Genomic DNA, 114,077 nt, shown 5'->3' on the forward strand with positions numbered 1-114,077 from the left:
AACATACGGGGAACGCGGGAACTAATGGTACAAGGGACCTCGTAATTAATCGTCCCAAGCCGCCCGGCGATTTCATCCATCGTGATCGTTTCTCCCTTCTGGCTGCCGATCAGGGTGACTTTGGTGCCCGGCGGATAAGATTGATCTAATTCGACCATCAATTGATCCATGCAGATTCTTCCCGCGATGTTCATCCGTTTGCCGCCGATCAGCACAGACGTGCCGCTCAGCTTGCGGAGCCACCCGTCTGCATAGCCGATGGGAACCGTTCCGATCCATTGATCCTTCTCTGCCGTATATGTTGCGCCGTAGCTGACGCTTTCCCCTTTGCGGATCTTTTTCACATGGGATAAAACAGAGTGCAGCGCAAAAGCCGGTTTTAATTGAAACGGAATTTCGCTTTGGATGTCAGCAGAAGGACGAAGCCCGTACATACTGATGCCGAAACGAACCGCGTTAAAAAAGCCTTTTTTAAGACGAAGTCCGGCAGCGCTGTTCGCGCAGTGCACCATCAATTCTTTTAAAGGAAGCGGAGCGATCAATTTTTTAAAGCGGTCAAACTGGAAGAGGAAATAATCTCTGTTTTTCTCATCCGCGGTAGCAAAATGGGTGAATACGCCTTTACAGACTAAACCGGGATTTTGACCGAGGATTTTTAACACACTTTGGATTTCTTCCTCCGTTTTGACTCCGAGTCTGTTCATGCCGGTGTCGACTTTCAGGTGGAACGGCACTGTTGCACTTCCGAGGTGGCGCGCGGCTTCCTGAAGCCATTCAACAGAATATCCCGTGAGTGTTACGTCATACTCGGCAGCTGCTTGTACATATTCGGGCGGCACGGCGCCAAGCACGAGAATCGGCGCTGTAATGCCCCGTTTTCTCAATGAAATCGCTTCATCCAGTATGGCTACGGCAAGACAAGAGGCACCCGCTTCAAGCGCGGCTTTCCCAACTTCCAAATCTCCGTGGCCGTAAGCGTTCGCCTTTACAACCGCCATGAGATGGACGTTTTGCCCGATGTGTTTTTTCATATGCGTGACATTTTCTTTAATCGCGGACAGGTTGATTTCCGCCCACGTTTCTCTGTAAAAGGATGCTGTGTTCATTCGATACACTTCCTAGCATTATTTTCAATTCATATTTTTATTATCATACTAAAATTATTCTGTAAAGTGAAATGGAATCAAAAAAGAGACCGACAGCGGCGGCCTCTTTTTTGACGTTATTTTGACGACTGTCCCTGCATGCTTTTGGCGGCGGCCACCATTTCATCTTTTGTCAGATCCTGTGATGACAGAAGATAATCCACTCCGTCATATGTCCACGTTAAAGACGTATCAGACAATGCGGCCACCGTGAAGCCGAGATTAACCGGTTCGCCATTCAGCGTGACGGCAGAGGCGGCTTTTGCGATATGGGCTTTTTCTTGAATAAGGGTGAAGGATTTTTCTCCGCCGTAAGTCATGACGATTCGTTTGCCGTCCGCCGTTGAAATATCTTTCTCTTCAAGTTTTTTGACGCCGGCCGGCACTTGAAGCGGTGTTTTGACCGCAAATGAATCAGACGGCTTGGCGCTTGTGGCGACGTCCATCTGGGAAAGCGTCATATTTTTCTTCTCGTCAAAAGAGTCTTTATCAAACGGTTTGTTGAATTCAAAGCTTTTGAATTCGACTTTTACCATCACTTTCCGGTCTGTATCCATCACTTTAACGAGCGACGGGCTCATGTCCTTTTTGTTGAAAGTGATTTCCTGAGTCGGCAGCATTTTGTTGTGCTGATAGTTTGTTTTTGTTTCAAACGTGTACTTTTTATCTTTGGCGGAATAGACGGCGTCTTTGTCATGCTGCACGTCCTTTACAAGTGACTCAAACAAATATACTTGGCTGCTGTTATTCGGCCAGTCGCTTTGGAATCTGAAGCTCTTATTTAAAGACGGCGTGAGGACAAAGACTCCGTTGGCGTTCCGTAAAATGACTTGGTTTTGGTCTTTTTTCGGATTTTCCAAATAGACCCGGTACAGGGAAGGTTTTTTATGCCAGATTTCCACATTGTATACTTGCGGATCACTCCCCGTTTCGATGGTCATTTTGGCTTTCGCTTTGTACGAGGTGTATTCTTTCGCCTTCTTATCTAAACCGTTCACGATATCTTCCTGTGATTTTTGGCCGCAGGCCGAAAGAATAAGGACGGCAAGCAGTCCCGTTAAAAGCAAAACAAAGCTTTTTCTCACCTTTTTTCAACCCCTTCTTCTCAATTGATGTAAAGGGAAGAAATCGCTTGTTTGACTTTAACGGTACGCCCTGAGCGGACGGACGCGTACCATAAAAGCCTCAAACAACTTGTCTCCCTTAATGCACTATCAAATATATGAAGGGGTTCCGGCTAATATGCAGACTAGCGTGACAACCTTTCAATCACGACCTGTGCCGCGGCGTATTCTTTTGTATGGGTAATGGAGACGTGAACCGCCGCACCGTCAAGCTTGGCGCAGGTCAGCACTGGTTTTCCCGCCGTGTCGTTTCCGGTTTCAATATCCTGAAAGCTGAGCTCTTTGCCGATACCTGTGCCGTATGCTTTCGAAAAGGCTTCTTTTGCCGCAAATCTTCCCGCGAGAAATTCAATTTTCCTTTTGTCCGACAGCAATGTAAAACGGGCGTATTCAGCCTCCGTCAATATTCTTTGCGGAAACCTCGCCTGCCGGCTGAGCATGTTTTCAATTCTGTGCAGTTCAACGATGTCGATTCCGATTCCGAAAATCATGTGAATTCCTCCTAAAAGTCCGTACTAAAAAACGGTTAATGTCATAAACGTGTTACTATATATGTAACAAATCAGATGCAAAGGGGCTTGCGATGTTTATACGAACGGAAAATTTCCAGACTTTTATCAGACGTTATCCGGCCGTCAGCTGTATTTTGGCGCTGCAGGCGTTCTTGTGGCTGTTTTTCAGTATGCCGCTTCATTCCGTCATGATGTGGTCAGATGCTGTGACCGGCTATAATTACGGCGTTTCCTCGGGAGAATGGTGGCGGCTGGTGACACCGATGTTTTTACACGCGAATTTCACTCACCTTTTGTTTAACTCCATGTCTCTCTTTTTATTCGCGCCCCCGCTTGAGCAGATGCTCGGAAAAGTCCGTTTTCTGATTGTGTACATCGCATCGGGCATTATCGGCAATATCGGCACGTATCTTGCCGAACCGCTTGATTATGTGCATGTCGGCGCATCCGGCGCGATCTTCGGACTTTTCGGCGTGTATGTGTTTCTGACTGTTTTCCGCAAGGAGCTGATCGGCCGGGATCAGTCGAAAATGATTATGACCCTGCTTATCATCGCGGTGCTGTCGACGTTTATCAACTCTAATATTAACATTATGGCGCATTTGTTCGGACTGGCAGGCGGATTTTTGCTTTCCTTTTTATGCGTGCAGCAAAAAAAGCGGCGGTATTAACCGTCCGCTTTTTCATATGAATACCAGCGCCCGATGCGTTCGGCATCTTCCTCGCTGACATCCTTCAGCATGACATGCTCCATGTGGTGAGCTGATTTCACTGCGGTAGCCACAGATGCGAGCCGCCTTCTTTTTTGCAGAAAGGAGCGGCTGACTTCAAACATCTGCATTCTTCTTCTCAGCATAATCGTGGTCGTCTTCCCGATCAGCCTCGTGGTGATCTGAAGCCTGCCGCCGTTTATGCACCATGACGCTGTCCTAAACGAGGCATATCCTAGCACCAGTTCGACAGGAAGCACGAGGAGCGATGCATATCCCCACGGCTTAAACAGAATACAAAGCGGGATGATCACGAAAACCGAGAAGATTATGGATCGGAATAAATACCGGCGCAGCGCCCTTTTCGGCAAATGATTCCGGTTTTCTTCCAGCACGTAATCCGGTGTGAAACCGTTCAGCATCACTCCGAGCTTTGATTTGCGGATGATCGGAAACAGAATCGTCTGTGCTCCTTCTTTCTCATTCCCCGCACTGCCGGCGCTGACAATCGCAACCGTCGCGTATCCGAATAATTGCCTGATCACATTTTCTTTCATTTTAATGGCTTGGATTTTACGGAGCGGGATTGTCACTTGATGCTTTTCAATAATTCCTCTGGTAATGACCAATTCGTGTTCCTTTTTTTCTATTTTAAAGTTGGCATGCTTGATCATCATACCGGCGATGCTTAACAGCCAGGCGATGAACAATCCTATGAAAATGATCACGGCGTATATGCCGATGCTCGCATGCTTGAGAAAGGAAAACCTGTCATAGAGCCAGTCCATCGGAAGTACTTCATCAATCTGAGAAAAGAGGGCGAATACCGCTGAGATGATGACACCGATTCCCCCGGATGTTGAGGCGGCCATAAGCAGCTCACCTACAGACAGGCGGTAAACGGATTGCACATCTTCCCCGCGCATCGGTTCCTGCTCCGCTGCGGTCTCCCCTCGTTCTTCTTGCTCCGCTTTTTGCTGAAAAACAGCCGCTCTGATCCGTTCCGCCTCTTCCACAGTAATGGCGGATAAGACGGCTTCAGCGTTTTTCCCGTCGCCGGCCGTTTCGATTTGAAGCTTAACAAGCTTAAAAAGCTGCTGAATGATGCCGGCACTCGTATTCATTGATTGAATCCGGTCAATGGAGATGTATCTCTTTTTCGTAAAAAACAAGCCTTCTTCAATTCTGAATTCTCCGTCCTCAATCCGGTATGTAAATTTTCTCCACTCAATCACACTAGCCGTAATCAGCCAGATAAGCAGGACGGCGAGCGCAATGCCTCCGTAAAAGCGGATGAAGTGGTTGGAGTTTACAATATAGACGAGAAAAAATGGCAGAATAATGTTTTTAATGGTTTCGATAATAATATGGAATAAGTTCAAAATCACGGCCGCCGGATGCAGACGTTTCGGCTCAGACATCATCTTCCGTCACCCTTGCCAGACGGGAAATGGAATCCCTCAGCCGGTCAGCTTCCTCCATATCAAGCGCCGGAATGGAATGAACGGTTGCCGCCGTGGAGATTTTGACTGAGGCCAGACGGTACTTTCTGAGGAGCGGGCCTTGTGAAGTATCTACGTGCTGCACCCTCACCATCGGCACAATGACCCGTTTGACAATAAAAATGCCGGATTGAATATCAATTTCATTTTCATGGACTTCATAGCGCCAGATCCTGTGCCTGATTTTCGGTATGGCATAGACGGATATTACTGAACCGATAACCCAAATGATGCCGAGGACTCCGGTGATCCAATACGGCCAATGGAAGAAATGGCTTAAAACAGCTGCTGCTATAACGGCCAGAAGACAGAAGGCGGACAGGATGATTTCCTGAAGACGCCAGACTTTTAAGCCGCTTGGACTGATTCGATTTTTTGGCTGTGCTCTCAACATACCTACCTCCCATTTTTTATCATACATACAAATACGGCTGATTTGCAAAAAAGATTCACTTTCCGGCATATCAAAAAAAAAGCGGACCCCGTAAAAGGGTCCGCTTCCTGTGTTTTAGTATGATTTTTTCTGGCGTCTGTCACCTGAAGAACGGCGGTCGCTTGAGCGTTTTTTATCGTAGGAAGAACGGTTGTTGTTTTTCCCTTTGCCGCCGCGGTAGCCGCCGCCTTGGCCGTCTCTGCGCTTAGAAGTACGCTGGTTTTTATAGCGTTTGCTGACCATAGGCGCTTCATCAGTGAGGCGTACAGGCGTGCTGTCCGGCTCTTTTGTCGCCATTTTAATGGCTGCAGCCACAACTGTCACTGCATCATGATCTTCTAACAATTCCGCAGCTGCCGTCATGTAGAAGTTCAGGTTGTTTTCGCTGATCGCCGTGCGCAGACGGTCAACCGTCACCTGCTGCTGTCCTTCTAATGCTTCGTCAAGCGTCGGCTCTTTCATGCGGTCCATTTTGCGTTTTGTCGTTTGTTCAATCGCGCGAAGCATGCTTTTCTCACGCGGTGTGATAAACGTCATCGCCATACCCGTTTTTCCTGCACGGCCCGTTCTTCCGATACGGTGAACGTAACTTTCAGGATCTTGAGGCACGTCAAAGTTGTAAACGTGGGTAACGCCTGAGATATCAAGTCCGCGGGCGGCAACGTCAGTCGCTACAAGCACTTCGATCGCACCTTCTTTAAACTTGCGAAGCGCAACCATACGTTTCGCCTGCGTTAAGTCGCCGTGAATTCCTTCAGCCGCATATCCGCGAAGGTTCAGGGCTTCAGCAAGCTCATCGACACGGCGTTTCGTACGTCCGAATACGATCGCAAGTTCCGGAGACTGAATGTCAAGAAGACGAGTCAGCGTATCGAATTTTTTGCGCTCCTGCACTTCCAAGTAGAACTGCTGAATGTTGGACACAGTCATTTCTTTCGCTTTTACTTTTACGTGTTCCGGCTCAGTCATGAAACGCTCTGCGATCCGTTTGATCGGCGCAGGCATTGTTGCTGAGAATAAGAGCGTTTGGTGGTCGCTCGGCACGTTTGAGAGAATGGATTCAATGTCATCAATGAATCCCATGTTCAGCATTTCATCAGCCTCATCCATGACAACCGTGTTCACGTTGTTTAAACGGATCGTGCGGCGGTTGATATGGTCAAGAAGACGCCCCGGCGTACCTACGATGATATGCGGGTTTTTCTTCAATGCGCGGATCTGACGTCCGATATCCTGGCCGCCGTAAATAGGCAGTACTTTCGCACGCTTATCTTGTCCGATTTTATATAACTCTTCAGATACTTGAATGGCTAATTCACGGGTTGGCGCGATTACGATTGCTTGAATATTAGGAGACTCGGGGTTCATTTTTTCAACAAGGGGTATACCGAACGCAGCTGTTTTACCTGTACCTGTTTGCGCTTGTCCGATGACATCTTTATTTAAAAGTCCGAGCGGAATCGTTTGTGCCTGGATCGGTGTTGCTTCTTCAAATCCCATACGATTGATTGATTTCATGAGATCAGAACTTAATTGGAAATCTTGAAACGTTATAGTCAAATTATTCAAACTCCTTCTGATTGCTGTTTCAGTAATGTCGTGATTTACCACTAAAAACCGCCCTTTCATCCAAAGGACAGGATCATACGTATACAAAGCCCGAATTACTTTACGTTTAATCTTACCATTACACTATGTGTTTTTCAATAAGGCGAGATGGTCAGGCGGCCGGAAGCGGCCTGACCGGATTCTTCCCGCGAACGGGGCCGGACCCCGCGCCGGACGGGATTTCCCAGCCGGCGGTCTTTCTTTTTCATACGGACAGAATTATTTCACCCTGAATTAGTTTCTTCATTTTTGTATATTTTTATGATGCTGATCATTATTTTTTCAGTGCTTCTCTAATAAATCTTTAACGATTTCTTCGAGCTTCATACCTCTCGATGCTTTAAACAGAAGGAGATCGCCGGAAGCGGCCATATCCTGTATGGCGTGAAGCAGTTCTTTTTTGTCAAGATAATGGCTGACGCGCCCTTCTTCAAAATGCCGGCGCGCTCCGTCAGCGATGAATGCGCCGAGTGTGCCGTAAGTAAATACATGGTCGATTTCCGCCGGATTGACCGCAGCTCCGCATTCTTCGTGGAATGCTTTTTCTTCATCACCAAGTTCAAGCATATCACCGAGCACGAGCATTTTCTTCCGATAGCCTTTCATCGTTTCGATTAATTCGACCGCCGCTTTCATTGACGTCGGGCTCGCATTATATGCGTCGTTTACGATCGAGATGCCGTTGTCCGTTTTGACCAGTTCCAATCTCATCCCCGTCACCTTCAGGCGGCTCAGTCCCAGAGCGGCATTTTCCGGCGTAATGCCGAAATAGATGCCGGCGGCGTATGCGGCCATGGCATTCATGACATTATGTCTGCCGAGAACGGGAATAAAGAAAGAACGGCCGATCCCGTCGATATTAAAGTACGTGCCTTCTTCCGCCTGTTTTATTTCTTTCAGGCGGAGATCATTGTCCGCGCCTGCGCCGTATGTCGTTGTCCGGCAAGTGTACGTCTTTTCGCGAAGCAGCGGCTCATCCCCGAAATAAAACAGAACGCCGTCTTCCCGAAGTCCGTTTATAATTTCAAGTTTTGCCTCCGCAATTCCTTCTCTTGAGCCTAAATCCTGCATGTGGGATTCGCCGATATTGGTAATGACGGCAGCTTCCGGTTCAGCAAGACGGCTCAGAAAATCAATTTCGCCTCTCGCGCTCATTCCCATTTCTAAAACGGCGATTTCTGTATCTTCAGGCATGGCAAGCACGGTCAGCGGCAGGCCGATATGGTTGTTGAAATTGCCGGCGGTTTTGTGAACGCGGTACTGCGTGCCGAGAACGGCGTGAAGCATGTCTTTCGTTGTCGTTTTTCCGTTGCTCCCGGTCACACCGATAACCCGTGTGCCGAGCTCTTTCAAATAAGCTTTTGCCAATGTTTGCAGCGCCTCCAGCGTGTCATCGACCAGGATGACAGCACGCTCTTCCGGCGGATTCGGTTCAGAGCGGTCCCACAACACCGCGGAAACGCCTTTTTCAAATGCTTGCGGCACAAAGGTGTGGCCGTTAAAATGCTCGCCTTTTAAAGGAATGAACAGCTGATTTTTTTCCAAAGTCCGCGTATCGGTTGCGGCGCCCTCAATCATTGTTTGTTCAAATACGGGATTTGTCAGTGTGCCTTTGACCATATCTGCGATTCGTTTTACAGTTCGCTTTATCAAAGGTGGCACCTCGCTTTCTGAAAATGTTGTCTGTTACGGGAAAAGACACTGCCCCTTCAGGCAGTGTCCGTCTTCATTAAAATGTATGTTTAATCAGCTGTTTTTCGGCATGGCGTTCTTTTGCCAGCTCAACCAGCTGTTCGATCAGATCACTGTAATCTACGCCTGCTTCTTTCCAAAGCAGCGGGAACATGCTGAATGGCGTAAAGCCCGGCATTGTGTTCACTTCGTTAATGAGCACTTGACCGTCATTGGTCAGGAAGAAATCGGCGCGGACAAGGCCTGATCCGTCAATCGCTTTGAAGGCTTTAATCGCCATCTCGCTGATTTCCGCATATTGTTCATCCGTCACTTGCGCGGGAATCATTAAATCCGTGTCGCCGTCTTCATATTTCGCCTTGTAATCGTAAAAGTCGGTTTTCGGCGCGATTTCACCGACGGCGGAGCATTTCGGTTCGTCATTTCCGAGTACGCCGATTTCGATTTCTCTGCCGGCGATTCCTTCTTCCACCACAATTTTCCGGTCATACTCAAAAGCCAGTTCGAAGGCTTTTTCAAGCTCTTCACGGTTTCTGCATTTGCTGATTCCGACGCTTGATCCGAGGTTCGCCGGTTTGACGAAGCATGGATACCCAAGCTCCTCTTCAACCTGCTGTAAGCAGCTGTCCGGCGTCTGTTTCCAGTCCTTTTTTAAGAAAGCGGCATACTTCGCCTGCGGAAGCCCCGCTTGAGCGAACAAATGCTTCATGATGACTTTATCCATGCCGGCTGATGATGCAAGCACCCCGTTGCCGACATAAGGAACGTTCAGCAATTCCAGCAGACCCTGAATGGTGCCGTCTTCACCGTTCGGTCCGTGGAGAAGCGGAAATACGACATCGATCGGCGCCTTTTCGTCAGGCGACGCTTCAGGAAACATTTCCCGGTTCAATGCTGATAGAGCGAAACTTTCACCGTTTTGTTCCAGCTGAAGCATTTTCACGTTGGAAACCGGCTCAGTCAGCAGCGGGCCTCTTTGCCATTCTCCTTTTTCAGTGATGTAAATCGGATGTATATCAAACTTCTCAGTATTAAGCGCTTTTGTTACAGCTAATGCTGTCTGCAGCGATACATTGTGTTCGGCTGACTTTCCGCCGTACACCAATCCTAGACTTGTTTTCAATGGATATTCCCCCCACAACAATTCATCTTTACTATCTTATCACTTTCCTCAGAAAATGATCTAATTATTTTTGGGCATTCTGAATATGAAAGCATTTGTATGTAATTCCTTTTTATTTTATATTAAAATGGCATGGAAAAGGAGATGTGTCATATGAAAAAAATCAGTACAACAGAACAATTTAATGAACTTATTCAATCCGACAAGGAAATCATCGTGAAATTTTTCGCTGACTGGTGCCCTGACTGCACGCGCATGAATATGTTCATCGGCGATATTTTGGAAGAATATAATCAAAATGATTGGTATGAGCTGAACAGAGACGAGCTCCCTGAGCTTGCCGACAAATATCAGGTAATGGGCATACCGAGCCTTCTGATCTTTAAAAACGGCGAAAAGAAAGCGCATCTTCACAGCGCAAACGCGAAAACGCCCGAAGAAGTCACAGAATTTTTATCACAGCATATTTAATTCGTTTCACGATCTTTGTTTATGACTTCAGGCTCTACATGAACATGGACATGAGTCACATCATGTTCATGTTTTATTGCATATTCGACCTCATCGGCTACTTCGTGGCCTTCTTTCACAGACAGTCCCGGATCTACCGTAATGACCATTTCCACATGAACCGTGCTCCCCAAATACCTTGCTTTCACATCCTTCAGCCTGCTGACCTCTTTTATTTCTTTCACTGTGTGTTTATACGGCTCCAAATCTTTCAGATCAAATCCGTCCGTCAATGAGTGGGATGCATCTTTGAAGATGTCCCATGCCGTCTTACAGATGATGATTCCGATCAGAAAAGCAATAACCGGATCAATCCACGGCAGATGAAGCCGGGCCGTTAAGACGCCTATAAACGCCCCAATACTGACATAGGCGTCAGAACGGCTGTCTTTCGCCGCCGCATGAAGGGCAGAACTTTTAACCCGATCCGCAAGTCGGCTGTTATATACATACATGCCGTACATTACAATCGCGCTTCCGAGCGCCGTCCATGCCGCAATGAAGCTCGGCTCGGCCTCCGTTCCGCTGACAATCGCCTTTGCTCCTCCGATCAGCACTTCAATACCGACCGCCATCATAATAAAAGACGCAATTAATGAAGAAATTGTTTCAGCCCGATAATGTCCGTAAGCATGATCACTGTCCGCGGGGCGCTGGGAAATCCGGAGCCCGATCAGCACAGCCAGTGATGCGACAATATCCGTGGCATTATTTAACCCGTCCGCTCTGAGCGCTTCGGAATGATAAATAAGACCGATCACCAGTTTGACGGCGGCAAGGATGAGGTACGCGGCGATATTAAGAATCGCGCCTTTTTCGCCCCGTTTTAAGTTTGCCGTTTGATCATTCATGTAAGGACTCCTCCATTCTCATTCATAGTATGGATGGAAAAGCGGAAAAATAGCAGCTTTGATCTGACAGAAACACAATCAATTCGACAGCATTATTCCCCGGGAAACTTTTTGTCGAAAAATTGGCGGTATTTTTCCTTTACATATGAATATGCCCATTGTATACTTTCATTAACTGATAATGATTCTCAATATCATTTGATTAGGAGGGTAATCATGAGGTCTTCTCCTCAGCTCAGATCATCAGTTGAAGGACGAAAAAAACATCTGATCCATTTGCTGATCAATAACGGAATATACAAAAAGTCGGAACGGCATTTATATGAATTATCGCTCGGAGAATTAGAAAGCGAATACAAATATGTAAGGAAGGTGCGGGCTCATGGCGAAACGTAAAATAAAAACATACGAACAGCTGATAAAAGAAAACAAGGCGGCCATTATGAATAATCAAAAGCTGATGAATGTGATCTATGACAGAATTGACCGCAAGCATCAAAAACTGCTCCGGCACAACAGCCATACATAAAAAGAGCCTTTTTCAGGCTCTTTTTTTATTGCTCAAAGGCTTCCGCCGCTAATTTGCCGATGACCGCATCGTCCATCGGCGGATTGTGAAGGCCGGCCCGGGCATCCCGATAATACCGCTGAAGCGGATTATTTCGCTCCAGGCTTTTTGCGCCGGTGATTCTCATTGCTTTATCAACAACAGAAAGGACGGCATTTGTCACAATATGTTTTGCGGCGCCGAGCTCGCTTTTGATGAAAGGGCGGCGTTTCGGGTCATCATACATTTGCGCCGCCGTGAAGAGAAACTGTCTCGCTTTTAACAATTCAAGCTCCATTTCCCCGACACGCTGCCCAACGGCCGGCACGTCTTTAATCGGTCCGTTCAGGCTGTTCGGCGAATATTCGGATGCAAACTGGACGGCATAGTCCCTTGCCGCTTGAGCGATACCCAGATAAGCAGCGGGAATGTGAAGCAGCCAGCCATTCACTTTCGCCGCTCTCGGCCCGCTGATAAGCTCCACAAGCCGCTCATCACTGACCGTGACATGATCTAAAAGGAGATCATGGCTTCCGGTCGCCTTCATGGCAATCATATCCCATGTTTCTTCGACTGAAACGCCTGCCTGATCTTTATGAATGAGAAAAACACCGGTCGTTTGTTTTTCTTCAATCCATGCCGTCACAAGCATATAATCCAAAGTCAGCGAAAGGGTTGTAAAGGTTTTTCGGCCGTTCAGCACCCATTTTCCGTCTTTTTTGACAGCGGAGGTGCCGGGTCTTCCTCCCCTCGTCGGACTGCCGGTCTGCCGTTCCGTCGCTGCCCTGTTCAGGACAGCTCCCTTTTTCACCTCTTCTGTGATAAATGAAAAGACACCTTCATCCCAGCTGTTTCCTTCTCCGAGCTCACCCATGACGGATAAATGCCAGCCGATTCCGAGAGCAACGGCCGCGTCTCCCCGCGCCAGCCGTTCCTGAAACAGCACCATATCATAAACGGAAATGCCTGCACCGCCGAATGCCTCAGGTACCGTTAACGCCGTATATCCCGCGTCGCGCAGTCTTTGAATTTTCTCCGCGGGAAAACGGCCCGCCTCATCATCAAGCGCGGCTGTTTTTTGAAATTCGTCTGCAAGCAGGCCGATTTTTTCCACCCATTCCCTCTGCCGTTCATTCTGTATCCATAAAGACACTGGAATCCCCCCATTATAATTCCGATAAAGTTAATAAGTATTATAGAGATTCAAGTCTCGTTTCGCAACTGTGAGGCTGTACAAAAAAACACGCTATTCCATGGAATAGCGCGTTCAGACTGCTTCCGGGCCGCGGTCCTGCTTGAGCCCGAGATAAATCAGCATATATGTGAGATAACCCATCGTCATCACAAGCCCGCCAAAGAAAAAGCTTGAAAAAATCGGCTCTTCAAACGCGGTAACCGCCGCAAGCACGATCCAGCTTGCATACAGGTAGATGATGAAATAACGGAATCCCGACTTCATTTTATATAAGAGAAACAGCCCCACTGTAGAAAACAAACCCAGCGCAAGCCTGAAATAAACAAGATGTTCGAATTGGAACATGAATGACACAAAGGAAAAACCAAGCAATAACACAATCGGTAATGCGGTAATAAAATTTCTCAAGTGAGCACCTCCGTCATTACCTTTATTATAAATCAAAATAGCATAAATTATTGATTTATCGTGATCTTTTTCACAAAAATGTCATTCCTTTACTTTATACCCGAACATCGCGTTTGCAAAAGCTCCACCAAGCGACGGCTAAGAAGAATACGATATGGATAATGATAATGCCTGCGGAAAATAACGGCGTCATTCCCGCAAACAGCGGTTTCGCCCCGCTCATATATTGCGTCAGGTCAGTATTTGCGAACAGCAGAAAACTTCCCCATTTGTTTTGGAAGAGCGACATAATCGTCACGAGTGATTTTGCGCCGTACAGCACGATAAATGACAAAATGACGGCCGTTGCGCTGTTTCGGAATACAGAAGAACACAATAAGCCAAAGCATGCCATCGCAAACGCCTCGACCCAGTTCGTGCCGATTACTTTCAGGGTGTTCATCAGAAGCGTCCCTGATTCAGATGTCACCGACACGCCGAAGAAAGCCATGCCGAACAGCAGAGACAGAATATAGTACGCCGCATACAGGTACAAGCTGACCAAAAATACGGTAATGAGTTTAGATACAAAAATCCGCTCCCGCTTTACCGGGCGGATTAACAGAAATTTGATCGTTTTCTTATCAAATTCAGCGGAAATGATCGTTGCCGCGATCACGATCGTTAATGCCTCAAGCAGAATATTCAGCCCGGGCGCGTACGCCATATAGCCGATGAAATTCTCATCCGTTCCGGAACTGATGACAAGCCGTTTAATGACAAGCGCCATAATAAATTGGAGAACGGCCATCAGAATCAGCGCCACTAATGAGACTTTTCGGTTAAAGAGTTTCATATGCTCATTCGCTGTCAATTTAAACATTCGTCTCCCCCTCCTCTTGAAGCGCCGTCGTCACTTTCATGAATTCATCCTCCAGCGATTCCGCATACGGCATGATGGAATACACGAGAAAGTCTTGTCCGACGAGCGCACGGTTTAATGCCGGGATGTCCTTCTTCGCTACGGTGACGGTAATGCCCCCGCCGTTTTTCTCCGGAGCAAATTGCTGTTGGGACAGCCATTCGAATGCTTCGTCAGCCGGCTGAATGTCGAGGACGGCTTTTTCTTCTTTTTCCTCAGCGCCGCGCAGAACAACCTCTGTTTTGATCTCACCTTTTTGAATGATGATGACACGGTCGCAAAGGTCCTCCACTTCACGCAATAAATGCGTCGCAAAAAGGATGCTCGTCCCTTCAAGCTCCGCGAGTTCCTTTAAGTGATCGCGGAAATCCTTCATTCCGCCGGGATCAAGCCCGTTTGTCGGTTCATCTAAAATGAGCAGATTCGGACGGTGAAGAATGGCCTGTGCAATCCCGAGACGCTGACGCATACCAAGGGAATACGTTTTAACTTTGTCATGAACGGCATTTGTGAGCCCGACCCGCTCGATGACTTCCTGAAGCCTGTCCTCTTTGATGTTTTTGTGCATGTTGGCAAAGTGCTTCAGATTCTCCCACCCCGTCAGGTATGGGTAGAATTCAGGATTTTCCACGATCGCTCCGACGGATTCAAGCGCTTTTTCGAAATCAGCATCGTGCTGAAAGCCGTTAATTGTAATCGTGCCGCTGTTTTTCTTTAAAAGACCGACGATGATTCGGATAAGTGTGGTTTTTCCCGACCCGTTCGGACCGAGCAAACCGATGATCTCGCCCTGCCTGACATCCATGCTGATGTTTTTTAAAATGTGCTTCTTGCCTATTGTTTTGTCAAGGCCTTCAATATGTAAAATCGGCTCAGTCATACAGCCTTCCTCCTTTTTCACAAAAAATAAACAGTGCCCGTACATAGGCACTGTCTGCATTATAACATTAGTCATATATTCGTGAAGAGCCGGAGCCGACGTTATGTCTTATCCGGGACCGGTCCGTTTTTTTCCTTCTCTTCATTATTGACGACATCCAGAATATCAAGCAGGAACACAAAAATCGGAATTCCGATAATCAAGCCCCAAATGCCGAAGAAATGTTCCGAGAAAATCAGAACCGTAAAGGTAAAAAAGATCGGCAGTTCCGTTTTCGCTGACATCAGTTTCGGATTAAGGAAGTACGTCTCAATCGCATGGATGACGAAAATGACCAGCACGATGTAGATGACATACGCAGCGCCGCCCGTCGTATACGCGATGATGCTGAGCGGAATGAGCGAAATCACCACACCCGCCACGGGAATGAGCCCGAGGAAAAAGACCATGATTGACAGGCCGAACAGCTGCGGAAAATGCAGAATCGCCAATGCGATCAAGGTGAGGATACAGTTCACCAGCGCGATAATAAATTGGGCTTCAAGCACTTTGCCGAATGTTCTCGCAAATTTGCTGCCGAAAAAAGCAAGTTCGTAGTAAAAAACAGACAGCTTGCTGTGCTGAAATTTTTTCATAAACTCCGTGAGCCGCTTTTTCTCGAACAGGAAAAACATGCTGAGAATCAGTGACATCACGACCTGCAAACCGAAAGTGCTGATATCGGCCAAGTATGTATACAGTACATTAAAACCTTCTTTTACATAGGAACCGATATTGATATCGCCGAACACGCTCGATATCTCATCATAAAACGGAATGACATCGGGATGATACGCGATGTGCTTGATCTGCTTAATCAGCTGTTCAATCTGCTTGGCAACAATCGGGTAAAAGACAAAGCCTCCGACAGTCGCCCCGACAGCCAGCGCAATATATAAAACGGTGATGACCACCCTCTGGCTGATCCGGAAAAAATGGTTCAACACGTGCCGGATGACAGTCTCCAGCCGATCCATCAGAAAAGTAAAAATAAACGTAAGCAAAATCAAATTAATCATACTTCGGAATACAACTAACACCCCAGTCAAAACAAGAAAAACCGAAAAACGTCTGACACCCGGATGCTGAAAAAATTTAAAAATAGCCGCCATTTATACACTCCTGCTAGGACAAAAAGCCCTTAGATTTCATCTTTCACTCTCTAATTGTAAATTATATAACAAAATGACGCTAAGGTCTTTGTCCACCTCCTAATAAATTTAAACAAATTTATCTTTTTTACTCATGGCGGCCGAAAAAAAGAACGGCATGCCCGATGCATGCCGTTCCTTTCCTTTTATACCGCCGTTTTCATTTCTTTTACGGCCTGTGTGCTTTTCACTTCGTCAAACTCATTTTCGCTCTTGGCTACGATGATGGTGGCGATTCCGTTTCCGATCAGGTTGACGATCGCCCTTCCTTCACTCATAAAGCGGTCGACGCCGAGGAGCAGCGCCAGCCCCTCCAGCGGAATAACCTGAAGCGCCGATAAAGTGGAGGCGAGCACGATAAATCCGCTTCCGGTTACGCCCGCCGCGCCTTTTGATGTCAGCATCAGCACGAGAATGATCGTAACCTGCTGGCCGATGGTAAGGTCAACGCCGAACACCTGCGCCAGAAAAACCGTCGCCATGGAAAGATAAATCGAGGTGCCGTCCAGGTTAAAAGAATATCCCGTCGGAATGACAAGGCCGACAACCGATTTGGAACAGCCGTAGCGCTCCATTTTATCCATCATCCGCGGAAGGACGGACTCAGAAGAGCTTGTGCCGAGAACGATGAGCAGTTCATCTTTAATAAAACGGAGATAGTTCCACAAGCTGAAACCGAATAGTTTGCAAATGATATTCAAAGCGACAAATACAAACAGGAACATCGTAACGTACACAGACAGCATCAGACTCGCCAGCGGCTTGATGGAATCAAGGCCGAAGTGCCCGATCGTATAGGCCATGGCCCCGAATGCGCCGATCGGCGCCGCGCGCATGATGTAGCCGATGATTTTGAAAAAAACATGCGACAGTTTATCAAAGAAATCAATAATGCTTTTGCCTCTTTCACCGAGCGCCGCCAAGCCGACACCGAATAAAACAGAAAAGAATAAGACCTGAAGAATGTCGCCTTTTGCGAAAGCGTCAACCATATTTGACGGAACGATGTGAGTGATAAATTCAATCCAGTCAATCCCCTGTCCCCCGTTTTGCGTATACTGAGAGACATCCCCTTTTTCAAGCTTGCTGTAATCAAGCCCCTCACCGGGTTTCATGATATTGACGACCAGAAGTCCGATAATAAGGGCGATGGTGGTCACGACTTCAAAATAAATAAATGCTTTTCCCCCGACTTTGCCGACTTTTTTCATGTCTCCCATCTTGGCGATGCCAAGCACGATCGTCAGGAATATGATCGGTGCGATAATCATTTTTACCGCATTGATAAATGTATCGCCGAGCGGCTTCATCTGCTTCCCGGCCTCAGGCCAAACGAGTCCGACAATGACGCCGATGATCACCGCCGTGATGACCTGCACCGTAAGATTTTTAAAAATTTTCATCCCTGCTCCCCCTTGCTTCTCGCTGCGTCTATACGAAAATGATAGCGTTTTCAAACGAAGATGGGAAGCTTATGATCATAACGGACATTTTGGTCTTTTTGGTCTCGGCTAGCGGACGAATTTGTAGCGGTTAACCGGCCGGCCCACTCCCCCGTATTGAATGTCGAGCTTAATCTGGCCGTCTTTCTCAAGAAAATCAAGATAACGCCGCGCCGTCACCCTGGCGATTCCGAGCGCTTTGGCGGCTTCTTCAGCTGAAAGCGGCTCCGTCTGCTGTTTCATATAGGTCAAAATTTCATTCATCGTAAAATGATTTAACCCCTTCGGCAGATCCCGGGACGGATTTTGCGGAATTTTAAGCAGCATGTCAAGCTGCTCTTGCGACATGTTGTCATGCTCTTCAATTTTCCGTTTATATTGTTTATAGTTTTCGAGCGCCTGTCTCATCCGCTCCAGCTTAAACGGCTTCAAAATATAGTCGGCCGCACCGTTTTGCAGCATAAGCTGGATTGTTTCTTTGTCTTTTGCGGCCGAGACGATGATGACGTCCACTTCGAGCTTTTGTTTTCTGATTTCCTGGAGCGTTTTAATTCCGTCTTTTTTCGGCATATATACGTCTAATACCACGAGCCCGGGCTGCAGATCTTTAATAAGCCTGATTCCCTCGTCTCCGTCAGCGGCTGTGGCGATGACGCTGAACCCCGAAACACCGGTGATAAATTCTTTATTCACCTCCTGTACCATCGGATCATCTTCAATAAGCAGCACCTTGATGTCCATCGAATGATTCCTCCCCCTTCATCGGAAATAAAATAGAAAATGCCGTTCCCTGTCCCTGCCGTGTGTCGACTTCAATAACGCCCATCCCTTTGTCGACGATTTGTTTGACGAGGTACAAGCCGTATCCCGTTCCTCCCGTTTTATTGACGGTAAACCCTTTGTCATAAAGGCGCGGGATGTGCTGATCGGAAATCCCGCTTCCGTTGTCTTCTATTAATATAGCAAGCACTTCATCATTTTGCTCGATACTGATGTCAATATGTTTGTCCTCCGTGTCCGCTGTTTCGAATGCGCCGAACGCATTTTCAATTAAATTGCCGAGCAGGACGACAATGTCATGCTGGTCGACATGCTCCGGAAATGCCGAGAAACTGCTGTTTTCATCAATTTTCACAGAAATGCCAAGCTCTTTTCCTCTTTTGATTTTGCTTAACAGCAGCCCCGCCGCAGCGTCATTCTGAATGGCCTGATGAAGAAAATCGGTGACGCTTTCTTGTTCTGATGATTCCTTAAAAGCAAGCTGGAGCGCTTTTTCTGATTTTCCGAGCTGAATGAGTCCCGCGATGGTGTGAAGCTTGTTCATATGTTCATGATTTTGGACTCTGAGCGCATCGACAAAATTTTTCACGCCTGTCAGTTCTTCCGCCATTTTCGCCGCTTCCGTCCTGTCCTGAAAAATGGCGACGGCTCCGATGACCTTCTTTTTCATGACGATCGGAATTCTGCTGCTCATGATCACCTTTCCGCTGACTTGGATTTCTTCATTATATACGGCTCGGTTCCGCTCGACGATCTCAGGGAGCCGCGAATCTTTTAACACGTCCCAGATCAGCCTGCCATCGGTCTCTTGTCTGACATTGAATATCTGCTTCGCTTTTTCATTAAAAATGGTGATGTGATGCTGATTATCGATCGCGATGACGCCCTCATTCATTGAATGAAACGTAGCGGTCCGTTCCTCATACATTCTCACGATCTCATGGGGCTCCAGCCAAAACATTTGTTTTTTGATGTGGCGGGCCAGCAAAAAGGAGCCGGCCAGTCCGAACCCGAGCGCCAGCAGAACGATAAACAGTATTTCATGTTTCAGCTGAAGAAGAATTTCACCGAATCCGGGCAGCGTTTTACCGGCCAGAACGACGCCGATCTGATTCAAATCCCGGTCTTTGATGGGATAAAAAGCGCGGACGGCGGTGCCGATCTCTCCCTTTGCTTCGGAAAAATAAATGTGCTCGGCGAACGCCGCGGCTTCGTCCTCACCCCTTGAACGCTTTCCGATCATTGTGCTGACGGGATGTGAATAGCGGATATGATCCATATCCATAACGACGATGTAGTCCGCTTCATTGATGATCCTTATTTCTTCGACCGCATGGCGCACGTCTTCCCTTTGTTTTTTCTGCTCGAGGGCGCGTTTGACATCGGTCATCTCAGATACCGTCCGCGCGGTATTCATCAGCCGTTTTTTCAGCTCGCGCTCCTCTGTATGCTGAATATTGCCGATCAGCACGATGCCGACGATCAAAAAGGTAAAAAGCACGACGATATACGAAAGTATGGTGATTTTCCAGCGGATGGTGAGCTTTTTTTTCGTCATTGGCCTCTTCCTTTCCGTCTCTTTACGAAAACGGCCCGCCCGATTATGCTTGTTATAGAAAATGGCGGAGGGGGTTTTCGATGAAAAGCTTGCTGACTTGTCTCAGCCTGATGGTACTCGGTATCGGAACCGCTTTATTCATCGGCTTTCATGATCGTTTCTCAACGGAAGAACCGTATTATGATGACGAACAGGAAGGCCTGAAAGATCAAATCGTTTTCAAATTCAGCCATGTCGTTGCTGAGAACACGCCAAAAGGGCGGGCGGCGAATAAGTTTGCCGACCTTGTCTATCAAAAGTCCGGCGGCACCATTAAAGTAGAGGTGTTTCCAAACGGGAGCCTCTATTCAGATAATGAAGAAATAAACGCCCTTCAAAACGGGGACGTGCAATTCATCGCTCCCTCCACCTCAAAGCTCGGATCACTGTCTCCCGAATGGGGTGTTTTGGATCTGCCGTACGCGTTTACAAACTATAAAGCCGTGCAAGAAGGCCTCAACGGCAAAATCGGCACACGCCTGTTCGCTTCATTAGAAAAGCATCATTTGAAAGGACTGGCGTACTGGACGAACGGGTTTAAACAGCTCACGTCAAATAAAGGACCGATCTTCACTCCGGACGATTTGAAAGGACAGGCGCTCAGGATCATGCCGAGCAGCGTGATCGAAGACCAGTACCGTCTGCTCGGCGCGCACCCGCGGCAGGATTCCTTTAATTCCACGTTTCAGCTCTTGGAAAGCAATCTCGTAGACGGAGAAGAAAATACGATTTCAAATATCTATTCTAAAAAATTTTATAATGTTCAAGATTATTTGACAATCAGCAATCACGGGTACCTCGGTTATGCCGTGATGACCGACGAGCATTTCTGGAATTCGCAGACAGAAAAAACGAGAACCATCTTAACGGAGGCGATGCGAGAAACGACGGAGTGGAACGAAGCCTCCGCTGAGAAAATGAATAAAGACCAGCTTGAAGAGATAAAGAAGAATTCATCCATTCATATTCATGTGCTGAGTAAAGCGGAAAAGAACACATGGATGAAACGCCTCGACCCGATTTACGAACAATATGAACAGGTGATCGGCCGCGGGCTTGTGCAGGATTTGTTATCCTTGCGCCGCGAGCCTTAGCAGGACCAATACGCCCATCTCCGTTTCATCCCTTTTCCCGCCGGGGAAGTAAATAGGGACAGATCAAAAAAGGAGATGGAGACATGTTTACACATACGAAAAAACTGCAGCATCCGGCTAAACCGGATCGTCCTGATCCGCTGTTCGCAAAAAAGATGCAGGAAATTTTAGGGGGACAATACGGGGAAATATCCGTCGCCATGCAATATTTGTTCCAAGGATGGAATACACGGGGCAATGAAAAATATAAGGATCTTCTGATGGATACCGCGACGGAAGAAATCGGCCATGTCGAAATGATCGCGACGATGATTGCGAGACTGTTAGAAGACGCCCCGCTGGCAGAGCAGGAAAAAGCGGCTGATGATCCGGTCATCGGGTCCATTTTAGGCGGGATGAATCCGCATCATGCAATTGTCTCAGGACTCGGCGCAATGCCGGAGAGCAGCACGGGCGTTCCGTGGAGCGCAGGCTATATCGTCGCAAGCGGAAACCTTCTGGCAGACTTCCGCGCCAATCTGAACGCCGAATCACAAGGAAGGCTTCAAGTCGCACGCCTGTATGAAATGACCGATGATAAAGGCGTGAAAGATATGCTCAGCTTTTTATTGGCCCGCGATACCATGCATCAAAACCAATGGCTTGCGGCCATTAAAGAATTAGAAGAACAGGAAGGTCCGATCGTTCCTTCCACCTTCCCGAAGGCGCTGGAAAAACAGTCATTCTCCCATAAGCTTATTCATTTCTCAGATGGAGCAGAAAGCGCTGAACAAAATTGGCTGAAAGAAACAGCGCCGGACGGAGAACCATTTGAATACGAAAAGGAACCGAAAGCGCACGGCGAAATAGCTAAGCTGGACCCTGTCCCGCCGTATGTCCACAACACGCTTCCCGGACGCGAGTAAAGACACAAGCCCAAAACAAACTGTTTTGGGCTTTCATTATGCCTTCAGAACCGTCCAGTCCGGTTCGTATTGAATGTCCGGATGATGTAACAGCTCATGAATGAAAGGTTCATCCTCCTCGTACAGCATCACTTCTATTGAAAGAATCGCAGCCTTCTGCTCGTTTTCTTCGTATATGCGGTCATGTTCGTTCTCCATAAAATCATCATAGGCCTGTCTGTTCTCCCAAACGCTGATGATCTCTGCGATGAACAGGCCGTCTGCGTTTTTCCGCCAGCCGCCGGCCTGTTTGACGAAGCCATTTACACGTGATAATGCTCCCCACTGTGACTGTGCTTGCGCAAATGCTTCAGCGTTTGCAGCGTCTGTTTCACATACAATCTTTTTGATCAGCATGGCAGTCGCTCTGTGATGACTGTTTTCGCATGCGTATACTCGACACAGAGATTGACGGTTCTGACGTAAGAGCGGGTGCGGTGAATCGTGCCTTTCGGGATGAGCAGGCTGTCATTTGCTTTGAGCACTGCGGTTTCTTTGTCCTTAAAATCAATCAGCAGCTCCCCTTCCAGAACGATGAACCATTCATCTGAGTCAGGGTGATGGTGCCAGTCATATTCTCCCGTAAACACTGCGAGGCGCACACAGTGGTCATTGATCTCCGCGATTGAAAAATTGTCGTGTTTTTCTTTGACTTTATTGGCGATAGCGAGCAAATTCAGCATGTCAGACACGAGTGAAAAACCCCTTTTTCATTTAATTGTATCGCAACGGCGGCTCAGATCAAGATTTTCCCAAAATAAAAAGCGATCCAGCTGATGCGCCGGATCGCTTTTGATCTGCAGGTTCTCTGCCTTTATGCTTTTATTAGCTGCTTCGTCTGTTTCCGCCTTTTTGGCCGATTTCTTTATAAAAATCTTTGTCATGATTTTTGCTAGTGGCTTCTCCGCCTTTTTGGCCGATTTCTTGATAGAATTCCTTGTCATGGTTATTGCTAGTGGCTTCTCCGCCTTTTTCACCGATTTCCTGATAGAATTCTTTGTCGTGATTTTTGCTTGTGGCTTCTCCGCCTTTTTCACCGATTTCCTGATAGAATTCTTTGTCGTGATTTTTGCTTGTGGCTTCTCCGCCTTTTTGACCAATTTCCTGATAGAATTCTTTGTCATGGTTATTGCTTGTCGCTTCTCCGCCTTTTTTACCTGCTTCTTCTCTGCTCATTTTGTTATTATCTTGTGCCATTTTTGAATTCCTCCTTTAATTGGTGTTGGTTGTTGGTTTCCCGATTTCAGAACTGCTAAACAAAGAAAACACATTGAATGTGTTTTCGGGTGGTTTTTTATTATTCTGTATCCTTCATGCGTTTTAGAATCCGGCGTTTTTTATAAAGCATGATGCCTGTTTCCGCGATGCTTTCTAAAGCTGAACGGTTGGCGGACGCGCCGAAGATGATGCCTGCGGCCGGAACCATTTGCAGCAGTTTTTTCGCGGCGAACGTATCGCGGTAGCTGTAAACGACTTCCCGCCAGCCTTGGATTTGCGAGGCGACGCGCTGATAGACGCGGTCGTTTTGATCATATTGCCGTAAATCTTGCAGGATCGCTTTTTTTCCGATGACGTCACTGGATGCAAGCTGAAGCAATTTGACGATAAACACGCGTTCTTTTTTGTCTTTCGGATCAAAGCCGTAAGCAACCGCGATATCCTGCAGCGTCTTTAAGGACAGGCCGAGCATCGCCGGAATGTCTGCCGCCAGCGTGAATACGCCGCCGACTCCCGTTGCGGCCCCCTGCACCGTCGCGGCCTTTACGCTTGTACGCGCTATGGCTTCTGCGATTTCGTCCATGACGGCAAGCGGCGCATTGCGGATGTCGTGAAGCGTTTGACATGTACCGTGCGGCAGCCGTTTTTGAAACTTTTTCATGATGCGCTTTTCTGATGTAAGGTACTGTCCGCCTGACTGAATAAACGTTCCCGTTTCATCGAGAATGAGTCCGATTTTCCTCTGAATAAATTGCGGTGTCAGCTTGTCCAAAAGCTGAAACGGCAAGCGGGTGAATGTTTGCCAGAACATCACCCTCTGCTGCGCCTTTTCCCATTTTTGAATGTCTCTCAGTTGTCTTTCCAGGTCTGTCCGCTCTTCTGTCACCCGTCCTGCACGTCCTTTCTGATTTCTTTGTTCATAGTATACCTTTATGGCGTTTTCTTTTTACACCCGGCCGGATTTTTTATCCGGAAAACATTTCATTGTTTAATTTCCTTCAAATTCTATATATTGTATAATTCTGAATAATACGATTGAAGGAGAATGTTGAATGCAATGGATTTATTTAAGTTTAGCGATCATTTTTGAAGTATTGGGTACGGTCAGCATGAAATTATCAAATGGATTTACAAAACTTGTCCCAAGTATTTTATTATTATTGTTTTATATCGGCAGCCTTTGTTTTCTTACTTTGACTTTGAAATATATAAGTGTCTCCATCGCGTATGCGGTCTGGTCGGGAATGGGGATCGTGCTGATTTCCATGATCGGAATTTTTTTCTTTCATGAACAGTTCTCTGTCATAAAAGCTGTCTCTGTTCTTCTGATCATCATCGGTGTCGTTTCCTTAAACTTTATTTCTGAAAGTGAAACGTCATCAAACGGCATCAGCGTTCATACGGACAGAAACAGATGATGAAAGGGTTAAAGGTTCTCTTCCTCATTACAGATATTGGATTTATCGTTTATTGGATTGTTACTTTTTTTGAGTGGATTCCAAAAAACATGGTGTTTAAAGATTATGATAACGCCATGATCATGGCCTGGAACTGGTCATTCTTTCCCTTAGATATTTTCATTTCGATAACCGGGCTGTACAGCTTGTTTCTTTATAAACGGAAACATGCGTTATGGCGCCCTTTCGCATTAATATCACTTGTGCTGACCTTTTGTTCAGGCCTGCAAGCGATTGCCTTTTGGGTATTTATCGGTGATTTTGATCTTATGTGGTGGGCATTCAATCTGTACTTGCTTCTTTATCCTTTATATTTTATTCGGAAATTGCTGGTCTCTCATAAAAATAGCTGTCATTCTTTTTGATGAGGCGGTTTTCTTTTTCTTCAGGCGGGAAACACTTTTCATAAAGGAGTGATAGACATGCCTTGGTCTATGAAGGATTATCCGCAATCATTGAAGAATCTCGAGGAACCTGTGAAGAAAAAAGCGATCGAAATCGCGAATGCGATGATAGATGAGGGTTATGAAGAAGGACGGGCCATTCCCATTGCGACAAGTCAGGCGAAAGAGTGGAAAAAAAACGCTTCTAAGGAAGAAATCGATCAGCTGATGAAACACGATGATGAAACGAAACGCGGAAATTGAATCGGAATAAAGGAAAAACCCCGCTCTCAAGAGAACGAGGTTTTTCTGATTATAAACCGTAATAATAAGATAGTGTGGTGACTGAAACGTAGCCTGTCGCTCCTGCATACGTGACTTTCAGCCATTTATTAGAATTGGTGTAGTGGCCTTGAACATATTCTCCGGTTACCCAAGAACCTGTAATTTTTTTACCGCTTGAGAATGTTGTGATCGTTGAACAGCTGACCTTAGAGCATGAGCGCATATTAGCACCGTAAATACCGACTGTACCCCCGCTGGCTAAAATGGAAACGTCCGGTTCAGCTTTAGGTTTGAAAGCTGCTGCTGATGCAGAGCCGCCAAAAGCGAATAAAGAAACAGCAAAAATCATGGCTAAAGAAATGATCGACAAACGACGTACCAAGAAAATTCCCCCTCTTTTATCATATGGCTGGAAAGCTTTCCTGACGTTATTATACTTTTTTGCCCGGGAGACTGAAATAAGTCTAATGCTCCAACTTCTTTTCTTCGCAAGTGGCCATGCCGATTCTTTAATTGATAGATAACAGCGGTTTATTGGACTGGAATCACTGATATATCGTTGATTCAAACGTTTATTCAGAGCGGCCGGAGTTTTTCCGGAGGTCATTTGAATGGTACAGAAAGGTTTTATCTTCCAATGGAAAGAAACATTATTATTCTATTTACCCGGGAAAACGGAGGAAATACAGCGTCTTTTTCTCAGGATCAGTTGCACCGGACAGAAAGTTGTGAAGTGATATGGGCAAGTGTCCTCTTTTCACCTTTTTAAAAAAACGCTCCACGCATCCGCGCATGATCGGACGCGGAAACACGCTTTGCGAACGGCATCGCTTCTTTCCCGGAACGATGCCGTTTTCATTTTCGGACCTTTCTTCGGCGGGATACATATCATAGATAAAACAGGGCATCAATGTACCTGTTTATTGAACATAAAGAACTTGACATCTCATAATAGCGGATTTATGATGTAGATAAAATAATTTGCATCTAGGAAACTTTTTGTTATTTAGCTAAAAATCTATCGGAATTTAGGTGAGACATAATGAGCAAAGACATCTCAGCACAATCACTGCAATCAAAAGCCGTGCAGGATGCACTTGACGGCAAAAGCAAGGGATTCAAACGGCTTCTGCCTTTTTTAGGCCCCGCCTTTATCGCGGCGATTGCCTACATTGATCCGGGAAACTTCGCTACGAATATCTCAGCTGGTTCGAAATATGGGTATATGCTGCTGTGGGTCATCCTCTTTTCAAACTTGATGGCTTTTTTAATTCAAGTTCTTTCCGCGAAGCTCGGCATTGCCACGGGTAAAAACCTTCCGGAAATCGCCAGAGACCGGTATCCGAAATGGGTATCCGCCGGGCTGTGGATACAGGGTGAACTGGTGATTATGGCAACTGATCTGGCAGAATTTATCGGGGCGGCGCTCGGGCTCAACCTGCTGTTCGGCATACCGATGGTTGAAGCGGCCATTATCGCGGCGATCGGATCATTCGCGATTTTAGAGCTGCAGCGCAGGGGTTACCGGGCGCTGGAAGCGGGCATCGCCGGACTTCTGTTTGTTGTGGTGATCGCCTTCGCTCTGCAAACCTTCTTTGCCAAACCTGACGCCGCCTCCGTTCTCGAAGGGCTGTTTATCCCGAAAATTGACGGAATGGACAGTGTGCTCTTGGCAACCGGGATACTCGGCGCAACCGTGATGCCGCATGCCATTTACTTACATTCCGCACTGACACAGCGCCGTGTCGTCGGAAAAACGGATAGTGAGCGGAAAAAGATTTTTAGATTCGAGACGATTGACATACTTATCGCGATGGTGATCGCCGGGGCGATTAACGCAAGCATGCTCATCGTCGCTGCCGCGCTTTTCTTCAAGAACGGGCTGTATGTAGAAGATTTAGACGTGGCTTATCAGCAATTCGGCCACTATATCGGACCGGCTTCAGCCATTCTCTTCGGGATCGGGCTGCTGGCCGCAGGGCTTTCAAGCTCTTCTGTCGGCACATTGTCAGGCGATATTATCATGCAGGGCTTCATCCGTTACCGTATCCCGCTTTATTTGCGGCGTTTCATTACCATCATTCCGCCGATGATCATCATTATCTCGGGGGTCAACGCCACAGAAGCGCTCGTATGGAGCCAGGTCGTTCTTTCATTCGGCATCGCCTTTGCGCTCGTGCCGCTGATTATGTTTACAAGCAACAAACGCCTGATGGGCGCCCTGACGAACCGAAAATGGGTGACGGCTCTCGCCTGGCTGATTGCGGTTTTGGTGATCGCGCTTAATCTGTTTGTGATCTACGATTCATTCCGTTAGAAAAAAACCGGCCATAGCGGCCGGTTTTTCTTTTGGCGCCGGGTGCCGTTCGTATCTTTTTCCGGGCGTTTTTGGTATGATAGAAGAAAAATCGGAGTTTTGCTTATGTCAGTATTTATCCTTTTTTATCTGTGGATTGTGCCGATTGTCATCGGCATCTTCTGTTCTCTTTTTGCTTATCGGACAACGGGTAAGAAACGTCTGATTCCCGGCTTTTTGATGATCGCATTAAGCATCGTTTCCTTAATCACGGGGCTTTGGATCGGCGGGGTGAACTATCATGTGTTCATCGGGGGCATGTTTTTATTCGGTACGTTATTGGCCGGCTCCGCCTTCCCGTTTTTCTTCGCTCTTTCACGCAAACGAAAATAAACAGGCATGCCGCCTGTTTATTTTTATTCATTAACCCTGAATTATAAACCGCTCCGATAATGTGATTCCGCCTCAATCAGCCTGTACATGTGTTATATAGGCTTCAGCCCATGTCCCATCATCGAAACTGCAGCCAAAATGAATCCTGCTAAAGAAGATTTTGAATTATAAGAAAAATACTGTATGAAAATCCTATTTACCCCAAAAATACCTATTGATAGAATGGTATCTGAGAGGGGAAAATGTTCAAAGCGGATCATATCGGTCCCGCCTAAATACATAGTCTTTCATTTCTCTCTACACTACATTTCTAAAGGAGGATTTCCCATTAGACACGCAGCTAAAGGCATTCTGTTTGCCGCATCTTTAGCCCTTGTAACTACTACTTTTGTCCCCGCATCCTTAGCTAAAGAAAATCATAATAATACTGCCAATGCCACTGGAACGACCAAATCATTTTTTTATCAGACTGATACGCAATTTTCCTACGGACTTAAAGCACAAAGCGATGCATCTGTGTCAAAACCAGTCAAAGATGTAATCAGAGAAGTGCTGAAAAATAAAACAAAATTATTCAATCTTGTTGAAAAATTAGCAGGAAAGAAAATAAGAAATGAACTTGAATCCGTTTTCAATCAACACATAGAACCGGTTTTAAAGAAAATGCTGAACGAGTATGTCGCCTTAAGCTGGACTGACGTGGAAAAGAATCTTTATCTTTCACTTAAAAAGTCCGGACTTTCTGACAGCCAGGCTAAAAACCTCGCTCATTTGACAACTTTAGCAATGAAAGCATTTTAAAATCATTCATAAATGATCGTCAGGAAAATACGTATGAAGTAAATGCAAAGTGCTGTTAGATTCACTCTAATAGCACTTTTTCATTGGAGATGTCACATGACTGTCTTTTTTACTGTTTTGCTCACTTTCTTATGCTGCCTTGTGATTTCATCTCTTATTTTTATGATCCTATTAAAAAAAGAGATCGTGGATACACCGCCAAACCGCTTAGCTCATGCAGCATTCATCGTACTTATTGGATTCTCTCTGTTCTTCGCTGTGACTGTCCCCAGCATGATTATTTGTTTTGCAGCTGTAACAATACATCATTTTTTCGGGGATTACATCATATATGGTTCACTTTCAGACTTATACATATTTTCTGTCGTCGTCAGTATTTTAGCTTTAGTTTATATGCTAATCCTTACGGCAATTGTAAAAGGAATGACTCATGTTTTGACATTGCCTGCTTGGTCAGCCTATATCCTTGAATTCATTTTTGCATGGGCTGCTGTTTACTTCTCAATTCAATACGTTTCCAATCATATCATTGAGAACATATCTATATTTCAAGGTGGAGAAATTCTTCTTTCATTGTTCATCACTTTCTTATTTTCGGGATTGGATATCCTTTTCACTAATTTGGATAAGATCACAAAAGAGAAATTAGGCTAAGGAGGTAACTGATATGAGGATCATGACATATATATTCTATTTTTCTATTTCTTTAGTTTTGCAGGTGGTATGGCTGCTGTTAATAAAAGATACTCCTAATATATTTCTGATAGATATGATTACGGTGTCCTTCTTATTCACCCTCTTTATGTTCATCTTAGATCAAATTTTCAAAAAAAAGCGGACAACTTAGGGACTGTTTTTTAATAATCCTCGGGCTTCTCTTTCGTTTTGAAATGATTCCGGATCTGGGGATGTTGCGGCGAACCGTTCATTAATGAATAACACCAGCCTCTGTAAAATACTTCTCCTTTTATATAACATCCTGACTTTTCCGTCATATATTCAAACGAAAAAACTGCAAAAGGGAGTAATGAAACATGATATTGTTTATTGGCAAGTTCATGTTGCTCTTTTTACTCTGTCGCTGGCATATTATTTGTTTAAAATTGTTTATTACAATATAGGGAAGAACATTGCGCGCTTAAAATCCCCAAAGGGACAAAGTACAAACCGGACGGCACTTGTGTTTGTCAAAAATGGAACTACACTGAATGATGGAGATTACTTTATGATCGCTGTTGTGACCGCTCTCTGGCTGTTCTTGAGATGAAACTGCATTGATTCTTCACGAGTTTTTTAATCAGCCATCGTTTTATAAGCGCCGGCTTCTTAAAACAGCCGTTTTAAGCTTTTCTTGAGTGACGGCATTTCGATTTTTTGGTTTTCAAAGAAGTTTTTCAGCATGTATTTGCTGAAGCCCTTCGCTTGGCCGTAAGTGATTTTTCCCGGAAGCGGCGGCTCGTCGTCGATGACGACCGGCTCATTTGAGTTGAGCGCTTCAAGAGACCTTCTTATTATTTCTTAAACAACAAACCGGTTCAAAACCAATTTAAAGTATTGAATAATTTAGAATGTTTGTGTAAGTTTTGTATAACAAAAATTTAATAAGAGTGAGGAGGGAAACATATGATAATCAGAAGCGCGGAACCCTATGATGTAAAACAATTGACCGATTTAATGTATTTATATATCGTGGATTTTTATAAAAGGCCTAAGCCACCGATTGAAAAGATACATCATTTAATTGAAATGTTATTTGAGAAGAACAGGGGTATTCAATTCGTTGCTGAACAAGATGGGGAACTTGTTGGCTTTGCAACATTATATTTTAGTTTTAGTACGACGAAAGCAGAAAAAATAACAGTAATGAATGATTTATTCGTAATAGAAAAAGCAAGAGGTACAGGAGCAGCCAAAGAATTGTTTAAAAGTTGCGAGAGATTTACAAAAGAAAACGGGTATGCGCATATGTCGTGGATAACTGCATCCGATAATTACCGTGCACAAAAATTTTATGAAAAGATGGGTGGCTCTCTTGGAACTTGGCTGACCTATTCCATTTAACCCGGGATGACCTTATTGAAGAAAAGCCTAAAATAAAAAGCCGGACTTTTACTATGGCTTATCTGGGTAAATAACTAAAAAATAAACAGGCATACTGCCTGTTTATTTTTATTTTTTAAAACAGCCGTTTTAAGCTTTTCTTGAGTGACGGCATTTCGATTTTTTGGTTTTCAAAGAAGTTTTTCAGCATGTATTTGCTGAAGCCCTTCGCTTGGCCGTAAGTGATTTTTCCCGGAAGCGGCGGCTCGTCGCCGATGACGGCGTCGATGACGACCGGCTCATTTGAGTTGAGCGCTTCATGAAAAGCGGGAGCCAATTCCTCGTGTTTCGTCACTTTGATGCCTTTTGCCCCGCAGCTTTCTGCAAAAGCGGCGTAATCCATATTTTGCAGCTGGGTGACGTAGTCAATGTTGCCTTTGACCCGCTGTTCATATTCAATCATGCCTAAATTTTCGTTGTTTAATATGACAACCGTAATCGGCAGTTTATATTTAACAGCCGTCGGCAGGTCCTGCATCACCATTGAAAATCCGCCGTCTCCGCAAATGGCGATGGACTGCCGCTCAGGTTCGGCAAGGCTTGCGGCAATGGCTCCCGGAAGCCCGCATCCCATCGTGGCGAGCCAGCTTGAGACGATAAAGTCCTGCTTCTTCATCTTAAAATGGCGGGCCATCCACACCGTAACCGTTCCGACATCCACCGACAGGACGGCGTCCTCTGCGGCGGCATCCTGAAGCCGGGCAATGACCTGCTGCGGCTTGAGCGGATGAGTCGCTTCAGTTTCATCCTTTTCGATTTCCTTCCACCAATGCTTCATGTGCTCGGTGCAGGCGTCCAAAAATCTTCTGTCTTCTTTATATTCAATGTATTCCGTCAGCTCTTTCAGCCCCAGAGCCGCATCACTGACGATTCCCGCATTGACGGGATAGCGCTTCCCGATTTTCGCCGGATCCGAATCAAGCTGAATAGCAGGCGTATCATCCGGGAGATAATCCCTGTATGGGAACGACGTACCGAGCATGATCAGCAGATCGCATTCCTCCATTGCTTCGTAGGCGGGCTTTGTGCCGATTTGCCCGAGATTCCCGAGAAAGTGGGGATGGCTGTCAGGCACGACGCCTTTTGCCGGAAGGGTAATGACAATCGGAGCGGCCGCTTTATCGGCGAATGCGAGCAGCTCCTCTTTTGCCGATTTTAACCCTTGGCCGGCGAGAATGACCGGTTTTTTTGCGTTGTTAATATATTGCGCGCATGTCACGAGATGTTCTTTTTTCGGCTCTATATCGGCTTTGAGGTATATCGGCGATGTGTAAACCGGCTCCCGTTTGATTTTTTGCGCGAATAAATCATCAGAAACGGTTAAAACGGCAACGCCTTTTTTGCTGTAAGCCGTGCGGATCGCCTGATTCAGAAGATCGGGCAGCGCTTCTGCCGTATGTACTTGCTGGTTGAATACCGCCACGTCCTCAAACATTTGCTCTAATTTGATTTCCTGAAAGCTGTCACGGCCGATTTCATCGGAAGCCACCTGTCCCGCAATCGCCAGCACCGGAACGCCGTCCGCTTTGGCGTCGTATAAACCGTTCAGCAGATGAACGGCCCCCGGTCCTGCGATTGAAAGGCAGACACCGATCTGCCCGGTCAGTTTTGCCTCAGCCGCGGCAGCCAGGGCTGCGACTTCTTCGTGCCGGGTTTGGATGAATGTCAGGTTATTTCGTTCATGTCTCAGTTCTTCGATAAATTCATTAATGCTGTCTCCGGGAATGCCGTATATATGACCGACTCCCCATTGTTCAAGCAGCTCCGTCATTACGTGTCCTGCTGTTTTACTTGGCATACTGCATCCTCCTTTTACCTGTATTCATCCCCTTTTTCATACGGGTTGAAACACAGGCTATACTCTCAGCTTTTTTCTCAGCAGATCAAGGATGGATAACAGATTTCGGTCTTTAAGGACTTCCTTACGATTTGCCGCCCCATTGAGTCCGTCTTTTATTTGCCGTTTTCTGTTCGGCACCATGAACAGCGGCAGCCGGTTTGGGGAAAACCAGCGTAATGCGGCGGTTTCCGGCCCGTTCATCAGCGGTGTTCCTCCGGTAATGGCTCCGATGAAGACATGTTGTGTATCTTCAAATGCCGGCCTTTCATACTCACCGGCTTTTTTTATGATGGTCACGTTATAACCGGTTTCTTCGAAGGCCTCTCTTACGGCTGCGGATTCAGGTGTTTCACCTTCTGCGATCCTGCCCCCGGGCAAATCCCATAAGGGAATGTCTTTTCGTTTTACGAGCAATATGTCCCGCCCGTCATTTTGAATGATGACAAAAGCGCCTTGAGCCATGGCGTCCTCCTTTACAAAAAAGACCGCGGCATTAAAGCCTGCGGTCTTTGCCGTTACTTTTTAAAATGATACGGCAGGGTGGCGACGATTATGTCCTTCTTCCAAAACAGCCGGACTCGGAGTAAAAAGGCTGATTGGTTGTGAAGGATGGTCTGCCAGCGTTTTTTCGTAATGAATTGCGGAAACAGCACCATCACGGAGAACTGTTCTTTTTTCGCTTTTTGTTCGACCGTTTCTAAAAACTTATCAAACGGGTGAACCAAACTGCGGTATGAGGAATGCAGGGTGACGAGGCGGACGCCGTTATGAAGCTCTTCCCAGCGCTTTTCCACCTTTTTTTCGTTTTCTTTGTCAAAGGAAACATGAACCGCAATGACCTGATCCGATAATGATTTCGCATACTGAATCGATTTTTGGACGACGGTGGTGACACCAGCGACAGGCACGATGACGACGGTTCCCCTGATTTCCTCAGGCTGCTGATCAACGACCCGCAGCTGTTCGCCGACCGCGGTGTAGTGATTTTTAATGACGAAAAACAGCATGACGACAGCAGGCATGAATAACAGCACCGGCCAGACAAGATTGAACTTCGTCGCGAATAAAATACACAGCACCATAAATGAAATGGCGGCGCCGCATGAGTTGATCAGCATTTTTACCGCCCAGCCCTTCGGCTTCTGCCTGATCCACTTGATGCACATTCCCGTCTGCGACAGCGTAAACGGAATGAACACGCCGACGGCATAAAGCGGAATTAAATGTTCCGTTCGGCCGCCGAATAAAAGAATGAGCAAGATGGACGCGATACCGAGAAAGATGATTCCGTTTGAAAATCCTAATCGGTCGCCTCGTACCGTAAACATTCTCGGCATATACTGATCGCGCGCTAAATTAAACGCCAGCTGCGGAAAAGCGGAAAAGCCCGTATTCGCCGCAAGCACGAGAATCAAGGATGTAACGCCTTGAATGAAATAATACACCGTATGCCGTCCGAAAGTTTCCGCGGCGATTTGCGAAATAACGGTCTCGTCATGCTTCGGTCCCGTGCCGTATCCGTACGCCAGCACCGTAATCCCCGTAAATAAGATCGCCAGCAGAATCCCCATCATGGCCAAAGTGCGGGCCGCGTTTTTTGCCGGAGGATTTTTAAAGGCCGGGATCGCGTTTGAAATGGCTTCCACACCGGTCAGTGCCGAACAGCCGGATGAAAAGGCCTTCAGCAGCAAAAACAGCGTGATGCCCGCCACGGGTGTGCCGATCGGCGTGTGTTCGGCCGGATGAACCTGGCCCGTCATGAGCTTAAACAGTCCGACGACGATCAAAAGGACAAGCGCCGCCACAAACAGATAGACGGGATACGCCAAAATGGACGCCGACTCTGACAGTCCTCTCAAATTTAAAATCATAATCAGAATTACAAGCAAAACAGCAATGAGCAAATGATACGGGTGCAGGGCCGGAAATGCCGATGTAATGGCGTCAGTTCCGGCAGAAATGCTTACCGCCACCGTCAGAATATAATCAACAAGCAATGAGCCGCCCGCAATCAGACCCGGCTTCTCACCAAGGTTTTCTTTTGAAACCATATAAGCGCCCCCGCCTTGCGGATAAGCGTAAATAATCTGTCTGTAGGACAGAATCAAAGCTAGCAGCAAAATGAGAACACCGGCTGCGATCGGAATGGAATACCAAAACGCGGCCGCGCTTACCGCAGCCAAAATGATCAGAATCTGTTCCGTTCCGTAAGCAACTGATGACAGCGCGTCTGAAGAAAGCATGGCGAGCGCCTTGAGTTTCGTGAGTTTCTGCTCTCCGGCCGCCTGTGATTTCAGCGGTTTCCCAATCAAAAATCTTTTGATTGAATGGTACATTTGTTGTTTTCCCCTTTTTTTCATTTTCCGTTTGATTTACAAACCCTTACTGCTATGATGTCTCCGAATAACGATTGCATGCCATATTTCAGCACAGCAAAAAGACACAGAGGCAAACGGATGCCCCTGCGCCATAATCGTGCACAGGTTTCATTCATCTCCTCTCATGAACGCTTACGAGGTTAGCTGTCGGATTCGGGCTGATGAGAGTTGGCCCTACCTGAAAAAGGATTCACCCCAAGCGGCATCACGCGCCGCAAATTGGTTCCCCCGCTCTGATTACAGATTAAGCGATATAGATTATAAAAGAGATCATACTCCCGTCCCGTTCAGTTGTAAAGGGGCTTTTATGCTGTTTCAAAAATAAAAAAATCACCGCCAAAAATGGAAATGAAAATACAAAAAAAGAGGCCTGTTAACGGCCTCTTTTTCCTTCATTACTCTTCGCTTTTTTCATGATCCGTTTTTCTTTTTTTCCTTCTTGCCGTCAGCCAGATCAGACCGGCCGCAATGATCATAAGCGCCGCGAACACAGCAATATACGTAACGTTCAGTGCTGCGGAACGGCTTTTCGTATCAGCCGCCGGACTGCTGTCATCGGACTTGATTTGCTGATGATTCGAAAACAGCTGCCGGCCGGCCGTTTCGTTAATGACGGTTGCGGCATCGCTTGTGCTGTCTAAAAAGCTGATCAGCTCTTTTGTGACAGACGCGCCGCTTCCTGATAACGGAGCAAAAACAGCGATGCTCCGGCCGGAGTCCCAAGGTGATTCCTGTGTAAACGCGACTTGTTTCGTTGTCTCATTCAGCATTTGAAACGAAGAGACATCGTAAGCTCCGCTGCGGTCTGAGGGCACGAGAAGCTTAGAGGCGTTTGATTTCAAAAGCGGAATTTGCGGCAGGCCTCCGATAAACACAACATTCCGGCCTTTGGCATCCGCTTCCTTCATGTCTGATGCCGTCTTTACGGTAAAGCCGTTTCCGAATGAATCCGCCACCAGAGAAAGCTCTTTCAGTGTCTGCATGTTTACGTCATCCGGGATGACGATCACTGTTTTCTCTTTCCCGCCGCCCGCAAACGGGAGCGGCCATTGCCCGAAATCAGCTTTCTGCGCCGCATCGCTTACCGGATACGTCAGCGTGCTGCTTTTATCAATATAGACCCATTTGTTTTCGTCACGGTCGATACACGGATTGTTATGTTTCAAGCCTGATGTGACAAATTGCAGATCAATGTACCTGCTGCTTCGCAAAAGCTTCGGATCAATCGGGATTGAGACGTGGTAAAAGCCGTCTTTATCTTTATTGCCGAGATCATCAAGACGCACCGCATTCGGCTGTCCGTTGACCATGACGTTCAGCTCCGCTCTCTCGGCGTCATTTGCTGAATCCGCCTTCGTCCGGATCGATTCCGACGTTTTTAATGTAAGTGAAAGCTTGACCTTACCGTCTTTATCAACAGCGGCCGCCGCAGGGTAAAAGAAGTGCTCTGACGCCGTTTTGTTTGATCCGATCGTTACATTTCCCGCGCCGAAGTCCTCTAATGTCAGTTTATTGCCTGTCTTTTCCGCAGCGGGCTGAAGGCGGCCGATTGTCAAAGTATCTCCGCCCAGCTGAGCTGAATAAGCGCTGTCTGTGATGACGCGGATTTTATCCGCCAGCGTTTTGTCTGATTGCGCCGTGACAAACAGGACGGGCTGCCGTTTGTCCCCTGATGTCAGAACCCGTTCAGCGAGAAGAAGTTTGTTGTCTTCCGCTTTGATGTTCCCCTGTTCGAAAAGTTCTTTTATTTTCCCGTTCCAATGCTGATCAGCGCCGATGACAATTGACGGATTGCTGATTTTGCCGGCGTCGGATTCTTTTACATAGGATACCTTCAGCCTGCTGTCTGCCGTTTTCAGAAATGCTTCTGTTTTGACTGCGGCTTCAGCTTCCGCCGAGGTCGGTTTGTCAGGAAGAATAATATCGGTTTCTTCACCCGTATTGCCTGATTGGGCAAACGGATACGGGAAATGGCCGAGATCCGCTCCCTTTGACTTGCTTGCTTCTGAAAGTACAAGGCGGCTGTCCGGATAAATTTTTATCCAGTTGCCTGACGTATCCTGCCTGACGCAGACGCCCTCTTTTAATAAGCCGTAAAATCGTAATGATACATTGTGATAGCCTTGGGCGGATTGGCTTTTGCTGAGATTGAGCTTCACCGTTTTCCGCTTGGAACTGCCGTCAAGCTTTATAGATTTGACGGGTTCATCATCAATGGCGATGGTTAAAGAAGACGGGGCAATTAATAAGTTTGACGCCTCGTAATCAATCAGAAGCGACTGATCGGCATTCGAAGCTCCCGCAGGAATCTGATAGGTCAGCTCTGCGCTGTCTTTCGCCCCGTACAGTGTCATCAGATCGCCAGTCAGCGCCTGCTGCTCTTTTGCGCCGGCGCTTGTTCCGAGGGCGGAACCGTCCGTTTTCAGTTCCCGGGCCGCGGCCGCCTGCCCGTTATACATCAATAGCAAAAGGCCAGTTATCAATATGATCGCTTTTTTCAAAAAGGTCACCCGCTTTTATTTTGATTGTATCGCTCCGTTTTGTACCACCTGACTTCCTGCTTGAACAAGCGGTGCTTGATCTCTGTGAATAATGACCAGATGACGAGCACGATCCAAGCCTGAGAGTATGTAAAGTACATCAGAAATACGATAAAGAAGTTTTGTTTGTTCATTTCTGTTTTTTCAATGCTTAAAGTAATCATGACCTCAGTCATAAACAGGAAAAAGGCCAGTATCCACAAAATCATCGCCAAAAACCCGACTGCCAGATGCAGGTCGTAAAAAAGATTGATGATAAAAATCGTGTTTGACATGATCACACCGAAGAAAAACAAAAAATACGTAAAAAAGAAATAAAACAGATCGAAGATGATCCGCTTGCGTTTCAGCTTGAAAAATTGGGATAAAAACTTGAGAACCACGTATTGGTTGCCCCGCGCCCATCTTGTCCGCTGACGCCACCAGACCTTCCATGTCTCAGGCTCCTGCTCCCATGTCACGGCCGCCGGGAAAAAGCGGATATGGTAGCCGAGATTATACACGCGGATGGTCAGCTCGGTATCCTCCGCCAGCGCCTTATCATCCCAGCCGCCGAGCTGTTCGATAATGCTCCGCCTGATCGCGAAGTTTGTCCCCGGGATGGTGGCGATTTTGAACCATTTCCATCTGCCGCTCTGCGCCATCCACTGAAAGCAGATGGTTTCAATATTGATAAACTTCGTCAGGATCGTTTTGGCCGCGTTGATGACACGGAATTTCCCGACAACCGCTCCCGCTTTCTCATCATTCATCAGACCGAGAACCAGGTAGTACACCGCCATTTTTTCCGGCGTATTGTCCGCATCATACACGCAGATCACGTCTCCGTTCGATTCCGCGAACCCTGAGTTCAGCGCCGAAGATTTTCCTTTTCCGGCGTTCGGGGGCTTTGTGATGACCATTTTAATGAAGTCATACTGACGGGAAAATTCATTGACGATGTCTCCCGTCCGGTCGGAGGAATTATCATTAACGACGATGATCTCAAGCCTGTCTTTCGGATAATACAGGTTCACCATCGCCTTCAGCGTCTGCCTGATGACGACCTCCTCATTATGCGCGGGAATGAGCACGCTGACCTTCGGGAGCTCCCCCATCTTTGCGCGCCATTTCGGAATGTTCCGTTCGAAGGTCATATAATGCCTGAATCCGCCCTGCATCAGAAACATATGATAGAGAAGCATCACCCATATTAAACTTAATGAGATAAAAAACAGAATGTTACTCAAGGCTTCTTCTCTCCTTAAAGATTCGTTTTTTTAATGTGGCGCGCAAATAAAGAACGTAGCAGGCGAACATGATGATAAACAATAACACCACGCCGGAGAGAATCCAAAGCGCTTTTTCCAGAGGCGTCTGCTGATGGTGATTGAAAAAGGCCGTTATCGGATGAATCTTGTTTTCCACATGAATGGTTCCGTCCCCGTCCGTTTTGATCCTGACGCTGTCCGACGTTACCGTTTGCTTCGTTTTCTTCAGATCGAGCCACTCGCCGCCGGGAATCCGCTCCATCTGATTGACGAGCTCGGGGAGGTATTTCATGCCGAGATACGGATGGTAGAAACCGCCCGCCGTTCCGCCGCCGAAATCAATCATCTGCGAAATATGATTCTCCATATCTCCGAGCGGATTTTCCTTTGAGTTATCGGCATAACCGATTGTTTCAGGGTACAGCGTCATCCCGTCCAGCATAGCCGGCTTTGAGACGAACGGAGGGGCGCCCGAGGTTTTCCACGTCGTGCCGCTGAGCTGCACTTGTCCGAAAATGCTGGAGAAATAAGAAGATGCGATTTTGTAGCCTTCTTCAGACATCGTATAGTGCGGCGCTTCGAATGACAGCGGGTAAAGGCCGAGCTCTGTCAGATCGTCAATCGCCTGCTCCAGCTTCGTTCTCGTGTAGATGTTTTCTTTTTCACGGAAAGGCTTCACATACGCCCGGTACGCTTTTTCATTCGGAAAATCCTGTTCCTTTTCAAGCTTGACCGGAGTATCATCCGCATTTTCTGACGTAATCGGCTGATCCGCTTTGGCATCCCAAAATTCAAAGCCTTCTCCCGTTTCGCTGTATCGGTATGCGTGCGTGTAGCCGTGAATAATGATGCTGCCGCCCATTTGCTGAAGTTTTTTCAGGACGCTGACCATTTTCGGCTTGTCCGCCAGGTATACTTTTTCTCCGTTTTCCGGATTGAGATAGACCGGAATGACCGCCAGAATAAACGGAATGTGTCTTTTATGCAGGTAAGCGCCCGCTTCGTAAAGCAATGTTTCATCTGACATCGGACTGATGTCTTCAAGCCGCAAGTAAAGGAGGGTGCCGCCTTCTGATTCTCCGAAAGCGCTGCGCAGCGCTTTCGCCGTCAGAAACGAATCATTTAACAGGCTCGTCACACCGAAATAATAGTCAGAGCGCGCCGTTTTCCACATAAAAGGGCGGGTGCTGCCGTCACCGGACCGGTATGTATAAAGGGGCTTTCCTTTTACTCCCGATACGCCGAGCACGGACATTCCTTTTTCAAGCGGCATGTCTATTTTTTCTTTCTTGCTGTAAATGCGGTATACAGTTTCTTTCTCTGTCAGGGACAAACCCGCAAATTGGCGGAACTGTCCGGCGTTATAGCCGATGCTGATAAGCTGCTGCGGCATGCTGCTGATCAGAGACACAAATGATGTGCTGAGCTTTTTTTTCGTGACGCCGTAATAGATGACGCGCCGATTCTTTTTGAGGTCCGCGGCTGTGATGTCTCCGTCGCTTTTCACGGTGACGGCTGATGAGAAATGGCCCGCGGTCAGATCAAGCATTTTGACCTCAGCGGTTTCTTTGCCGTCCGTGCTTGTATAAATAATGAGAATGCCGTCCTTTTTGTCTTTTGCTTCCGCCGTAAGGGGAACATAAACCGCCGAAATCATGAAGAGCGCCGAGAGTAAGAGACGTATCCATTTAGAGTTCATTCATCATCATCTCGTTTTCCAGTTCATTTAAAAATTGCTCGGCCGTTTGTAAATCCTTTCGGTACGCCAAGTAACATACACGGAAGGTGATGGAGACGTATTTACCGTTTTGCAGCCGGTACGTATCCAATTCCTTTTTCAGCTTCGCCAGAACGGCTGGCATGTTTTCTTCAGGCGTATGGGTCAGCACGATGCCGAACCGTTCGGCGGACGGCCTGAATTTTTTGTCTGTTTCCCGAACGCTTGACCGGATTTGGCGGCTGATAAATGCCAGCAGGCGGTCGGTCTCTTTTTCTCCGTAGAGGGATTTGAATTCCTTGAAATAATGCATGTGCAGCAGCAAAAAGACGAAGGAATTGCCGTAGCGTTCCGCCCGCTTGATTTCCTCAGAAAGCTCCAGCTTCATCCGCAGATGGTTGTCAAAGCCGGTCACCCTGTCGACGGCGACAAAGCTCGTAATCTCTTCACGCAGCTGTTTCACTGAGCGCTCAAGCCCCTTCGCCAACTCGTGAATCCTTCCCGCTATGTAAGAAAAGAGCAGCAGCGCAATCCCCCAAATGACCAGCACCTGCAGACTTTCGGCACCGGCAGACGCCATAAAGCCCCCGGTCTGAAACCACAGGAGCAGGCTGCCGAGAACAAATAAGACGAGTAAGGTGATGACGAGCGCGTAGATTGCCCCGAACCATATGCCGGCTCCCGTGACAAGCAATGTGATGCAGGTTATCAGAAGCCCTGCGGATTGCTGAGACGCATAGTAAATAAAAAAAGACAGCAGCACCAGCATAACTGCTGTGTAGCTGCACAGTTTTTGTGATTCATTGAATGATATTTTCATTAAACAATTTCCTTTCAGCCAGAAGCGGCAGCAGGTTATCGAAAGAATGTGTATCGCCCCCGCTCATATAGCCGCCGTAATCAGGTTTCAGCGTGTCCAGTGTTTCAAATGAAGTCATTCTTTCATAAAGCGGCTTGATGACAGCCGGATCAGCTTTTTGTTCTGCTAAAAAAAGAACGGCCAGGGCGTAAACGGACGGTGATTCGTATTGAACCGCCGGCTCCTTCGTGTCTGCGATGTACCGTCCGTACAGCTGTCCGCGCGACTTCCATTCTTCTATGATCCATTTTGACAGCACGGCGGCTTTGTCATCGCCCCGCTTCAGATTCACGGCGGCGTACAGCTGGTCGATGACATTCACTTCGCTGTCATATTTGTATTCCTTTGTTTCAGTATTGAACGATTTCGGCAGAAAACCATTTTTCAGGGGCGCAAGATTGAGAACATCAAGGTTCCGGTTTTCCGTTTTCTCATCGATAATCCCCTTTTCTCTGAGCATCTGTAAGGCGCCGGGGTCGACATAGGACAACGTCACGGTCTTTGATGCGGCATTTGAAGCGGCATCATAATAATCCGTAAAATACCCGTCATTCGTATTGTATTTTTCCAGCGCCTTCCCGATCTGCACCGCTGTTTTCCCGTATTCACTGTTACCCCACAGGGTTCCGGCCTCATTCAGACAGTTCATGATTCTGAAATCATCAATTAAGGCATTGATGCCGCTCGCTTTATTCCCGTCAATCTTCCACGACACGAGCCCGTTTTTCGTCAGAAACGAATCGGTGAGAAGCTGATATTGCGCTTGAAACTGCCGTTCATCTTTCCTGTTCAGCAAAAATGCCATCCATAGTCCGAGAGACTCAGATAAATATTCCGGCTCACCGGATATGTTCGTCCGGATCATCCCCCGCCCGTTCATCAATTTATGATAAATAAAATGCTCTGCGGGCTGAAGCGGTCCGGACGATTCGGCCGCCGCCTGTTTTTCAGTGCCGGCCTCCGCGCACCCTGCCGTCAGAACGATTGAAATCAAAAGGATAATCAGACGAAAAACGAATTGCTTCACAGTCTATCCTCCTATTTTACAAATCCTTTTTTAGACCCATATCTTATTTTTTCACAAAGTATTTTTACTATATAGGAAACGATAAAAGAATACTAGCATTTTTTCACATTGGGAAATTTTAAATGGGAGCGCCGCCTGCTCACCTTTTCCCTCTTCACAGGATCGTATTCCCATTACAGTAAAAAACACAAAAAAAGGCAGCATTTCGTTACAAATGCTGCCTTTCTCTGATTTATTTATCCAGGCCGAGTTTTTTCAGCTGTTCTGCCAGCGCGTTGTTCATCGGCTCCTCTTTGTTTTGGCTTTTCATATAAGAGTTGATGTCCCGCTTGGATGCGCGTCCGGATTTATCTTTCGCCTTGCGCTTTTCAAAGACGGACAGTTTCTCCCGGTGGCCGCATACACATGCGAAGGTTTGGCCTTCACCCTGGCCGCGAAGCTCCATTTTCTTATGACAGTTCGGACAGCGGGCGTTTGTTTTTCTTGCCAGCGTTTTCCGGCTGCCGCACTCACGATCCTGACATACGAGCATCGTGCCGCGTTTGCCGTTGACTTTAAGCATCATTTTGCCGCAATCAGGGCAGGCGGTGCCTGAAATGTTGTCATGTCTGAAAGTTTGGCTGCTGTTTTTGATTTCCTTCACCGTTTTGCCCGCATATGTTTTCATGTCTTTAATGAACACGGCGGATTTCAGTTTGCCCGCTGCGATGGCGGAGAGCTTTTGCTCCCACTCAGCGGTTAAGGCCGGCGATTTTAAATCTTCCGGGACGAGCTGTAAGAGCTGCTTCCCTTTTGACGTAATGAAAATATCTTTTTCTTTTTTCTCGATTAAGAAACTGTTGAACAGTTTTTCAATGATATCAGCGCGGGTGGCGACTGTTCCGAGTCCGCCGGTTTCACCCAATGTTTTCACTAGGTTCTTCTCTTCTCCCTGCATAAAGGCGCTTGGGTTCTCCATTGCGGATAACAGCGTGCCTTCATTAAAGCGCGCCGGCGGTTTCGTCTGTCCGCTCGTTTCTTTCAATGATGAGACAGTGAGGCGCTGACCCTGCTGAAGATCCGGGAGCGTCTGGTCTTTGTCTTCCTCGTGATCGTCGTCATCCTCGTACATATCATACACGGCTTTCCAGCCAGGCGATTGAACCGTTTTCCCTTTTGCGGTAAATGTTTCGCCGCCGATATCGGCTGTAACCTTTGTTTCTTCGTATTCGAACGCCGGCATTAACACGGCGAGAAAACGTTTGGCAATCAGATCGTAAAGTTTTCGTTCTTTGTCGCTGAGGCTTGAAAGGATCAGCGGCTCCTCTGTCGGAATGATGGCATGGTGATCCGATACTTTCGCATCATTGACGAATCCTTTATGCGCTTTGACGCCCCGCTTCAGTATTTGATTGACGTACTGTGCGTACGGCTTAACTTCCATGCCGTTTAAACGGTCTTTTAAAGTCGGCACGATGTCTGCGGAAAGGAATCTGGAATCTGTCCGCGGGTAAGTGACAAGCTTATGCTGTTCATACAGCTTTTGAAGCACGGACAGCGTCTCTTTTGCGGAGAAACCGAAGCGCTTATGAGCGTCCCGCTGCAATTCCGTCAAGTCGTAAAGACCGGGAGCGAAGCTTTTCTTCGCCGTTTTTTTCAATTCTGAAATGACTGCCGGCTTTCCTTGGAGATCTTTTGCCAAACGGCCGGTCACCGTCTGATCGAATGTTCTTGTCTGCTTTGTTTTTTTATCCTGCCATGTCAGCGTCATCTGATCAGCTGCCGCGCGGAGACCGTAATAAGGAACGGGTTTGAACGCCTGAATATCCGCTTCACGCTTGGCGATCATCGCCAGTGTCGGAGTCTGAACGCGTCCGCATGACAGCTGTGCGTTAAATTTCGTCGTCAGGGCGCGGGTCGCGTTGATGCCGACGATCCAATCCGCTTCCGCTCTGGCAACCGCGGAATGATACAGGTTTTCGTACTCTTTGCCGCTGCGGAGCTTCTGGAATCCTTCTTTAATCGCCTTATCTGTCACAGAGGAAATCCACAGCCGCTTAATCGGTTTGCGGACGTTTGCCTTTTCGATAATCCAGCGGGCTACAAGCTCCCCTTCCCGTCCTGCGTCTGTAGCGATTACGATCTGGCTGACGTCTTTCCGGACAAGCTGAGCTTTGACCGCATTGAACTGTTTTCCTGTTTTTTTAATGACGACGAGCTTTAAAGGCTCCGGAATAATCGGCAGATCCTCAAGCCGCCATGATTGAAATTCTTTGCCGTATCCTTCAGGGTCAGCGAGCGTTACCAGATGCCCGAGCGCCCATGTGACGATGTAGCGGTCGCCTTCAAGATATCCGTTTCCTTTTTTATGACACTTCAGCACGCGGGCCAAGTCCCGGCCGACTGAAGGTTTTTCAGCTAATACAACTGTTTTTGACATGCTTTTCACTTCTCTTTCTTTCACAATCATCCTGTTATTATAACAGACTTCCTCACGCTCTCTCTAATCGAGGACGTTTTTTGTGTCAATTTCTGAGAAAATGACGTGGGTCACGGTTTGGGCATACGGAGAGGTGCGGTTAATGAAGTGTTCGATCGTTTCCAGGCTGTCCGCGTTCATCTTCAGCATATAACACGCCGCGCCGGCGACCCGAAAACAAAATTCAATGTTGGGAATGGATTGAATGTAGGTTTTGAATTGATCGTATTTTCCGTTTTTCACCGTCGCTTCGACAATGCAGGAAACGGGAAGTCCGATCTTTTTTTGATCAATATCCAATGTATAGCGCTTAATAACACCGAAGGATTCAAGCTGTCTGACACGCTCTGTGACGGACGGGGCTGACAATTTGATTTTTCTGCCAAGCTCCCGCATGGACAGGCGGCTGTCCCGCTGCAGCTCTTTAATGATGCTCAGATCAACATTATCTAGTTTCATGACTGTAGTCCTTCCTTACCCTTTTGGCTATATTATCAAGAGAAATCCGAAAAATGACAAGAACAACAGGCTGAAATCATGCAGGTTTTTTAGGAACAGACGCGAAATGGTCATATTAGGACTGCCCTTTGCTTATAGTATAGAGGAAAAAAGATGTCCGACAGGAGGGAGCTGTATGTTACACACGCCGATCGGCAGACTTCGCACGATGGGGTTTATTGAAGGAATGTCGCTTTTGGTGCTGCTGTTTATCGCGATGCCGCTGAAGTATTGGGCTCATCATCCGCTCGCCGTCACCATTGCCGGTTCCATTCACGGCTGTTTGTTTATCATTTATCTGGCGGTGCTGGCGTATGCGGCGTTTACTGTCAAATGGCATGTGAAATGGTCAGCCGCCGGTTTTATCGCGGCCTTTATTCCGTTCGGTAATTTTATTTATGATCGCGGCCTGAGACATTATCAATAAAAAAGCTCCTCTTCTGCAGAGGAGCTTTTTTCATGCGTTACATCCATTTCGTCACCCAGGCGATATAATAAGCGCCGGGGATGAATACGAGCTGGGCGAGAAGCGTGCCCGCGACCCTTGATGTGACCATCGTCAATGATGTCCATTTTAAGGAGACGTAGCTGCGCTTGCCCTTCGCCACATCGTCTGCCAGTACGGAAACTTTCGGATCAACAAACACAGCCAACAGCATAGTCGCAACTCCGTTGATTAAGCCTGATGCCATCACGGCCGTCGTGCTGTGCTCAGGCGCCAGAAGGCCGGCGTACAGAGCGGACAGAACACCGATCGTGTAAATAGACGTAATGACCATATTAATGACAAACAAGCGTTTCGGGATCATTCGGAATTGAAGCCCCTTTAAATAGGAGACTGACGGCAGTCTGATATAAGAACGCGCATGCTTCAGCCCGTTCAGTGAAAATCCTTTTTTAAATACCTGCATAACGGAGCCTCCTCCGTCCGCCAAGTGTATAATCGCCCGGGTGAATAACGCGACGAATGTCGGCAAAAGACAGATGCCGAGTATCGTTCCGACCGTGGAGCCGAATATTAAAAATCGAAACTGGGCGCCCACAAGAGACAGGGCGTTTGATCCGGCGGCATCAATCAGATGTCCGGTAAACGGCTGCTGAACCATGTTTGACATGCGCGACACGATGACCATGACATTAAATAATGACAGCGCTGACGCGATAAAACCGACTCTCGCGCCGGAAAGGCGTGTTGCATAGGCAAGCGTTTCAATCGAATGTATCAGCAGCAGAAAACAGAAGATAAACAGTACTTGTGAAGTAATAACGTGCAATGTATGATTCCTCCAAATCTTTTCTACTGATTAGACTCTGCAGACTGCGGCGAGGTTTCGGCCGGTTGCATAAAAAAACCGCCCGGATGTCCGGCGCGGTCTTGTCTTATTCTTTTCTTACGCAAATAAATAATATATGGTTGCCCGCCTTAGCCCGCGGGTGATTCGTATTAACAGTTCCGACAGAATCATTCTTCGAAAGTAAACACCATGGAAGTTCTTGAACACAAGACAACGAAAGCCCTACCTCTCAATCGTCACTGCGGCTCCGAAGCCGCGCCGGTGTGAATTGTAAAACAAAAAGTCTTTTTTCCATCTCTTCGTTAGGGGCGAATGTCAGAAGGAAAAGAATAAGCTCAGCTTTTTTTCAAGCTGTCCGTTGAAGCCTGAAGCTTCTATATCAAAACAGAAAAAAGAAGTTTACTTTCTTTTTTATTTGCATGTTGTCACTTAGCAATTAAGTATAACAGATTGCCCCTGAATGATCAAATGATTTTTAAAGTTCCAGCTCGGCCGGCGTTTTTTCACCCGCGTTCATGAGCTTGATCTGCTTCGGTTCAATTTCAAGAATCACCAGGTTCGGATCGTCTTTTCCGTCAAACCAGCGTTCCAGTTTCGGATCCCACAGCTTTTCTTTTAAATCGGCTGAGTTGTTCAGTTTGGCGGTTCCGGCCACTTCCACATAAGCGTCTCCGAATCCTTCACAGTCATACCCTAACAGAATATGAACATTCGGATTGTTTTCAATTTCTTCCGCTTTATGAGTGTCTTTGCTCGTCGGCGTGTAAATCGTTAAGCCGTCATGGAAAAATGTCATGTAGCGTGAATGCGGTTTGCCTTGCTCTACCGTCGCAAGCGAACCGACTTTATGATGATCCAGTACTTCAAGCACTTTTTCTTTGATTTCATTTTGATTCATGAAGAATCACTCCTTTTTAACGTCTCCGCTGTTACTTTTCCACATTGGGGAGACATTTAAACCAAGAAATGTGCTCTTCTGCCGATCTTCGCTCCATTCCCGCTTCAGCATGCTGTAGGTCACCGTGTCATGATAGGCGCCCTGTACGAAAATGCCTTCTCTCGTCAGTCCTTCTTTCTGAAATCCGAGCCGTTCCGCCACCGCCCTGCTTTTCGTGTTTTTTTCAGCCGCGCTGATCATGATACGGTTCAGGCCGAGATCCTGAAATGCATGGGTGATGACCGCCCGGCAGCTTGCGGTGATGATGCCGAATCCTTCATGCTCTCGATCCAGCCAGTAGCCGATCTCGGCTTTTTGATTGGCTGTATCAACATTATGGATGCTGATCATGCCGCAAAACCGGCCCTTCACAAAAATTCCGGCGTCAAACCCATTCTCTTCCGCGTATTTATAGCGCCATTCGGGGATGATCACATCGCGGTACGTATCGATATCAGCCAGTTCTTCCGCCCAGCTGAGCCATTCGCTGAGATGGTTTTGATTTCGCTTCATAACAGAATACAATTCGTCCGTATCTTCTTTGGCAAGCAATCTGATCGTCAGATGTTCCCGGATTTGACAGGAAAACACGACCGCACCTTCTTTCCTTTATTAGCCATTATACAGGTAAATTCACTTTTTTCCATACAAAAAAAGATGAGGCGTGCAGCCTCATCCTTAAATGCGCGGGTCGGTGAAAACATCGTGATCATCCGTGCTTGGCGATGACATTTCCGTAATGACCGCCCCTTCTTCTCCCGCTTGAAACCAATGCTTCGTATCCGGCGGAATGGTGTATTGTCCGCCCGGCTCAAGCACAATCTCATGCCAGACGGTGTAGTATTCCTTGTCTTCTTCCGGCGGGAGGACGCTTGGGTTCTCTGTCTTTTCGCCTTCCACGTAGAGATACACCTTCCCCCAGCGGCAGCGGAATGTCTCTTGTTTTCCCTTCTCGCTGCCGACCGGCGGATGGCGGTGTTCGGGACATGTCTGGCGCGGGAAGAGCACCAATTCTTTCGAACAGTAGCGGTCGGTATTCACGTAAATAAACAGCTGAAGCCCGGTTTCCTCAAGCTTGCCTAAGCCGTAATCCATGATTTGAATGTCTTCGACTTCATCATCAGTCAGAACGATTCCCGCTTTTTGATAGTATGCATTCACGTCATGTTTCGATATCGTCATGCTCCAGCCCCCTTATGTGTTTACAAATCCGCCGCCATTGACATGCAGCGTCTGCCCGGTCATATAAGATGATTCATCTGAGGCCAAGAGCACATAGCAGCCGACATGTTCAACAGGCTGGCCTGCCCGGCCCATCGGCGTAGTCTGACCGAAGGAAGCGACTGTTTCTTCTGAGAATGTCGCCGGAATGAGCGGTGTCCAGATCGGCCCCGGCGCCACGGCATTGACACGGATACCATCGTTGACGAGCGCTTGCGCCATGGATCTCGTAAAACCGTTAATTGCGCCTTTCGTAGCCGTGTAGTCAATCAGCTGCGGATTGCCTGTGTAAGGATTAATGGATGTCGTATTGATGATCGCGCTGCCCGGCTTCATGTAATCAATCGCTTTTTTAGTCAAATAAAATTGTGAGTAAAAGTTTGTCTTAAAGGTTCTGTGAAGCTGCTCGCTTGTGATGTCTTTAATGCTTTCTTTCGGATGCTGTTCCGCGGCGTTATTCACGAGAATATCAAGACGCCCGAATTCTTCAACCGTTTTTTCAACGGCTTCATTGCAAAAGTCTTCCTCACCGACATCGCCGGGGATTAACAGACATTTTACGCCTTCTTCTTCCACTCGTTTTTTTGTATCTTTCGCATCATCGTGTTCATCAAAATAGACGATCGCGACATTTGCGCCTTCCTTCGCGTAAGCAACCGCTACGGCGCGTCCGATACCGCTGTCGCCCCCTGTGATAAGTGCGGTTTTCCCTTTTAATTTATCAGCGCCTTTATATTCTTTGTATTCATAAACAGGCGCCGGATTCATTTCGCTCTCAATGCCCGGCTGGCGGTTTTGTGATTCCGCCGGGAATTCCTTCGGATAGTTTTCCATGTCAAGTTCCTCCTTCTTGTTCGATCTCATATTTCTTGTCTACCTCGGCTGTCTTTTGGATAAACATGAATGAGACAGTTCAAAACGTTTTCGGAGAAAAATGTTTCACATGGAACGCAAGAAAAAAACCCGGCTGGCAGCCGGGTTTTTATTTTCTATTATGAACGTACCGCTTGTTTGCGGAGCACGTCTTTTCTCACTTTTCCAAGGTTGTTTTTCGGAAGTTCGCTGACGAACTCAATTTCCGGAATTTTAAAGGCGGCAAGACGTTCTTGAAGGAATCGGGTCACTTCTTCTTCTGTCAGGCCTTCTCTGCCGTTTGTCACGATGAACGCTTTCGGCTTTTCGCCGTAGAGCGGATCAGGGATACCGACAACCGCCGTTTCGAGAATTCCAGGCACTTGCTGAATGACCTCTTCAATCTGGTCGGGATAAATATTGTCGCCGCCGTAGATGATGACATCTTTATAACGTCCGGTGATAAAGATAAATCCGTCTTCATCCACATAGCCGGAATCGCCGGTATGGAACCAGCCGTCTTTCAGCACTTTTCGTGTCGCTTCTTCGTTACCTTCATAGCCTTTGAATAAAAACGGACTTGTCACAACGACTTCTCCGATTGAGCCTTGCGGAAGGACTTCGCCTGTTTCCGGATCTACAACGCGGACGTCCACTTCTTCCATCGGTTTACCCGCGGAAGCGGCTTTATCCATTCCCATTTGCGGATTCCAAGAGCTGATGCCCCACGCTTCCGTGCTTCCGTATCCGTGCATGAGCGGGATGCCGATGTCGAGATACTGCTGGATCAGACTGCTTGGCACCTTTGTGCCTCCCGTCATCATATAAACGATAGAAGACATGTCAGTCTGATGCGTTTCCCATGCTTTCAGCAGGTATGTGTAATAGACAGGCAGCGCCATCACGGTTTGAATTTTCTCTTTTTCGATGAGCTTCAAGTTTTCCACAGGGTCCTGATTGTCTGTCATAATGAATGTCGTTCCGCTCATCGTGCCGACCATCTGGCAGATAATCGCGCTCGTATGGTAATTCGGATGGCATGCTAAGAAGCGGACATGCTGCATTCTCCCCGTGTATGCCAATGTCGCGTTTACGTAGTTGTATATGCCGCCGTGAGTGATCATGCAGCGTTTCGGATTGCCGGTTGTACCTGAGGTAAACATCAGCAATGCCGTATCGTTTTCAGACACCGTTTCGACATCCGGTGTATCACCGGAGCCTGTCAATAAAGCGTCAAACTCAGGCGTTGTCTCCGCAGCTGTTCCTGTTACGACCTTCAGTTTAAGAGAAGATGCAAGCGCAGGAAGCACTTCTTCCATGATCTCTTTAAATTCAGTGCTGTAAAAAACAGCTTTCGGTTCACAGGCTGCTAAAATGCCTTTCATTTCGTAAGGTGTTAATTGCCAGCTGACCGGCACAACCACCGCGCCGATTTCGAGTGCCGCAAACATGACAATGGATGCCGCGTGGCCGTTTTTGCAAAGCATCGCCACTCTGTCGCCTTTTTTTATTCCTTTATCAAGAAGCGCTTGTGCAAGCTGGTTGATTCGTTTTCGATATTCCGCGTAGGTCAGGGTATACGCACCGCTTTTTACAGCTTCGATCTCTTCGCTATTTGAAATGTCATGCAGAATCAGATGCTGTAATGTCTCCATATTTTCATCTCCCATAATGATAAATCACAAAAAAACTCTGTCAGATTTTCTTTCTCACGCAACCCATTTTAAACCAAAAAATATAACTTGTAAAACTATTTTGTTTTAGAACTATTCCATCAGTGAATGATACAATAGTCCCGTGTTTTTAGTTTCTTCCCTTCCCCTTACCCTCATACATGCACAAAAAAACACACCCCACATGAGGTGTGCACTTCCTGTTTACCGCTGTCCTTTCTCCTGAATAAAATGATAAAACAGCTTGTTTAAACGTTTGTATAAATCGGCCTCATCCTCAGTCTGGAAGGCTTTTATACTGTCTTCAGACTCGATAATGGCCGAGCTGACCGCACTTAGTATTTCCGACCCTTCAGCGGGCATATCAGCCGGCGCCATCATCACCAAAGCGCGGTCGGCGGTCAGGGAATTTCCGTCCATGCCTTTGACACTGCATGGAGCTGTCAAATCATAAATTTTGAAAAAAGGCGTGACAATTTCTTCATTTTTGAGATGGTACAGGGCCATCGCCGTTCCCGGAATGCCGAGTCCGCCCTGTCGTTCACGCTCAGCAAGGCGCTGTGCGGTTTTTTGGGCATTATGAACCAATCCTTCTTGCTCCAGCATGTCAAACATACGGTTCAAAAACAGCTCATACGCCGTGTTTGAATCAATGGATTTGACCGAAAAGTTCCGCAGCACGCTTTGGATAACCGCCGCGTAATGCGCCATACGGCCGGCCGCTTCCAGCATATCAGGCGTCTCCGGCTGCTTCTCTTCTCTTTTACCGTTTCTTTTTTTGTCAAGAATCAGCGGAATTTTTCTTTTGATGTACTGCTTGACCTGATCAGCGTCTTCTTCGTTTAAAAGCGGACTGACCATGACGTAATCAATGTTTTCATACGGGATCGGAACAGTGGATACGATCATGTCATACGCAGCGGTGTCTCGGTCCTTCAGTTCGATGAGGGAAGACATATCAAAGGAACGGATTTCCGGAAGCTCTTTTTTCAGCCTGGATGCGAGCATTTTGGACGACCCGATGCCGCTAGAACAGACGATCAGCGCTTTGATCTTCGCTTCTTCCCGTTTGATTTCCAGAGCGGAGCCGAAGTGAAGAACAATGAAAGCGATCTCATCATCAGAGAAAAGAAGCCCCGGAAAGAATTTTTCCATTCCTTCTTCTACGGCCATGTACAGCAGAAAGTAGTCGCGTTTAATTTGCTCGGTCATCGGGTTGTACATGTCGATATTTTCTTTTACCCGGTTGATCGCAGGCTCCAGATGGGCGATTAAACCGTCGTATAAAGAACCGTTTTCCGTCAGATCAATTTTAATTTTTTCAGAAATGAAGCCGATCAGCTGCTTCGTTTGCAAGGCCGTTTCAACCTCTATGTCTTCCGGTTTGAATTCCGTTTTGTATTTGCGGTTGGCGCTCCGCAAATGAATGGTGATATAACCGATCTCAGCTTCCGGAATTGAAACGCCGAACGCTTTTTCAAGCTCTTTTGCCATTTCCAGCGCAGAGCCGTACTCCTTCGTCTGCTGCAGCGCTTTTAGTTCTGAAGCCTCCATCGTGATGGTTTCTCCGAGCCTGATCCGGTCCATCGCAAAGGTTAAATGAACCGCAAGCGCCATGTATGAGCTGTCAGATAAGGCGATCGCGATTTTTTCCTTGAGCTGAATTAAGAGCCGGTCCATTTTCAAAAGTTCCGCTTTATTTACGACGCCGAACATTTTTTCAGCATCGTCCGGTTTTCCTTTAATATTCAATTCAACCGCTTCCAAAAAGCTTTGAATATCAAGGCGGTTGACGATGAGATTGCCGACGATTTTCCGTTTCGCATTTTCCGGCCCCGTCAGCTGAATGCCGAAGCCCCTTTTTCGGATCAGCGTCAAGCCGAAGGGCGCAATCCAAGTCTCCAGCTCATCCAGGTCATAGCTGATCGTCGCGTTTGTCACTTGCAGTTCGTTCGCCAGACTGTAGAGCTTGATCGGCTCTTGAGATTCTAATAGTGAACATAGAATTAAAAGTTTCCGCTCCTCAGCGCTGTATTCATGCTGTTCATAGGACAGGTCTGACAGGAGTTTTTGTTTGTCCTCCGGGTTTCCTACCGCTTTCAGTCCTTTGCCGGGCTGTTTATCAAGTGCCAGACCGAATGATTCCATCATCGGTTTGATTGTTTTCAACTCGCGGTGAACGGTTCTTGTGCTGACTTGTAAAGCTTCCGCCAGTTCATGCACTGTCTCGTACCGGTTCTGCAGTAATAGATGTTTCATTAATTTTTGTTCTCTCGCTGTCATATACATGAAACGCGCCTCCAGATTTTCTAGTTGTGAGAAGTATGGCATATGGGGAGTGCTGCCGGGGAAAGTGGTGTAAGTTATAATATAAAACGCTTTCAATGATTATTCAACCATTTTCAAATGGCAATTTGGCACTGGGCCGTGTGACAGTATTGAAAAAGAAAAATGTGTCAGATAATATGCCATGACGCTTGTTACTCTTGATCCGCACGGCTATACTTCAAAGTGACCTTACTTGTTTTTAGACATTGCACACCACATAAACAAACGCCCGGAAGATAGCTTCCGGGCGTTTGTTCTGTTTATGGAATATCGCAGCCTTGGACACCGGTATAAATCCGGAACCACTGATCATGGCTGAGTTTGTACGCGGATGCACGCACCGCGGCGGAAATGCGGTTCTCTTTTCCGCTGCCGACAATCGGCATGATGTCCGCCGGGTGGGTGAACAGCCATGCGTACATGACTTCGTCAATGGAAGCGGCGCCGATTTCTTCCTGTACGGAACGAAGCGCGGCACGGATACGGACGTCCTTATCGGATTGTCCGGTAAAGACGCTCCCGCCCGCAAGCGGTGACCACGCCATCGGCGGAATGCGTTTTTCCTGACAGAAATCCAGCGTGCCGTCATGAATATTTTCCAGCTCGTACGCCGAGATTTCAATTTGGTTTGTGATGAGCGGATCATCCAAATAGGATTCGAGCATTCTGTACTGGTGCGCTTTAAAATTCGACACCCCGAAATATCTGACCTTTCCCGAGCTTTTCAGCGCGTGAAACGCTTCAGCCACAGCCTCCGGGTCCATAAGCGGGTCCGGTCTGTGAATGAGCAGCACATCCAGATAATCCGTATTCAGATTCAAAAGCGACTGCTCCGCCGACGCTAAGATGTGAGACTTCGACGTATTATAATGATGCGACTTGTTTCCGGGCCGTTCCGGTGATTCAATGACAATCCCGCATTTTGTGACGATTTCGATTCGCTCCCTTATTGAAGGCGAAAGGGACAAAGCGCCGCCGAACAGCTTTTCACACGTATAACCGCCGTATATATCGGCATGGTCGAAGGTGGTGATGCCTTGGCTGATACACCATTCAATCAGATTCAGCAGCTCTCCGTCTGAAACATTCCATTCGTTCAGACGCCAAAGCCCGTGTATCACTCTTGAAAATTCCAGGTCTTCAGCCAATTGAATGCGCTGCATGTGAAATCCCCCTTTTTCTTAGAGCCTCTTGTATCTCTGTTTTCAGGAATTGCCCATGCTGTTTCATTCTGCTTCGGCGGCCGATTTTCCTTTCAGCCCGCAAAAAATCGTCATTTAATGATTCTGAAACTGCTTTTTCGCTTTTTCAACGACGTAATGGCTTCCGCCGCGTTTTTTGACGTCTTGAATCATCATCGCAATCAAGAGGTCTTTCTTTTTATAATCGTAACCGACAAACCAGCCGTTTTCTTTGCCGTCTTTATCTTCTTTAGACGTTTTCAGCTCGGCTGTACCGGTTTTCCCGGCTACGGTAATGCCGCTTACGGCCGGCTGATATGCAGAGCCGCGCGGATCTTCAACGACGCCTCTCAGCCCTTTTGTGATTTCTTCGGCATTGGCTTCCGACACCACTTGCTTATGCCAGATTTGCGGTGTTTTTTCTCCGTCTTTGATCAATGTCGGTTTGACGAGATTTCCGTCTGTTACAAATGCGGTATAGTCAGCCGCTAAGTGCAGCGGAGACATCAGCATCTGCCCCTGGCCGTAGCCCGTATCTCCGAGAAGGATCTCGGAATCAAGCTTGCCGTTAGCGATTGAAGACTTTTCAATCGGAAATTGGTACGGAATCTCTTCATCAAAGCCAAATGTTTTTAATCCTTTTGTAAACGCGTCCGCTCCGGCATCTATGGCATTTTGCGCAAAGTAGATGTTGTCCGATGTGATCAGCGCGTTTTCGAGATCCACTTCATTCAGGCGCTCTGATACGCGTGTGACATGGTAACCGCCCCAGCTTGAATCTTTCTGCCACTCTTTTCCGGTGATTTTTTTCTTTTCTGACGCTTTCAATGTGCCGTTTGTCAGGCCGACTGCCGCGGCAATCGGTTTAATCGTTGATCCCGGCGCATAGAGTTTGTTGAATTTCGCTGAAAACGGATTGTTTTTATCTTCATTCATCTTTTTCCATTCTTTTCCGCTCCAGCCGAAAATAAAGCCGTTCGGGTCATAAGACGGTGCGCTGACGAGCGCGAGTGTCTCTCCCGTTTGCGGTTCAAGAGCGACTGCCGCTCCGCTGTCATCTTTCATAGAGTCATACAGCTTCGTCTGCGTTTTCATGTCAATCGTTACATGAATATCCTGCCCGCTTTCGGCTTTCTTTTCAGCAATGACCTCACCTGTTTGCGGGACGTAAATTTTCCAGCCGGTCGTGCCGCGCAGCTTGTCTTCATATACATTCTCAAGGCCGGCGATGCCGATTTTGGAAGTATCGCTGTATTGGCCGTCTTTCGCTTTTTTCAGCTGCTCCGCTGTGATGGTTTTAATATAGCCGGTCAGATGGGCCGCTTTTTCGCCGTACGGATAGTAGCGGGAGCTGACCTTCGTTTTCGTCACGCCGTCTAATGCGAGCAGGCTTTTGACCTTGCTTTCATCATCCGGTCTGATTTTTTGAATCGGGACATAGGAGTCGTCTTTTACCCAGCCCTGGTTCAGTTTGCTTTTGATATCGTCTTCAGAAAGGTCCAGTTTTTCAGACAGTTTTTTGATCACGCTGTCTTTATCCTTGCCGAGTTTTCCAGGGATAATGCCGATTTCCGGCACCTCGGTATTCACGGCGAGACCTTTTCCGTCTTTGTCGTAAATTTGTCCGCGCTTCGGTTCTTCATTTGCGATCTGCACGGTTTTGTCATCGGAAAGCTGTTTGAAAATAAAAGAAGGATTCCAGTCGATGTTCCATGATTCTCCATCGTCTGTTTTTTCTTTTTTCAGGACGGCCGTGTTTTCAAAAGCGACCTTCCCTGCTTTTGTATCCATGCTGACTTTATAATCGATGTGCTGGAGGTCATCTTTTTTCTTGTCGTCTTCGTCCTGTTTTTCTGCAGTGACTTTCAGATTTTTGACCCCTGCTTGTTCATAAATGGTTTCATATCGTTTTACAAAATCCTTTTTGGATAGTTTTTTCTTTTCATCCTGGGTGAGGCTTTGGTACATCTTATCGTAATGACCGCCGTTCCAGTCTTTTACGAAATCTTTCATTCTGTCTTCGGCCGATTCCGTTTTCGAGCAGCCGATCAAACCTATGATTCCTGCGAGTAAAAGTAATAGGTATAACCCTTTTTTCACTGTCTATTCCCCTGCCTTCCAACTGTTATTTTCTCCTAAACCAAATCAGACTGGCAAGGATTTTTTTCTCATAGTGTTTAAAATTTTTTTGTTTTTCCTGCCGTCACGGGCCATATTCTTATACAATGTATCTATTAAAAAAAGGGGGAATTTCAGATGATCAGAGAAGCAGCCATGCTGTATGTAAAAGAAGGTCTTGAGGGGGAATTCGAAGAGGCATTCCGCCGGGCGGAGCCGATTATCGCGGGCATGAAAGGTTATCTGTCCCATTCCTTGTCCAAATGTATGGAAAAGACGCATAAATATTTGCTGCTTGCGGAATGGGAGACATTGGAAGATCATACAAAAGGCTTTCGCGGATCGCCGGAATATCAGGAATGGAAAGCCTTACTGCACCGTTTTTATTCACCATTTCCCGTTGTGGAGCATTTTCAGGATCTATCAGACTCAGATCGCGTGAAGCGTAAAACCAATTAAGGAGATCGACCATACAAAAACGGCGGTATAGATATTGAATTTCCCGGAACCGTCGTTTTCTTTCCGTTTTTCCTCCAGCCCCTGAATGAACATGACCGCACCGAGAAACACGAGCATAACCGGCTGTATGACAGAGGTATGTTCCGCATACGTAAATGCGGCGGCCGCAAGTATAATAATCAGCATCGCGAGTGACAGTTTTAAGGCGCGCAGCAAAGCAATCCATCCTTTCTGTTATCATTTTTTGAACACAATTCTATTTCTGTCTTTATCCCCCATTATTCTAGCGTATTTTTTGCGCGGATAGAACGAAAGTCGGACAATTTTAAGTTTGTTTTAAGGAGCACGAAAAGCGCGCTCCCGATGAAAAGGAGCGCGCGTTATGAGCGGGCGAGGCTTCCGTATCCGAGCCCCCGCAGGACGCATGCCATGACTTCATATCCCTTGCTGTTGGGGTGTACGCGGTCATGAGAGAGATATTCATTCATTTTTCCTTTGAAAGCGCTGTGGACGTCGGCGATTTTGACGTGCGGCGCCGATGCGAGTGTGCTGAGGTGCGCATTATAAGAGGATATCCATTTTTCTGCAATGGAGATTCCCGGGAAAGGATTGTATAAATTAAAGACGCGGATCTCATAAGGAGACGGGTGCGGTCCTTTTAAGGCAGCGATCTTGGCTATCATCTTTTCAAAGTTCTCATGGCAGTGACTGGACACGCTGGTGAACACCGAAGCGTCCGATGTTTGCTGATATGCCTGAACCGAATCGATCAAATCGTTGCCGCAGCCTGTAATCGTAATCATATCAGCAGCCTGAATCCGCCTCTGAATGTACGGCAAGGACATAAGCCCGAGAATTTCTCCCGTCTCAAGGCCTGATTTGGCAAAGATGGATACGTCAGTTCTTGTCTGTAAATCTTCTGCCAGCATACGCCCGAACCGCTGGACAAAACCGGCGGAAAACGGCCCGGCCCCCCTCCCCGTCGTCAAAGAATCCCCCAGCGCCGTATAAACAAGTCCCATTTACTTTCCTCCACTCGTTACTATCGATATTGTAATGTACGCGAGTGAAGAAAAATTGGCTCGGTCAATAACCCAATTTCTCAGAAATATGCTGTGCTGTGTTTTTGACCTTTTCGGTTAAATATGGCAGCCTGTCCTCTGAAAACCGGGCTTCGAAGCCGGCGATGCTGATTCCGGCAGCCACCTTACCTTCGTGATTGAAAATCGGCGCTCCGATCGCCGCCGTGTAATCTTCTAATTCCGAATAGCTGATCGTATACCCTGATTGCAAGGATCTTTCAATGGATTGAAGAAGTTCAGCCCGATCCGTCATCGTGCCTGAGGCGATTGCGGCAAGCTTTGTCTTCTGAATGTATGTGTCAATCTCCTCTTTTGGCAGAAACGATAGAATGCTTCTGGCGCACGCACCCGCGTACAGCGGCGACCGGCGGCCGATTGCCGTATACAGGCGGACGGTTTGGGTGCCTTCAATTTTCTCGACGTAAATGGCTTCATCTCCGTCCCTCATGATCAGCTGAACGGCCTCATCCACTTCGCCGCACAGCTCTTCCATAATCGGCTTGGCTATTTTCCTGATATCCAGACGTTCAGAGACGAGCTGGCCGAATTGTAAAAAGATCAGACCAAGCTGATAACGGCCGTCCGCCGCCCGGGTGAGAAACCCCGTTTCCTCCAGTGAGCTTGCCATGCGATGAACCGAGGTCTTCGGCATTTCCGATAGAGAAACCAGCTCATTTAAGCTCAGGCTCGGTTCAGTCAGAAACAAATGAAGCAGTTCCATTGATTTGATGACGGTTTTGTTTTTGTTTTCCATGGTCTTTAGCCCCTTTGTCAGATCAGCCATTCCATTTTGAGCCTTGCTTTCAGCTCCTTCAGCTGCTGTTCCTTCTCCAAAAGCAGCATTTCCGCTTCCTCCAGCGAAACGGCCCGGAACGTGATATGTTCCCCCGGCATCGTTTGGGCGACGAGAGGAAGATCGGCGGATATGATATGCGCCATCCGCGGATAGCCCCCCGTCGTCTGTCTGTCAGCCAGCAGAATAATCGGATTGCCGTCCGGCGGCACCTGCACCGTTCCGAACGTCACGGCCTCAGATACCATCTCCAGCGGCTCCCGCAATTCAAGCGGAGCGCCCTTCAGCCGGTAGCCCATTCGGTCGGATTGAGGCGTGACCGTATATGACTCTTGATAAAAACGCAATTTTGCTTCTTCTGTAAAAGCGTGAAATTGAGCGCCTTCAAGCACTCGTATGACCGGATTTTTTTTCAGCGGCAGAAATCCCCTGCTGCTGACAGACCAATCAGGCGCTGAGAAACCATGCTGTCCGAAAGAATCGCTCAGACGGTACGCGATTGATTCCGAACATGGCGTCATACGGCCGAGCGGCAGCTCATCATCTTTTTGCAGCGCTCTTCCGCAAAAACCGCCGATCCCCGCTCTGACATACGTGCTTTTGCTTTCCATGACGGCGGGCACGTCAAATCCCCCCGCGACGGCGAGATATGCGCGGCTCCCCATCTTGCACGGCCCGAACGAGACGACGCTGTTTTCCTTTATCAAAACCGGTTTCCACAGAGGAGCGGGCTCCCCATTAATATGAAGGGCAAAATCAGCTCCCGTGACGGCAATAACCGCAGGTTCTGAAAATTCAAAGGAAGGCCCGGGCCCCATGAGCGTAATTTCCAGCCCCGCCTCTTTTTCTTGATTTCCGGCAAGAAGATTGGCGATGCGCAGAGAGATCGTATCCATTGCGCCGCTTCCCAGTACACCGTATTTCTGATACCCCGTCCGCCCCGTGTCCTGAACCGTCGTCAAGAGACCGGGTTTTACCACTTTCATACTCATTCGGCTCCCTCCTTGATGCGGCTGTATTCCTCTGCCGTGATCCGGACGAATTTCACCGTATCGCCCGCTCTCAAAAGACTCGGCGGATGTTCTTCCGGCCTGAAAAGCCGGAGCGGGGTGCTGCCGATCAGCTGCCAGCCGCCGGGAGTGGATATCGGATACACACCGGTCTGCATTCCCGCGATTCCTACTGAACCGGCCGGGATGGACGGCCTTGGCGACGCCTTTCTCGGCGCTCTGATCCGCTCAGACATTCCTCCTAAAAACGGAAATCCCGGCGCAAATCCGAGCATATAAACGAGATATTCGCCTTCAGTATGAATGCGGATGACGTCTTCCGGGGTCAGATCGTTCATCTCAGCGACCTCTTCTAAATCGGGACCGAAATCACCGCCGTAGCAAACGGGGATTTCCATCACCCGGCGCTCTTCTTTGCGGTCGGTCATTATATGGCTGAGACGTTCCGTCACTTCTTTCTTGACCAGGGCAAAAGGAGAGACGCCTTTTTTTATGTTTGAGACGGCATACACATCATAAAAGATCGTTAAGCTTGTAAATGCCGGAATACATTCAACGAAGCCCGGAAACGGCCGTTCTTCCATACAGGCTGCCGCCGCATGCACCCGGCTGTTGACCTCTTCGCTGATGTGCCCGCCAAAGCGGATGATAACGGCGGAATCACCGTACGGCTGTATATCAAGCGCTGTATTTCCGCTATACTGCATCATTGTCATCACCTCGTTGTATTCTTTCTCACTTTACAGGACAGCAAGCGATTCATTTCGTATATCGGTGATCAGCATGTGCCCCGGTGAATGTGTTATTACGATGTCAGGCTTTGCTTCCATGATCACCGCCTGGGGCGTAACGCCGCAAGCCCAGAATACGGGAACTTCGCCTTCCCGCACCGTTACGGCATCTCCGAAATCCGGCTGATGCAAATCGCTGATACCGATGCTTTGCGGATTTCCGATGCGGACGGGGGCGCCGTGCACGGCGGGAAAACGTGACGTGACCTGCGCCGCGCGGACTGCCAGTCTTTCCGGAATCGGTCTCATGCTGACGACCATCTTTCCCGAAAACGGGCCGGCGGGAACACAGTCAATGTCTGTTTTATACATGGGGACATTCACACCCTCATCGATGTGCCTGATTGGAATTTGCTGATTGATAAGGGCTTGCTCGAATGAAAAACTGCAGCCGATCAAAAACCCGACATCATCATCCTTCCAATACGGCGTAATATCCGTTACCTCTTCAGTAAGCACGCCATGCCGATAAATCCTGTATTTCGGCAAGTCCGTCCGGATATCAGCTCCCGGCGCCGCTATTGCCGGAACGGGTGAACCCGCATCCGTCACGTCAAGCACCGGACAAGGCTTTTGATTGCGCTGGCAGAATAAGAGAAAATCAAAGGCAAGATCCTTTTGCAAAACGACGAGATTGGCTTGTGCGTAAGAAGCGGCCAACCCCGCCGTCGGCCCGGTCATCTGCCCTTTCCTGATCAGCTGTCTGACTTCTTCGGGGCTCATGTCTCTCATATGTTTTTTCATATCATCAGCTCCATAGCTGCGGCATCTGCGTGAATAATGTATAGATGCCCATAACCGCCATGACAACCACTACGATCGCCCCTGCAATCGTGAGCCAGATCGGATGCTTGTAATCGCCGACGATTTTTTTCTTATAAGCGCCCAACAGAATCATCGCTAATGCAAGAGGCAGAATTAAGCCGTTAAGCGAACCGACCGCGACCAGAATTTTGGCAGGCTGGCCGATCGTGACAAAAATAAGAGTGGATACGATGATAAAACCGATAATTACGCCATGTGAGTGCTTTTCGATTTTTGTTGAAAACGATTTGAAGAATGACACCGATGTATAGGCGGCGCCGATGACAGACGTGATAGCGGCAGACCACATGATGACGCCGAAAATTTTATAGCCTACATTTCCCGCCGCAAGCCGGAATACAGAAGCCGCGGGATTATCAGGATCAATGCTCAGGCCCTTTGAGACGACGCCGAGCACGGCGAGAAACAGGGCAATCCGCATAATCGATGTAATCAGAACGCCTGTGATGGAGCTTTTCGTGACCTGAGGAATGACTTCCTTCCCTTGGATGCCTGAATCAAGCAAACGGTGGCCGCCGGCAAATGTAATGTATCCGCCGACTGTGCCGCCGACAAGCGTCACGATCGCCAGCACACTGATATGATCAGGCATAAAAGTTTTCACAACGGCGTGTCCGACCGGCGGAGCCGTCGTTACGGCAACATACACCGTCAATACGATCATGACGATGCCGGCGATCTGCATAAAACGATCCATGACTTTTCCGGCTTCCTTTATGACAAAAATCAGCACCGCGACCGCTGCGCTGATTAAAGCGCCGATCTCCGGTTTGATCCCGAATAATACTTGAAGACCGAGACCCGCGCCGCCGATGTTTCCGATATTAAACGCAAGTCCGCCGAGCACGACCAGAAAAGCAATGGCATAACCGGCGCCCGGAAGCACCATATTGGCAATCTCTTGGCCGCGCTTTCCGGAAACCGCGATAATCCGCCATACATTGGTTTGCGCGAAAATGTCCAAAATAATAGAAATTAAAATGATAAAGCCGAAGCTTGCCGCCAATGTATTGGTAAACGTGGCCGTTTGCGTCAGAAAGCCGGGCCCGATTGATGATGTCGCCATCAAAAATGTCGCGCCTAAAAGAAGCGACCATCTGCCGGAAGCCTTTCCGGCTGTTTTTTTCTTTTGCTCCATGCTGTCTTCCTCCCTCTGCTGCTCAGTCTTTTGCAAGCGCGCTGATTTGAATGTCTGCCGCTTTTAATTCTTTTTTGATTGTTTTTGCGAATGTGAGGGCGTGGGCTCCGTCTCCGTGAATGCAGACCGTGTCCGCTTTCAGGCTTACAGCTTGTCCCTTACGTGATGTCACCGTGCTGTCTTTCACCATTTGAATCACTTGACCGACCGCTTTTTTGTCATCCTGAATCAGCGCATCCGGCTCTGAACGCGGCGTCAGCGTGCCGTCTTCCTGATAGGTGCGGTCCGCAAACACTTCGCTTGCCGTCCTCAGTCCGATTCGATCTCCCGCTTTAATCAGCTCGCTTCCGGAAAGCCCGAAAAGAATAAGCCCGGGATCAAAATGACAGACCGCCTGAGCGATGGCTTCTGACAGGCCGGGATTGACGGCGGCCATATTATATAAAGCGCCGTGCGGCTTCACATGCTGCATCTCGACACCTTCTGCTTTTAAAAAACCTGACAGCGCGCCGATTTGGTACAGCGTCAGATCATACGCTTCCTCGGGTGTAATCGCGATCTGCCGCCGCCCGAATCCCTGAAGATCGAACAGTCCCGGATGAGCGCCGATTTTCACGCCTTTTTCCGCCGCAAGCGCAACCGTTTTGCGCATCACGCTGGGATCACCCGCATGAAAGCCGCAGGCGATGTTTGCAGATGTCACATAGTCCAAAATCTCTTCATCCAGCCCGATTTTATAAGCACCGAAACTCTCTCCTAAATCACAATTGATGTCAATCTGAAACATAAGATCCCTCCTGTATTGTAAACGTTTTATATTATTATCATTCCGCTATTCGGAATGACTATTCCGAATTGTTGGATTTCTCTTCATTATATTTAATTCTGACAGGTTTGAACATCCTTTTGTCAGAAAACCTACCATGGACCTAGTCACAAATCTGACAAAACAAAAAAGAGAGAGTCTCATACTGAGACTCTCTCTTTTTTCTATTATAACACCCAGTGGCGGATCGCTTTGGCGACCCCGTTTTCCGTGTTGAGATCAGTCACCCAGTCAGCTGTTTCTTTCACAATGTCCTGCGCATTCCCCATGGCGACGCCGACACCCGCTTTTTCAATCATGGCAATGTCATTCAGACTGTCACCCATGGCCATCACATTTTCCATCGTGAAGCCGAGTTTTTCCGATACCTTCGCAAGCGCAGCCGCTTTGTTGATACCGAGGGCATTGACTTCGATGTTGATCGGACTTGAGTTTGTGATCTCGAGCTCCTTGTATTCTTTGAGCTCTTTCAGCACCTCATTCCGCACTTCGTCATCCTCGATTTCGAATCCGAACTTAAGCCACTGATGATCCGTAATCGTTTCCGGGAATTCCCCTCTCCACACTCTATCGACGGTAGAGGCCCAGAAATTCGTGTTGTGCTTATTCCGCAGATCCCATAATTTTTGAATATGATCGGTATGAAGAAGCTTGCGCTCAACCAGCTCAAAGTTGGAATCCCAGATTTCGCTGCCGTTTGCCGTGATTAAAAAGGATGACAGCTCGAGAGACTCAGCCAGTTCGCGGCAGGTCATCAGCGTGCGTCCTGTGCTGATGACGACGTGAATTCCTTTCGCCTCCGCTTCCTTGATCGCCCGCCGGTTTTCCTCCGGGATGAGCTGCTCGTCATTGAGCAGGGTTCCGTCCATATCAATCGCGATCAGTTTAATATCTGCGTCTTCTCTTTGTATCGGCATATATGTACCTCACTTTTTATAATGTAGTCGTCTCTATTTTAATACATATGACCCGCAGGAACAAAAAACCGCTTCCTGCGTTTGGCGGGGAGAACGTTGAGGAAAAGAAATATTGAGGTGATGGAGGATGAAAGAAAGAAAACAAAAGAACAAACCGAATGAAAATCCTGAACATCATGATTTAACCGATCCGATTCCGCTGGAAGAGCTGAAAGAAAACGCCAATGACGAAAAACACAAACATGACCAAAGGGACAATTCACAAAGTGAAAGAGATTATGATACAAAATAACAGACTTGTCCGAAAGCCGCCGCTGGAGGCGGCTTTTTTTACGATGGCTGGATAAATATGCTGAGCTCAGCTTCCGCCACAGGCTTCCCGGCAACGGAAGCTTTCGCCCGGCCGAACACAAAACCGCGTCTGATTCGCGTGACCTCAAAAAAAAGATCCAGACGGTCTCCCGGCAAAGCGGCACCTAACCTTTCCGCTTTCTTCACCGCGGATAAGAGACCGAGGCCGTCACCGCCGGTAATTCCCGCGCAAGCCGCCGTTTGGGCCATTGCTTCAACGATGAACGAAAATGGCATCTCTCTTTGGGATTCAGTTATAAACCAGTCATTTTCACTGATGTTTTTGTAAGCAGCCGCCCATTTTCCGGCTTCACTGTTCGTCGTGCCGTCAATCAAAAGAAACGGAAAACGATGGGGCAATAGCTTCTGATTCATCACGCAGCCTCCCTTCTCTCTCATTATAACGCAAGAAAAAACCCGCGTCCCCCGACGCGGGTTCATTTTTATTGATTGAGCTTTTTGAGCACGATGCCGTGCAGCGGCTCATGCGGCTGAATACCGCAAATGTCTTGAAGAACGCCGCTCGTGCCTTTTTCCGCGATAAGCTTTTGCAGCTCAACCGCTTCCGGATCATCCTGATAGTCAAAGCGCAGGGCGGCGGCGATGCCTTCTGCCAGCGCGTTCGGTTCTTTTATTTTTTTGGCCGGCCCTACTAATCTGTCATTCGCTCCGAGTTTTCTAAGCGGTGATCTGGCGACTCTTGTCACATCATCCGTGATGTATTCATTTTCAAAGCGGCCGATGATTTTCTTCATGTACTGCTCGTGTTCGGATTGCTTAAAGCCGTACGCTTTCACCAAGTACTCGCCCGTTTCTGAAAGTGCATCGTACACGACACGCCGGATTTCCGGATGGCCGATGGCCTCTTTGACGGTTTTTAATCCGCGCTGATAGCCGACGTACGCCGTAACGGCATGGCCGGTATTGACGGTAAACAACTTTCTCTCGATGAAAGGCGTAAGATCATCCGTAAACAACGCACCTTCCAGTACCGGCTGGCCGCCGGCAAAGCCGGTTCTGTCTATGACCCATTCAAAAAACGGTTCTACGGATACTTTCAGCGGATCTTCATGGTGCTGAATCGGCACAATCCGATCCACCGCAGAATCCGGGAAGCCGACCGTCCGGTTCACGAGTTCCCGCTCCGCTTCCGTCAAATGTCCGAAAACTTCTTTTTTCAGAAAACTGCTGCCGCCGATCATATTTTCACAGGCAATGATATTGAGAGGCTCAGAGGACGTTCTGCGCTTCAGCCCTTCCGCGATGGACGGGGCGATGAGTCTGAGAACGTTCGGGCCCACCGCCGTCGTAATGATCGCCGCTTCATTGATCAGCCTGTACAGCTCTTGTTCTTGCACCGCGCTGTTGATGGCTGAAACGGGGCCGATGATTTCGGTCTGCCGGCCGCCGTCGGCAAGCTCCACGGTATATTCCTTCTTTTCATTGAGAAGGCTGACCATCGTTTCATTCACATCAGCGAAAACTACGTCATAGCCGGAATGATGGAGCAGGGCGCCGATAAAGCCCCGCCCGATGTTTCCCGCTCCGAAATGAAGGGCAATCATGTCAGTTCACCTCGCTGAAAATAGCGGCCAGTTCTTCTTCCGTCTTTGCACTGATCAGCCGTTCGATGTTTTCTTCCTCTGAGCAGATGATGGCGATGTTTGACAGGATGTCTAAGTGTTCATTGTTTTTTCCGGCGATACCGAAAACGACCTTTGCCGTATTGCCTTCACCGTATTCAACACCGTCCGGAATCTGGATGACGGAAATGCCTGAATGAAGCACCTCATCCTTTGCATCTTCCGTGCCGTGCGGGATCGCGATGAAATTCCCCATAAACGTGGATGATGTTTCTTCACGTTCGAACATTTTTTCCACATAGCCGTTCTTCACGTAGCCGTTATCAATCAATGTCTGTCCCGCGAGGCGGATGGCATCCTCTTTTGAGTTCACCGTCTGGTTCAGTTTGATGTTCGCTTTAGCCAATACTTCCATGATGAAGATCCCTCTTTCTGTTTGATTAGTTTTTAAGCTTTTCAATCAGTTCATCGTATTTCGGGCTGTTCAAGAAATTATCAACCGAAATGTGCACCGCCTGCGGCAGCTTCGCTTTCGCGCGGTCAGTCAGGTCCTTATGCGTAATGACGATATCCGCGTCATTCGGAAGATTATTGATCGACGTATTTGTCACATCAATATCCAGGTCTGCTTTTTTCACTTTGTTTCTTAAAATGGAGGCGCCCATTGCGCTCGATCCCATACCCGCGTCGCATGCGAAGATAATGCGGCTGACTTGGTCGGCGGAAATATCAGCGGCGCTGTTTTCCGGCTCTTCCTCTTTGTCTGCCAACGCGGCCGCCGCTTCGCTTTTCCTGCCTTTCATTTCCTGCATTTTTTCCGCCGCGGCTGTCAAATCTTCTTCACCCGCTTTAGACGATTTCAGAATAAGCGCCGAAACGATAAACGATACGGCCGCGGCAACGATGACGCCCGCCAGCACGCCGAGATAGCTTCCTTTCGGCGTCAGCGCCAAAATGGCGATGATGCTTCCCGGAGATGATGCGGCAACAAGACCCGCGTTAAAGATCGAAAATGTAAGCAGCCCGCTCGCTCCCCCGGCAATCGCCGCGAGGATCAGCATCGGTTTCATTAAAATGTAAGGGAAATAGATTTCATGAATCCCCCCGAAGAAATGAATGATCGCCGCTCCCGGAGCCGTCGATCTTGAAGAGCCTTTCCCAAAGAACATATATGCCAGTAAAATACCGAGTCCCGGCCCGGGGTTCGCTTCCACTAAGAACAGAATGGATTTACCCGCTTTGGCGGCCTGCTCGATTCCGATCGGACTTAAAATGCCGTGGTTGATCGCGTTATTCAGGAACAGGACTTTCGCCGGTTCTACGAAAACGCTTGCAATCGGCAGCAAATTCGCGTGGACAATGACTTCCACACCCGCCGCCAGCAATTTGTTAAGAGACAGGACGACCGGGCCGATCGCATAAAACGCGATAATCGTCAGCACAGCTCCGATAATTCCCGCCGTGAAGTTGTTGATCAGCATTTCAAAACCCTGTCTGACTTTATCTTTAAACACACGGTCTAATTGTTTAATGAGATAACCGCCCAAAGGCCCCATAATCATTGCCCCTAAGAACATCGGAATGTCCGCTCCGACAATGACTCCGATGGCCGCCGTCGCTCCGACGACTCCCCCGCGGTGATCGTAAATCATTTTTCCGCCCGTATATGCGATTAAAAGCGGCAGTAGATACGTAATCATCGGGCTTACCAATGTATTCAGCTGCGGATTCGGAAACCATCCCGCTGGAATAAACAGCGCGGTGATAATTCCCCATGCGATAAATGCGCCGATATTCGGCATGATCATACCGCTTAAATAACTGCCGAACCGCTGTATCTTCACTTTCATGCCAGCTTGCTGTTCTTGCTGCATGTTCATTCCCTCCCTGTTTGCTTGCCTTCAGATGAAAATAAATAAGACACGGGGTTTCTCTCTCCCCTGTGTCTTCATCATAAAACGCTTACAATCCCCATTCAATGAAAAGTAAAGAGGAGTTTGGCACAGAGACTGTGACAAATCCTTAACAAAAAAAAGACACCTCATCAAAGGTGTCTTACCGCTTTCTGTATATAATGTGTCCTTTTGTGACAACGAGTTTGGCAATGAGCCGCTCACTGATAATAAACACCGGATACGCACATACGAGCGCGAAAATGGCGGCCGGCACATACCGCGCTGCCGGAAACATCGGCATGACGGCGGTTCTGGCCATCTGCACAAGATAAATCAAAAGCACCGTGATCGCAATGGCCGCAGCCATAATCGGAGCTGATACTTTATATTCACGCAATTTCACATGGCAATGCCCGCACTGAAACTGGCACGGGATCATGGATGATCTGACCATGTCGCCTGTAATCGGCTTGCCGCAGTTCGGGCAGGTCGTTTCTTTCATGTTTATTCCTCCATTCAACTCTTCTATTATAACAGAGTCTGACTACGTCTTTTACATTTGTGATTGTTCAACATTTTTTCACATATTTTATCATCAGGCTCTTGTGTGCATTTGTGAAAACATCTACTCTTAGAGGGAGGTTCATCACTCATTCGCATAAAAAGGAGGATGCAGAATTGCTTCCGATTCACAGACAGCAAACCTTGCTTGAATGGCTGAAAGAAGAGGGCGCGCTGAAAATCTCTGACATAAGCGAGAGATTCGGCGTCTCCGAGATGACCGTGTACAGAGACGTCAATCAGCTGGCGGATGCAAACCGGATTATCCGGACACCCGGCGGCATTACGCTCCCGCCCGCTTCAGAACGAAGCGCCAATCAATGCGGCTATTGCCTGCGGCCGATTCAGCATTCGTATTCTGTTCAGCTTATTACCGTTTCACAAGCCGTTGAGCAGATGTGCTGCATTCATTGCGCGATTTTGCGGTATGAGGATAAAAAGGAAGAAGTGTCCCACGTCATTTGTAAAGATTTTCTTCTTCAGACGACGCTGACGGCCGCTTCCGCATACTTTTTAGTCCATGCCGATATTGACCTTCACTGCTGCCGGCCTCAGGCGATTCCCTTCTCAACGCTTGATTACGCAGAACGGTTTCAAAAAGGATTCGGCGGGGTCATTTGCACCTTTGACGAGGCGGCGGACATCATCTTACACGACAGGCAGAAGGGATGCACCTGCAGCAAGACATAACAACAACCAACCGGAAGGCGGTGTCATCATCCATGAGACAGAACAAACGCTGGCTCATCTTTTTGCTGTTCCTTGTTTTGATTCCGAAAACAAGCTTCGCCCACGCCTACATCACAAACTCAAATCCGGGTGAGAACAGCGAATTAAAACAAGCGCCGAAGCAGATTGAAATTGAGTTTAATGAACAGATTGAAGAAGGCTTCCACTCCATTAAGGTCTATAATTCATCCGGCGAACGGGTTGACGCGGGCAAAACGGTGATTCAAAAAAATGATGCCCGCATCATGACCGCGGCATTGAAAAAAAACCTGCCGCATGATATTTACAGAGCGGAATGGAACGCGGTATCGGCCGACGGACATCCGGTATCCGGCGTCATCCCTTTCAGTATCGGAAAAGCCGGCGGAGAACTTCAGGAGCAGACATCATCGCAAGCGGCGCTTCATCCCGAAGCGGCCATCGACCGCGGTATTTTGTACACCGCTCTCTCCCTGTTTATCGGCACGGCTTTTTTCCATCTGTTTTGGTACAGAAATAATAAAGATTCATCAAAAGCAAAACGAACTGTAAAGCTGCTCGTGATTTCTTTGTGTTTAACGGGGCTCGCGCTTATCTGCCAGCTCCCGATCCAGACGAAAGAAAACGCGGGCGGCGCTTGGAGCGCCGCGTTTCAGCCGGACTATGTAAAAGAAACGCTTCTGAAAACGGCAGGCGGGTACGTCTGGATGATCCAGATCAGCTTATTTATCCTGCTCGCCCTGTCCATGATCCCGCTGCTGAAGAAGAAAGCATTCCGGTCATTTGCGTACTGGACGGCGCCGCTGTTGTTCTTCTTCGCTTCGCTTTTGGCAAAAGCATTCGCCGGGCACGCGGCGGTTATCGACGAAAAAGCGGTCGGCATCGCAATGGACTTTCTCCATTTATCGGCCGCGTCTGTATGGATGGGCGGTATCGCCGCGCTTGTGCTGCTTCTTTCATCAGAGTGGAGAAAACCCGATAAAACCATCGCTTGGGAAACGGTCAGACGGTTTTCTCCTTGGGCGTTCGCCTCTGTCGGCGTGCTGTTATTTTCAGGTGTGCTGAACGGATTTTTCATTATCCGCACGTTTGATTCACTCTTTCACACCGCTTACGGTAAGACGCTCCTTTTGAAAATCGGACTGTTTGTCATCATGCTTGCGCTCGGCGCCGTTCACGTATGGATGACGAAGTTCAGCAGAAAAAGGAGCATCAGCGCAACGATAAAGGCCGAATGGGCACTAGGCATCGCGGTATTATTCACAACCGCCGTCTTCACAAGCCTGCCCAGCCCGCCGCCGCCTGCGCCATTGCCTTTTAACGGCTCAGAAACGATCGGAAACGGGGAAACCCTGTCCTTGCACATTACGCCGAACCAGCCGGGGAAAAATGAATTTCAAGTCATTGTCACCGATCACAACGGCAGCTTGGTAAAAGACATTCAGCAATTTACGGTCACTGTTTACCAGACGGGCTTCAGCGGCAAACAGCATGAAAGCACCTTTGATTTGAAGAAGACGAAGGAAGGCACATTCGAAGCCGCCAACCTGTCCATCACCGAAAAGGGAAACTGGAAGATCAAAGTCCACGGGCTGACAAACGATTTTAATGAAATCAACCAAATATTCTCAACGACAAACTAAGGAGTGTATCTCATGTTGAAAAAAAAGGCTTTATTATTCATATCCGCCGTGACCCTGTCACTCGTCGGTTTTACGGCGACAGCAAGCGCCCACGTCTCAGTCAAACCCGCGGAATCCGCGGCCGGTTCTTGGGAAACGTACACGATGAAAGTGCCTGTGGAAAAGAATGAGCCGACAACGAAAGTCGTACTGAAAATGCCCGCCGGCGTTGAATTTCAGCAGTATCAGCCGATTCCGGGCTGGAAAACATCCGTATCCAAACATGATGACAAAGCGGTCTCCGTCACTTGGGAAGCAAAGGACGGCGGCATTCAGCCCGGCCAATTCCAGCAGTTCACGTTCGTTGCGAAAAATCCTGAAAAGAGCGGAGATGCCGCTTGGGACGCTTACCAATATTACAAAGACGGCAGCATTGTAGAATGGACGGGTGATGAGAAAGCCGACACGCCTCACTCAATTACGAAAATCACGAAATCGGCCAGCGTGACGGATGCGCACGGAGCTGAACAGTCAAACGAAGAAAGCAAATCCGGCGTATCAGCGCTTGATATTGCGGCCATCGTTCTGTCAGCTGCGGCGATTATCCTTTCCATCGCGGCGCTTGTAAAGAAAAAACGCGCGTAAGCAAAAAGCGATCCGGCTCTAAAGAGCCTGCGATCGCTTTTTTTCTTATCCGCGTCCTGCCTGGAATGACGGATATTTTGTCATTCCGCCGTCAGCAAACAGCGTAATGCCGGTCACATAGCTTGATTCCTTTGAAGCAAGCCAGACGGCGACAGCCGCGATTTCTTCCGGCTCACCGATATATCCCATCGGAATCATGCTTTCCACATCTTTTCTCTGAACGGGATCTGCAAATTTTTCCGCGTTGATCGGCGTATTAATGGCGCCCGGCCCGATGTTGTTGACACGGATGCGCTTCGGCGCGTACTCAAGCGCCAGCGTTTCCGTCATCAATTTGATGCCGCCTTTACTTGCCGCGTAGTGAACAAACAGCGGCCATGGAATCATTTCATGTACGCTTGACATGTTAATGACGTTTCCTTGAATATCATTCTCTACGTAATATTTAATGGCTTCGCGGCTTCCTAAGAAAGCGCCGGTCAGATTGGTATTGATGACTTTGTTCCAGTCTTTGAGCGGCATTTCATGCGACTGAACCGGATTTTCCATGCCGGCGTTATTGATCATGACATCCAATGTGCCAAATTCCTTCACTGCGGTCTGCACGATGTTTTTGACATCTTCTTCTTTTGTGACGTCTCCTTGAATGATGACCGCTTCGCCTCCCGCTTTTTGAATCTCTTCTTTAACGGTTTGGGCGTCTTTTTCATTACTATAGTAGTTAACCACGACTTTCGCCTGCTCCTGTCCGAAGCGGATCGCCATCGCTTTTCCTAATCCTGATGAAGCTCCCGTAATGGCAACGACTTTTCCTTTTAAATCCGTGTACATGTTCAAACCTCCTGCATATGTTATGAATTTGATTTCGCAACGCCTAAGAATACCGCGGCCACAATGATCAGGATAATCCCGATGGCAATGGCGACCAGCTGACGCTTCGTTTTGCTCTCACGGAGAATGAAGATTCCGCCGAGCGTGCTGATGACGATCCCCATTTGAGAAAGGGAAAAACTTGTCGCAACTCCGACGCGCGGCTGTGAGATGAACAGAAACATATTCCCGAGCGCCCAGATGATTCCCGGCAGAATGTTCTTGAGGGCGTACTTATTAAACGGTTTATGCTTGTACGTCAGGAGTAGTCCCCCGATGACCATCCCGATCGCCTGCGGCAGAAGCGCTGACCATCCGGATACGCCGAACAGCCGGGCCACAACGACATAGACCAAATAACCGAGCGTGGAGATCAGCAGGATGACAATGCCTTTTTTTAAGTTTCCCGGTTCTCCGTCCGCCCGCCCCTTTTTATCTTCTAAAGATGTGAGCACAATCCCGACGATGATAAAAATAAGGGCGAGAATACCCAGCGTAATCGCGATCGGGGTTGACCATTCTTTGAATACGATCACACCGAACAAAGAAGTCGAGACGAGCTGCATTCCCGTTGATATCGGCATCGTTTTTGAAACGCCCATCAGCTGTATGCTTTTAAGCTGATTGCTTTGGCCGAGCGACCAAAACAGCCCCGAGATGATGCCGACAATAAAAATGCGCCCAGACAGCACCGGGTGGACAAACAGATATAGCACAAACGAAACGATGAGCGCCCCGATTGTCGTTCCCAGCGTCTGGCTGTAAGGCCCGCCGCCTAATTTGACGTTAAATAACACGATGCTCCCCCAAAATAAAGCCGGGAGAAGAGCCAGTAATATATCCATGATGGCGACCTTCTTTCAATCGTATTTGCTGTTATTTTGTCTGGAATCGAACCGATTATTCCCGCAAGATCAAAAAAGCCTGCCGGCGATATTCACCGGCAGACTGCTCAATAAAAACAGCCCCGCTTAGAAGCGGGGCTTTCTTTTCGGCTCATTAAAGTCCGATAGACATGTATTTGGTTTCCAGGTACGGTTCAATGCCTTCCGTACCGCCTTCACGGCCGATGCCGCTTTCTTTCATTCCTCCGAACGGCGCTTGAACCGCGGACGGACCGCCGTCATTCCAGCCGATGATGCCGTATTCAAGCTGTTCAGAAATATAAATGCCGCGGCGGTAGTTTTCTGTGAAGAAATAAGCCGCAAGCCCGAACGGCGTATCGTTCGCAAGCTTGATCGCTTCATCAATATCTGAGAACGTAACGATCGGCGCAACCGGGCCGAATGTTTCTTCATGCATGATGTTCATGGATGTATCTACATCTGAAAGCACGGTCGGCGTCACGAAATAGCATCCTTTTTCATCGTTTTGGTCATACGTTCCGCCCGTCAGCACTTTTGCGCCTTTTTCCACGGCGTCATTAATTTGGCCGACGATTTTATCGAAGCCTTTTTTGTTGATGACAGGGCCGACGTTTACGCCTTTTTCAAGACCGTTTCCGACTTTGAGTTTCGCAGCTTCTTCACTCAGTTTTTTCGCAAACTCGTCTTTTACGGATTCGTGTACGATCAGCCGGTTCGCACAGACGCAGGTTTGGCCGGCATTTCTGAATTTAGAGGCCATTGTTTGGGCTACCGCCAGATCAAGATCAGCGTCTTCATCCACGATCAGCGGCGCATGTCCGCCAAGCTCCATTGACATATGTTTTACGGTGTCGGCGCTGTTTTTCATCAGGATTTTGCCGACAGGCGTTGAGCCGGTAAAAGTAATTTTACGGATTTTCGGGCTGCTGGTGAAGACGTTTCCGATTTCGGCTCCGTCACCGATCACCACTTGCAGCACGTCCTTCGGAATTCCCGCTTCATATGCGAGACGCGCAAGGGCGTAAGCGGAAAGCGGCGTATCCTCCGCCGGTTTGATGATGAACGTACAGCCTGCCGCCAAAGCGGGCGCGGCTTTTCTTGTAATCATCGCATTCGGGAAATTCCACGGCGTGATCGCGGCTACCGGGCCGACCGCCTGACGGGTGACGACAATCCGTTTGCCCGTTGTCGGCGCAGGTACGGTTCTGCCGTAAATCCGTTTTGCTTCTTCGGCGAACCATTCAATATAACCGGCGCCGTATAAAACTTCTCCGACCGCTTCTTCATACGGTTTGCCGTTTTCTTTCGTAATTAATTCCGCAAGTTCTTCTTTATTTTCAACAATCAGCTCATACCATTTTCTCAAAAGTGAGGCACGTTCTCCCGCTGATGTTTTGGACCATGATTGAAACGCTTGATGTGAACGTTCAATCGCTTTTTCAACATCTTCGGCCGTCTGCTGGGGGATGCTTTCGATCGCCTCTCCCGTTGCCGGGTTGTACACTGTTAATTGTTCTGGCATATTGAACATTCCTTTCTCTGCTATAGTAAAGCCATTGAATGCTTGTTGATGTATCTCACACTTTCATGATAGCAGACACATCCGCCGGCATTCCAATAATTGAACTCACAGAGCTGCTTCGATAATGGAAAGGCCTTCTTTGAGCTGCTCATCCGTCACGACAAGCGGCGTCAGGAATCTGATAATGTTGCCGTTAATGCCGGCCGTCAGCAGCAGCAGTCCGTTCTCGTTCGCCGTTTTAGCGATCGCCGCGGCTTTCGCTTTGTCCGGTTCCCGCGTGTCCGGATCTTTGATAATTTCGATGGCCGCCATCGCACCGAGTCTGCGCACTTCTCCGATACAGGCATGCTCTTTTTTCCACTCGAGCGCTTGATGCTCGATGATCCGGCCGATCTCCTCGGAACGCTGATTCAGCCCTTCTTCTTCAATAATATCCAAGACCGCGAGCGCAGCCGCACAGCCGAGCGGGCTTCCCGCATATGTGCCCCCGAGTTCACCCGGCGCGGCGGCATCAAGCATTTCCGCCCGGCCGATGACGCCGCTCAGCGGCAATCCGGCCGCAAGTGATTTGGATACGGTGATCAAATCAGGAACGGCTCCGAAATGCTCAATCGCAAAATATGTTCCCGTTCTGGCAAAACCGGTCTGGATCTCATCCGCTACAAAAACGATGCTGTGTTTTTTACAAAAAGCGGCGACGTGCTGCACGAAACGTTTTGACGGAATGATGAAGCCGCCTTCTCCCTGAACCGGCTCCATTACGACACAGGCGACGGTTTCCGGTGCAACTGCGGAGATAAAGAAATCCTCAAAAGCGCTGATGATAAAGTCGTCATACTGCTCGTCGCTCATGCCGGCCGGCTTTTGATAATAGTAAGGAAACGGCGCCTGATACACCTCTGAGGCAAATGGGCCGAAACCGAATTTATAAGGCTTCACCTTGCTCGTCATGCTCATCGTCATGTTCGTGCGGCCGTGGAACCCTCTTGTAAATGACACGACAGCCTGGCGCTTCGTATATTTTCTGGCGATTTTCACGGCGTTTTCCACCGCTTCCGCTCCCGAATTGAGAAAAATCGCTTTTTTCGCATGATCTCCCGGCGCAAGGGCGCAAAGTTTTTCGGCCAGCTCAATATAAGACGGATACATCATGACGTTAAATCCCGGGTGAATCAGATCCTCCGCCTGTTTCTTCACGGCCTCCACCACTTTCGGATGGGAATGGCCGACATTCAGCGTTCCGATCGCTCCGGCAAAATCAATGAATCGTCTGCCGTCCAAATCGTACAAAAGCGCCCCTTCCCCTTTTACGGCCATGCCGCGGTTTCCGTTGCCGACCCCCTTGGAAACGAATTGATCCCGTTTTTGCTGCCACTGGGCAGTTGTCACTTCCGTTGATGCTGTTCGACTCATAGATTCCATCCCCCTGCATTGTTTTCTTATCATTCTGACTTCTTTTTGGTATGATGAAAAGTACCAAAATCAATTTATCCATGGTATCAGAAAGGGGCAGGGTCTGGATGCTGACGATTTCCATTGATCATTCGGAAACGGCGGATTATATCTATCAGCAGATCTATCAGCACATAAAAGCGGCCGTTTTGAAGCGCAGCCTGATGCCTCATACAAAGGTGCCGTCTAAACGGGAGCTTGCCGAGACGCTGAAGGTCAGCGTGAATTCAGTGAATTCAGCTTATCAGCAGCTGCTTTCGGAAGGTTATTTATATGCAGTCGAAAGAAAAGGCTTTTTCGTGGAGGAAATTGATACGGTTTATCATGAAGAAGCGCCTTCGCTTCTATTGCCTGATGATTTGAAAGAGCGGGAGACGGATAAGAGCGGCTGGATTTCGTTTTCTCATATGAGCGTGGATACGGCGCATTTCCCTCTGAAAAGCTGGTTTCGCTGTGAGCATAAAGCAGCCGCCCGTTCATTTCATACACTCGGAGAACTCGTCCACCCGCAAGGTTTATATGAAGTCCGTGAAACAATTTCGCGGCTTATTTCCCTGACAAGGGGCGTTACATGCCGCCCGGAACAAATCGTGCTCGGGGCGGGCACGCAATTGCTGGTGCAGCTGCTGACGGAACTGCTGCCCGAAGACGCGCCCTACGCCATGGAGAACCCGGGATATATGAGGATGTACCGGCTGCTGCAAAACCTCGGGAAAAAGGTTGCAACGATCAGCCTTGATGAAAAAGGCATGTCCATGGACGAAATCGAAAAACGCCGGCCCTCTGTATTGATCACTACGCCTTCCCATCAATTCCCCTCAGGCGTGATCATGCCCGCTTCCCGGCGGATTCAGCTTTTAAACTGGGCCGCCGAACAGAACGGCCGCTTCATCATTGAAGATGATTATGACAGTGAATTTAAATATGACGCCGATACGATACCGGCGCTTCAAAGCCTTGACCGGTTTCAAAATGTCATCTACATGGGGACCTTTTCAAAATCCCTTTTCCCAGGTCTGCGCATCAGCTATATGGTTCTGCCGCCCGGGCTTTTGCGGACGTTCAAAGAGAGAACGTATGACCTGCATACGTGCAGCACGCTTGCCCAGCTCGCGCTGAAAGAATTTATCGAATCAGGTGAATATCAGAAACATATTAAAAAGATGAAGCAGCATTATAAGAACATGCGGGAACGCCTCATTTCGGCTTTGGAAGAAACATTCGGAGATAGAATCAGTGTAAAGGGCGCCAATGCGGGGCTTCATTTTGTCACTGAGTTTGACTGCGCCCGTTCAGAAAAAGAGATATTGGCACGGGCGGATGCAGAACAGCTCGATCTGTTTGCGATGAGCCGGTTCCGTCTGAAAACGGGAAGCGATTCAAATAAGCCGCAGCTCATTCTGGGATTCGCCCGCCTGAAGGAGAGCGATATTCAAGAAGGCGTCTACAGACTTTACCTGGCAGTTTTCGGCGCATAAAAAAACCCCCGGAATTCGGGGACTTATTTACCAGCGGTCCGGCTCTGTCTGCAAAATCGCCTCCAGCAGGCCGGGAAACGCCGCTTGTAAATCATCTTTGCGCAGGGAATAATAACGGTGCTTCCCGTCTATGCGCACTTGGGCGATCCCCGCTTCCCGCAGCACTTTGAAGTGATGGGACAGCGTTGATTTAGCGACCCGGACATCAGCGCAGGTTCCGCACGTTTTTTCTGTTGTTTCCGCCAATTGTTTGACCAGCTCTAAGCGGAGCGGATCACTCAGAGCATGAAGAACCTTTGTCAGCTGTAAGCGTTCGGTTTCAGGATGGTTTGGAATGTTCATGAGTCAAATGTAACACATAAAAGCGGCGGGTGACAATTTAGGCGGTGAGGGTTTTTCCTTTACCATTCGCAGCGAAACATGTTACAGTTAGTTCGATAATATTCGAACTATAACAAATTAACCCAATCAGGAGGAATAACAATGATCGTCTTACAGGCTTACATGAAAGTAAAAGCGGATAAACGCGAGGAATTTTTAGGAGAAGCGCAATCACTTGTTCAGCATTCACGCGCGGAAGAAGGAAATGTGCAATACGACCTTTTCGAAAAAGTCGGTGAGGAAAATACATTCGTCATGCTTGAGCAATGGAAAGATGAAGAAGCGATGAAATTCCACAACGCAACTGACCATTTCCAAGGATTTGTGGCAAAAGCAAAAGAACTGCTGAGTGCGCCGCTTGACGTCGTCCGCACAGAACTGTCAGAGTAACGAAAGGATGAATGACATGAACGAAGTCCTTCAATTATTAACAGACCACCGTTCCATCCGCAGCTACACAGATGAACCCGTATCGGATGAACAGCTGGACCTTATCATCCAAGCCGCTCAAGCAGCGCCGACTTCCATTAACGGCCAGCAATTTACCGTTATAGCGGTGAAAGATAAGGAACGGAAGAAAAAAATATCCGAATTGGCGGGCGGCCAGCCGTGGATTGACCAAGCGCCGGTTTTCCTTTTATTCTGCGCTGATTTTAACCGCGCCAAAATTGCGCTTGAAGAATATAATGATACACCGCTTGAGATCACGAACGGTTTAGAGTCCGTACTTGTGGGAGCCGTAGATGTCGGGATTGCGCTGGGTACGGCAACGGCTGCAGCTGAATCAATGGGACTCGGCACTGTGCCGATCGGCGCCGTGCGCGGCAAGCCGGACGAACTCATTGAATTGCTGAAACTTCCGAAATACGTTTTCCCGGTTTCCGGTCTCGTCATCGGCCATCCGGCAGACCGCTCCGCGAAAAAACCGCGTCTGCCGCAAGCAGCCGTTCTGCATCATGAAACGTATCAAGAAGAAGATGTAAGAACACATATCGAGGCCTATGACAAGCAGATGTCCGAATACATGAAAAAACGCACCGACGGACAGGAAACGAGAAACTGGTCACAAGGCATCACCTCCTACTATAAGCAGCTTTATTATCCTCACATTCGTGAAATGCTTGAAAAACAAGGATTTAAGACGGATAAATAAGCGGATCAGCCTGCCGGAACACTCCGGCAGGTTTTTTCTATTTCTCAAACAAAAGCGTTGACACTATGTAAAAATTTTTGTTAATATTTTCATCATATACTCATTGGTTTTCTGTGAACCGATGGGTTTTCTATTGTGACGAAAGAAGGAATCTGGGCTTATGAATGATAAGAAAACGGATATTCTGCTGGCGGCAAGAAAGCTTTTTTCCGGGAAAAGCTTTTCGTCAGTTTCGATGCAGGCGATCGCAGAGGAGTGCAAAGTCTCCAAAGCATCTTTATATAAGCTGTTTGAATCAAAGGAAGACCTGCTCCTGGAGCTGCTCGACTTTAACCAGAAACAGATGGTAGCCGCCGCTTCATTATTGAATGAAGAAACAAGCCTCTCCCCTGAGGAACGGTTTGCCAAAAAACTGATGGCTGAGCTTGAAGGCTTCAGGCGCAATCAGCAGTTTTTTAATATGCTGATGTACGGAAGCCCCTCTTCCATTAATGAGCGGGTAAAACGGCATATTCACAGGGCCCGCTCCACCTTTATCTGCTGGCATCGCGATTCACTGATTCAGACGTACGGCGATGACATTATTCCTTATGTATGGGAGCTGGTGATCGTCCTGCAGGGGCTCCTGAGAGAGTGCATCACGCTGATTAAGCTGGAAAAAGAACCGCTCGCCCTGGAGCCGCTCACGGAGTTTATCATCCGCCATCTCAATCTCATCGTCGAAAACAGGACAACCGAAACCGCTTTGCCTCAGGAGATGATTGACCTTTATATCGCCTCCGCTTCCTCATTTGAGCCGAAAGACAAAACCGTATTGCTGGCTGAAAGCCTGAAGGAACTGAAAGAAGCCGTCTCAGCCCTTCCGGAGGAAAAATATGACGCCGCAGGACTCGCTTCCGCGGCGGCTATGCTGGAGAAAGAATCAGCGGACAAACAGCCGCGGGATTTTCTCATCAAAGCGCTCATCGGTTATTTGGAGCAGGCCGGACCGCTGCACCAGCCGCTTGCAGCCGTTAAAACATTGCTCAAACTATAAAGAAAGAAGGAATCAGCTTGAATAAGAGTATTAAAACTGCACCATACAACCGCTCTGTCATCGTCGGGATTCTTTTGGCGGGTGCGTTCGTCGCCATTTTGAACCAGACACTGCTTATCACGGCGCTGCCGCACATTATGAATGACTTCAATATAGACGCCAACAAAGCGCAATGGCTGACAACGTCGTTTATGCTGACGAACGGGATTTTGATTCCGATTACCGCGTTTTTAATAGAGAAATTTACAAGCCGCACCCTCTTGATTTCCGCCATGAGTATTTTCACGGCGGGCACCATTGTCGGCGCATTCGCCCCGAACTTTCCGGTGCTCTTAACGGCCCGGATTATTCAGGCGGCCGGCGCCGGAATTATGCTGCCTCTCATGCAGACGGTATTTCTCACGATTTTCCCGATGGAAAAGCGCGGCCGCGCCATGGGTATGGTCGGCTTGGTTATTTCGTTCGCGCCGGCGATCGGCCCGACGCTTTCCGGATGGGCGGTCGAAGCATTCTCTTGGCGGTCTTTGTTTTATATTATCTTCCCGATCGCAGTCATCGATTTGCTTTTAGCGATTATTCTGATGAAAAACGTCACGACATTACGAGAAACACAGATTGATATTTTATCTGTGATCTTATCGACCCTCGGATTCGGCGGTCTGCTTTACGGCTTCTCAAGCGCCGGTTCATCAGGGTGGACCAGTACTGAAGTGCTGACTTCGCTGCTTGTCGGAGCGGCCGCGCTGATTTTCTTTATCGCAAGACAGATGAAGCTCAAAAAACCGATGCTGGAATTCCGCGTGTTTTCTTTCGGGATTTTCAGCCTGACCACCCTGCTCGGAACGCTTGTTTTCGCGCTGCTGATCGGAACGGAAACCATTCTCCCGCTTTACACGCAAAAAGTCCGGGGCGTATCCGCGTTTGATACCGGATTAATGCTTTTGCCGGGCGCGATTGTGATGGGGATGATGTCTCCGTTTATCGGCCGGGTGTTTGACAAAATCGGCGGAAAAGGCCTTGCGATGACCGGATTCTTCATCATCCTGCTCACGTCCCTGCCGTTTATGAATCTGACGGACTCGACGTCTCTCATTTGGATTGTCGTCGTTTATACCGCGCGGCTTCTGGGAACAGCCATGATTATGATGCCGGTGACGACAGCGGGGATCAACGCCCTGCCGCGCCACTTAATTCCGCACGGCACAGCCATGAACAATACCGTCCGCCAAGTCGGCGGTTCTATCGGTACGGCGCTGCTGGTTTCCGTGATGAGCAGCCAGGCCGCGCACGCAAATGCGTCAACTCCGGCAAACGCCGCCCTGCACGGCATGAATGCGGCATTTGTCGTAGCCGCCTGCATCGCGCTGGCCGGCTTCCTCCTATCTTTTATATTGAAGAAAAAACCGCGTCAGCCCGAGCAGCAGCAGGCCGTTACGCGGTAAACCAAAAAGAACCCGATCACGTATGTGACCGGGTTCTTTTTTTACTTCTCGATTCCGTCTTTTACTTCTTTCACCATTTGCGCCATGGATTCCAGGCCGCCTCCTGATAAATACCATGTAGCTGAATCAAGGTAGACAACATGGTTGTTTTTCACGGCTTTCACCGATTTTACATAATCATTTTCAACCACTTGTTTTGTTGAAGATTTTGTGCCGATCGCTGTTCCGCGGTCAACGACAAACATGTAATCAGGGTTTGTTTTGGCGATATATTCATAGGAAATGCTTTGTCCGTGCAGTGAGGCTTCAATGTTTTTGTCAGCCGGTTTGACGCCGAACACATCATGAATGAAGCCGTATCTTGATTTAGATCCGAACGCGCTGATTTTGCCGTCGTTCGCCATCACCACTAACCCGTTTTTATCCGTGCTGCTTGTCTTTTTCTTCAGATCGGCAATGGATTTGTCAATTTTCGCAAGCTTATCTTTCACTTCATTTTCTTTGTTAAAGATTTTGCCGATCACTTCGGTGTTGTGCTTGAATCTGTCAACGTAGTTTGTATAGTCATCATCAAGATAAATCGTCGGCGCGATTTTTGAGAACTCTTTATAAGAATCAGATTGTCTGTGGGCGATAATGATTAAATCCGGATCAATATCCGCGACTTTTTCAAAATCCGGTTCTTTTAAACCGCCGGTATTGGCGTATTTATCACTTTTATATGAAGATAAGTATTTTGGAAGGTTTTGTTTCGGAAGTCCCGCCACGTGATCCTGTAAACCGAGTTCATCCATCGTGTCCAGCATTCCGAAGTTGAATACGACGACTTTTTTCGGATTCTTCGGCACTTTGACTCCTTCTTTGTTCAGGTCATCTTTGATTGTGATTGTTTCTTTTGATTTGCCTGATGTTTTGTCCCCGTTTCCGCATGCAGAAACAACAAAAATCGTAACTAGCGCAATGAATAGCAATGCGAATTTTTTCATGATTTTCACCTCATCTGGTTTTTAAGAAAAGTACACACCGATCCGCTGACTGTCAATCTCTTGAATCGGGATGGTCATATCATAAATATCTTCAAGCACGGAGGTTTCAATGATCTCCTCCGCCGGCCCTTCTTTGACGATCCGGCCGTTTTTCAGTGCGACGATATGGTCTGAATATACGGATGCGAAGTTGATATCGTGAATCACTACGACGACCGTTTTTCCGAAGTCTTCCACAAGCCGCTTCAACAGCTTCATCATTTCAACGGAATGCTTCATATCTAAATTGTTCAGCGGCTCATCGAGAAAAATATAGTCGGTATCCTGAGCGATGATCATCGCGATAAATGCCCTCTGGCACTGGCCTCCGCTGAGCTGATCGAGGTATTTATCCTTTAATTCATCCAGCTTCATATAACTGAGGGCCTGGTTGATATGCACCCAATCTTCATCCGTCAGTTTCCCTTGGGAATACGGAAATCTGCCGAAGCTGACCAGGTCTTTAATTGTCAGTCTGATATTGATTTGGTTCGTCTGCTTCAAGATGCTGATTTTTTTCGCCAGATCGTTGCTTTTGCAGGCCCCGATCTCTTGCCCGTCGACCGTGATTTCCCCGGAATCCGTCTTAATCAGCCGGCTCATGATAGACAGCAGCGTGCTTTTTCCCGCGCCGTTCGGACCGATAAATGAGGTGAGCCTGCCCTTTTGAATGGATAGAGACGTTTTCTCAAGGACGGTTTTCCCTCCGTATTGTTTGCTTACATTTTTGACCTCTACCATGATTTATTCTCCTTTAACAGCAGATAGATAAAATAAATCCCGCCGGCAAAATTAATGATGACGCTCAGCGTCGTGGAAAACGTGAACACTTTCTCCACGACGAACTGGCCTCCGACGAGCGCGACGATGCTGATCAGGACAGAACCCGCGATTAAATACGTGTGCCTGTAGGTTTTTAAAAACTCTCTCGCCAGATTGACGACAAGCAGTCCTAAAAACATAATCGGCCCCACAAGAGCCGTAGAGACAGACACAAGAATGGCGACGACAATGAGCATCTGTTTCACAAGCTTATCGTAATCAATCCCCAGGTTGACGGCGTGCTCCCTGCCGAGCGACAGCACGTCAAAAAACCGCGTGAACCGCCAGACATAAATGCCCGTCAGAAGAAAGACAGCACCGGCAAACCATAAAAGATCGGTGTTGATATTGTTAAAGCTGGCAAACATTTTGTCCTGAACAACCTGGAACTCATTCGGATCAATCAGCATCTGCATAAAGGATGACAGACTGTTGAACAGCGTGCCGAACACGACGCCGACAAGCAGAAGGAAAAACACGTTCCGCCCCTCGCCTTTAAACATGAGCTGATACAAAACGAGTGACAAGAGCACCATCAGTCCGACGGAGATGACGAAATTAAGATTTTTGTTCATCATGACGATATTCATTGAACCGAACAGGAACACGATGACGGTCTGAATGAGCATATACAGGGAATCGAGGCCTAAAATGCCCGGTGTCAGTATGCGGTTATTTGTAATCGTCTGGAAGATGACCGTTGAAAACGCGATCGCTCCTCCGGTAAGCATCATGGCAAGCACTTTGAAGCATCGTCTCGGCAGGGAGTATTCCCAATTGCCCAGTCCGTAGAACAGGAAGAATCCGATACATATCATGGCGAGCGCCGCCAGCAGCGTAATTTTTTTATTATGACTCATATGCTTTTCTCCTTAACAGCATATACAGGAAGATGCCGCTGCCGATAACACCGACCATCAGGCCGATGGAAATTTCGTACGGGAAGATGATCACCCTTCCCAAAATGTCGCAAAACAGTACAAAAACAGCGCCCAAGAGAGCGGTGTGAGGCAGGCTGCTCCTCAGGTTGTCCCCTTTGTAAATCGACACCATATTGGGAATGATCAAACCGAGAAACGGCAGCATCCCGACGGTCAGGATCACCAGTGAAGCGATGAGCGACACGATAATCAGACCGATATTAACGACGCGTTTGTATTTCAGGCCGAGATTGACGGAAAAGCTCTCTCCCATTCCCGCCACCGTAAATTTATCCGCATACACATAAGCGATGATCACCAGCGGGATACTCAGATATAAAAGCTCATACCGGCCTTTGACGACCAGTGAAAAATCTCCCTGCAGCCAAGATGACAGGTTTTGGATCAGATCGTATTTATATGCGATAAACGTGGCGATTGAGCTGACGATGTTCCCAAGCATTAAACCGACGAGAGGAATAAAAATCGCATCATTGAACTTGATTCTCTCGAGGATTTTCATGAAAAGGAAATTTCCCGCCAACGCGAAAACGAAAGCGATAGACATTTTCACAAGCGGACTCGCTGACGTAAAAAGCATTAATGAAATCAAAATTCCGAGCCTTGCCCAGTCCATCGTTCCCGCAGTCGTCGGCGATACAAATTTATTCCGGCTGATCTGCTGCATGATTAATCCGCAGATGCTCAGGCTCATGCCGGCGATGATAATGCTCACCAAACGCGGCAGCCGGCTGTCAAATAATGTACCTGCCTGTTCTTTATTTAAATGAAAAATATCCAGCGGCGACAAATCTTCTACACCGATAAATATAGAAGTACACGCCAAAACCGCCAGTAGCAAAAGTAAGTAACGTAGCTTCATGCTGCCTCCCTGCACCCATCACAAACGGTATGACTGATTGCCAAACAACTCCCATATATCCCACTCGTAATGATTATCATTATCAACGACAATTATAATCTTATCATCTTTCCAAGCGCAGTCAATACAGTTTTGCTTTCAAAAGCGGTCATCCGCGGGCCGTACACTAAATTGTCTTACAATCAGTCTATCAAGAATTTGCAGGATTTTCTATAACCTTCATTTGGCTGCTTATCATTTTTTGCACATGATGACACGCTTGAGGGAAACAATCTGACAAACAGCGGCAAAATTCCTCCATGAAAATACAAATGTTCTCCCCACGTAGAAAAAATCCTTGATTTACATGTTTGAAAGAGAGATAATAAAAATTAAATTTGTGAGAAAATTTAAATATTAGGGGATGTAAATCATGAAAGTTGTAAAATTCGGAGGCAGCTCTCTTGCGTCAGGAGCCCAGCTTGAGAAAGTGTTTCAAATCGTGACGGCTGATCCCGCGCGGAAAGCCGTCGTCGTATCGGCACCGGGAAAACGCTTCTCGGACGATACAAAGGTGACGGATCTGTTAATCCGCTGTGCGGAGCATTATTTACAAAAAGGTGCAGCGCCCGAGCTTGCCGAAACGGTCATTGAGCGGTACGCCGCCATCGCGCGTGAGCTGAACCTGGATTTCTCTATTATAGAAAGAATCCGCAGTGACCTATTCGCTCTCTTAAACAGCTGTAAAACCAATCCCGAACAATATATGGATGCGGTGAAGGCGAGCGGCGAGGACAACAACGCGAAGCTGATCGCAGCCTACTTCCGGCGCCGGGGCGTGAAAGCGGAATACGTAAGTCCGAAAGAAGCGGGGCTGTTTGTGACGAATGAACCCGGAAGCGCGCAGGTGCTCCCTGAGTCTTATGATCATTTGTACCGCCTGAGAAACCGGGAAGGCTTGATCATTTTTCCGGGATTTTTCGGTTACACGAAGGAGCATGAGATTGTGACGTTTTCCCGGAGCGGTTCTGATATTACCGGCTCCATTCTCGCCAACGGCTTAAAAGCTGACCTGTACGAAAACTTTACTGATGTGGACGCCGTCTATTCCGTCAACCCGTCAATCGTGCGGCATCCGAAAGAAATTAACGAACTGACGTATCGGGAAATGCGTGAGCTCTCCTATGCCGGATTTTCCGTTTTTCATGATGAAGCGCTGATTCCCGCATTTCGGGCCGGCATCCCCGTTCAGATTAAGAATACGAATAATCCGGATGCGAAAGGAACACGCGTCGTCAGCAGCCGTGACAATACGAACGGGCCAGTCATCGGCATCGCAAGCGACACGGGCTTTTGCAGTATTTACATAAGCAAATATTTAATGAACCGGGAAATCGGTTTCGGCCGCAAAGCCCTTCACATTTTGGAGGAAGAAGGATTGACGTATGAACACGTTCCATCCGGCATTGACGACATCACAATCATCCTTCGGCACAATCAGATGGACTCAGAACTGGAACACAGGCTCGTCACCCGTCTGAAGCAGGAGCTTCAAGCAGATGAAGTCACAGTCAGGCACAATCTGGCGCTGATTATGGTCGTCGGGGAAGCGATGCGCCATAATGTCGGCACAACCGCCAGGGCATCCAAAGCACTGTCGGAAGCCGGCGTCAACATCGAGATGATCAATCAAGGGTCCTCGGAAGTCAGCATGATGTTCGGAGTGAAAGAAGAACAGGAAAAACACGCGGTGCGGGCGCTGTATGACGAATTTTTCGCCGGAGTCTTACTCTCATAGGACACCGCCTCTTTTTTCTCTTGTCCACTAATATCCCTTACAAAGCAGCTTCTTTTACATATTGTATGGTATAGACAATATGGAGGTGAAGCTCATGTCAGGATATTCAGGAGTCAGCTCTTTCGCTTTGATCGTTGTTTTATTTATCCTGTTGATTATTGTTGGTACTGCCTTCGTTGGCGGTTTCTAAGCATCACTCCGTCTATATGAGGACGCTGCGGGTTTTGACCTGCGGCGTTTTCTTTTGTTTTCCGCCGCTGTCCGAGTCCGGCCGCGCAAAAAAAAAGACTGCCGGGAACATTCTCGGGGCAGTCTTTTCCTTTGTTCAGGTTATTTTCTTCTCACGTCATTCCTCTTTCAGCTACATGGAATTCAGCCTGATCTGTCTGGCCTGCACCTGTCACTGTAAAAATCGCGGCGGCTGCTAAACAAATAACAAACCATTTAGATTTCAATTTCATACAAACCCTCACTCCTTTGTATTTGTTTCCTTGCCTCTTCGACTTTCAGAAAATAGTCAGAAGAAATTTTAAAGCAATTTTGTTCATAGTAATATTTAGCTGCTTCTAGTGCTAAATCCTCTATATCGGCGTATAAATTTTTATCTTCCAGGTAACGGAAACACGCGCTGATTGTTTCCTCATCCGGTTTCGCCTGATACAGAGCCTGCAGCCATTCGAATTTTACCGTGTAAACGGGATCGTCTGTTTCTTTAGCATATTCATATCCCCGCTTGTGATATTCCGACGCTTTTTCTTTTTTTCCGAGTTTAAAGTAAATGAGTGTGATTAGAAAATATGCTTGAGGAAGAGAATTGACGATTCTTTGTGATTCAAATGTATCGACCGCCCGTTCAAAGTACGGAATCGCTTCACCGATGCGGTCCTGATTGTAGTAGCACAGTCCGAGGTTATACAGCGCCCTCCCGACAAGCTGCGCTTTTTGTTCTTTTTCGGCCATTTGCAGAGCGTGCTGAAAATGTTTGGCCGCCTGTTCAAAGCGCCTTTCATCCATTAAATTGACGCCGAATACAAAATGGCATTGAATGATCCGGACGTTATATGTGTCCTGCTCTACGTAAATTTCATAAGCGTTTTTTATATGTATCAAAGAAAAATACGTTTGTTTCATATGATAATAAGCTTCGGCCACTTTAAAATAAAACTCCGCCCGTTCCACGTGGTCCGATACGAAGGCCAGTTTTTTCTCAGCTTGTTTATAATATGTAATCGCTGAGATAAATTCTCTTTTATCAAATTCAAACATGCCTTTGAAAAAGTTGACGTAATAATCGAGAAGCCCTTTGAGGCCGGCCTGGCTGTTATCAATGTTATCAAGAATTTCCGACAGGGTCGGCTGGTCTTCTATCTTCAGTTTTTCCAGCGGCTCCAAGTAGTCCAGCATCAGCTGATGGCGAAATTCCATGAGGGAATAATAAAGCACTAAGTTCGAATCAGGCTCCATACGGTCAAGCTCTTGTTTGATCTCGGCTTTCAAGATCTCCGCATCCGGCACGCTGAATGTTCTGATGTATCGATACCACTCGTTAATTTTCTGCCCGACTGCTGAAGAAGGAATTAACCCGCTCTTCATTCCTTCACCCTCCCCATCCAAGACCTGTTTACCAGTTATTTTATCACGTTTCCGTCTCTTTCCATCCCGAAAAACACGCAAACTTTGTTTCGGCAGAGCGCAATTTTCCGAGTGGAGTTAAAACAGACGGCGGCCAGACGGGACCGCCGGTTTCAAGATTATTCATTTTTCGTATTCAGCGGAAGGCGGATTGTAAAGGTCGTGCCTTTTCCTTTTTCGCTGTTAATATCTATCGTACCCTTGTGCATTTCGACGAGCTGCCTGACGATGGACAGGCCGAGTCCGTATTCGCCGTATGCCGTATTCCTCCGGGACACGTCCGCCTTATAAAACCGCTCCCATATATGCTCAATTTCCTCTTTGGAGATGCCGATCCCGGTGTCTTCGATTTCAATCACCGTTTCTTTATAGCCTTCATACCCGCGCAGCGTGATGTCTCCCTTTTGCGTAAATTGTATGCTGTTTTTCGTGATGTTGACGAGAATCTGGATCAGCCTGTCATAATCGGCGAACACTTTGACGCCGTCCTCCACTTGAATACGCAGCTGATTTTGTTTTTCCTCCGCCTGCTGATTGAGATGCTCTTTAATAATTTCAAACACCTCGATGAGCGGCAGGCTGAGCTTGTCCAGTTTGATTTGCTGGGATCTGATTTTTTCATAATCCAGGTTTTCTTTCACGAGCCTGAGCATCCGCTTCGTTTCTTCGCTGATCAGCGAGAAGCATTTCTCTTTATCTTTTTCCGGGATGGTGTTGCTGTTAAGCCCCTCCACAAGTCCGTTAATGGTCGTCAAAGGCGTTCTCAGCTCATGGGAGACATCGGCGATAAATTGGCGCCTCCGTTTTTCGAGGCGGTCAATCTGCTCTCTCGATTGCTTCAGATTTTTGGCCATGATGTTGAAATCGGAAGCCAGCATGCCGATTTCATCGCCGCCGCTGTTCTTGAGCGAAATATCGTAATCACCGGATGCCACTTTTCCGGTCGCATCCCGCAATGTCTGAATCCGCTTGACGTGAAATTTAGATAAAAGCCAGCTCAGCAGAATCGTGATGATAAGGGTGCTGATGATCGCGTAAATCATATAGCGGTTGACCTGGCTGATCATCTGCTCGACCCCTCTGACGGGAGACACGAGCAGCACCGCTCCTTTAAATTGATCGTTGATAAAAAGCGGCTTTGCGACAAGGGATACTTCTAAGCCTTCCGTATTAAAACGGTTCATCTCCGCTCTGATCTGAACGGTTTTCCCTTGCTTCAGCATGTGCCACTCTTTACTTTTCAGCTTCTCGCGCGGCGGCATATCGTCAGGAAAAAAGTAAGGCTGCTGATGTTCATCAAAAATAATAAATCTGGTCTCGCGCGTTTTTAACATGTCCTGATACGGATACAGGCGGCGCAGATCAAGATCGCGGCCGTTCAGCTCACTTGTGATCTGCTGGGCGTAAGATGACAGCTCATCCACTTTATTTTGATACGCAAAATCTTTCACAAAGTGCGAAAACAGGGAAATGATGATGAAAAAGGCCAAAATCAAAATGCTGACATGGCTTAACAGCAGCTGATATAAGTATTTAATCCTCATCAAATTTGTATCCTACCCCCCACACCGTGTATAAAAACGGTTTTTCGTCACTGGACAGTTTTTTGCGCAGCCGTTTAATATGAACATCAACCGTACGTTCATCGCCGTAAAATTGATAGCCCCACACCTGCTCAAGCAGCTGCTCTCTCGAAAAAACCTGGCGCGGGTTTTGTGCGAGATAAAAGAGCAGATCGAATTCCTTCGGCGTCAGATTCTCGACAGGTTTTCCGTGCAGAAACACTTCCCGCGTCTTCTTATTGATTGAAAAACACGCCGTTTCGATCAAGTCGTCGCTTTTTACGGCCTGCCCCGTCGCCCGGTATCTTCTGATCACCGCTTTAATCCGCGCTACTAGTGTCAGCGGGCTGAACGGCTTGGTGACATAGTCGTCGGCCCCCATTTCAAACCCGATCACCTGATCAGACTCCGTGTCCTTTGCGGTCAGCATAATAATCGGCACACTGCTCGTCTCTCTTATTTTCCGGCAGATCGTCACTCCGTCCATGGATGGGAGCATAATGTCCAGAATGACCAAATCCCAGTCCTCTTCCGTGAACCGCTGATAGCCTTCCACTCCGTCATGGACAAATTCGGCTTCAAATCCTTCTTTAAAAAAGAACATTTCCGTCATGGTGCATACGCTTATATTATCTTCTATCATTAATATCTTCATTTGTTCCTCCGCTTATCTTGACGCTTTTTCTTATAATAGCACCATTTTACCCGGATGTTTTCGGGTTTCACAAATGTTAGTTTTTATTTCATCACCCGGAAATAGTTTGTTCATATTTTTTTCATACATTTCTCCTACGATATACATATCGGATGGCCGGTGCTAAAGAAGGCCGGTTTTACAAGATCTGACATCCATACGGAGGAACAGACATGAACTTTATAAAAAGAGCCTTTTGGAGCATGAAGGCAAAAAAGGGAAAAACATTTTTGCAGCTGGTTGTGTTTTCAGTGATTTGCATTTTTGTCCTGTCCGGTCTTGCGATCCAGTCAGCGGCAAAGAAATCAAGCGAACTGGCAAGGCAGCAGCTCGGCGGGAGCGTCACACTCCAGGCTGACCGCCAAAAGCAAATGGCGCAGCAGCAAAAAGACGGTGAAAAGAGGACGTTTGAATCAACGCCGATTTCCGTCTCAGATGCCAAGAAGCTTACATCTTTACAGCATGTTAAAAATTACAACTTCCTCACGACAGCGTCAGCAAATGCAGAAAGCTTTGATGCGATAAAAAGCTCAGGCGAATCAGCCGATAACAGTTCCGGCGCCGGCCGTTTTCAAGGCGGCGGAAGACAGATGATTTCAGCGGATATCTCGATCGAAGGCGTGCTCTCTACGGCATTGCTTGATGATTTCACGGACGGGAGCTCAAAAATCACTGACGGACGCGCCATCACAAAAACAGATGCGGACGCAAAAGTCGCCGTGATTAATGAAACGCTGGCAGATCAAAACAAGCTGAAGGTCGGCGGCTCCATTACCGTTTCCTCAGCAGCGGATGATTCTGTGAAAACGAAGCTTAAAATTGTGGGAATCTATAAAACAACATCATCAGGAGACGATCAGGCACAGCATTTTTCATTCTTAAATCCTGACAATAAAATCTATACGCCTTACACCGCCGCGGCGGCGTTAAAAGGGTTTGATAACAAAAACAAAATCAGCTCAGCCGTTTATTATATGGATGATGCCAAATATATTGACTCATTCGTTGCGGCTGCGAAAAAAACATCTATAGATGATAAAACCTACGCGCTGACGACAAATGATCAGGTGTATCAGCAAATGGTCGGCCCGATTGAAAATGTCGCGTCATTTTCTAAAAACGTGGTATACCTTGTATCCATCGCGGGCGCGGTCATTCTTGGGTTGATCGTGATGATGTCGATCAGGGAACGTAAGTATGAAATGGGTGTCTTGATGGCGATCGGCGAAAAGCGCTGGAAGCTCATCGGACAATTCTTAACGGAAATTCTGGTTGTCGCGGTTATCGCCATCGGGATCGCATCCGTCACGGGCAGCCTTGTGGCGAATCAGCTCGGAAATCAGCTTCTTTCCCAGCAGGTCAGCTCAGCCGATGATTCGCAGCAAACAAGCGGCTGGGGCGGAGGAGAAATGCCGCGGGGAGGCGGCATGTTCGGTCAGCATTCATCCGGCGCGGATGTCATCAGTACAATGCAGGTAAACGTCTCGCTGAATGACCTTCTGATTCTTGGCGGAATCGGCGTCGCAATTGCCGTCATTGCCACATTACTGCCGTCTGTATCAGTCATGCGGCTTCACCCTAAAACGATCCTGACCAAGCAGGAATAAGAGGAGGCAGCATAATGAGCCTATTAACCTTTCAACAGACCGGCTACTGGTACCAAGACAAATCACAGCCGCTGTTTCAGGATATAACGATCAGCTTTGAAAAAGGGAAGTTTTATACAATTGTCGGCGCCTCCGGAACGGGAAAAACAACGTTTCTGTCTCTGGCGGGCGGCCTTGACACACCTAAAGAGGGAAGCATCCTTTATAACGGAGAAGACATCTCCAAAATCGGATTAACCAAATTCAGAAATCAATATGTCTCTATCGTCTTTCAATCTTATCATCTGATCCCGTATATGACGGCGCTCCAGAATGTCACAACGGCGATGGAGATCACCGGCTCTAAGGAGAACAACAAAGATGCGTTCGCGCTCAGCATGCTGAAAAAAGTCGGCTTCACCGAACAGCAGGCCCGTCAGCGGGTGCTGACATTAAGCGGCGGACAGCAGCAGCGCGTTTCAATTGCGCGGGCTTTCTGCTGTGACACGGATTTGATTTGCGCGGACGAGCCGACGGGAAATCTCGACGAGGATACGTCAAAGGAAATCGTCCGGCTCTTTCAGGACTTGGCGCATAAAGACGGCAAATGCGTCATCATGGTTACGCACGACGAACAAATTGCCAAAGTTTCGGATATCAACATCCGCTTATCAAGAGGAGGTTTCACGGTAAAAGAAAACGGCACGGCCGTTTCCTGATACCGCGCCCCTGCCAGCGCAGACAGGGGCGCACCCTATATCCCCCTATTCAATAGAAGTGAACGTAAAAAGAGCGAGGGCTGCATCCCCCCGCTCTTTTTATTTATATCAGCTGTAAATAACGGTCCATATTTGATTGTCCGGCTGCTTTGATCAATTCTTCCGCCTTTTCCTCTTCCCCCGGCAAAGCGAGCCGGAGTTTGTCTTCAATGTCTTTTTCAGAAAGGCCGTTTCCCGGCGCTCCCTTCGGACAGTCGATACGTGTTTCATAGACATGACCGCCGGAAGCCGTAACCCGTACAATTGTAAAACGGCCCTTCGGAACGGCGTTTTCAGCCGGCTGAATTTGGTCATCGCAGCTGCGGTGAATCCGCTCAAATCCTTTTTGAAAGGATTCCGGAATCGGCTCGGATGTGAAATGTTCAACTGAAAAATCCTTATCGTGCAAAGCTAAGGTGATCACATATTCCACGCTGAACCGTCCCGCTTCGCCTGTTTTCGGGCGCCGTTCTGTCAATGCGGCGTCACCGCCCGGCGGATAAATCACGTCGATCCGTTCCGTTTGGCCGAAAGTGAGACCATGTTCGGCCTTCAGCTTGAGAATGGCGTCCGCCGCATGATGAGCCGCCGAGCAAAACGGATAAACCTTAAACCAAAGTCCCGGGCTCACGATCCGCCAAGGTTTTCCCCACCCGTTTACAAGCAGGGTTTCTGCCCGTTCAAGATCGCCGTACAGTCCGAAAAAACCTTTCTCCCCGTCGAGCGCATGAACTGAGCCGCCGAAACCGGCCTTTGCAAGCGTTACGGCGAACAACCCGGCTTGAGCAGCCAGTCCGGCGTGGAGCGGCTTCATTTCTGTCCCGAATTGCACTCTCATGCCTCCGGAGCGGGCAGCCGCAAACCCGATTGCTTTCTGCAATTGGGTTTGATTCAGATTCTCCGCGAATCCGACGGCGCATGCGGCCGCAATGGCACCTAACGTTCCTGTATTGTGCCAGCCTTTCTCGTAATGATGCCTTCCAGCTGACTCACCGAGCCGCGCCATCACTTCGATTCCCGTCACATAAGCACCGAGAAAACGGCTTTTGTCTATACGGCCGGCTGATGCGGCTGCAATCAAAGCCGGAAGGATGACTGCGCTCGGATGTCCTCTTACATCAGAATGAACATCATCAAAATCAAGCGCATGTGCGATGAAGCCGTTAATGAGCGCGGATTGGGACGGCGCGGTTTTTTGATTTCTGCCGATAAGCGGCGCTATCGGCACCCCGCCTTCTTCTTCGGCCAGTTTTACCAGCTTTTCAACTCCTTTATCCCGTCTCCCCGCAAAGGCTGCCGCTGTAAAATCAAGCAGTCCTTTGCGCGCTTCTTTCATCGCTTCAGCGGATGTTTCCGGCACAGACGACATGACGGCCTGAGCAAGCCCGGCCGTCAGATTTTCCGTATTCAATCCGTCTGCTCCAATACGTTGACGGTCAGCCGGGCGAAAAACTCAGCCGCTGCCGGGAGCGCTTTTTCGTCGAGTGTGAAGGCGGGATGGTGCCATTCTTCTGTTCCGTTTGTTCCCATCCAGACGAAGAAGCCGGGGATTTTTTCTTGATATAACGCGAAGTCTTCGCCGCCGGGCGACTGTTCTGCCCGAACGGTTTGAAGCCCGAGATCTTCAGCCGTTTGTTCCGCCGCCTGAATGAAACGGGCGTCGTTCATCACTGACGGAAGGTAAGGATACCAGCGGAATTCGGCTTCTGCCCCGAACCCTGCCGCGATTCCTTCGGCAACCCGCTTCATATGTTTCGGAACAGCGTCACGCGCTTCCTTTTGAAACGTCCGGACAGTGCCTTCCATTTCAACATGGTCCGGGATGACATTCCAAGAGCTGCCGCCCTGAACTCTTGTGATGCTGACGACGGCATTGTGAAGCGAGCTGATATTTCTGCTGACAACTGATTGCAGGCCGCCGATGATCTGCCCTGCCGCCTGAATCGGATCAATGCTGTTATCAGGGATTCCGGCGTGGCCGCCTTTTCCTTTAACGGTGATTTCAAAGCGGTCGACACTCGCCATCAGCGGGCCTTCTTTCAGTCCGACCGTGCCGACGGGGAGGTCAGGTTTGTTATGCATGCCGAATATCGCCGATACACCGTCAAGCGCGCCGGCTTCAATGACCTGTCTTGCTCCGGCGGCGATTTCTTCTGCGGGCTGAAAAATAAACCGCACCGTTCCTTTCAGCTCATGCTTTCTCTCATTTAATAAGAAAGCCGTGCCGAGAATAGATGCCGTATGGAAATCATGGCCGCAGGCGTGCATCACGCCGCTGTTTCGCGAAGCAAACGGAAGGTTTGTTTTCTCTTCGATCGGCAATGCGTCGATGTCCGCTCTGACGGCGATGACGGGGCCGCTTTTGTCTCCTTTGATTTCAGCGATCACTCCGGTTTGAAGTTTCGGCACATCAAGAACCGTGATTCCTTCTTCCTCCAGCCAGCGGCGGATTTTATTCGTCGTTTCGTATTCCTCGCCTGACAGCTCAGGGTGTTCATGAAGGTCGCGGCGGATATTGATTAAACGTTTGTTTAATGATTCATACGTTTCATTTGCCATTTCTTCTTCTTCCCTTCTTAGACAAGTTCGGCGGGCTCTCCCACTTGCTTAATGAATTTTTTCGTCCGTTCGTTCTGCGGATTGTCAAACAGCTCTTCCGGCGTTCCCTGTTCGATGATGCGTCCGTCTGCCATAAAAATAACCTTGTCGGCCACTTCACGAGCAAAAGCCATCTCATGCGTGACAATGATCATGGTTGTCTGTTTTTCGGCAATTGATTTGATGACTTGGAGCACCCCGGCTACAAGCTCAGGGTCAAGGGCCGAAGTCGGTTCATCCAGTAAAATCGCGTGAGGATCAACAGCCAAGGCGCGCGCAATCCCGATCCGCTGCTGCTGCCCGCCTGACATCGTAATCGGGTAGCTGTCCGCTTTGTGTTCTAAACCGACTTGCCGCAGCAGATCCATACCGATCTGTTCCGCTTCTTTTTTCGGTTTCTTTTGCGCGGTGATCAGCGCCTCTGTCACATTTTGCAGGGCGGTTTTGTTTTTGAACAGGTTGTAATTCTGAAACACCATCGCCGTCTGCTGGCGAAGCTTATGAACGTCTTTGCGCGAATAGGACGCTGCATTCAGTTTTGCATCACCGATTTCAATGATGCCGTCATCCGGGCGCTCCAGCAGATTCAAACAGCGGAGGAGCGTTGATTTTCCCGAGCCTGACGGGCCGATGATGGCCGTGACTTCGCCGCTTTTGATCTCAAGATCGATCCCGTCAAGTACGGTAAGGTCTTTAAATGCTTTTCGAATATGTCTGACTTGTATCATCCTGAGCCTCCTCCTATGTGCGATAAGGCTTGCTGATCGCCCGTTCGAGCAGATCCTGCAGCACACTGTAAATAATCGTAAGAATCCAGTACATGACCGCGACGGCTAAATACGTCTCAAAATATTTGAGGTTGCCTGATGCGTACATTTTTCCTTGGGCGAACATTTCCATCACTCCTAATGTAAAGGCGAGCGATGTTTCTTTTAACAGGCCGATAAATGTATTTCCCGTCGCGGGAAGCGCGTTTCTGACGGCTTGCGGGAAAATGATCCGTCTGTACGCCTGGGATTTTGTCATTCCGACAGACAGACAGGCTTCAAGCTGCCCCTCATCGACTGAGTTGAGCGCCGCGCGGAAGATTTCGGCCAAGTAGGCGGCATTCTTCAGGCTTAACCCGATAATCGCCGCAGTTAACGCCGTCATCTTGCTCATTCCGGGAAACAGCTGAGGCAGGCCGTAATAAATTAAGAAAAGCTGCACGAGCGTCGGCACGCCCCGGAAAAATGAAATATACACCTTTGACAGCTGGTGAAGCACAGGAACACGATTTTTTGTGATAAGCGCTAATATAAGGCCGCCGATCACGGCAAATACCATGGCCGCGACGGCCATTAGTAATGTGATCGGCAAGGCTTCGATTAACGCGGGAAAAGCTGAAAACATAAATCCCCAATCAATGCTGTTCATTCTCGATTTTCACCGCCGTTTCTTAATGCTTTGCTTCCGTTGTGATATCTTCGTTAAAGTACTTTTCAGACAGCTTTTTCAGAGTGCCGTCTTTCCGCAGGTCTTCAATGGCTTTGTTTACTTTTTTGCGGATTTTATCGTGAGCCGCATCTTTCGCAAACGGGAAAGCGACTTTTTCATAGACAATCGGGTCTCCTGCTAATTTCAGAGGCAGACCGGTCTTTTTGATCTGGGCGATCAGGACGCTGCGGCTGTTTACATAAGCGTCAACCCGTCCGTAAGCCACGTCTTTCAGCGTACCTTCTTGTGTTTCATATGTTTTAATGTTGATTTTTTTATCCGGGTCCTTGCTCTCAAGGTTTTTCGCGTGGTTTGAGCCCAGAACGGCCGCCACTGTTTTTCCTTTCAGATCGTTGACTGATTTGATGTCTTTGTTATCGTTTTTGACGACGATTTGAGTGCCCGCATACGAATACGGTTCTGTGAAGTTATACGTTTTCTTGCGTTCGTCCGTGACAGCGACTTGGTTAGAGATGGTGTCGAGTTTGCCGGTCTGGAGCTCTCCCATCAGACCGCTGAATTCAAGCAGCTTCCAGTCCAGTTTCATGTTGATTTTTTTCGCGACGGCTTCCATGACATCCACGTCAAAGCCGGTCAGCTTGCCGTTTTCTTTATATGCGAACGGATAGCTTTGTCCCGTGGCGCCTACATGCAGTACGTTATCGCCGCCTTCGCTTTCTTTTCCGTTTCCGCATGCTGATAAGACCGCCAAAAGCGCGGCAGACAGCAGCAAAGCCCATGTTTTCTTCTTCATTGAAATCCCGCCTTTTCCTATTAAAATGTTAATCCTGCAATTGTTTTTTTAAATAAATGGTGATGTGCCCTTTTCCTAAATCCTTTTCGCCTGCACGGACGTAGCCTTTCCGCTCGTACATGCCGATCAGCCACGGATGCTTGTCCGCTGTGCCCAGTGACACGAAAGGCGCTTTTAATGTATCGCGGAGCACTGTATTCTCCAGCCACTCCAGCATGTCCGAGCCCGTCCCTTTTTTTCCGGTTTCAGGATCGACGGCGAACCACCAAATATGAGGGACACCATACGGCCCGGGATTCGGCCCCCACGGCATCCGCAGAGAAATCGTCGCCAGAATCCGTCCGTCTTCTTCCAAAACGTAACAGGCGTTTTTTTGTATGTTATTCAAAACGAGCTCCTTATCCGCCGTGGCAGCGGCAAAGTTGATGCCGAGCTTGCGGATCGGTTCATACGCCCGCAGTGTCAGTGAAAGCAGCTCATCAGCGTCTGCCTCCGTTGCGAGCCGGTATTGTCTTGACATGATGAGCCCTCCTTTAGCCGGCATATCGGTTTGCCGGTTTTTCCAGTCCGAAATGTTCTCTGAGCGTCGTTCCTTCATACTCTTTTCTGAACACGCCCCGTTCTTGTAAAATCGGAATCACTTTGTCTACAAAAAGAGTGAGACCTTCAGGCAAAAGCGGCGGCATGATGTTAAAACCGTCACAAGCTTGTTTTCCGACCCATTCTTCCATCTTATCGGCAAGCTGTTCCGGCGTTCCGACAAAGATATGATGGCCTCTTGAACCCGCCACATATTTGTAAAGTTCGCGGATGGTCATGTTATCGCGTTTGGCCATCTCCTGAACGAGCTTGAACCGGCTTTTAACGGCATTCGACGCATCCGCATCCAATTCAGGCAGCGGGCCGTCAAGCGGGAAGGCGGAAAGGTCGACGCCGCCCAGATAGTTTTGCAGAATGTTCAGGCCGACAGACGGAATGATGAGGTCTTGGAGCTCTTCATATTTTGCCTTTGCTTCTTCTTCGGTATCGGCGATAACGGGAAAAATTCCCGGCATGATCGCGATTTTTTCAGGATCACGGCCGAAAGAAGCCGCTTGTTCTTTAATAGATTGATAGAAATCCTGCGCGGATTCCAAATGATTTTGCGCGGTGAAAATGACCTCCGCCGTTTTGGCGGCCAGCGCTTTTCCGTCTCCTGATGATCCGGCCTGAATAATGACCGGGCGCCCTTGAGGTGTGCGGGCGACATTTAACGGCCCTCTCACGGAGAAATATGTTCCTTTATGGTTCAATTCATGCATTTTGTCTTTATCAAAAAATGCTCCTGATTCTTTGTCACGGATAAAGGCGTCTTCCTCCCACGAATCCCATAATCCTTTGACGACTTCAACGAATTCTTCCGCGCGCTGATATCTGAGATGGTGCTCAAGATGCTTTTCGCCGCTGAAATTAAGCGCGGTCGATTCAATCGAAGATGTGACGACATTCCAGCCCGCGCGGCCGTTGGAAAGATGATCAAGTGATGCAAATTGCCTCGCGATATGGAACGGTTCGCTGTATGTGGTAGATGCGGTCGCCGTCAGACCGATGCGGGATGTGACCTGAGCGAGCGCCGACAGCAGCGTAAACGGCTCAAAGCGCGTCAGCACATTCGGATGTGATTTGCCGTCTATTGATAAACTGTCCGCCAAAAACAGCATGTCCAATTTCCCCCGCTCAGCCGTTTTCGCCAGTTCTTTGAAATAATCCAAATTCATGCTCGCGTCCGCCGGTGCCTGAGGATGTCTCCAAGAAGCGACATGATGGCCGGTGCCCGCGAGAAACACACCGAGTTTGATTTCTTTTTTCTTTGTCATGATGGATCTCCTTCTATTCTGAAATACGGTTCGGAAAATATTAACACCACTAAACCTATATTTCCTAGTAATTTTATAAGAATAAATCAAAATGTACAATTGTCAGGCAAGTTTGTCAATGCATTAAGACAAAAATCATGATATTTAAAAAAACCCGGCGCACCGGCCGGGTTATTTCTTCGAAACTGTATAGACGGTCCCTTTGACCTTTTTCTTAATAACGGCAATGATAAGCAGCAAAACGGGGAACAGCACTTGAAATGGAAGATGAATATAGATCGGCACAATGTTTAAGCCTTCATTCATGTGTTCCGAAAAATTGCTTGCGATGCTGATGGAGAGAATCAGCACCCCCAATCCGACCGGGAAGACCAGCTGGGACGGATTTTTTTCTTTAAACAGCGTGGACACGCCCACGACAACCGCATATGTAAAAAGGCTGACTTTGAAAAAACCGCCGATGACGAGCACGAGCATGAAAAAGACATCCAGCCGGTCTAAAAACTCTTCCACTTTAATTGTCTGTATGGTGCTCAGCAGCGGAAATTGAGAGCGGAGCATTAAGTTGACGTCCAGCACACAAATATTAATCGCCACTGACATTGCCAAAATCAGGCCGCTGATGATAATCGCCAGAAATCCGGTTTTCTTCACCTTTTTCCGATCTTTTAAATAAGGGAAAATCATGACAAACACGATTAATTCACCGAACGGGATGAACATCGTCTGTTTAAACACGGAATAAATGACCGTTCCTGCACCCTCCGCTAAAACGGGCTGGAGAAATCTGAGGTTTATCGTGCCTGAGCTGATAATGAGGATCAGCCCGACGGCTGTCAGGAAATACATAATGCCAAACAGCAGCTCGCCGGCTCTCGCTATCACTTCAATTCCCTTTCTGACCGCAAATATCGCGGCGATCATCAGCATGGCATTCACAATTAAAAGCGGCGTGTCCTGGTAGGCGAAGGTGACAAGCATTTCGCCAAAATCCCGCAATACGCGGGCCGCGATATAAGCAAAATAGAGAATATAAAGAAGGGAGACCGCCCAGCTCAGATGTCTGCCGATCAGTTCGTTCATGTAATCTCTCGGAGAAGACTCAGGAAAAAATTGATACAGCGCCTGATAAACGTAGAAAAGCCCGAGACCGATAACGCACCCGAGAAGCACGGACAGCCACGCATCCCGCCCGGCCATCGTGCCCGGCGGGATCAATAACGAACTGCCCAATTCAAACAAAATGATCATAATAAACAGCTGACGCGTGCCGATTTTCGCATTTTCCATACGCTTCGCTCCTTTCTCCTCAAATCAATCATGCTCAAGCTTGTCTGAGAGAGGATTATTCCGCAAGCCCGTTCTTCTGATAATGACTTCCGTTTTGACATCTACGGGGAGATTGGGGAAATATTCTTCATCCCACTTCCCTTTGAACTTTTTCCATTTGTCCGGATGCTTCCGATAGATCAGGTCTCCGAAGCCGACGAAGTCATTCTTATGGGCTTTTATATCTTCAATCGATTTGGTGATATCTTTCTCAAGCTGCACGCTGAGCGCCTTTTGCATCGTCATCAGCACTTGCGGATCAGACAGATGGAAAGGGTATCTGACAGCGTCCACCAGCCCCTCGACCTGAGCATGCACGTGAATATACGGTTTTCCGTTCGGAAAAGTGGCCGTCACCTTTGTATTCTGGCGGGTGACCTGCAGACTGATTGCATGCTTCACGTTCTTCCAATCCGCATTGATGAACGTATGCTTGATCCTATTGAGCAGCCATACAGCCCCCACACTGTCGTCATCCTCAATCCAGTAATCCAGCCTCCCATCCTTTTTGAACACCGCCAGTCCGTCCGCTGACAGCACTGCTTTCGGTTCAGTCGTCTGCGTATTTTCCATCGTAGGACCGGCTTTATCGTCTCCGTGCATTTCATAACCAGGAATAAACGGCGACCCGGTCGGAGAAGCGAGATCAATCAGAACGTCCTGAAGGCTGGTTTTAATGACTCTGCCGTATTGTTCCTGCGTGAAGCTGAGCGTCTTGTTCACTTTATTGGAAGGGATTTTATCAATCGGCGTCAGCACTTTAATAATGTCTTCAGCCTTGCAATTATGCGCGATCACAACGGTTGCAGTCGTCCTGAATTCGGTGTCGCGGTCAAGATTGTCCAGAATAAAACTGAGCCCTTCCTCTTTCGCCAGTTTTTCACTGAACACCACGAGATTCGTATGCGCAAAATAGAGCCTTCTGGACACTTTCATCGAGCCTTTTCTCAAAGCTTCCGTCATATTGTCTCCGGACACCGAATAGACGGAAACCGGAGGCCGGTCTCCCGCTCCGCCGCCCTGCAGACCGCCGGCCACATTTCCCGGATTGATAATTTGAAAATGAAGGACATATTTTCCCGTTTCGGTCCGGTCAATACCGATGGCGGAGATCACCGCCAAATCGGTCAGCTCCCTTTTATCCCAGCATCCGGATACAAACATAAGGGAAACCATCGTACAAAGGATAAGCATCCATTTACGTCTTTTCATTACCGTCGCCCTCTTCTAGATCTTTATTAACCATTCCTCTGGATGTCTCCGGTTTCGGTCTTTGATGTTCCCCTTGGCGCCTGTTGTTTTCCTGCACGAGCAGTCCCGGCCTTTTTTCATCCGCCCATAACGGAGCGCGGAGGAGGGAATCTTTCAGCCCGCCCGGGGTTAAAGGAGCGAGCGGGGACATATACGGAAATCCGAATGAACGCAGGCCGCACAGATGGACAAACATCATGATAATGCCCAGAATCAGCCCGTAAAATCCCATAACCGCCGCCGACAGAATAAAGAGAAACCGGATCAGCCGCGCAGATATCGCCATGTCAAAAGCCGGGGTCGCAAAGCTCGCAATCGCCGTCAGCGCGACGACGATAACCATGGCCGGGGAGACGATGCCGGCCTGCACGGCGGCCTGGCCGATGACAAGCGCTCCGACGATGGAAACAGCGGAGCCGACAACTCTCGGAAGCCGGACACCCGCCTCCCTGAGAATCTCAAAGGCCACTTCCATCGTCAGCGCTTCAATCACGGCCGGGAACGGCACGGTCTCCCGCTGGGCCGCGATGACAATCAGCAGCTGGGTCGGAATCATTTCCTGGTGAAAGGTCGTCGCCGCCACATAAATCCCCGGCGCCACCAGTGAAATGAAGAAGATCAAAACCCGCAGCACCCTGATGCTAGTGGCGATATCAAATCGTGAATAATAATCCTCAACGGATTGAAAAAATTGAATAAATAATGCCGGCGCGAGAAGAACGAACGGCGTTCCGTCCACGACAATCGCAAATCGTCCTTCCAGCAGATTCCCCGCCACAACGTCCGGCCGCTCTGTATGATATACGGTGGGAAACACAGAAAACGGCGCGTCTTCAATGAGCTGTTCAATGTAGCCGGATTCCAGAATGCTGTCGATGTCAATGTGCTTCAGCCGCTTGCGGACTTCCTTAATCAGCTTTTTATCACAAATTCCGTTAATATACATCAGCGCGACATCCGTATTCGTTTCGTGTCCGATCTCCATTTTTTCAACCCATACATCAGGCGTTTTTACATACCTGCGGATCATGGAAATATTGGTTTGCAGAGATTCAGTGAATCCCTGCCGCGGGCCGCGGAAAGAGACCTGGGTGCTCGGCTCTTGAATGGACCGGTGCTCTCCCCCTTCCGTGCTGGCGATCAGCGCCTTGTCAGCCCCGTCGACAAAAATGAGCGTGCTGCCCGCCACCAGCCCGGCATAAAGACTTTTCCATTTTTCTTCCTCTTTCACCCTGCCGATCGCAAGCGTTTTATCGTATATCAGGCAGACCGCTTGTTCCGGCTGAACGGACGGGATGTCGATTAAATCCTCCAGAAGGGATTGGCTGACAAGCTGTTCGTCTACCAAACCGGCGATATACACAATTGCGGCCGGAAGCTCTTCTTTTCCGATTTTCAGCCGGCGGATGACGACATCGGCACTGTTGCCGAACCTCTCAGACAGTTTCTTCATATTTTGCTTTAAGCTGAGGGAGATCGGCTCATCCCGCTCTTTGTCCGGCTGGCTGTCCGCTTCTTTTCTGCCTTCATTGTCACGGTCGTTTTGATCGGCTTTTTTTTGTTTCTTCTGCTTAAAAAATGGCGGCATATCGCAAAAAACCTTTCCTCGTTTTTTTCATATTCTTCCTGTACGGCAAAAGATTATGCACGGCGGAAAGTCTGTATAAGTTCTGCGTAATCGAAAAGGATAAAAAGGGAGAGTGATGCGCATGAAAATATTGGGGGTTTCATTTTTTTTGCTTGCTGCCTGTCTGATCATTTCAGTGACGATGGATATGCTGCAAGGTTTCAGTTTCTATGGAGCGGTCCAAAACAACCTGTCCGCTTTTAAATTGACCACCTTCTCAGAATGGCTGATGCTGTTTTTATTCGCCCTCTTTTTAATCAGAGAAATGATCGTTTTATATAAATCAGGTAAAAAAGATGCCTGACAGGCGCACGGCTGTATTGTGTCAAAAAAGAACACATCCCTCCTTCTTTCGGAGTTCATGTGTTCTTTTTATGTTTCCGGCGCAGATTGTTTTCAGATGAGGATATTTCCGCTTTCCGTATCTGTCGTGTGTTTCACAATGACGCCTTTGATAATGCGGTTGCCGATGATTTTAGTACTTACGGAGGAATTGGTTTGGATGGCGGAAGCAGAAGCGGCGGAAAGGTTGTTGATGGTATTGCCCGACACGAGGGAATTGGAGGCTCCGTTCAGATAGATGCCGATCGGGCTGCCCGCCGTTCGATTGATCGTGAGCGTATTGTCTATGACTTCATGCGTGCCTGAGTTCAGATACACGGTAACGATAAGCGGTGATGATTCAAAGCGGTTGCTGATGACAGAGGTTCCCGAGGATGTTGAACTGAACACGGGATAGTTTTTGTAGCTTTTGAAGAGATTTCCCTTGATGACAGCCCTGGCATCATTTGTCACAGATACGGCATAGGACTCCGCGGCGCCCTGATACGCATTCGGAATCAGCGTATTTCCTTCAATAACGGCATTTCCGCCTGTGACCCATATGCCCCGGCTGAACGATGTCAGCACATTTTGTTTTACGGTGATATTGCCGGCCGACATGCTGATTCCGTCTGTCACCTGATTCAGAGTGTTATTCATAAAGACGGCGTTTTCCGACAGCGTCGCCCGCATCCCCGTGCTTCGTCTCGTTTCGGAACGTCCGTTTTCAATGACATTGCCGTCAACGGTCACATCTTCTGCCTGATAGACGGAAATGCCCGTATTTTCAAATTGATTGATTTTGTTATGGGTGACGAGGACGCTTTTTCCCCTTACATCTATTCCGGTGGAAAAACCGGTAATCAGATTGTTGGAAATGACGGCATTGCTGCTGTCCTGTCCTTGTGACACACCTTGTCCGGCGACTGCGGTCCTTGAGCCGCCGTCTGACCGAAAGAAAACATTCCCCGAAATGACGGTATGTGCCCCATACCCGTAGCTGATTGTGTTATCGGAATGATTTCCTTCAATTAACACATTATATCCGTTAAAGTTGGTGACTGAGCTTGCGGCGTTTCCGGAAAAGAAGTTGTTGCGGACCGTAATATGAAGAGCTTCTTCATAATCAATATCGCCTTCTCCGTACGATTCAATATCGATTCCGAATTTCGGAGCCGTTCCGTTCCCTTGCCCGGCGTCTTCAATCACGCATTCTTCCACCGTAACGGTATGGCAGCCGGTGATTGAAATGTTGTTCCGCCTTGACTGCCTGATCTCACAGCGGCGGATGGTCACCTGTTCTGAAGTTTCGTAATCACTGTTTGTTTTTAACCCGAGCGGGCTGACAATTATGCCGTCTCCCGTAAAATCCGAAATCTTCACATTTTCGATCAGCACATTGCTGCTGCCTTCAATACAGATTCCAAACCCCCATTCATGGGTCGATCGCAAAGGGACATTGGTATACGTGTGTTCATCCCGTTCGCCGATGATCCGGCCGCCGGTGATGGTGACATTTTCACGCCTGCCTATATAGAAAGCCGAATAGCCCCAGGAGCTGTTCGGCGCCACTTTAATCGTGCATTCCGGATCTAAAACGATGGTGAGATGGCTCGGCACGTTAATCCCGGCGTTCCGAAACGGCTGGCTGCTGTCCCCGCCAAGCGTGCCGTTGATTTTATACGTTCCGGGCGGAAAAAACACCGTATGACAGCCTTCGCTTACGGCCCTGGCCAAGCATTGATTGATGGCGCCCGTCACGTCGGTTTTTCCGTCTGCCGCCACACCGCAATCCGTTATATCCAATATACGATTCGGCAAGTGATAATCTCCTCCTTCCTCTCTTATTGTCATCTTATTCCGCCATATCCCGCTCCGCCTGTACATACTTTAAATTTTATTAAAAAAGTTTATAAAGATAGTTTCGTCAGATAATATAACAAAATAAGTCATTGGAATTAGGAAGATTCGTCTATATTCAACGTTTTAATATCTTTTCATTCTGGAATTTTTTGAATTCAGTATAAATTATATTGACACAAGTATTATATAAGAATATGATTTTTGTAATACACTTTTTTAAGAAAGGGTTGGCTCAGGTGGCATCTATTGATAAGGACTCTATAACAGAAACTGTGCCGCAACGAGGCTTTTTCGGTCATCCCCGCGGCTTGTTCACACTGTTTTTCACCGAATTTTGGGAGCGTTTCTCCTACTATGGTATGAGAGCCATATTGCTTTACTATTTATACACGGAAGTCGCTCATGGCGGTCTCGGCTTTGATAAAACGACCGCAGTTGCCATCATGTCCATATACGGGTCTCTCGTATACATGTCGAGCGTCATCGGCGGATGGCTGGCCGACCGGGTATTCGGCACGGCAAACACCGTATTTTACGGCGGAATTTTAATTATGTTCGGGCACATCGCTCTTGCCTTCCCTGGCAGCACGGCGGCGTTTTTTACCAGCATGGCTCTGATCATTATCGGAACCGGCCTGCTTAAACCAAACGTATCCAGCGTTGTCGGAGATTTATATACGAAGGAAGACGAGCGCCGCGACTCAGGTTTCAGCATCTTTTACATGGGCATCAACCTCGGCGGATTGCTTGCGCCGCTAATTGTCGGAACACTCGGACAGAAGTACAACTACCACTTAGGCTTCGGATGCGCCGCGGCCGGTATGTTCCTCGGACTGATTGTTTTCGCTCTTACGAGAAAGAAATACCTCGGCAAAGCAGGCTCCAATGTACCGAATCCGATTTCTAAATCATCAGTGATCGGCACGGGAATCGGAGTGGTCATCGCAGCAGCCGTTATTATCGTTCTGATCCAAACCGGCTGGCTGACGATCCAGCGTGTGATTGACACCGTCAGTATCCTCGGCATTGTCATTCCGGTTATTTACTTTATCGTGATGTTCACAAGCAAAAAAGCGACGAAAACGGAAAAATCACGGCTTGCGGCTTATGTTCCGCTGTTTGTTGCAGCGGCAATGTTCTGGGCGATTCAGGAGCAGGGCGCGACGATTCTTGCTTTATATGCGGATCAGCGCACGAGACTTTCCTTTGCGGGCATGCATCTTGAGTCTTCATGGTTCCAGTCTCTGAACCCGTTATTCATCGTTATTTTCGCGCCGGTGTTCGCCTGGATCTGGATGAAGCTCGGCAAACGCCAGCCTTCAACACCGATTAAATTCGCGATCGGCATTATCCTTGCCGGATTATCATTTTTAGTCATGGTGCTTCCGGTTATGGGCGGAAGCGGCGAGCTTGTGAGCCCGCTTTGGCTTGTGCTCAGCTTCCTTTTGGTTGTGCTTGGTGAGCTTTGCCTTTCACCGGTCGGTTTATCCGTCACAACAAAACTTGCGCCTGCCGCTTTCTCAGCGCAGACGATGAGCATGTGGTTTTTAACAAACGCCTGCGGTCAAGCCCTGAACGCAAAAGTAGTCGGTTTGTTTGATAAGATTTCTGAAGCGGCCTACTTCGGCTCAATCGGTCTTGTTTCGATCATTCTCGGTATTATTTTGATTCTTCTGTCTCCCGTCATTAAACGGGCGATGAAAGGCGTACAATAAAAGAAAAGCCTGCGGAATCGTCCGCAGGCTTTTTTTATGCGTCTATCGTTTTAACTCCTCAAGTGTTTCTCTCCATCTCTTCAAGACATCTTCCGGTTCGTGGAGCTGGATGGCCGGTCCGGATATCAGATCCGCGTATTTCGCCCGATCTTCCTTGACGGTGATCACGCGGCAGCTGAACCGTTCCCGCTCGTGTTTCGCCTCTTTCAGCGGCGGAAGCGCCTCACATTCCAATGTGACGTAATATGCGGCTCCTCCGTGCCAGGCGATGAAAAGCGCTTGTCCCGAATGCAGCAGGCTGCTTACGGTCGTCGTGTTTTTCCATAAGGCGAGCCGGAGATTTGTTCTGCTCACGGCCACGATTTCACCGGCGCTGATCATGGCCGCGTGCGGACGGCCTTCTTTTGTCACGGATTGGAGCACAAATGCGTCGTGCTGCTTTTTTTCAAGCTCCGTTCCGTCTAAAAGCGTGTAAAGCGCCTCCGGCAGCTGCTCCGTCAGCATTACGCTTTTCTTTCCGGAACAGCGGGAACATGCGTGGCCGTCTCCGTTTCTTTCGGATCAATTTTAAATGCCGGGTTGAATGCCGCCGGATTCGTGATGCTTTCCGGTTCACAGGATCTCCATGTGAAAAAGCAGGTTTGGCATTGGTATATTTCCCAAGCGCCTTTGACCGGCGATTGGCTGATAGTTTCTCCTTTTTTCGATTCACAGCGCGGGCATGTTTTCATTGCAACCTCATCCTTTCTTATTGATTCATTAAGTCCATCAGTTTTTGTTCCCACTCTTTCGTTGTCAGCGGAGAATCAAGCGGCTGAGAATAATGGCCTCTTGTTTCCGGCGCGACAGGCGTTGTGGCGTCAAGAATCATTTTGTGTGTCATCCCTGCCGGATCAGACCCCGGGTCAAGCGGAAGGACGGACAGGTCAGGAATGATGACTGCATCGTGTTTCGGATGCATTTTCGTTGAGAGCGCCCACATGACTTGCGGCAGGTTAAACGGATCGACATCCTCATCCACGACAATGACCATTTTGCAGTAGCCGAGTCCGTGCGGCGTGGTCAGAGCGCGCATGCCGACCGCCTTGGCAAAGCCGCCGTAGCGCGTTTTCGTGGAAATAATGGCGATCAGCCCGTGCGTATACATCGCGTTCACGGCGACAATTTCGTTCGGATAAGCTTCCTTGAGCTGCTGGTAAAGCGGCACGCACGTATTAATGCCGATCATATAATCGCACTCCGTCCACGGCATGCCTAAGTATAAATGTTCAAAAATCGGATTGTTTCTATGATATACCCGTTTGATTTTGATCACCGGCATGCTGCGGCCGCCTGAATAATGGCCCGTGAACTCACCGAAAGGTCCTTCGTATTCCCGTTCTCCCGCAAGGATCTCTCCTTCCAGAACGACTTCAGCGCCCCAAGGGATGTCTAAATCAGACAATTTAGATTTGACGATTCTGTAGGGCTCCCCTTGAATCGCGCCGGCCATTTCATACTCGGATTGATCGTATAACAGCGGAGTTGATGCAGCTGTCGTAATCACCGGCTCACAGCCGAGCGCGATCGTAACGGGAAGATTCACGCCGCGTTCTTCAGCTTGGCGAAGATGAATCGCAATATCATGCTGAGGCACGGGCTGAATGCCGAGGCGGTCTTTTCCCTTTACCTGCATTCTGTAAATGCCGACATTCTGCTTGCCGAAATTGTCCGGATCTTCAAGATCGCGGGAAATGACACACGCTTTATCCAAGTAATAGCCGCCGTCCCCCTGGTTGATTCTGAATAGCGGAAGGATGTCGAATAGATTGATATCTTCCATTATTTCATTTTCATGAAACGGCGCGGTTTCTTCCCGTTTGACCGGCACCGGAAATGCATCGTACCGTTTGGCAAACTCAAAGAATTGTTCTTTTACAGGCGTATCTTTCGGCATGCCGAGCATCATCGCGTGATTCGGCCACGAGCCGATGACATTCAGAGCCACCTGCGCATGGTGATGTCCGTAAATATTGTTAAACAAAAGCGCAGGGGTTTTATCCCCGAGATTGCTGGCTGCACGCGCGGCGGCACCCAGATCCGGCTCCGGTTTTACCTCTTCGTTGACTGTTAAGAGCTGCCCTTCTTTTTCAAGAGCGGCGAGAAATTCCCTAAAATCCTGATAGGCCATTATCAGATTCCTCCTTTTTGTTTTTCAATTCCGTACCACCGTTTCGCTTCCGGCAGACGGATGCCGAACTGATCGAGCGTCCGGAACACAATATGATCTATCAATTCATCCATGTCAGCCGGCTTGTTATAAAATGCCGGCATCGGCGGAAGAATGACGGAACCCATTTTTGTAAGCGCTAGCATATTTTCTAAATGGATTTGGCTGAGCGGCGTTTCTCTAGTCAGCAGCACAAGTTTTTTCCGCTCCTTCAGGATGACGTCAGCCGCCCTTGTCAGCAGATTGTCAGCCATTCCGGTGCGGATGCTTGCCAGTGATTTCATGCTGCACGGAGCGATGATCATCCCGTCCGTTTCAAACGAACCGCTTGAAATCGCCGCCGCCTGGTCTTTGTGAGAATACGTATAGGATGCGAGTTTCTCGACATCTTTTAACGTATAATCGGTTTCATGTGTAATGGTGACATTTGCCCAAGGAGACACGACAAGATGGGTTTCGATCTCCGCGGCTTTTAAATATTCTAAAAGCCTGATCCCGAATATGGCTCCCGTTGCCCCGGTCATTCCGATGACGAGCTTCATATTGACCCCTCCTTTACGCTTGAAATATGGTGTCAAAACCATCATACTCCTGATATATCCATATGAAAAATATTCGTTAAATCTATGTATCATACCTTAAAGGTATAAAAGAAAGGAGCGCGTTCTCATGGATATCCGGCAATTGCGTTATTTCATCACCATTGCCCAAGAGCAGAAAATCACGACGGCCGCCAAAAAGCTTCATATGGCACAGCCGCCTTTAAGCAGACAGCTGAAACAGCTCGAAGAAGAATTGGGCGTCATTCTGTTTGACCGCAATAAAAAGAAACAAATGACCCTTACATATGAAGGAAATGTCTTTTTGAAAAGAGCGAAAGAGATTCTTCATAAGTTTGAGGATGCCATTATCGAGGTACAAGAGCTGAAGGAGGAGGTGGCCGGGACACTTGCCGTCGGGTCAACCATTTACTGCGCAGCGCTCATGCTTGAGAAAGTGTCACAGATGAAAGAGCGGTTTCCGCATCTCACCTTTAACATTTGGGAAGATGAACCCGTCTCACTGCTTGAGCTTCTGGAAACCCGGCAGATTGACGCCGCCGTGACCACCACCTTGATTAAAAACGACGGCATTGAATCGAAGGAGCTTGAAGACATTCCGTGTGTATTGGTGCTGTCCGAGCATTCAAAACGACTGTGCGGTGAAACGATTAAACTGAATGACATCGCCTCTTTGCCTCTGATCCTTTTGCGTACCGTCAATGGAAGAGGTGTGTATGACCAAGTCCTCCAAGTTTGTGAACAGTACGGTCTCGACCTTCAGGTTGTCTGTGAATGTCATGACTCCGCGACGCTTTTGAGCCTCGTATCGTCAGGGTTCGGCGCCACGATTCTGCCTTTGACGATGATTCCCGTCCATATGCGCTCGCATGTCAAAACGGTTATCATCGAAGACAACCCGTTTGTCATGACACCGGCCGTCATCTGGAGGAAAGACAGCTACCTGCCGAAGCCTGTCAGACAGTTTTTGGAATTATTTTGATCTCAGAACACGAAGAATTCCCGCTTATGAAAACCAATTACTTGACTCATACTAAAAAAAAGTTATCCTTTACAATTGGGAGCTATTTTTTCTCAATAAAACTACTCAGAAAAGTGGGGAATAAAGAAGATGAAAAAAGCATTATTCGCTTTGTTCATGATGGTCAGCATCGCGGTGCTTGCAGCCTGCGGAAACTCACAGGACAGCGGATCTAAGTCAAAAGACGGCGATCTTTGGGCTTCTGTCAAGAAAAAAGGCGTACTGACCGTCGGCACAGAAGGAACGTACGAACCGTTTACCTTCCATGATAAAAAGAGTGACAAACTGACCGGATATGATGTTGAAGTGATTCAAGAAGTCGCGAAACGCCTCGGTCTGAAAGCTGACTTCAAAGAAACGCAATGGGACAGCATGTTTGCCGGATTAAACGCGAAACGGTTTGACGTCGTCGCCAACCAAGTCGGCAAAACAGGCCGTGAAAACCAATATGATTTTTCTGATAAATACACAACGTCAAATGCAGTCGTCGTGACGAAAAAAGACAGCACGATTGCGAAAGAGGCTGATGTCAAAGGAAAAACAGCGGCTCAGTCATTAACAAGCAATTACAATAAATTAGCGAAAGAAGCCGGCGCGAAAATTGAAGGCGTTGAAGGCATGGCTCAATCCCTTCAGCTCATTCAGCAGGGCCGCGCTGATCTGACTTACAACGATAAGCTTGCCGTACTGAACTACTTAAAAACGTCCGGCAATAAAAACGTGAAAATCGCGTTTGAAGCAGGCCAGCCGCAGCAGACGTATTTCGCATTCCGAAAAGGAAGCGGCGAACTTGTGACTCACGTCAACAAAGCGTTAAAAGAAATGAAAGAGGACGGGACTCTTTCTAAAATAGCGAAAAAATGGTTCGGCGAAGATGTTTCTAAGTAACATGCCGGAACCCGTGATTGCAACAGCCATTCCATGGGATTTGGTGCAGCAGTCATTCTGGCCGATTCTTTCCGGGGGAATCTATTACTCGATCCCCCTTACCATTCTTTCCTTTATTTTCGGAATGATCATCGCGCTGATTACGGCGCTCGCCAGAATGTCAAATATGAAACCATTGAGATGGGTGTTCAGCGTATACGTATCAGCGGTGCGCGGCACTCCTCTTCTCGTTCAATTGTTCATCATTTTTT

General features: G+C 48.1%; 116 protein-coding genes, 3 pseudogenes and 1 riboswitch (2 of these 120 running past the window's edge). Of the genes and pseudogenes, 35 read left to right on the forward strand and 84 right to left on the reverse strand.

Going from position 1 to position 114,077, the window contains the following annotated elements:
* The 3 genes from alr to acpS all read right to left on the reverse strand — a co-directional run.
* A protein-coding gene (alr, locus tag AR442_RS02220; RefSeq protein WP_053285486.1) for an alanine racemase crosses the window boundary here: on the reverse strand, window positions 1–1,106 show its 5' portion. Its footprint begins 64 nt before the window's first position; the window shows 1,106 of its 1,170 coding nt (coding positions 1–1,106); its start codon is at window positions 1,104–1,106; its stop codon lies off the left edge, out of view.
* 116 nt (window positions 1,107–1,222) lie between these two features.
* On the reverse strand, window positions 1,223–2,230 hold the full coding sequence (locus tag AR442_RS02225; RefSeq protein WP_021495080.1) for a LolA family protein: 1,008 nt from the start codon (window positions 2,228–2,230) through the stop codon (window positions 1,223–1,225).
* Between the two features lie 164 nt (window positions 2,231–2,394).
* Window positions 2,395–2,760, reverse strand: coding sequence for a holo-ACP synthase (gene acpS, locus AR442_RS02230; protein WP_014304402.1), 366 nt, complete (start codon window positions 2,758–2,760; stop codon window positions 2,395–2,397).
* 92 nt (window positions 2,761–2,852) lie between these two features.
* On the opposite strand from acpS, the gene AR442_RS02235 reads away from it, so the two are divergent.
* Window positions 2,853–3,452, forward strand: a complete 600-nt coding sequence (locus AR442_RS02235; protein WP_003156193.1) for a rhomboid family intramembrane serine protease — start codon at window positions 2,853–2,855, stop codon at window positions 3,450–3,452.
* Here the strand turns inward: AR442_RS02235 and AR442_RS02240 are convergent.
* From AR442_RS02240 to AR442_RS02260, 5 genes are all read right to left on the reverse strand, one after another.
* Complete coding sequence (locus tag AR442_RS02240; protein WP_021495081.1) at window positions 3,449–4,915, reverse strand: PH domain-containing protein; 1,467 nt, start codon at window positions 4,913–4,915, stop codon at window positions 3,449–3,451. The two genes, AR442_RS02235 and AR442_RS02240, sit on opposite strands and share 4 nt — an antisense overlap.
* Window positions 4,905–5,384 (reverse strand): PH domain-containing protein, encoded by a 480-nt coding sequence (locus AR442_RS02245; RefSeq protein ID WP_025649968.1) that lies wholly within the window; start codon window positions 5,382–5,384, stop codon window positions 4,905–4,907. The genes AR442_RS02240 and AR442_RS02245 overlap by 11 nt, the downstream gene beginning before the upstream one ends.
* A gap of 117 nt (window positions 5,385–5,501) precedes the next feature.
* Complete coding sequence (gene cshA / locus AR442_RS02250) at window positions 5,502–6,986, reverse strand: degradosome RNA helicase CshA (protein WP_014416963.1); 1,485 nt, start codon at window positions 6,984–6,986, stop codon at window positions 5,502–5,504.
* Window positions 6,987–7,316: 330 nt separating this feature from the next.
* Window positions 7,317–8,687 (reverse strand): UDP-N-acetylmuramoyl-tripeptide--D-alanyl-D-alanine ligase, encoded by a 1,371-nt coding sequence (locus tag AR442_RS02255; RefSeq protein WP_053285485.1) that lies wholly within the window; start codon window positions 8,685–8,687, stop codon window positions 7,317–7,319.
* 76 nt (window positions 8,688–8,763) lie between these two features.
* On the reverse strand, window positions 8,764–9,849 hold the full coding sequence (locus AR442_RS02260) for a D-alanine--D-alanine ligase (protein WP_003156199.1): 1,086 nt from the start codon (window positions 9,847–9,849) through the stop codon (window positions 8,764–8,766).
* Window positions 9,850–10,002: 153 nt separating this feature from the next.
* Here AR442_RS02260 and AR442_RS02265 point away from each other — a divergent pair, with 153 nt between their 5' ends.
* On the forward strand, window positions 10,003–10,320 hold the full coding sequence (locus tag AR442_RS02265) for a thioredoxin family protein (protein WP_003156200.1): 318 nt from the start codon (window positions 10,003–10,005) through the stop codon (window positions 10,318–10,320).
* Here AR442_RS02265 and AR442_RS02270 read toward each other — a convergent pair.
* Window positions 10,317–11,210: a cation diffusion facilitator family transporter gene (locus AR442_RS02270; RefSeq protein WP_007410221.1), complete on the reverse strand. Its 894-nt coding sequence runs from the start codon at window positions 11,208–11,210 to the stop codon at window positions 10,317–10,319. The two genes, AR442_RS02265 and AR442_RS02270, sit on opposite strands and share 4 nt — an antisense overlap.
* 216 nt (window positions 11,211–11,426) lie before the next feature.
* Between AR442_RS02270 and AR442_RS02275 the strand changes: the two genes are divergently transcribed.
* Together AR442_RS02275 and fbpB are read left to right on the forward strand one after the other, a co-directional pair.
* Window positions 11,427–11,606 carry a Fur-regulated basic protein FbpA gene (locus tag AR442_RS02275; RefSeq protein ID WP_003156203.1) on the forward strand — a complete coding sequence of 60 codons (180 nt, stop codon included), beginning with the start codon at window positions 11,427–11,429 and terminating at the stop codon, window positions 11,604–11,606.
* The gene (gene fbpB / locus AR442_RS19735) at window positions 11,593–11,739 is read left to right on the forward strand and encodes a Fur-regulated basic protein FbpB (RefSeq protein WP_003156206.1); all 147 of its coding nucleotides are present in this window, start codon (window positions 11,593–11,595) and stop codon (window positions 11,737–11,739) included. Before AR442_RS02275 ends, fbpB begins: the two co-directional genes overlap by 14 nt.
* A gap of 25 nt (window positions 11,740–11,764) precedes the next feature.
* Here fbpB and AR442_RS02280 read toward each other — a convergent pair whose 3' ends face one another.
* The 8 genes from AR442_RS02280 to AR442_RS02315 form a co-directional block, all read right to left on the reverse strand.
* Window positions 11,765–12,910, reverse strand: a complete 1,146-nt coding sequence (locus tag AR442_RS02280) for an acyl-CoA dehydrogenase family protein (RefSeq protein WP_021495083.1) — start codon at window positions 12,908–12,910, stop codon at window positions 11,765–11,767.
* A gap of 114 nt (window positions 12,911–13,024) precedes the next feature.
* The gene (locus tag AR442_RS02285; RefSeq protein WP_007410218.1) at window positions 13,025–13,360 is read right to left on the reverse strand and encodes a hypothetical protein; all 336 of its coding nucleotides are present in this window, start codon (window positions 13,358–13,360) and stop codon (window positions 13,025–13,027) included.
* 94 nt (window positions 13,361–13,454) lie between these two features.
* Complete coding sequence (locus tag AR442_RS02290) at window positions 13,455–14,222, reverse strand: ABC transporter permease (protein ID WP_007410217.1); 768 nt, start codon at window positions 14,220–14,222, stop codon at window positions 13,455–13,457.
* Entirely contained in the window at window positions 14,215–15,141 is a 927-nt protein-coding gene (locus tag AR442_RS02295) for an ABC transporter ATP-binding protein (RefSeq protein ID WP_012116860.1), read from the reverse strand. The genes AR442_RS02290 and AR442_RS02295 overlap by 8 nt, the downstream gene beginning before the upstream one ends.
* 101 nt (window positions 15,142–15,242) lie before the next feature.
* Window positions 15,243–16,292, reverse strand: coding sequence for an AI-2E family transporter (locus AR442_RS02300; RefSeq protein WP_053285484.1), 1,050 nt, complete (start codon window positions 16,290–16,292; stop codon window positions 15,243–15,245).
* A 185-nt stretch (window positions 16,293–16,477) separates the two neighbouring features.
* The gene (gene dctP / locus AR442_RS02305) at window positions 16,478–17,734 is read right to left on the reverse strand and encodes a C4-dicarboxylate transporter DctP (protein WP_007410214.1); all 1,257 of its coding nucleotides are present in this window, start codon (window positions 17,732–17,734) and stop codon (window positions 16,478–16,480) included.
* A 108-nt stretch (window positions 17,735–17,842) separates the two neighbouring features.
* Window positions 17,843–18,514, reverse strand: coding sequence for a two-component system response regulator DctR (locus AR442_RS02310; protein WP_053285483.1), 672 nt, complete (start codon window positions 18,512–18,514; stop codon window positions 17,843–17,845).
* Window positions 18,489–20,111 carry a two-component system sensor histidine kinase DctS gene (locus AR442_RS02315; protein WP_014416956.1) on the reverse strand — a complete coding sequence of 541 codons (1,623 nt, stop codon included), beginning with the start codon at window positions 20,109–20,111 and terminating at the stop codon, window positions 18,489–18,491. The genes AR442_RS02310 and AR442_RS02315 overlap by 26 nt, the downstream gene beginning before the upstream one ends.
* An 80-nt stretch (window positions 20,112–20,191) precedes the next feature.
* Between AR442_RS02315 and AR442_RS02320 the strand changes: the two genes are divergently transcribed.
* On the forward strand, window positions 20,192–21,244 hold the full coding sequence (locus tag AR442_RS02320) for a TRAP transporter substrate-binding protein (protein ID WP_021495085.1): 1,053 nt from the start codon (window positions 20,192–20,194) through the stop codon (window positions 21,242–21,244).
* Window positions 21,245–21,327: 83 nt separating this feature from the next.
* Window positions 21,328–22,149: a manganese catalase gene (locus AR442_RS02325; RefSeq protein WP_014416954.1), complete on the forward strand. Its 822-nt coding sequence runs from the start codon at window positions 21,328–21,330 to the stop codon at window positions 22,147–22,149.
* A 36-nt stretch (window positions 22,150–22,185) separates the two neighbouring features.
* Here the strand turns inward: AR442_RS02325 and AR442_RS02330 are convergent, their stop codons facing one another.
* The 4 genes from AR442_RS02330 to AR442_RS02345 all read right to left on the reverse strand — a co-directional run bounded on the left by AR442_RS02330 (window position 22,186) and on the right by AR442_RS02345 (window position 24,292).
* Window positions 22,186–22,545: a DUF4937 domain-containing protein gene (locus tag AR442_RS02330; RefSeq protein ID WP_014416953.1), complete on the reverse strand. Its 360-nt coding sequence runs from the start codon at window positions 22,543–22,545 to the stop codon at window positions 22,186–22,188.
* Window positions 22,539–22,880: a cupin domain-containing protein gene (locus tag AR442_RS02335; protein WP_053285482.1), complete on the reverse strand. Its 342-nt coding sequence runs from the start codon at window positions 22,878–22,880 to the stop codon at window positions 22,539–22,541. The genes AR442_RS02330 and AR442_RS02335 overlap by 7 nt, the downstream gene beginning before the upstream one ends.
* 133 nt (window positions 22,881–23,013) lie before the next feature.
* The gene (gene gsiB / locus AR442_RS02340) at window positions 23,014–23,385 is read right to left on the reverse strand and encodes a glucose starvation-inducible protein GsiB (RefSeq protein WP_012116853.1); all 372 of its coding nucleotides are present in this window, start codon (window positions 23,383–23,385) and stop codon (window positions 23,014–23,016) included.
* A gap of 100 nt (window positions 23,386–23,485) precedes the next feature.
* Complete coding sequence (locus AR442_RS02345) at window positions 23,486–24,292, reverse strand: EcsC family protein (RefSeq protein ID WP_014416951.1); 807 nt, start codon at window positions 24,290–24,292, stop codon at window positions 23,486–23,488.
* Window positions 24,293–24,458: 166 nt separating this feature from the next.
* Here AR442_RS02345 and AR442_RS02350 point away from each other — a divergent pair, with 166 nt between their 5' ends.
* The 3 genes and pseudogenes from AR442_RS02350 to AR442_RS02360 form a co-directional block, all read left to right on the forward strand.
* Window positions 24,459–24,824 (forward strand): DMT family transporter, encoded by a 366-nt coding sequence (locus tag AR442_RS02350; RefSeq protein WP_017419236.1) that lies wholly within the window; start codon window positions 24,459–24,461, stop codon window positions 24,822–24,824.
* A complete protein-coding gene (locus tag AR442_RS02355) occupies window positions 24,821–25,228 on the forward strand; it encodes a DUF5360 family protein (RefSeq protein ID WP_014720748.1) in 408 nt (135 codons plus the stop codon). The genes AR442_RS02350 and AR442_RS02355 overlap by 4 nt, the downstream gene beginning before the upstream one ends.
* A gap of 57 nt (window positions 25,229–25,285) precedes the next feature.
* A pseudogene (locus tag AR442_RS02360) lies at window positions 25,286–25,501 on the forward strand (DUF2188 domain-containing protein); the annotation flags it as partial.
* Window positions 25,502–25,559: 58 nt separating this feature from the next.
* Here AR442_RS02360 and AR442_RS02365 read toward each other — a convergent pair.
* Window positions 25,560–25,913, reverse strand: coding sequence for a hypothetical protein (locus tag AR442_RS02365; protein ID WP_007410203.1), 354 nt, complete (start codon window positions 25,911–25,913; stop codon window positions 25,560–25,562).
* 657 nt (window positions 25,914–26,570) lie between these two features.
* Here AR442_RS02365 and AR442_RS02375 point away from each other — a divergent pair.
* From AR442_RS02375 to AR442_RS21025, 5 genes and pseudogenes are all read left to right on the forward strand, one after another.
* On the forward strand, window positions 26,571–27,848 hold the full coding sequence (locus AR442_RS02375; protein ID WP_088056325.1) for an Nramp family divalent metal transporter: 1,278 nt from the start codon (window positions 26,571–26,573) through the stop codon (window positions 27,846–27,848).
* Between the two features lie 105 nt (window positions 27,849–27,953).
* Window positions 27,954–28,220: a hypothetical protein gene (locus AR442_RS02380; protein ID WP_014416946.1), complete on the forward strand. Its 267-nt coding sequence runs from the start codon at window positions 27,954–27,956 to the stop codon at window positions 28,218–28,220.
* A gap of 183 nt (window positions 28,221–28,403) precedes the next feature.
* Window positions 28,404–29,021 carry a hypothetical protein gene (locus AR442_RS20805; RefSeq protein WP_014416945.1) on the forward strand — a complete coding sequence of 206 codons (618 nt, stop codon included), beginning with the start codon at window positions 28,404–28,406 and terminating at the stop codon, window positions 29,019–29,021.
* A gap of 96 nt (window positions 29,022–29,117) precedes the next feature.
* The gene (locus tag AR442_RS02390) at window positions 29,118–29,675 is read left to right on the forward strand and encodes a hypothetical protein (RefSeq protein WP_014720742.1); all 558 of its coding nucleotides are present in this window, start codon (window positions 29,118–29,120) and stop codon (window positions 29,673–29,675) included.
* 380 nt (window positions 29,676–30,055) lie between these two features.
* A pseudogene (locus AR442_RS21025) lies at window positions 30,056–30,288 on the forward strand (hypothetical protein).
* A gap of 59 nt (window positions 30,289–30,347) precedes the next feature.
* Here the strand turns inward: AR442_RS21025 and AR442_RS20810 are convergent.
* Window positions 30,348–30,518, reverse strand: a pseudogene (locus AR442_RS20810) (hypothetical protein); the annotation flags it as partial.
* A 126-nt stretch (window positions 30,519–30,644) separates the two neighbouring features.
* Here AR442_RS20810 and AR442_RS02405 point away from each other — a divergent pair.
* Window positions 30,645–31,082 (forward strand): GNAT family N-acetyltransferase, encoded by a 438-nt coding sequence (locus AR442_RS02405; protein WP_014416944.1) that lies wholly within the window; start codon window positions 30,645–30,647, stop codon window positions 31,080–31,082.
* Window positions 31,083–31,197: 115 nt separating this feature from the next.
* Here AR442_RS02405 and AR442_RS02410 read toward each other — a convergent pair whose 3' ends face one another.
* From AR442_RS02410 to lrpC, 10 genes are all read right to left on the reverse strand, one after another.
* Window positions 31,198–32,919 carry a pyruvate oxidase gene (locus tag AR442_RS02410; protein WP_014416943.1) on the reverse strand — a complete coding sequence of 574 codons (1,722 nt, stop codon included), beginning with the start codon at window positions 32,917–32,919 and terminating at the stop codon, window positions 31,198–31,200.
* 57 nt (window positions 32,920–32,976) lie between these two features.
* Window positions 32,977–33,423 carry an NUDIX hydrolase gene (locus AR442_RS02415; RefSeq protein WP_014416942.1) on the reverse strand — a complete coding sequence of 149 codons (447 nt, stop codon included), beginning with the start codon at window positions 33,421–33,423 and terminating at the stop codon, window positions 32,977–32,979.
* 53 nt (window positions 33,424–33,476) lie between these two features.
* Window positions 33,477–35,297 carry an APC family permease gene (locus AR442_RS02420; RefSeq protein ID WP_014416941.1) on the reverse strand — a complete coding sequence of 607 codons (1,821 nt, stop codon included), beginning with the start codon at window positions 35,295–35,297 and terminating at the stop codon, window positions 33,477–33,479.
* A gap of 156 nt (window positions 35,298–35,453) precedes the next feature.
* Window positions 35,454–35,600, reverse strand: a riboswitch (cyclic di-AMP (ydaO/yuaA leader).
* Window positions 35,601–35,734: 134 nt separating this feature from the next.
* Window positions 35,735–37,840, reverse strand: coding sequence for a cellulose biosynthesis cyclic di-GMP-binding regulatory protein BcsB (locus tag AR442_RS02425; protein ID WP_053285481.1), 2,106 nt, complete (start codon window positions 37,838–37,840; stop codon window positions 35,735–35,737).
* Between the two features lie 5 nt (window positions 37,841–37,845).
* Window positions 37,846–39,108 (reverse strand): glycosyltransferase family 2 protein, encoded by a 1,263-nt coding sequence (locus AR442_RS02430; protein ID WP_014416939.1) that lies wholly within the window; start codon window positions 39,106–39,108, stop codon window positions 37,846–37,848.
* Window positions 39,101–40,828, reverse strand: a complete 1,728-nt coding sequence (locus AR442_RS02435) for a DUF2334 domain-containing protein (RefSeq protein WP_014416938.1) — start codon at window positions 40,826–40,828, stop codon at window positions 39,101–39,103. The genes AR442_RS02430 and AR442_RS02435 overlap by 8 nt, the downstream gene beginning before the upstream one ends.
* Entirely contained in the window at window positions 40,818–41,666 is an 849-nt protein-coding gene (locus tag AR442_RS02440) for a diguanylate cyclase domain-containing protein (RefSeq protein WP_014416937.1), read from the reverse strand. Before AR442_RS02440 ends, AR442_RS02435 begins: the two co-directional genes overlap by 11 nt.
* Window positions 41,647–42,732 carry a hypothetical protein gene (locus AR442_RS02445; RefSeq protein WP_014416936.1) on the reverse strand — a complete coding sequence of 362 codons (1,086 nt, stop codon included), beginning with the start codon at window positions 42,730–42,732 and terminating at the stop codon, window positions 41,647–41,649. Before AR442_RS02445 ends, AR442_RS02440 begins: the two co-directional genes overlap by 20 nt.
* Before the next feature lie 232 nt (window positions 42,733–42,964).
* Window positions 42,965–45,151 (reverse strand): DNA topoisomerase III, encoded by a 2,187-nt coding sequence (locus tag AR442_RS02450; protein WP_003156261.1) that lies wholly within the window; start codon window positions 45,149–45,151, stop codon window positions 42,965–42,967.
* A 63-nt stretch (window positions 45,152–45,214) separates the two neighbouring features.
* Window positions 45,215–45,649 (reverse strand): transcriptional regulator LrpC, encoded by a 435-nt coding sequence (lrpC, locus tag AR442_RS02455; RefSeq protein ID WP_007410180.1) that lies wholly within the window; start codon window positions 45,647–45,649, stop codon window positions 45,215–45,217.
* A gap of 175 nt (window positions 45,650–45,824) precedes the next feature.
* Here lrpC and AR442_RS02460 point away from each other — a divergent pair, with 175 nt between their 5' ends.
* Window positions 45,825–46,115 carry a DUF3817 domain-containing protein gene (locus tag AR442_RS02460; protein ID WP_014416934.1) on the forward strand — a complete coding sequence of 97 codons (291 nt, stop codon included), beginning with the start codon at window positions 45,825–45,827 and terminating at the stop codon, window positions 46,113–46,115.
* Window positions 46,116–46,152: 37 nt separating this feature from the next.
* On the opposite strand, the gene AR442_RS02465 is transcribed toward AR442_RS02460, so the two are convergent.
* The 9 genes from AR442_RS02465 to AR442_RS02505 all read right to left on the reverse strand — a co-directional run bounded on the left by AR442_RS02465 (window position 46,153) and on the right by AR442_RS02505 (window position 57,275).
* On the reverse strand, window positions 46,153–46,962 hold the full coding sequence (locus AR442_RS02465) for a lipid II flippase Amj (RefSeq protein WP_014416933.1): 810 nt from the start codon (window positions 46,960–46,962) through the stop codon (window positions 46,153–46,155).
* A gap of 496 nt (window positions 46,963–47,458) precedes the next feature.
* Window positions 47,459–47,881, reverse strand: a complete 423-nt coding sequence (locus AR442_RS02470; RefSeq protein WP_003156270.1) for a pyridoxamine 5'-phosphate oxidase family protein — start codon at window positions 47,879–47,881, stop codon at window positions 47,459–47,461.
* Window positions 47,882–47,887: 6 nt separating this feature from the next.
* Window positions 47,888–48,511 carry a GNAT family N-acetyltransferase gene (locus AR442_RS02475; RefSeq protein ID WP_014416932.1) on the reverse strand — a complete coding sequence of 208 codons (624 nt, stop codon included), beginning with the start codon at window positions 48,509–48,511 and terminating at the stop codon, window positions 47,888–47,890.
* An 87-nt stretch (window positions 48,512–48,598) separates the two neighbouring features.
* Entirely contained in the window at window positions 48,599–49,102 is a 504-nt protein-coding gene (locus AR442_RS02480; RefSeq protein ID WP_014416931.1) for a D-lyxose/D-mannose family sugar isomerase, read from the reverse strand.
* Between the two features lie 12 nt (window positions 49,103–49,114).
* A complete protein-coding gene (locus AR442_RS02485) occupies window positions 49,115–49,975 on the reverse strand; it encodes an SDR family oxidoreductase (RefSeq protein WP_014720729.1) in 861 nt (286 codons plus the stop codon).
* Window positions 49,976–50,133: 158 nt separating this feature from the next.
* A complete protein-coding gene (locus AR442_RS02490) occupies window positions 50,134–51,648 on the reverse strand; it encodes a class I adenylate-forming enzyme family protein (RefSeq protein ID WP_014416929.1) in 1,515 nt (504 codons plus the stop codon).
* 222 nt (window positions 51,649–51,870) lie between these two features.
* Window positions 51,871–53,955: a BglG family transcription antiterminator gene (locus AR442_RS02495; RefSeq protein WP_014416928.1), complete on the reverse strand. Its 2,085-nt coding sequence runs from the start codon at window positions 53,953–53,955 to the stop codon at window positions 51,871–51,873.
* Between the two features lie 299 nt (window positions 53,956–54,254).
* The gene (locus tag AR442_RS02500; RefSeq protein ID WP_014416927.1) at window positions 54,255–55,157 is read right to left on the reverse strand and encodes an aldo/keto reductase; all 903 of its coding nucleotides are present in this window, start codon (window positions 55,155–55,157) and stop codon (window positions 54,255–54,257) included.
* 114 nt (window positions 55,158–55,271) lie between these two features.
* Window positions 55,272–57,275 carry a penicillin-binding transpeptidase domain-containing protein gene (locus AR442_RS02505; RefSeq protein ID WP_014416926.1) on the reverse strand — a complete coding sequence of 668 codons (2,004 nt, stop codon included), beginning with the start codon at window positions 57,273–57,275 and terminating at the stop codon, window positions 55,272–55,274.
* Window positions 57,276–57,431: 156 nt separating this feature from the next.
* Between AR442_RS02505 and AR442_RS02510 the strand changes: the two genes are divergently transcribed.
* Window positions 57,432–57,752, forward strand: a complete 321-nt coding sequence (locus AR442_RS02510) for an antibiotic biosynthesis monooxygenase family protein (protein ID WP_053285480.1) — start codon at window positions 57,432–57,434, stop codon at window positions 57,750–57,752.
* Here the strand turns inward: AR442_RS02510 and AR442_RS02515 are convergent.
* The 9 genes from AR442_RS02515 to AR442_RS02555 form a co-directional block, all read right to left on the reverse strand.
* Window positions 57,723–57,938 (reverse strand): YczI family protein, encoded by a 216-nt coding sequence (locus tag AR442_RS02515; RefSeq protein ID WP_369719110.1) that lies wholly within the window; start codon window positions 57,936–57,938, stop codon window positions 57,723–57,725. The genes AR442_RS02510 and AR442_RS02515 overlap by 30 nt on opposite strands.
* A 194-nt stretch (window positions 57,939–58,132) precedes the next feature.
* Entirely contained in the window at window positions 58,133–58,774 is a 642-nt protein-coding gene (locus AR442_RS02520) for a GDSL-type esterase/lipase family protein (RefSeq protein ID WP_014416924.1), read from the reverse strand.
* A 64-nt stretch (window positions 58,775–58,838) separates the two neighbouring features.
* A complete protein-coding gene (locus AR442_RS02525) occupies window positions 58,839–59,588 on the reverse strand; it encodes an IclR family transcriptional regulator (RefSeq protein ID WP_014416923.1) in 750 nt (249 codons plus the stop codon).
* Window positions 59,589–59,605: 17 nt separating this feature from the next.
* The gene (locus tag AR442_RS02530) at window positions 59,606–60,613 is read right to left on the reverse strand and encodes a 5-oxoprolinase subunit C family protein (protein ID WP_014720726.1); all 1,008 of its coding nucleotides are present in this window, start codon (window positions 60,611–60,613) and stop codon (window positions 59,606–59,608) included.
* A gap of 2 nt (window positions 60,614–60,615) precedes the next feature.
* Window positions 60,616–61,347 carry a 5-oxoprolinase subunit PxpB gene (gene pxpB, locus AR442_RS02535; RefSeq protein WP_014416921.1) on the reverse strand — a complete coding sequence of 244 codons (732 nt, stop codon included), beginning with the start codon at window positions 61,345–61,347 and terminating at the stop codon, window positions 60,616–60,618.
* A 30-nt stretch (window positions 61,348–61,377) separates the two neighbouring features.
* The gene (locus AR442_RS02540; RefSeq protein WP_014416920.1) at window positions 61,378–62,172 is read right to left on the reverse strand and encodes a putative hydro-lyase; all 795 of its coding nucleotides are present in this window, start codon (window positions 62,170–62,172) and stop codon (window positions 61,378–61,380) included.
* A 4-nt stretch (window positions 62,173–62,176) separates the two neighbouring features.
* Entirely contained in the window at window positions 62,177–63,391 is a 1,215-nt protein-coding gene (locus AR442_RS02545; RefSeq protein ID WP_014416919.1) for an NRAMP family divalent metal transporter, read from the reverse strand.
* Between the two features lie 22 nt (window positions 63,392–63,413).
* Window positions 63,414–64,178: a 5-oxoprolinase subunit PxpA gene (locus AR442_RS02550; protein WP_007609444.1), complete on the reverse strand. Its 765-nt coding sequence runs from the start codon at window positions 64,176–64,178 to the stop codon at window positions 63,414–63,416.
* A gap of 206 nt (window positions 64,179–64,384) precedes the next feature.
* The gene (locus AR442_RS02555; protein WP_014416918.1) at window positions 64,385–65,134 is read right to left on the reverse strand and encodes a Cof-type HAD-IIB family hydrolase; all 750 of its coding nucleotides are present in this window, start codon (window positions 65,132–65,134) and stop codon (window positions 64,385–64,387) included.
* A 127-nt stretch (window positions 65,135–65,261) separates the two neighbouring features.
* On the opposite strand from AR442_RS02555, the gene AR442_RS20255 reads away from it, so the two are divergent.
* Window positions 65,262–65,426, forward strand: coding sequence for a hypothetical protein (locus AR442_RS20255; protein WP_003156294.1), 165 nt, complete (start codon window positions 65,262–65,264; stop codon window positions 65,424–65,426).
* A gap of 38 nt (window positions 65,427–65,464) precedes the next feature.
* Here AR442_RS20255 and AR442_RS02560 read toward each other — a convergent pair whose 3' ends face one another.
* The 5 genes from AR442_RS02560 to AR442_RS02580 all read right to left on the reverse strand — a co-directional run bounded on the left by AR442_RS02560 (window position 65,465) and on the right by AR442_RS02580 (window position 69,465).
* On the reverse strand, window positions 65,465–65,860 hold the full coding sequence (locus AR442_RS02560) for a 3-hydroxyacyl-ACP dehydratase FabZ family protein (protein WP_014416917.1): 396 nt from the start codon (window positions 65,858–65,860) through the stop codon (window positions 65,465–65,467).
* 68 nt (window positions 65,861–65,928) lie between these two features.
* Window positions 65,929–67,050, reverse strand: a complete 1,122-nt coding sequence (locus AR442_RS02565; protein WP_014416916.1) for a mannitol-1-phosphate 5-dehydrogenase — start codon at window positions 67,048–67,050, stop codon at window positions 65,929–65,931.
* A gap of 1 nt (window position 67,051) precedes the next feature.
* Entirely contained in the window at window positions 67,052–67,483 is a 432-nt protein-coding gene (locus tag AR442_RS02570; RefSeq protein ID WP_012116817.1) for a PTS mannitol transporter subunit IIA, read from the reverse strand.
* 25 nt (window positions 67,484–67,508) lie between these two features.
* Entirely contained in the window at window positions 67,509–68,948 is a 1,440-nt protein-coding gene (locus tag AR442_RS02575; protein WP_014720723.1) for a PTS mannitol transporter subunit IIBC, read from the reverse strand.
* Between the two features lie 175 nt (window positions 68,949–69,123).
* The gene (locus AR442_RS02580) at window positions 69,124–69,465 is read right to left on the reverse strand and encodes a hypothetical protein (RefSeq protein ID WP_014416915.1); all 342 of its coding nucleotides are present in this window, start codon (window positions 69,463–69,465) and stop codon (window positions 69,124–69,126) included.
* A 176-nt stretch (window positions 69,466–69,641) separates the two neighbouring features.
* Here AR442_RS02580 and AR442_RS02585 point away from each other — a divergent pair, with 176 nt between their 5' ends.
* From AR442_RS02585 to AR442_RS02595, 3 genes are read left to right on the forward strand one after another with little or no spacing between them, the layout of a single operon-like run.
* Complete coding sequence (locus AR442_RS02585; RefSeq protein ID WP_007609432.1) at window positions 69,642–70,214, forward strand: DeoR family transcriptional regulator; 573 nt, start codon at window positions 69,642–69,644, stop codon at window positions 70,212–70,214.
* A gap of 32 nt (window positions 70,215–70,246) precedes the next feature.
* Window positions 70,247–71,875: a copper resistance CopC/CopD family protein gene (locus AR442_RS02590; RefSeq protein ID WP_014416914.1), complete on the forward strand. Its 1,629-nt coding sequence runs from the start codon at window positions 70,247–70,249 to the stop codon at window positions 71,873–71,875.
* A gap of 12 nt (window positions 71,876–71,887) precedes the next feature.
* Complete coding sequence (locus AR442_RS02595; protein WP_007410287.1) at window positions 71,888–72,499, forward strand: YcnI family copper-binding membrane protein; 612 nt, start codon at window positions 71,888–71,890, stop codon at window positions 72,497–72,499.
* A gap of 45 nt (window positions 72,500–72,544) precedes the next feature.
* Here AR442_RS02595 and gdh read toward each other — a convergent pair whose 3' ends face one another.
* The 4 genes from gdh to gabT all read right to left on the reverse strand — a co-directional run bounded on the left by gdh (window position 72,545) and on the right by gabT (window position 77,170).
* Window positions 72,545–73,330 (reverse strand): glucose 1-dehydrogenase, encoded by a 786-nt coding sequence (gene gdh, locus AR442_RS02600; RefSeq protein WP_015416819.1) that lies wholly within the window; start codon window positions 73,328–73,330, stop codon window positions 72,545–72,547.
* Window positions 73,331–73,350: 20 nt separating this feature from the next.
* Window positions 73,351–74,214: a RhaT/GlcU family sugar-proton symporter gene (locus tag AR442_RS02605; protein ID WP_014416913.1), complete on the reverse strand. Its 864-nt coding sequence runs from the start codon at window positions 74,212–74,214 to the stop codon at window positions 73,351–73,353.
* A gap of 154 nt (window positions 74,215–74,368) precedes the next feature.
* On the reverse strand, window positions 74,369–75,757 hold the full coding sequence (gene gabD, locus AR442_RS02610; RefSeq protein WP_014416912.1) for a succinate-semialdehyde dehydrogenase: 1,389 nt from the start codon (window positions 75,755–75,757) through the stop codon (window positions 74,369–74,371).
* 105 nt (window positions 75,758–75,862) lie between these two features.
* Window positions 75,863–77,170, reverse strand: a complete 1,308-nt coding sequence (gabT, locus tag AR442_RS02615; RefSeq protein ID WP_014416911.1) for a 4-aminobutyrate--2-oxoglutarate transaminase — start codon at window positions 77,168–77,170, stop codon at window positions 75,863–75,865.
* 107 nt (window positions 77,171–77,277) lie between these two features.
* Between gabT and gabR the strand changes: the two genes are divergently transcribed.
* Window positions 77,278–78,687 carry a MocR-like transcriptional regulator GabR gene (gabR, locus tag AR442_RS02620; protein WP_014416910.1) on the forward strand — a complete coding sequence of 470 codons (1,410 nt, stop codon included), beginning with the start codon at window positions 77,278–77,280 and terminating at the stop codon, window positions 78,685–78,687.
* Between the two features lie 27 nt (window positions 78,688–78,714).
* On the opposite strand, the gene AR442_RS02625 is transcribed toward gabR, so the two are convergent.
* Entirely contained in the window at window positions 78,715–79,029 is a 315-nt protein-coding gene (locus tag AR442_RS02625) for an ArsR/SmtB family transcription factor (RefSeq protein WP_012116810.1), read from the reverse strand.
* Window positions 79,030–79,170: 141 nt separating this feature from the next.
* Between AR442_RS02625 and AR442_RS02630 the strand changes: the two genes are divergently transcribed.
* From AR442_RS02630 to AR442_RS02645, 4 genes are all read left to right on the forward strand, one after another.
* Window positions 79,171–79,458 (forward strand): putative quinol monooxygenase, encoded by a 288-nt coding sequence (locus AR442_RS02630; RefSeq protein ID WP_014416909.1) that lies wholly within the window; start codon window positions 79,171–79,173, stop codon window positions 79,456–79,458.
* Between the two features lie 16 nt (window positions 79,459–79,474).
* On the forward strand, window positions 79,475–80,221 hold the full coding sequence (gene nfsA, locus AR442_RS02635; RefSeq protein ID WP_014416908.1) for an oxygen-insensitive NADPH nitroreductase: 747 nt from the start codon (window positions 79,475–79,477) through the stop codon (window positions 80,219–80,221).
* A gap of 160 nt (window positions 80,222–80,381) precedes the next feature.
* Window positions 80,382–81,257 carry a TetR/AcrR family transcriptional regulator gene (locus AR442_RS02640; RefSeq protein WP_022552589.1) on the forward strand — a complete coding sequence of 292 codons (876 nt, stop codon included), beginning with the start codon at window positions 80,382–80,384 and terminating at the stop codon, window positions 81,255–81,257.
* Between the two features lie 17 nt (window positions 81,258–81,274).
* Window positions 81,275–82,699, forward strand: coding sequence for an MDR family MFS transporter (locus AR442_RS02645; protein WP_014416906.1), 1,425 nt, complete (start codon window positions 81,275–81,277; stop codon window positions 82,697–82,699).
* A gap of 41 nt (window positions 82,700–82,740) precedes the next feature.
* Here AR442_RS02645 and AR442_RS02650 read toward each other — a convergent pair whose 3' ends face one another.
* The 4 genes from AR442_RS02650 to AR442_RS02665 are packed head-to-tail and all read right to left on the reverse strand — an operon-like array spanning window position 82,741 to window position 86,349.
* Window positions 82,741–83,685, reverse strand: coding sequence for a siderophore ABC transporter substrate-binding protein (locus AR442_RS02650; protein WP_012116805.1), 945 nt, complete (start codon window positions 83,683–83,685; stop codon window positions 82,741–82,743).
* Window positions 83,686–83,706: 21 nt separating this feature from the next.
* Complete coding sequence (locus AR442_RS02655) at window positions 83,707–84,465, reverse strand: iron ABC transporter ATP-binding protein (RefSeq protein ID WP_012116804.1); 759 nt, start codon at window positions 84,463–84,465, stop codon at window positions 83,707–83,709.
* A complete protein-coding gene (locus tag AR442_RS02660) occupies window positions 84,459–85,406 on the reverse strand; it encodes an iron chelate uptake ABC transporter family permease subunit (RefSeq protein ID WP_014416905.1) in 948 nt (315 codons plus the stop codon). Before AR442_RS02660 ends, AR442_RS02655 begins: the two co-directional genes overlap by 7 nt.
* A complete protein-coding gene (locus AR442_RS02665) occupies window positions 85,396–86,349 on the reverse strand; it encodes an ABC transporter permease (RefSeq protein ID WP_015239156.1) in 954 nt (317 codons plus the stop codon). Before AR442_RS02665 ends, AR442_RS02660 begins: the two co-directional genes overlap by 11 nt.
* Window positions 86,350–86,761: 412 nt before the next feature.
* Between AR442_RS02665 and AR442_RS02670 the strand changes: the two genes are divergently transcribed.
* Together AR442_RS02670 and AR442_RS19660 are read left to right on the forward strand one after the other, a co-directional pair.
* Window positions 86,762–88,126, forward strand: coding sequence for an aspartate kinase (locus AR442_RS02670; RefSeq protein ID WP_053285479.1), 1,365 nt, complete (start codon window positions 86,762–86,764; stop codon window positions 88,124–88,126).
* A 79-nt stretch (window positions 88,127–88,205) separates the two neighbouring features.
* On the forward strand, window positions 88,206–88,316 hold the full coding sequence (locus AR442_RS19660) for a YjcZ family sporulation protein (protein ID WP_369878517.1): 111 nt from the start codon (window positions 88,206–88,208) through the stop codon (window positions 88,314–88,316).
* Between the two features lie 151 nt (window positions 88,317–88,467).
* On the opposite strand, the gene phrC is transcribed toward AR442_RS19660, so the two are convergent.
* From phrC to yclJ, 4 genes are all read right to left on the reverse strand, one after another.
* Window positions 88,468–88,587, reverse strand: a complete 120-nt coding sequence (gene phrC, locus AR442_RS02675; protein ID WP_003156334.1) for a phosphatase RapC inhibitor PhrC — start codon at window positions 88,585–88,587, stop codon at window positions 88,468–88,470.
* Window positions 88,571–89,719, reverse strand: a complete 1,149-nt coding sequence (locus AR442_RS02680) for a Rap family tetratricopeptide repeat protein (protein ID WP_014304340.1) — start codon at window positions 89,717–89,719, stop codon at window positions 88,571–88,573. Before AR442_RS02680 ends, phrC begins: the two co-directional genes overlap by 17 nt.
* 158 nt (window positions 89,720–89,877) lie before the next feature.
* Entirely contained in the window at window positions 89,878–91,305 is a 1,428-nt protein-coding gene (yclK, locus tag AR442_RS02685; protein WP_100261600.1) for a two-component system sensor histidine kinase YclK, read from the reverse strand.
* Window positions 91,292–91,975, reverse strand: coding sequence for a two-component system response regulator YclJ (gene yclJ / locus AR442_RS02690; protein WP_014416901.1), 684 nt, complete (start codon window positions 91,973–91,975; stop codon window positions 91,292–91,294). Before yclJ ends, yclK begins: the two co-directional genes overlap by 14 nt.
* Window positions 91,976–92,187: 212 nt before the next feature.
* On the opposite strand from yclJ, the gene AR442_RS02695 reads away from it, so the two are divergent.
* Together AR442_RS02695 and AR442_RS02700 are read left to right on the forward strand one after the other, a co-directional pair.
* The gene (locus AR442_RS02695) at window positions 92,188–93,621 is read left to right on the forward strand and encodes an ABC transporter permease (RefSeq protein ID WP_053285477.1); all 1,434 of its coding nucleotides are present in this window, start codon (window positions 92,188–92,190) and stop codon (window positions 93,619–93,621) included.
* Window positions 93,622–93,635: 14 nt separating this feature from the next.
* Entirely contained in the window at window positions 93,636–94,319 is a 684-nt protein-coding gene (locus AR442_RS02700; protein ID WP_022552585.1) for an ABC transporter ATP-binding protein, read from the forward strand.
* A gap of 103 nt (window positions 94,320–94,422) precedes the next feature.
* Here AR442_RS02700 and AR442_RS02705 read toward each other — a convergent pair whose 3' ends face one another.
* From AR442_RS02705 to gerKA, 10 genes are all read right to left on the reverse strand, one after another.
* Window positions 94,423–95,769, reverse strand: coding sequence for an MmgE/PrpD family protein (locus AR442_RS02705; protein WP_053285476.1), 1,347 nt, complete (start codon window positions 95,767–95,769; stop codon window positions 94,423–94,425).
* Complete coding sequence (locus AR442_RS02710) at window positions 95,766–96,917, reverse strand: M20 peptidase aminoacylase family protein (RefSeq protein WP_053285475.1); 1,152 nt, start codon at window positions 96,915–96,917, stop codon at window positions 95,766–95,768. Before AR442_RS02710 ends, AR442_RS02705 begins: the two co-directional genes overlap by 4 nt.
* 17 nt (window positions 96,918–96,934) lie before the next feature.
* The gene (locus tag AR442_RS02715; protein WP_003156349.1) at window positions 96,935–97,684 is read right to left on the reverse strand and encodes an amino acid ABC transporter ATP-binding protein; all 750 of its coding nucleotides are present in this window, start codon (window positions 97,682–97,684) and stop codon (window positions 96,935–96,937) included.
* A gap of 13 nt (window positions 97,685–97,697) precedes the next feature.
* Window positions 97,698–98,372, reverse strand: coding sequence for an amino acid ABC transporter permease (locus AR442_RS02720; protein WP_007410261.1), 675 nt, complete (start codon window positions 98,370–98,372; stop codon window positions 97,698–97,700).
* A 22-nt stretch (window positions 98,373–98,394) separates the two neighbouring features.
* Window positions 98,395–99,186 (reverse strand): amino acid ABC transporter substrate-binding protein, encoded by a 792-nt coding sequence (locus AR442_RS02725; protein ID WP_014416894.1) that lies wholly within the window; start codon window positions 99,184–99,186, stop codon window positions 98,395–98,397.
* 28 nt (window positions 99,187–99,214) lie between these two features.
* On the reverse strand, window positions 99,215–99,706 hold the full coding sequence (locus AR442_RS02730) for a GNAT family N-acetyltransferase (protein ID WP_003156352.1): 492 nt from the start codon (window positions 99,704–99,706) through the stop codon (window positions 99,215–99,217).
* 13 nt (window positions 99,707–99,719) lie between these two features.
* On the reverse strand, window positions 99,720–101,045 hold the full coding sequence (locus tag AR442_RS02735) for an LLM class flavin-dependent oxidoreductase (protein WP_025650003.1): 1,326 nt from the start codon (window positions 101,043–101,045) through the stop codon (window positions 99,720–99,722).
* Window positions 101,046–101,213: 168 nt separating this feature from the next.
* Window positions 101,214–102,332, reverse strand: a complete 1,119-nt coding sequence (locus AR442_RS02740) for an endospore germination permease GerKB (protein ID WP_053285474.1) — start codon at window positions 102,330–102,332, stop codon at window positions 101,214–101,216.
* Between the two features lie 24 nt (window positions 102,333–102,356).
* On the reverse strand, window positions 102,357–103,583 hold the full coding sequence (locus AR442_RS02745; RefSeq protein ID WP_021495126.1) for a Ger(x)C family spore germination protein: 1,227 nt from the start codon (window positions 103,581–103,583) through the stop codon (window positions 102,357–102,359).
* Window positions 103,570–105,210 carry a spore germination protein GerKA gene (gene gerKA, locus AR442_RS02750; protein ID WP_053285473.1) on the reverse strand — a complete coding sequence of 547 codons (1,641 nt, stop codon included), beginning with the start codon at window positions 105,208–105,210 and terminating at the stop codon, window positions 103,570–103,572. Before gerKA ends, AR442_RS02745 begins: the two co-directional genes overlap by 14 nt.
* 121 nt (window positions 105,211–105,331) lie before the next feature.
* On the opposite strand from gerKA, the gene AR442_RS02755 reads away from it, so the two are divergent.
* Window positions 105,332–105,553 (forward strand): YczF family membrane protein, encoded by a 222-nt coding sequence (locus AR442_RS02755; protein ID WP_014720711.1) that lies wholly within the window; start codon window positions 105,332–105,334, stop codon window positions 105,551–105,553.
* Window positions 105,554–105,645: 92 nt separating this feature from the next.
* Here AR442_RS02755 and AR442_RS02760 read toward each other — a convergent pair whose 3' ends face one another.
* Window positions 105,646–107,391: a right-handed parallel beta-helix repeat-containing protein gene (locus tag AR442_RS02760; RefSeq protein WP_079891269.1), complete on the reverse strand. Its 1,746-nt coding sequence runs from the start codon at window positions 107,389–107,391 to the stop codon at window positions 105,646–105,648.
* Between the two features lie 278 nt (window positions 107,392–107,669).
* Between AR442_RS02760 and AR442_RS02765 the strand changes: the two genes are divergently transcribed.
* On the forward strand, window positions 107,670–109,148 hold the full coding sequence (locus AR442_RS02765) for a peptide MFS transporter (RefSeq protein ID WP_012116786.1): 1,479 nt from the start codon (window positions 107,670–107,672) through the stop codon (window positions 109,146–109,148).
* Window positions 109,149–109,190: 42 nt separating this feature from the next.
* Here AR442_RS02765 and AR442_RS02770 read toward each other — a convergent pair whose 3' ends face one another.
* Genes AR442_RS02770 through AR442_RS02785 form a run of 4 tightly spaced genes read right to left on the reverse strand, consistent with a single transcriptional unit; the run spans window position 109,191 to window position 111,941 of the window.
* Window positions 109,191–109,652: a hypothetical protein gene (locus AR442_RS02770; protein WP_053285471.1), complete on the reverse strand. Its 462-nt coding sequence runs from the start codon at window positions 109,650–109,652 to the stop codon at window positions 109,191–109,193.
* Entirely contained in the window at window positions 109,652–109,879 is a 228-nt protein-coding gene (locus AR442_RS02775; RefSeq protein ID WP_022552577.1) for a non-oxidative hydroxyarylic acid decarboxylases subunit D, read from the reverse strand. Before AR442_RS02775 ends, AR442_RS02770 begins: the two co-directional genes overlap by 1 nt.
* Window positions 109,880–109,896: 17 nt before the next feature.
* Window positions 109,897–111,318, reverse strand: a complete 1,422-nt coding sequence (gene bsdC, locus AR442_RS02780) for a phenolic acid decarboxylase BsdC (RefSeq protein WP_022552576.1) — start codon at window positions 111,316–111,318, stop codon at window positions 109,897–109,899.
* Window positions 111,319–111,320: 2 nt separating this feature from the next.
* Entirely contained in the window at window positions 111,321–111,941 is a 621-nt protein-coding gene (locus tag AR442_RS02785; protein ID WP_031304492.1) for a non-oxidative hydroxyarylic acid decarboxylases subunit B, read from the reverse strand.
* 85 nt (window positions 111,942–112,026) lie between these two features.
* Between AR442_RS02785 and AR442_RS02790 the strand changes: the two genes are divergently transcribed.
* The 3 genes from AR442_RS02790 to AR442_RS02800 form a co-directional block, all read left to right on the forward strand.
* Window positions 112,027–112,899, forward strand: a complete 873-nt coding sequence (locus AR442_RS02790; RefSeq protein ID WP_003156371.1) for a transcriptional regulator BsdA — start codon at window positions 112,027–112,029, stop codon at window positions 112,897–112,899.
* Between the two features lie 129 nt (window positions 112,900–113,028).
* Entirely contained in the window at window positions 113,029–113,826 is a 798-nt protein-coding gene (gene tcyA, locus AR442_RS02795; RefSeq protein WP_014416883.1) for a cystine ABC transporter substrate-binding lipoprotein TcyA, read from the forward strand.
* On the forward strand, window positions 113,813–114,077 hold the beginning of the coding sequence (locus AR442_RS02800; RefSeq protein WP_003156375.1) for an amino acid ABC transporter permease. Its footprint extends 440 nt past the window's final position; the window shows 265 of its 705 coding nt (coding positions 1–265); the start codon lies at window positions 113,813–113,815; its stop codon lies beyond the right edge, outside the window. Before tcyA ends, AR442_RS02800 begins: the two co-directional genes overlap by 14 nt.

Origin of the sequence: Bacillus velezensis (genome assembly GCF_001461825.1) — a bacterium.
Taxonomy (GTDB): Bacteria; Bacillota; Bacilli; order Bacillales; family Bacillaceae; genus Bacillus; species Bacillus velezensis.

Excerpts from the sequence above, each read along its gene's own strand:
- acpS (WP_014304402.1), bottom strand. The coding sequence starts at position 2,760 with ATGATTTTCGGAATCGGAATCGACATCGTTGAACTGCACAGAATTGAA.
- AR442_RS02235 (WP_003156193.1), top strand. The coding sequence starts at position 2,853 with ATGTTTATACGAACGGAAAATTTCCAGACTTTTATCAGACGTTATCCG.
- AR442_RS02240 (WP_021495081.1), bottom strand. The coding sequence starts at position 4,915 with ATGATGTCTGAGCCGAAACGTCTGCATCCGGCGGCCGTGATTTTGAAC.
- AR442_RS02265 (WP_003156200.1), top strand. The coding sequence starts at position 10,003 with ATGAAAAAAATCAGTACAACAGAACAATTTAATGAACTTATTCAATCC.
- AR442_RS02270 (WP_007410221.1), bottom strand. The coding sequence starts at position 11,210 with ATGAATGATCAAACGGCAAACTTAAAACGGGGCGAAAAAGGCGCGATT.
- AR442_RS02275 (WP_003156203.1), top strand. The coding sequence starts at position 11,427 with ATGAGGTCTTCTCCTCAGCTCAGATCATCAGTTGAAGGACGAAAAAAA.
- fbpB (WP_003156206.1), top strand. The coding sequence starts at position 11,593 with ATGGCGAAACGTAAAATAAAAACATACGAACAGCTGATAAAAGAAAAC.
- AR442_RS02290 (WP_007410217.1), bottom strand. The coding sequence starts at position 14,222 with ATGTTTAAATTGACAGCGAATGAGCATATGAAACTCTTTAACCGAAAA.
- AR442_RS02295 (WP_012116860.1), bottom strand. The coding sequence starts at position 15,141 with ATGACTGAGCCGATTTTACATATTGAAGGCCTTGACAAAACAATAGGC.
- AR442_RS02300 (WP_053285484.1), bottom strand. The coding sequence starts at position 16,292 with ATGGCGGCTATTTTTAAATTTTTTCAGCATCCGGGTGTCAGACGTTTT.
- dctP (WP_007410214.1), bottom strand. The coding sequence starts at position 17,734 with ATGAAAATTTTTAAAAATCTTACGGTGCAGGTCATCACGGCGGTGATC.
- AR442_RS02310 (WP_053285483.1), bottom strand. The coding sequence starts at position 18,514 with ATGGACATCAAGGTGCTGCTTATTGAAGATGATCCGATGGTACAGGAG.
- AR442_RS02315 (WP_014416956.1), bottom strand. The coding sequence starts at position 20,111 with ATGACGAAAAAAAAGCTCACCATCCGCTGGAAAATCACCATACTTTCG.
- AR442_RS02320 (WP_021495085.1), top strand. The coding sequence starts at position 20,192 with ATGAAAAGCTTGCTGACTTGTCTCAGCCTGATGGTACTCGGTATCGGA.
- AR442_RS02325 (WP_014416954.1), top strand. The coding sequence starts at position 21,328 with ATGTTTACACATACGAAAAAACTGCAGCATCCGGCTAAACCGGATCGT.
- AR442_RS02330 (WP_014416953.1), bottom strand. The coding sequence starts at position 22,545 with ATGCTGATCAAAAAGATTGTATGTGAAACAGACGCTGCAAACGCTGAA.
- gsiB (WP_012116853.1), bottom strand. The coding sequence starts at position 23,385 with ATGGCACAAGATAATAACAAAATGAGCAGAGAAGAAGCAGGTAAAAAA.
- AR442_RS02350 (WP_017419236.1), top strand. The coding sequence starts at position 24,459 with ATGCAATGGATTTATTTAAGTTTAGCGATCATTTTTGAAGTATTGGGT.
- AR442_RS02355 (WP_014720748.1), top strand. The coding sequence starts at position 24,821 with ATGATGAAAGGGTTAAAGGTTCTCTTCCTCATTACAGATATTGGATTT.
- AR442_RS02380 (WP_014416946.1), top strand. The coding sequence starts at position 27,954 with ATGTCAGTATTTATCCTTTTTTATCTGTGGATTGTGCCGATTGTCATC.
- AR442_RS20805 (WP_014416945.1), top strand. The coding sequence starts at position 28,404 with ATGAAAATCCTATTTACCCCAAAAATACCTATTGATAGAATGGTATCT.
- AR442_RS02390 (WP_014720742.1), top strand. The coding sequence starts at position 29,118 with ATGACTGTCTTTTTTACTGTTTTGCTCACTTTCTTATGCTGCCTTGTG.
- AR442_RS02405 (WP_014416944.1), top strand. The coding sequence starts at position 30,645 with ATGATAATCAGAAGCGCGGAACCCTATGATGTAAAACAATTGACCGAT.
- AR442_RS02410 (WP_014416943.1), bottom strand. The coding sequence starts at position 32,919 with ATGCCAAGTAAAACAGCAGGACACGTAATGACGGAGCTGCTTGAACAA.
- AR442_RS02415 (WP_014416942.1), bottom strand. The coding sequence starts at position 33,423 with ATGGCTCAAGGCGCTTTTGTCATCATTCAAAATGACGGGCGGGACATA.
- AR442_RS02420 (WP_014416941.1), bottom strand. The coding sequence starts at position 35,297 with ATGTACCATTCAATCAAAAGATTTTTGATTGGGAAACCGCTGAAATCA.
- AR442_RS02435 (WP_014416938.1), bottom strand. The coding sequence starts at position 40,828 with ATGAACTCTAAATGGATACGTCTCTTACTCTCGGCGCTCTTCATGATT.
- AR442_RS02440 (WP_014416937.1), bottom strand. The coding sequence starts at position 41,666 with ATGAAAATATCATTCAATGAATCACAAAAACTGTGCAGCTACACAGCA.
- AR442_RS02450 (WP_003156261.1), bottom strand. The coding sequence starts at position 45,151 with ATGTCAAAAACAGTTGTATTAGCTGAAAAACCTTCAGTCGGCCGGGAC.
- lrpC (WP_007410180.1), bottom strand. The coding sequence starts at position 45,649 with ATGAAACTAGATAATGTTGATCTGAGCATCATTAAAGAGCTGCAGCGG.
- AR442_RS02460 (WP_014416934.1), top strand. The coding sequence starts at position 45,825 with ATGTTACACACGCCGATCGGCAGACTTCGCACGATGGGGTTTATTGAA.
- AR442_RS02470 (WP_003156270.1), bottom strand. The coding sequence starts at position 47,881 with ATGAATCAAAATGAAATCAAAGAAAAAGTGCTTGAAGTACTGGATCAT.
- AR442_RS02480 (WP_014416931.1), bottom strand. The coding sequence starts at position 49,102 with ATGACGATATCGAAACATGACGTGAATGCATACTATCAAAAAGCGGGA.
- AR442_RS02485 (WP_014720729.1), bottom strand. The coding sequence starts at position 49,975 with ATGGAAAACTATCCGAAGGAATTCCCGGCGGAATCACAAAACCGCCAG.
- AR442_RS02490 (WP_014416929.1), bottom strand. The coding sequence starts at position 51,648 with ATGGAGACATTACAGCATCTGATTCTGCATGACATTTCAAATAGCGAA.
- AR442_RS02495 (WP_014416928.1), bottom strand. The coding sequence starts at position 53,955 with ATGTATATGACAGCGAGAGAACAAAAATTAATGAAACATCTATTACTG.
- AR442_RS02500 (WP_014416927.1), bottom strand. The coding sequence starts at position 55,157 with ATGCAGCGCATTCAATTGGCTGAAGACCTGGAATTTTCAAGAGTGATA.
- AR442_RS02510 (WP_053285480.1), top strand. The coding sequence starts at position 57,432 with ATGATCAGAGAAGCAGCCATGCTGTATGTAAAAGAAGGTCTTGAGGGG.
- AR442_RS02515 (WP_369719110.1), bottom strand. The coding sequence starts at position 57,938 with ATGCTGATTATTATACTTGCGGCCGCCGCATTTACGTATGCGGAACAT.
- AR442_RS02520 (WP_014416924.1), bottom strand. The coding sequence starts at position 58,774 with ATGGGACTTGTTTATACGGCGCTGGGGGATTCTTTGACGACGGGGAGG.
- AR442_RS02525 (WP_014416923.1), bottom strand. The coding sequence starts at position 59,588 with ATGGAAAACAAAAACAAAACCGTCATCAAATCAATGGAACTGCTTCAT.
- AR442_RS02530 (WP_014720726.1), bottom strand. The coding sequence starts at position 60,613 with ATGAAAGTGGTAAAACCCGGTCTCTTGACGACGGTTCAGGACACGGGG.
- pxpB (WP_014416921.1), bottom strand. The coding sequence starts at position 61,347 with ATGATGCAGTATAGCGGAAATACAGCGCTTGATATACAGCCGTACGGT.
- AR442_RS02540 (WP_014416920.1), bottom strand. The coding sequence starts at position 62,172 with ATGAAAAAACATATGAGAGACATGAGCCCCGAAGAAGTCAGACAGCTG.
- AR442_RS02545 (WP_014416919.1), bottom strand. The coding sequence starts at position 63,391 with ATGGAGCAAAAGAAAAAAACAGCCGGAAAGGCTTCCGGCAGATGGTCG.
- AR442_RS02550 (WP_007609444.1), bottom strand. The coding sequence starts at position 64,178 with ATGTTTCAGATTGACATCAATTGTGATTTAGGAGAGAGTTTCGGTGCT.
- AR442_RS02555 (WP_014416918.1), bottom strand. The coding sequence starts at position 65,134 with ATGCCGATACAAAGAGAAGACGCAGATATTAAACTGATCGCGATTGAT.
- AR442_RS20255 (WP_003156294.1), top strand. The coding sequence starts at position 65,262 with ATGAAAGAAAGAAAACAAAAGAACAAACCGAATGAAAATCCTGAACAT.
- AR442_RS02560 (WP_014416917.1), bottom strand. The coding sequence starts at position 65,860 with ATGAATCAGAAGCTATTGCCCCATCGTTTTCCGTTTCTTTTGATTGAC.
- AR442_RS02565 (WP_014416916.1), bottom strand. The coding sequence starts at position 67,050 with ATGATTGCCCTTCATTTCGGAGCGGGAAACATCGGGCGGGGCTTTATC.
- AR442_RS02570 (WP_012116817.1), bottom strand. The coding sequence starts at position 67,483 with ATGGAAGTATTGGCTAAAGCGAACATCAAACTGAACCAGACGGTGAAC.
- AR442_RS02575 (WP_014720723.1), bottom strand. The coding sequence starts at position 68,948 with ATGAACATGCAGCAAGAACAGCAAGCTGGCATGAAAGTGAAGATACAG.
- AR442_RS02580 (WP_014416915.1), bottom strand. The coding sequence starts at position 69,465 with ATGAAAGAAACGACCTGCCCGAACTGCGGCAAGCCGATTACAGGCGAC.
- AR442_RS02590 (WP_014416914.1), top strand. The coding sequence starts at position 70,247 with ATGAGACAGAACAAACGCTGGCTCATCTTTTTGCTGTTCCTTGTTTTG.
- AR442_RS02595 (WP_007410287.1), top strand. The coding sequence starts at position 71,888 with ATGTTGAAAAAAAAGGCTTTATTATTCATATCCGCCGTGACCCTGTCA.
- gdh (WP_015416819.1), bottom strand. The coding sequence starts at position 73,330 with ATGTACACGGATTTAAAAGGAAAAGTCGTTGCCATTACGGGAGCTTCA.
- AR442_RS02605 (WP_014416913.1), bottom strand. The coding sequence starts at position 74,214 with ATGGATATATTACTGGCTCTTCTCCCGGCTTTATTTTGGGGGAGCATC.
- gabD (WP_014416912.1), bottom strand. The coding sequence starts at position 75,757 with ATGCCAGAACAATTAACAGTGTACAACCCGGCAACGGGAGAGGCGATC.
- gabT (WP_014416911.1), bottom strand. The coding sequence starts at position 77,170 with ATGAGTCGAACAGCATCAACGGAAGTGACAACTGCCCAGTGGCAGCAA.
- gabR (WP_014416910.1), top strand. The coding sequence starts at position 77,278 with ATGCTGACGATTTCCATTGATCATTCGGAAACGGCGGATTATATCTAT.
- AR442_RS02625 (WP_012116810.1), bottom strand. The coding sequence starts at position 79,029 with ATGAACATTCCAAACCATCCTGAAACCGAACGCTTACAGCTGACAAAG.
- AR442_RS02630 (WP_014416909.1), top strand. The coding sequence starts at position 79,171 with ATGATCGTCTTACAGGCTTACATGAAAGTAAAAGCGGATAAACGCGAG.
- nfsA (WP_014416908.1), top strand. The coding sequence starts at position 79,475 with ATGAACGAAGTCCTTCAATTATTAACAGACCACCGTTCCATCCGCAGC.
- AR442_RS02640 (WP_022552589.1), top strand. The coding sequence starts at position 80,382 with ATGAATGATAAGAAAACGGATATTCTGCTGGCGGCAAGAAAGCTTTTT.
- AR442_RS02650 (WP_012116805.1), bottom strand. The coding sequence starts at position 83,685 with ATGAAAAAATTCGCATTGCTATTCATTGCGCTAGTTACGATTTTTGTT.
- AR442_RS02655 (WP_012116804.1), bottom strand. The coding sequence starts at position 84,465 with ATGGTAGAGGTCAAAAATGTAAGCAAACAATACGGAGGGAAAACCGTC.
- AR442_RS02660 (WP_014416905.1), bottom strand. The coding sequence starts at position 85,406 with ATGAGTCATAATAAAAAAATTACGCTGCTGGCGGCGCTCGCCATGATA.
- AR442_RS02665 (WP_015239156.1), bottom strand. The coding sequence starts at position 86,349 with ATGAAGCTACGTTACTTACTTTTGCTACTGGCGGTTTTGGCGTGTACT.
- AR442_RS02670 (WP_053285479.1), top strand. The coding sequence starts at position 86,762 with ATGAAAGTTGTAAAATTCGGAGGCAGCTCTCTTGCGTCAGGAGCCCAG.
- AR442_RS19660 (WP_369878517.1), top strand. The coding sequence starts at position 88,206 with ATGGAGGTGAAGCTCATGTCAGGATATTCAGGAGTCAGCTCTTTCGCT.
- phrC (WP_003156334.1), bottom strand. The coding sequence starts at position 88,587 with ATGAAATTGAAATCTAAATGGTTTGTTATTTGTTTAGCAGCCGCCGCG.
- AR442_RS02680 (WP_014304340.1), bottom strand. The coding sequence starts at position 89,719 with ATGAAGAGCGGGTTAATTCCTTCTTCAGCAGTCGGGCAGAAAATTAAC.
- yclJ (WP_014416901.1), bottom strand. The coding sequence starts at position 91,975 with ATGAAGATATTAATGATAGAAGATAATATAAGCGTATGCACCATGACG.
- AR442_RS02695 (WP_053285477.1), top strand. The coding sequence starts at position 92,188 with ATGAACTTTATAAAAAGAGCCTTTTGGAGCATGAAGGCAAAAAAGGGA.
- AR442_RS02700 (WP_022552585.1), top strand. The coding sequence starts at position 93,636 with ATGAGCCTATTAACCTTTCAACAGACCGGCTACTGGTACCAAGACAAA.
- AR442_RS02710 (WP_053285475.1), bottom strand. The coding sequence starts at position 96,917 with ATGGCAAATGAAACGTATGAATCATTAAACAAACGTTTAATCAATATC.
- AR442_RS02715 (WP_003156349.1), bottom strand. The coding sequence starts at position 97,684 with ATGATACAAGTCAGACATATTCGAAAAGCATTTAAAGACCTTACCGTA.
- AR442_RS02720 (WP_007410261.1), bottom strand. The coding sequence starts at position 98,372 with ATGAACAGCATTGATTGGGGATTTATGTTTTCAGCTTTTCCCGCGTTA.
- AR442_RS02725 (WP_014416894.1), bottom strand. The coding sequence starts at position 99,186 with ATGAAGAAGAAAACATGGGCTTTGCTGCTGTCTGCCGCGCTTTTGGCG.
- AR442_RS02730 (WP_003156352.1), bottom strand. The coding sequence starts at position 99,706 with ATGTCAAGACAATACCGGCTCGCAACGGAGGCAGACGCTGATGAGCTG.
- AR442_RS02740 (WP_053285474.1), bottom strand. The coding sequence starts at position 102,332 with ATGGAAAATGCGAAAATCGGCACGCGTCAGCTGTTTATTATGATCATT.
- AR442_RS02745 (WP_021495126.1), bottom strand. The coding sequence starts at position 103,583 with ATGAAAAGACGTAAATGGATGCTTATCCTTTGTACGATGGTTTCCCTT.
- gerKA (WP_053285473.1), bottom strand. The coding sequence starts at position 105,210 with ATGCCGCCATTTTTTAAGCAGAAGAAACAAAAAAAAGCCGATCAAAAC.
- AR442_RS02755 (WP_014720711.1), top strand. The coding sequence starts at position 105,332 with ATGAAAATATTGGGGGTTTCATTTTTTTTGCTTGCTGCCTGTCTGATC.
- AR442_RS02770 (WP_053285471.1), bottom strand. The coding sequence starts at position 109,652 with ATGCTGACGGAGCAGCTGCCGGAGGCGCTTTACACGCTTTTAGACGGA.
- AR442_RS02775 (WP_022552577.1), bottom strand. The coding sequence starts at position 109,879 with ATGAAAACATGCCCGCGCTGTGAATCGAAAAAAGGAGAAACTATCAGC.
- bsdC (WP_022552576.1), bottom strand. The coding sequence starts at position 111,318 with ATGGCCTATCAGGATTTTAGGGAATTTCTCGCCGCTCTTGAAAAAGAA.
- AR442_RS02785 (WP_031304492.1), bottom strand. The coding sequence starts at position 111,941 with ATGGTTTTGACACCATATTTCAAGCGTAAAGGAGGGGTCAATATGAAG.
- AR442_RS02790 (WP_003156371.1), top strand. The coding sequence starts at position 112,027 with ATGGATATCCGGCAATTGCGTTATTTCATCACCATTGCCCAAGAGCAG.
- tcyA (WP_014416883.1), top strand. The coding sequence starts at position 113,029 with ATGAAAAAAGCATTATTCGCTTTGTTCATGATGGTCAGCATCGCGGTG.